At 54.7% G+C, this 114,193-nt stretch carries 117 protein-coding genes, 6 tRNA genes, 1 other RNA gene and 2 pseudogenes (1 of these 126 running past the window's edge); 95 read left to right on the top strand and 31 right to left on the bottom strand.

The window, feature by feature from the left end:
* The first annotated feature begins 110 nt into the window (after nt 1-110).
* From BN2106_RS13205 to BN2106_RS13185, 5 genes are all read left to right on the top strand, one after another.
* Nucleotides 111-184 (top strand) — tRNA-Gly (locus BN2106_RS13205).
* Between the two features lie 7 nt (nt 185-191).
* Nucleotides 192-268, top strand: a tRNA-Arg gene (locus BN2106_RS13200).
* A 6-nt stretch (nt 269-274) separates the two neighbouring features.
* Nucleotides 275-351 (top strand) — tRNA-His (locus BN2106_RS13195).
* 51 nt (nt 352-402) lie between these two features.
* Nucleotides 403-478, top strand: a tRNA-Gln gene (locus tag BN2106_RS13190).
* A gap of 87 nt (nt 479-565) precedes the next feature.
* Nucleotides 566-641, top strand: a tRNA-Lys gene (locus BN2106_RS13185).
* A 553-nt stretch (nt 642-1,194) separates the two neighbouring features.
* Here BN2106_RS13185 and asrC read toward each other — a convergent pair.
* The 4 genes from asrC to BN2106_RS16270 form a co-directional block, all read right to left on the bottom strand.
* The gene (gene asrC / locus BN2106_RS13180) at nt 1,195-2,274 is read right to left on the bottom strand and encodes a sulfite reductase subunit C (RefSeq protein ID WP_050699037.1); all 1,080 of its coding nucleotides are present in this window, start codon (nt 2,272-2,274) and stop codon (nt 1,195-1,197) included.
* Nucleotides 2,275-2,297: 23 nt separating this feature from the next.
* Complete coding sequence (asrB, locus tag BN2106_RS13175; RefSeq protein ID WP_050699036.1) at nt 2,298-3,089, bottom strand: anaerobic sulfite reductase subunit AsrB; 792 nt, start codon at nt 3,087-3,089, stop codon at nt 2,298-2,300.
* A 5-nt stretch (nt 3,090-3,094) separates the two neighbouring features.
* Nucleotides 3,095-4,138 carry an anaerobic sulfite reductase subunit AsrA gene (asrA, locus tag BN2106_RS13170; RefSeq protein ID WP_050699035.1) on the bottom strand — a complete coding sequence of 348 codons (1,044 nt, stop codon included), beginning with the start codon at nt 4,136-4,138 and terminating at the stop codon, nt 3,095-3,097.
* 144 nt (nt 4,139-4,282) lie between these two features.
* Nucleotides 4,283-4,687 carry a hypothetical protein gene (locus BN2106_RS16270; protein ID WP_154666530.1) on the bottom strand — a complete coding sequence of 135 codons (405 nt, stop codon included), beginning with the start codon at nt 4,685-4,687 and terminating at the stop codon, nt 4,283-4,285.
* Here BN2106_RS16270 and BN2106_RS13165 point away from each other — a divergent pair.
* The gene (locus BN2106_RS13165) at nt 4,635-5,612 is read left to right on the top strand and encodes a Gfo/Idh/MocA family protein (protein WP_407921749.1); all 978 of its coding nucleotides are present in this window, start codon (nt 4,635-4,637) and stop codon (nt 5,610-5,612) included. The genes BN2106_RS16270 and BN2106_RS13165 overlap by 53 nt on opposite strands.
* 140 nt (nt 5,613-5,752) lie before the next feature.
* Here BN2106_RS13165 and BN2106_RS13160 read toward each other — a convergent pair whose 3' ends face one another.
* Together BN2106_RS13160 and BN2106_RS13155 are read right to left on the bottom strand one after the other, a co-directional pair.
* Nucleotides 5,753-6,994: an ROK family protein gene (locus BN2106_RS13160; protein WP_050699034.1), complete on the bottom strand. Its 1,242-nt coding sequence runs from the start codon at nt 6,992-6,994 to the stop codon at nt 5,753-5,755.
* Nucleotides 6,995-7,129: 135 nt separating this feature from the next.
* A complete protein-coding gene (locus BN2106_RS13155) occupies nt 7,130-8,374 on the bottom strand; it encodes an AI-2E family transporter (RefSeq protein ID WP_050699033.1) in 1,245 nt (414 codons plus the stop codon).
* Nucleotides 8,375-8,561: 187 nt separating this feature from the next.
* Between BN2106_RS13155 and BN2106_RS13150 the strand changes: the two genes are divergently transcribed.
* From BN2106_RS13150 to BN2106_RS13085, 14 genes are all read left to right on the top strand, one after another.
* Nucleotides 8,562-9,083, top strand: coding sequence for a nitroreductase family protein (locus BN2106_RS13150; RefSeq protein ID WP_050699032.1), 522 nt, complete (start codon nt 8,562-8,564; stop codon nt 9,081-9,083).
* Between the two features lie 36 nt (nt 9,084-9,119).
* The gene (locus BN2106_RS13145; RefSeq protein WP_050699473.1) at nt 9,120-9,545 is read left to right on the top strand and encodes a VOC family protein; all 426 of its coding nucleotides are present in this window, start codon (nt 9,120-9,122) and stop codon (nt 9,543-9,545) included.
* Nucleotides 9,546-9,690: 145 nt separating this feature from the next.
* Nucleotides 9,691-10,479, top strand: a complete 789-nt coding sequence (locus tag BN2106_RS13140; protein ID WP_050699031.1) for an alpha/beta hydrolase — start codon at nt 9,691-9,693, stop codon at nt 10,477-10,479.
* 253 nt (nt 10,480-10,732) lie between these two features.
* Nucleotides 10,733-10,963 carry a hypothetical protein gene (locus BN2106_RS13135; protein WP_050699472.1) on the top strand — a complete coding sequence of 77 codons (231 nt, stop codon included), beginning with the start codon at nt 10,733-10,735 and terminating at the stop codon, nt 10,961-10,963.
* Between the two features lie 37 nt (nt 10,964-11,000).
* Nucleotides 11,001-11,504: a GNAT family N-acetyltransferase gene (locus BN2106_RS13130; RefSeq protein ID WP_050699030.1), complete on the top strand. Its 504-nt coding sequence runs from the start codon at nt 11,001-11,003 to the stop codon at nt 11,502-11,504.
* A 106-nt stretch (nt 11,505-11,610) separates the two neighbouring features.
* Entirely contained in the window at nt 11,611-12,441 is an 831-nt protein-coding gene (locus BN2106_RS13125; RefSeq protein WP_050699029.1) for a DNA-formamidopyrimidine glycosylase family protein, read from the top strand.
* Nucleotides 12,360-12,833, top strand: a complete 474-nt coding sequence (locus BN2106_RS13120; protein ID WP_330379846.1) for a DUF3795 domain-containing protein — start codon at nt 12,360-12,362, stop codon at nt 12,831-12,833. Before BN2106_RS13125 ends, BN2106_RS13120 begins: the two co-directional genes overlap by 82 nt.
* A gap of 73 nt (nt 12,834-12,906) precedes the next feature.
* Nucleotides 12,907-13,143 (top strand): helix-turn-helix transcriptional regulator, encoded by a 237-nt coding sequence (locus BN2106_RS13115; protein ID WP_050699027.1) that lies wholly within the window; start codon nt 12,907-12,909, stop codon nt 13,141-13,143.
* Complete coding sequence (def, locus tag BN2106_RS13110) at nt 13,143-13,598, top strand: peptide deformylase (RefSeq protein ID WP_050699026.1); 456 nt, start codon at nt 13,143-13,145, stop codon at nt 13,596-13,598. Before BN2106_RS13115 ends, def begins: the two co-directional genes overlap by 1 nt.
* Nucleotides 13,599-14,006: 408 nt before the next feature.
* Entirely contained in the window at nt 14,007-15,680 is a 1,674-nt protein-coding gene (gene ilvB / locus BN2106_RS13105) for a biosynthetic-type acetolactate synthase large subunit (RefSeq protein ID WP_050699025.1), read from the top strand.
* Nucleotides 15,681-15,694: 14 nt separating this feature from the next.
* Nucleotides 15,695-16,183 carry an acetolactate synthase small subunit gene (ilvN, locus tag BN2106_RS13100; protein WP_050699024.1) on the top strand — a complete coding sequence of 163 codons (489 nt, stop codon included), beginning with the start codon at nt 15,695-15,697 and terminating at the stop codon, nt 16,181-16,183.
* A 76-nt stretch (nt 16,184-16,259) separates the two neighbouring features.
* Nucleotides 16,260-17,471 carry a threonine ammonia-lyase gene (gene ilvA / locus BN2106_RS13095; RefSeq protein ID WP_050699023.1) on the top strand — a complete coding sequence of 404 codons (1,212 nt, stop codon included), beginning with the start codon at nt 16,260-16,262 and terminating at the stop codon, nt 17,469-17,471.
* 28 nt (nt 17,472-17,499) lie between these two features.
* Nucleotides 17,500-17,874 carry a RidA family protein gene (locus BN2106_RS13090; RefSeq protein ID WP_050699022.1) on the top strand — a complete coding sequence of 125 codons (375 nt, stop codon included), beginning with the start codon at nt 17,500-17,502 and terminating at the stop codon, nt 17,872-17,874.
* A gap of 273 nt (nt 17,875-18,147) precedes the next feature.
* Nucleotides 18,148-19,014: a MerR family transcriptional regulator gene (locus BN2106_RS13085; RefSeq protein WP_050699021.1), complete on the top strand. Its 867-nt coding sequence runs from the start codon at nt 18,148-18,150 to the stop codon at nt 19,012-19,014.
* A gap of 337 nt (nt 19,015-19,351) precedes the next feature.
* Here the strand turns inward: BN2106_RS13085 and BN2106_RS13080 are convergent, their stop codons facing one another.
* The 3 genes from BN2106_RS13080 to BN2106_RS13070 form a co-directional block, all read right to left on the bottom strand.
* A complete protein-coding gene (locus tag BN2106_RS13080) occupies nt 19,352-20,038 on the bottom strand; it encodes a GyrI-like domain-containing protein (RefSeq protein ID WP_050699020.1) in 687 nt (228 codons plus the stop codon).
* Between the two features lie 80 nt (nt 20,039-20,118).
* Entirely contained in the window at nt 20,119-20,643 is a 525-nt protein-coding gene (locus BN2106_RS13075) for a GNAT family N-acetyltransferase (RefSeq protein ID WP_050699019.1), read from the bottom strand.
* Nucleotides 20,644-20,703: 60 nt separating this feature from the next.
* Nucleotides 20,704-23,481 (bottom strand): ATP-binding protein, encoded by a 2,778-nt coding sequence (locus BN2106_RS13070; protein ID WP_050699018.1) that lies wholly within the window; start codon nt 23,479-23,481, stop codon nt 20,704-20,706.
* A 303-nt stretch (nt 23,482-23,784) separates the two neighbouring features.
* On the opposite strand from BN2106_RS13070, the gene BN2106_RS13065 reads away from it, so the two are divergent.
* Nucleotides 23,785-24,093: a helix-turn-helix domain-containing protein gene (locus BN2106_RS13065; RefSeq protein ID WP_050699017.1), complete on the top strand. Its 309-nt coding sequence runs from the start codon at nt 23,785-23,787 to the stop codon at nt 24,091-24,093.
* A 74-nt stretch (nt 24,094-24,167) separates the two neighbouring features.
* On the opposite strand, the gene BN2106_RS13060 is transcribed toward BN2106_RS13065, so the two are convergent.
* From BN2106_RS13060 to BN2106_RS13045, 4 genes are all read right to left on the bottom strand, one after another.
* Nucleotides 24,168-25,259, bottom strand: a complete 1,092-nt coding sequence (locus BN2106_RS13060; RefSeq protein WP_050699016.1) for a DUF4367 domain-containing protein — start codon at nt 25,257-25,259, stop codon at nt 24,168-24,170.
* Nucleotides 25,260-25,904: 645 nt separating this feature from the next.
* Nucleotides 25,905-32,318, bottom strand: coding sequence for a glycoside hydrolase family 2 (locus BN2106_RS13055; protein ID WP_050699015.1), 6,414 nt, complete (start codon nt 32,316-32,318; stop codon nt 25,905-25,907).
* Nucleotides 32,319-32,662: 344 nt separating this feature from the next.
* A complete protein-coding gene (locus BN2106_RS13050) occupies nt 32,663-33,940 on the bottom strand; it encodes a sensor histidine kinase (protein ID WP_050699014.1) in 1,278 nt (425 codons plus the stop codon).
* A gap of 1 nt (nt 33,941) precedes the next feature.
* Complete coding sequence (locus BN2106_RS13045; RefSeq protein WP_050699013.1) at nt 33,942-34,643, bottom strand: LytR/AlgR family response regulator transcription factor; 702 nt, start codon at nt 34,641-34,643, stop codon at nt 33,942-33,944.
* 380 nt (nt 34,644-35,023) lie between these two features.
* On the opposite strand from BN2106_RS13045, the gene BN2106_RS13040 reads away from it, so the two are divergent.
* On the top strand, nt 35,024-38,185 hold the full coding sequence (locus tag BN2106_RS13040) for a glycoside hydrolase family 3 N-terminal domain-containing protein (protein WP_050699012.1): 3,162 nt from the start codon (nt 35,024-35,026) through the stop codon (nt 38,183-38,185).
* Nucleotides 38,186-38,940: 755 nt separating this feature from the next.
* Here BN2106_RS13040 and BN2106_RS13035 read toward each other — a convergent pair.
* Entirely contained in the window at nt 38,941-39,420 is a 480-nt protein-coding gene (locus BN2106_RS13035; RefSeq protein ID WP_050699011.1) for a helix-turn-helix domain-containing protein, read from the bottom strand.
* 142 nt (nt 39,421-39,562) lie between these two features.
* Between BN2106_RS13035 and BN2106_RS13030 the strand changes: the two genes are divergently transcribed.
* From BN2106_RS13030 to BN2106_RS12810, 49 genes and pseudogenes are all read left to right on the top strand, one after another.
* The gene (locus BN2106_RS13030) at nt 39,563-39,781 is read left to right on the top strand and encodes a helix-turn-helix transcriptional regulator (protein ID WP_050699010.1); all 219 of its coding nucleotides are present in this window, start codon (nt 39,563-39,565) and stop codon (nt 39,779-39,781) included.
* Between the two features lie 2 nt (nt 39,782-39,783).
* Nucleotides 39,784-39,933, top strand: a complete 150-nt coding sequence (locus BN2106_RS16265) for a hypothetical protein (RefSeq protein ID WP_154666529.1) — start codon at nt 39,784-39,786, stop codon at nt 39,931-39,933.
* A gap of 13 nt (nt 39,934-39,946) precedes the next feature.
* Nucleotides 39,947-40,171, top strand: coding sequence for a hypothetical protein (locus BN2106_RS13025; protein ID WP_050699009.1), 225 nt, complete (start codon nt 39,947-39,949; stop codon nt 40,169-40,171).
* A gap of 12 nt (nt 40,172-40,183) precedes the next feature.
* Nucleotides 40,184-40,420, top strand: a complete 237-nt coding sequence (locus BN2106_RS13020; protein ID WP_050699008.1) for a hypothetical protein — start codon at nt 40,184-40,186, stop codon at nt 40,418-40,420.
* A 22-nt stretch (nt 40,421-40,442) separates the two neighbouring features.
* Nucleotides 40,443-40,507: hammerhead ribozyme type II (locus BN2106_RS15655), an RNA gene on the top strand.
* A 13-nt stretch (nt 40,508-40,520) separates the two neighbouring features.
* Nucleotides 40,521-42,497, top strand: coding sequence for a Mu transposase C-terminal domain-containing protein (locus BN2106_RS13015; RefSeq protein ID WP_050699007.1), 1,977 nt, complete (start codon nt 40,521-40,523; stop codon nt 42,495-42,497).
* Nucleotides 42,490-43,482: an AAA family ATPase gene (locus BN2106_RS13010; RefSeq protein ID WP_050699006.1), complete on the top strand. Its 993-nt coding sequence runs from the start codon at nt 42,490-42,492 to the stop codon at nt 43,480-43,482. Before BN2106_RS13015 ends, BN2106_RS13010 begins: the two co-directional genes overlap by 8 nt.
* 35 nt (nt 43,483-43,517) lie before the next feature.
* Entirely contained in the window at nt 43,518-43,688 is a 171-nt protein-coding gene (locus tag BN2106_RS16260) for a hypothetical protein (protein WP_154666528.1), read from the top strand.
* Nucleotides 43,685-43,996 carry a hypothetical protein gene (locus BN2106_RS13005; RefSeq protein ID WP_050699005.1) on the top strand — a complete coding sequence of 104 codons (312 nt, stop codon included), beginning with the start codon at nt 43,685-43,687 and terminating at the stop codon, nt 43,994-43,996. The genes BN2106_RS16260 and BN2106_RS13005 overlap by 4 nt, the downstream gene beginning before the upstream one ends.
* Nucleotides 43,993-44,211 carry a hypothetical protein gene (locus BN2106_RS13000; protein ID WP_050699004.1) on the top strand — a complete coding sequence of 73 codons (219 nt, stop codon included), beginning with the start codon at nt 43,993-43,995 and terminating at the stop codon, nt 44,209-44,211. Before BN2106_RS13005 ends, BN2106_RS13000 begins: the two co-directional genes overlap by 4 nt.
* Before the next feature lie 93 nt (nt 44,212-44,304).
* Nucleotides 44,305-44,511, top strand: a complete 207-nt coding sequence (locus BN2106_RS12995) for a helix-turn-helix domain-containing protein (RefSeq protein WP_050699003.1) — start codon at nt 44,305-44,307, stop codon at nt 44,509-44,511.
* A 2-nt stretch (nt 44,512-44,513) separates the two neighbouring features.
* Nucleotides 44,514-45,053, top strand: a complete 540-nt coding sequence (locus tag BN2106_RS12990; RefSeq protein WP_050699002.1) for a helix-turn-helix transcriptional regulator — start codon at nt 44,514-44,516, stop codon at nt 45,051-45,053.
* On the top strand, nt 45,031-45,999 hold the full coding sequence (locus BN2106_RS12985) for an ATP-binding protein (RefSeq protein ID WP_050699001.1): 969 nt from the start codon (nt 45,031-45,033) through the stop codon (nt 45,997-45,999). Before BN2106_RS12990 ends, BN2106_RS12985 begins: the two co-directional genes overlap by 23 nt.
* Nucleotides 45,996-46,409: a hypothetical protein gene (locus tag BN2106_RS12980; protein WP_050699000.1), complete on the top strand. Its 414-nt coding sequence runs from the start codon at nt 45,996-45,998 to the stop codon at nt 46,407-46,409. Before BN2106_RS12985 ends, BN2106_RS12980 begins: the two co-directional genes overlap by 4 nt.
* Nucleotides 46,387-46,632, top strand: coding sequence for a hypothetical protein (locus BN2106_RS12975; RefSeq protein WP_050698999.1), 246 nt, complete (start codon nt 46,387-46,389; stop codon nt 46,630-46,632). Before BN2106_RS12980 ends, BN2106_RS12975 begins: the two co-directional genes overlap by 23 nt.
* A complete protein-coding gene (locus BN2106_RS12970) occupies nt 46,625-47,227 on the top strand; it encodes a hypothetical protein (protein ID WP_050698998.1) in 603 nt (200 codons plus the stop codon). Before BN2106_RS12975 ends, BN2106_RS12970 begins: the two co-directional genes overlap by 8 nt.
* A gap of 12 nt (nt 47,228-47,239) precedes the next feature.
* Entirely contained in the window at nt 47,240-47,497 is a 258-nt protein-coding gene (locus BN2106_RS12965; protein WP_050698997.1) for an AbrB/MazE/SpoVT family DNA-binding domain-containing protein, read from the top strand.
* Between the two features lie 287 nt (nt 47,498-47,784).
* Nucleotides 47,785-48,123 carry a hypothetical protein gene (locus tag BN2106_RS12960; protein WP_207641727.1) on the top strand — a complete coding sequence of 113 codons (339 nt, stop codon included), beginning with the start codon at nt 47,785-47,787 and terminating at the stop codon, nt 48,121-48,123.
* A gap of 104 nt (nt 48,124-48,227) precedes the next feature.
* Nucleotides 48,228-48,740, top strand: a complete 513-nt coding sequence (locus BN2106_RS12955) for a phage protein GemA/Gp16 family protein (protein WP_050698995.1) — start codon at nt 48,228-48,230, stop codon at nt 48,738-48,740.
* Nucleotides 48,733-49,029 carry a Mor transcription activator family protein gene (locus tag BN2106_RS12950; protein WP_050698994.1) on the top strand — a complete coding sequence of 99 codons (297 nt, stop codon included), beginning with the start codon at nt 48,733-48,735 and terminating at the stop codon, nt 49,027-49,029. The genes BN2106_RS12955 and BN2106_RS12950 overlap by 8 nt, the downstream gene beginning before the upstream one ends.
* A 103-nt stretch (nt 49,030-49,132) precedes the next feature.
* Entirely contained in the window at nt 49,133-49,468 is a 336-nt protein-coding gene (locus BN2106_RS12945) for a hypothetical protein (protein WP_050698993.1), read from the top strand.
* Nucleotides 49,461-49,781, top strand: a complete 321-nt coding sequence (locus BN2106_RS12940) for a hypothetical protein (RefSeq protein WP_050698992.1) — start codon at nt 49,461-49,463, stop codon at nt 49,779-49,781. The genes BN2106_RS12945 and BN2106_RS12940 overlap by 8 nt, the downstream gene beginning before the upstream one ends.
* Nucleotides 49,782-49,784: 3 nt before the next feature.
* Nucleotides 49,785-50,336 (top strand): phage protein Gp27 family protein, encoded by a 552-nt coding sequence (locus BN2106_RS12935; protein ID WP_050698991.1) that lies wholly within the window; start codon nt 49,785-49,787, stop codon nt 50,334-50,336.
* On the top strand, nt 50,336-50,821 hold the full coding sequence (locus BN2106_RS12930) for a transcription termination/antitermination NusG family protein (protein ID WP_050698990.1): 486 nt from the start codon (nt 50,336-50,338) through the stop codon (nt 50,819-50,821). Before BN2106_RS12935 ends, BN2106_RS12930 begins: the two co-directional genes overlap by 1 nt.
* Before the next feature lie 304 nt (nt 50,822-51,125).
* The gene (locus tag BN2106_RS12925) at nt 51,126-51,503 is read left to right on the top strand and encodes a hypothetical protein (RefSeq protein WP_050698989.1); all 378 of its coding nucleotides are present in this window, start codon (nt 51,126-51,128) and stop codon (nt 51,501-51,503) included.
* Nucleotides 51,487-52,800 carry a PBSX family phage terminase large subunit gene (locus BN2106_RS12920; RefSeq protein ID WP_082236500.1) on the top strand — a complete coding sequence of 438 codons (1,314 nt, stop codon included), beginning with the start codon at nt 51,487-51,489 and terminating at the stop codon, nt 52,798-52,800. Before BN2106_RS12925 ends, BN2106_RS12920 begins: the two co-directional genes overlap by 17 nt.
* 13 nt (nt 52,801-52,813) lie before the next feature.
* Entirely contained in the window at nt 52,814-54,211 is a 1,398-nt protein-coding gene (locus BN2106_RS12915) for a phage portal protein (protein ID WP_050698987.1), read from the top strand.
* A complete protein-coding gene (locus BN2106_RS12910) occupies nt 54,211-55,713 on the top strand; it encodes a phage minor capsid protein (RefSeq protein ID WP_050698986.1) in 1,503 nt (500 codons plus the stop codon). Before BN2106_RS12915 ends, BN2106_RS12910 begins: the two co-directional genes overlap by 1 nt.
* A 2-nt stretch (nt 55,714-55,715) precedes the next feature.
* Nucleotides 55,716-55,943: a hypothetical protein gene (locus BN2106_RS12905; RefSeq protein ID WP_050698985.1), complete on the top strand. Its 228-nt coding sequence runs from the start codon at nt 55,716-55,718 to the stop codon at nt 55,941-55,943.
* A 96-nt stretch (nt 55,944-56,039) separates the two neighbouring features.
* Entirely contained in the window at nt 56,040-56,594 is a 555-nt protein-coding gene (locus tag BN2106_RS12900; RefSeq protein ID WP_050698984.1) for a phage scaffolding protein, read from the top strand.
* A 3-nt stretch (nt 56,595-56,597) separates the two neighbouring features.
* Nucleotides 56,598-57,785 (top strand): phage major capsid protein, encoded by a 1,188-nt coding sequence (locus BN2106_RS12895; RefSeq protein ID WP_050698983.1) that lies wholly within the window; start codon nt 56,598-56,600, stop codon nt 57,783-57,785.
* A gap of 12 nt (nt 57,786-57,797) precedes the next feature.
* Nucleotides 57,798-58,148 carry a head-tail connector protein gene (locus tag BN2106_RS12890; RefSeq protein ID WP_050698982.1) on the top strand — a complete coding sequence of 117 codons (351 nt, stop codon included), beginning with the start codon at nt 57,798-57,800 and terminating at the stop codon, nt 58,146-58,148.
* A gap of 7 nt (nt 58,149-58,155) precedes the next feature.
* Nucleotides 58,156-58,491, top strand: a complete 336-nt coding sequence (locus BN2106_RS12885; protein ID WP_330379850.1) for a DUF6751 family protein — start codon at nt 58,156-58,158, stop codon at nt 58,489-58,491.
* Nucleotides 58,488-58,856, top strand: coding sequence for a minor capsid protein (locus tag BN2106_RS12880; RefSeq protein WP_050698980.1), 369 nt, complete (start codon nt 58,488-58,490; stop codon nt 58,854-58,856). Before BN2106_RS12885 ends, BN2106_RS12880 begins: the two co-directional genes overlap by 4 nt.
* Nucleotides 58,853-59,284, top strand: coding sequence for a hypothetical protein (locus BN2106_RS12875; RefSeq protein ID WP_050698979.1), 432 nt, complete (start codon nt 58,853-58,855; stop codon nt 59,282-59,284). The genes BN2106_RS12880 and BN2106_RS12875 overlap by 4 nt, the downstream gene beginning before the upstream one ends.
* Before the next feature lies 1 nt (nt 59,285).
* Nucleotides 59,286-59,792 carry a phage tail tube protein gene (locus BN2106_RS12870; protein WP_050698978.1) on the top strand — a complete coding sequence of 169 codons (507 nt, stop codon included), beginning with the start codon at nt 59,286-59,288 and terminating at the stop codon, nt 59,790-59,792.
* A 19-nt stretch (nt 59,793-59,811) separates the two neighbouring features.
* Nucleotides 59,812-60,192 carry a DUF6673 family protein gene (locus BN2106_RS12865; protein ID WP_050698977.1) on the top strand — a complete coding sequence of 127 codons (381 nt, stop codon included), beginning with the start codon at nt 59,812-59,814 and terminating at the stop codon, nt 60,190-60,192.
* Nucleotides 60,189-60,803 carry a Gp15 family bacteriophage protein gene (locus tag BN2106_RS12860; protein ID WP_050698976.1) on the top strand — a complete coding sequence of 205 codons (615 nt, stop codon included), beginning with the start codon at nt 60,189-60,191 and terminating at the stop codon, nt 60,801-60,803. The genes BN2106_RS12865 and BN2106_RS12860 overlap by 4 nt, the downstream gene beginning before the upstream one ends.
* 180 nt (nt 60,804-60,983) lie before the next feature.
* Nucleotides 60,984-64,640, top strand: coding sequence for a phage tail tape measure protein (locus BN2106_RS12855; RefSeq protein WP_050698975.1), 3,657 nt, complete (start codon nt 60,984-60,986; stop codon nt 64,638-64,640).
* Nucleotides 64,637-65,014, top strand: coding sequence for a hypothetical protein (locus tag BN2106_RS12850; protein WP_050698974.1), 378 nt, complete (start codon nt 64,637-64,639; stop codon nt 65,012-65,014). The genes BN2106_RS12855 and BN2106_RS12850 overlap by 4 nt, the downstream gene beginning before the upstream one ends.
* Nucleotides 65,015-65,043: 29 nt before the next feature.
* A complete protein-coding gene (locus BN2106_RS12845; RefSeq protein WP_154666527.1) occupies nt 65,044-66,684 on the top strand; it encodes a hypothetical protein in 1,641 nt (546 codons plus the stop codon).
* Nucleotides 66,677-67,051, top strand: coding sequence for a hypothetical protein (locus tag BN2106_RS12840; RefSeq protein WP_050698972.1), 375 nt, complete (start codon nt 66,677-66,679; stop codon nt 67,049-67,051). The genes BN2106_RS12845 and BN2106_RS12840 overlap by 8 nt, the downstream gene beginning before the upstream one ends.
* A gap of 4 nt (nt 67,052-67,055) precedes the next feature.
* A complete protein-coding gene (locus BN2106_RS16810; protein WP_050698971.1) occupies nt 67,056-68,627 on the top strand; it encodes a hypothetical protein in 1,572 nt (523 codons plus the stop codon).
* A 6-nt stretch (nt 68,628-68,633) separates the two neighbouring features.
* Nucleotides 68,634-69,899 carry a phage tail assembly chaperone gene (locus tag BN2106_RS12830; RefSeq protein ID WP_050698970.1) on the top strand — a complete coding sequence of 422 codons (1,266 nt, stop codon included), beginning with the start codon at nt 68,634-68,636 and terminating at the stop codon, nt 69,897-69,899.
* A gap of 1 nt (nt 69,900) precedes the next feature.
* Nucleotides 69,901-70,668 carry a peptidoglycan recognition protein family protein gene (locus tag BN2106_RS12825; protein ID WP_050698969.1) on the top strand — a complete coding sequence of 256 codons (768 nt, stop codon included), beginning with the start codon at nt 69,901-69,903 and terminating at the stop codon, nt 70,666-70,668.
* A gap of 13 nt (nt 70,669-70,681) precedes the next feature.
* Nucleotides 70,682-70,975 carry a hypothetical protein gene (locus tag BN2106_RS12820; RefSeq protein WP_050698968.1) on the top strand — a complete coding sequence of 98 codons (294 nt, stop codon included), beginning with the start codon at nt 70,682-70,684 and terminating at the stop codon, nt 70,973-70,975.
* Nucleotides 70,976-71,029: 54 nt separating this feature from the next.
* On the top strand, nt 71,030-73,012 hold the full coding sequence (locus tag BN2106_RS12815) for an SGNH/GDSL hydrolase family protein (protein WP_050698967.1): 1,983 nt from the start codon (nt 71,030-71,032) through the stop codon (nt 73,010-73,012).
* Between the two features lie 52 nt (nt 73,013-73,064).
* Nucleotides 73,065-73,193, top strand: a pseudogene (gene nrdD / locus BN2106_RS15650) (anaerobic ribonucleoside-triphosphate reductase); the annotation flags it as partial.
* Nucleotides 73,194-73,258: 65 nt separating this feature from the next.
* The gene (locus BN2106_RS12810) at nt 73,259-73,999 is read left to right on the top strand and encodes a DNA adenine methylase (protein ID WP_050698966.1); all 741 of its coding nucleotides are present in this window, start codon (nt 73,259-73,261) and stop codon (nt 73,997-73,999) included.
* A gap of 41 nt (nt 74,000-74,040) precedes the next feature.
* Here BN2106_RS12810 and BN2106_RS16965 read toward each other — a convergent pair whose 3' ends face one another.
* Complete coding sequence (locus BN2106_RS16965; RefSeq protein ID WP_050698965.1) at nt 74,041-74,250, bottom strand: helix-turn-helix domain-containing protein; 210 nt, start codon at nt 74,248-74,250, stop codon at nt 74,041-74,043.
* A gap of 13 nt (nt 74,251-74,263) precedes the next feature.
* Complete coding sequence (locus tag BN2106_RS16250; RefSeq protein ID WP_154666526.1) at nt 74,264-74,437, bottom strand: hypothetical protein; 174 nt, start codon at nt 74,435-74,437, stop codon at nt 74,264-74,266.
* A 188-nt stretch (nt 74,438-74,625) separates the two neighbouring features.
* On the opposite strand from BN2106_RS16250, the gene BN2106_RS12800 reads away from it, so the two are divergent.
* From BN2106_RS12800 to BN2106_RS15645, 5 genes and pseudogenes are all read left to right on the top strand, one after another.
* Complete coding sequence (locus BN2106_RS12800) at nt 74,626-78,351, top strand: glycoside hydrolase family 3 C-terminal domain-containing protein (RefSeq protein ID WP_050698964.1); 3,726 nt, start codon at nt 74,626-74,628, stop codon at nt 78,349-78,351.
* A 152-nt stretch (nt 78,352-78,503) separates the two neighbouring features.
* A complete protein-coding gene (locus BN2106_RS12795) occupies nt 78,504-79,754 on the top strand; it encodes an ROK family transcriptional regulator (RefSeq protein ID WP_050698963.1) in 1,251 nt (416 codons plus the stop codon).
* A 73-nt stretch (nt 79,755-79,827) separates the two neighbouring features.
* A complete protein-coding gene (locus BN2106_RS16245; RefSeq protein ID WP_207641725.1) occupies nt 79,828-79,968 on the top strand; it encodes a hypothetical protein in 141 nt (46 codons plus the stop codon).
* Between the two features lie 157 nt (nt 79,969-80,125).
* Nucleotides 80,126-80,377 (top strand): annotated as a pseudogene (locus BN2106_RS12790) (hypothetical protein); the annotation flags it as partial.
* A 501-nt stretch (nt 80,378-80,878) separates the two neighbouring features.
* A complete protein-coding gene (locus BN2106_RS15645; protein ID WP_074017522.1) occupies nt 80,879-81,193 on the top strand; it encodes a hypothetical protein in 315 nt (104 codons plus the stop codon).
* On the opposite strand, the gene BN2106_RS12785 is transcribed toward BN2106_RS15645, so the two are convergent.
* Nucleotides 81,164-81,240, bottom strand: a tRNA-Val gene (locus tag BN2106_RS12785). The genes BN2106_RS15645 and BN2106_RS12785 overlap by 30 nt on opposite strands.
* A 253-nt stretch (nt 81,241-81,493) precedes the next feature.
* Between BN2106_RS12785 and BN2106_RS12780 the strand changes: the two genes are divergently transcribed.
* The 11 genes from BN2106_RS12780 (at nt 81,494) to BN2106_RS12730 (ending at nt 90,850) form a co-directional block, all read left to right on the top strand.
* The gene (locus tag BN2106_RS12780) at nt 81,494-82,348 is read left to right on the top strand and encodes a patatin-like phospholipase family protein (RefSeq protein WP_050698961.1); all 855 of its coding nucleotides are present in this window, start codon (nt 81,494-81,496) and stop codon (nt 82,346-82,348) included.
* 69 nt (nt 82,349-82,417) lie between these two features.
* Nucleotides 82,418-83,113 (top strand): flavodoxin family protein, encoded by a 696-nt coding sequence (locus tag BN2106_RS12775; RefSeq protein ID WP_050698960.1) that lies wholly within the window; start codon nt 82,418-82,420, stop codon nt 83,111-83,113.
* A gap of 92 nt (nt 83,114-83,205) precedes the next feature.
* The gene (locus tag BN2106_RS12770; RefSeq protein WP_195891845.1) at nt 83,206-83,616 is read left to right on the top strand and encodes an RNA polymerase sigma factor; all 411 of its coding nucleotides are present in this window, start codon (nt 83,206-83,208) and stop codon (nt 83,614-83,616) included.
* Between the two features lie 168 nt (nt 83,617-83,784).
* Nucleotides 83,785-84,060, top strand: a complete 276-nt coding sequence (locus BN2106_RS12765; RefSeq protein ID WP_242846328.1) for a sigma-70 family RNA polymerase sigma factor — start codon at nt 83,785-83,787, stop codon at nt 84,058-84,060.
* Nucleotides 84,057-85,076 carry a hypothetical protein gene (locus BN2106_RS12760; RefSeq protein ID WP_050698957.1) on the top strand — a complete coding sequence of 340 codons (1,020 nt, stop codon included), beginning with the start codon at nt 84,057-84,059 and terminating at the stop codon, nt 85,074-85,076. The genes BN2106_RS12765 and BN2106_RS12760 overlap by 4 nt, the downstream gene beginning before the upstream one ends.
* A 167-nt stretch (nt 85,077-85,243) precedes the next feature.
* Nucleotides 85,244-86,215, top strand: a complete 972-nt coding sequence (locus BN2106_RS12755) for a metal ABC transporter substrate-binding protein (RefSeq protein WP_242846327.1) — start codon at nt 85,244-85,246, stop codon at nt 86,213-86,215.
* Nucleotides 86,216-86,294: 79 nt separating this feature from the next.
* The gene (locus BN2106_RS12750) at nt 86,295-87,032 is read left to right on the top strand and encodes a metal ABC transporter ATP-binding protein (RefSeq protein WP_050698956.1); all 738 of its coding nucleotides are present in this window, start codon (nt 86,295-86,297) and stop codon (nt 87,030-87,032) included.
* Nucleotides 87,032-87,886 carry a metal ABC transporter permease gene (locus BN2106_RS12745; RefSeq protein ID WP_082236497.1) on the top strand — a complete coding sequence of 285 codons (855 nt, stop codon included), beginning with the start codon at nt 87,032-87,034 and terminating at the stop codon, nt 87,884-87,886. The genes BN2106_RS12750 and BN2106_RS12745 overlap by 1 nt, the downstream gene beginning before the upstream one ends.
* Before the next feature lie 77 nt (nt 87,887-87,963).
* Nucleotides 87,964-88,980 (top strand): ROK family protein, encoded by a 1,017-nt coding sequence (locus BN2106_RS12740; RefSeq protein ID WP_050698954.1) that lies wholly within the window; start codon nt 87,964-87,966, stop codon nt 88,978-88,980.
* Nucleotides 88,981-89,050: 70 nt separating this feature from the next.
* Nucleotides 89,051-89,647, top strand: a complete 597-nt coding sequence (locus tag BN2106_RS12735; protein WP_050698953.1) for a nitroreductase family protein — start codon at nt 89,051-89,053, stop codon at nt 89,645-89,647.
* A 144-nt stretch (nt 89,648-89,791) separates the two neighbouring features.
* Nucleotides 89,792-90,850: a hypothetical protein gene (locus tag BN2106_RS12730; protein WP_050698952.1), complete on the top strand. Its 1,059-nt coding sequence runs from the start codon at nt 89,792-89,794 to the stop codon at nt 90,848-90,850.
* A gap of 94 nt (nt 90,851-90,944) precedes the next feature.
* Here BN2106_RS12730 and BN2106_RS12725 read toward each other — a convergent pair whose 3' ends face one another.
* Both BN2106_RS12725 and BN2106_RS12720 read right to left on the bottom strand, forming a co-directional pair.
* Nucleotides 90,945-91,394 (bottom strand): GNAT family N-acetyltransferase, encoded by a 450-nt coding sequence (locus BN2106_RS12725; RefSeq protein ID WP_050698951.1) that lies wholly within the window; start codon nt 91,392-91,394, stop codon nt 90,945-90,947.
* A complete protein-coding gene (locus tag BN2106_RS12720; RefSeq protein ID WP_050698950.1) occupies nt 91,387-91,917 on the bottom strand; it encodes a hypothetical protein in 531 nt (176 codons plus the stop codon). Before BN2106_RS12720 ends, BN2106_RS12725 begins: the two co-directional genes overlap by 8 nt.
* Nucleotides 91,918-92,247: 330 nt before the next feature.
* On the opposite strand from BN2106_RS12720, the gene BN2106_RS12715 reads away from it, so the two are divergent.
* From BN2106_RS12715 to BN2106_RS12700, 4 genes are all read left to right on the top strand, one after another.
* Nucleotides 92,248-96,003, top strand: coding sequence for a phosphoribosylformylglycinamidine synthase (locus BN2106_RS12715; protein WP_050698949.1), 3,756 nt, complete (start codon nt 92,248-92,250; stop codon nt 96,001-96,003).
* Nucleotides 96,004-96,106: 103 nt separating this feature from the next.
* Complete coding sequence (alr, locus tag BN2106_RS12710; protein WP_050698948.1) at nt 96,107-97,303, top strand: alanine racemase; 1,197 nt, start codon at nt 96,107-96,109, stop codon at nt 97,301-97,303.
* Nucleotides 97,304-97,357: 54 nt separating this feature from the next.
* Entirely contained in the window at nt 97,358-97,849 is a 492-nt protein-coding gene (locus BN2106_RS12705; RefSeq protein WP_050698947.1) for a GNAT family N-acetyltransferase, read from the top strand.
* 63 nt (nt 97,850-97,912) lie between these two features.
* On the top strand, nt 97,913-98,455 hold the full coding sequence (locus BN2106_RS12700; RefSeq protein WP_082236496.1) for a GNAT family N-acetyltransferase: 543 nt from the start codon (nt 97,913-97,915) through the stop codon (nt 98,453-98,455).
* Between the two features lie 184 nt (nt 98,456-98,639).
* Here the strand turns inward: BN2106_RS12700 and BN2106_RS12695 are convergent, their stop codons facing one another.
* Nucleotides 98,640-99,071: a GNAT family N-acetyltransferase gene (locus BN2106_RS12695; RefSeq protein WP_050698945.1), complete on the bottom strand. Its 432-nt coding sequence runs from the start codon at nt 99,069-99,071 to the stop codon at nt 98,640-98,642.
* Nucleotides 99,072-99,371: 300 nt separating this feature from the next.
* Here BN2106_RS12695 and BN2106_RS12690 point away from each other — a divergent pair, with 300 nt between their 5' ends.
* Nucleotides 99,372-99,872: a DUF6530 family protein gene (locus BN2106_RS12690; RefSeq protein ID WP_050698944.1), complete on the top strand. Its 501-nt coding sequence runs from the start codon at nt 99,372-99,374 to the stop codon at nt 99,870-99,872.
* Nucleotides 99,856-100,200, top strand: coding sequence for a GIY-YIG nuclease family protein (locus BN2106_RS12685; protein WP_050698943.1), 345 nt, complete (start codon nt 99,856-99,858; stop codon nt 100,198-100,200). Before BN2106_RS12690 ends, BN2106_RS12685 begins: the two co-directional genes overlap by 17 nt.
* Before the next feature lie 44 nt (nt 100,201-100,244).
* On the opposite strand, the gene BN2106_RS12680 is transcribed toward BN2106_RS12685, so the two are convergent.
* Nucleotides 100,245-101,045: a putative ABC transporter permease gene (locus BN2106_RS12680; protein ID WP_050698942.1), complete on the bottom strand. Its 801-nt coding sequence runs from the start codon at nt 101,043-101,045 to the stop codon at nt 100,245-100,247.
* Between the two features lie 57 nt (nt 101,046-101,102).
* Nucleotides 101,103-102,461 (bottom strand): oligosaccharide flippase family protein, encoded by a 1,359-nt coding sequence (locus BN2106_RS12675; RefSeq protein ID WP_050698941.1) that lies wholly within the window; start codon nt 102,459-102,461, stop codon nt 101,103-101,105.
* A gap of 78 nt (nt 102,462-102,539) precedes the next feature.
* Here BN2106_RS12675 and prmA point away from each other — a divergent pair, with 78 nt between their 5' ends.
* Nucleotides 102,540-103,472 carry a 50S ribosomal protein L11 methyltransferase gene (gene prmA, locus BN2106_RS12670; RefSeq protein WP_050698940.1) on the top strand — a complete coding sequence of 311 codons (933 nt, stop codon included), beginning with the start codon at nt 102,540-102,542 and terminating at the stop codon, nt 103,470-103,472.
* 122 nt (nt 103,473-103,594) lie between these two features.
* Nucleotides 103,595-104,815 carry a cation:proton antiporter gene (locus BN2106_RS12665; RefSeq protein ID WP_050698939.1) on the top strand — a complete coding sequence of 407 codons (1,221 nt, stop codon included), beginning with the start codon at nt 103,595-103,597 and terminating at the stop codon, nt 104,813-104,815.
* A gap of 64 nt (nt 104,816-104,879) precedes the next feature.
* On the opposite strand, the gene BN2106_RS12660 is transcribed toward BN2106_RS12665, so the two are convergent.
* The 9 genes from BN2106_RS12660 to BN2106_RS12620 form a co-directional block, all read right to left on the bottom strand.
* A complete protein-coding gene (locus BN2106_RS12660; protein ID WP_050698938.1) occupies nt 104,880-105,758 on the bottom strand; it encodes an NAD-dependent epimerase/dehydratase family protein in 879 nt (292 codons plus the stop codon).
* Nucleotides 105,759-105,777: 19 nt separating this feature from the next.
* Nucleotides 105,778-106,902, bottom strand: coding sequence for a prephenate dehydratase (gene pheA, locus BN2106_RS12655; protein ID WP_050698937.1), 1,125 nt, complete (start codon nt 106,900-106,902; stop codon nt 105,778-105,780).
* Nucleotides 106,899-108,014: a chorismate synthase gene (aroC, locus tag BN2106_RS12650; RefSeq protein ID WP_050698936.1), complete on the bottom strand. Its 1,116-nt coding sequence runs from the start codon at nt 108,012-108,014 to the stop codon at nt 106,899-106,901. Before aroC ends, pheA begins: the two co-directional genes overlap by 4 nt.
* Nucleotides 107,995-109,263 carry a 3-phosphoshikimate 1-carboxyvinyltransferase gene (aroA, locus tag BN2106_RS12645; protein WP_050698935.1) on the bottom strand — a complete coding sequence of 423 codons (1,269 nt, stop codon included), beginning with the start codon at nt 109,261-109,263 and terminating at the stop codon, nt 107,995-107,997. The genes aroC and aroA overlap by 20 nt, the downstream gene beginning before the upstream one ends.
* Nucleotides 109,256-110,317, bottom strand: coding sequence for a 3-dehydroquinate synthase (aroB, locus tag BN2106_RS12640; RefSeq protein ID WP_050698934.1), 1,062 nt, complete (start codon nt 110,315-110,317; stop codon nt 109,256-109,258). Before aroB ends, aroA begins: the two co-directional genes overlap by 8 nt.
* Nucleotides 110,318-111,154: a prephenate dehydrogenase gene (locus tag BN2106_RS12635; protein ID WP_050698933.1), complete on the bottom strand. Its 837-nt coding sequence runs from the start codon at nt 111,152-111,154 to the stop codon at nt 110,318-110,320.
* Nucleotides 111,155-111,489: 335 nt separating this feature from the next.
* Nucleotides 111,490-112,521: a 3-deoxy-7-phosphoheptulonate synthase gene (aroF, locus tag BN2106_RS12630; protein WP_050698932.1), complete on the bottom strand. Its 1,032-nt coding sequence runs from the start codon at nt 112,519-112,521 to the stop codon at nt 111,490-111,492.
* Nucleotides 112,522-112,849: 328 nt separating this feature from the next.
* The gene (locus BN2106_RS12625; RefSeq protein ID WP_050698931.1) at nt 112,850-113,362 is read right to left on the bottom strand and encodes a shikimate kinase; all 513 of its coding nucleotides are present in this window, start codon (nt 113,360-113,362) and stop codon (nt 112,850-112,852) included.
* On the bottom strand, nt 113,359-114,193 hold the 3' portion of the coding sequence (locus BN2106_RS12620; RefSeq protein ID WP_050698930.1) for a shikimate dehydrogenase family protein. 50 nt of this gene lie beyond the right edge of the window; 835 of the gene's 885 nt are visible here — the last part of the coding sequence; its start codon lies beyond the right edge, outside the window; it ends in the stop codon at nt 113,359-113,361. The genes BN2106_RS12625 and BN2106_RS12620 overlap by 4 nt, the downstream gene beginning before the upstream one ends.

The raw sequence follows: 114,193 nt of genomic DNA, 5'->3' as shown, positions 1-114,193 counted from the left end.
CTGAAATACGGCGCGAAAAGAGAAAAACTGGGCGGATTGGCCGCGCAATTTGGAAAATTCTATTGACAGCTGCCGTTGGACTATGCTATAATTATAGCCGTCGCTAAAATGCGAGTGTAGTTCAATGGTAGAACCCCAGCCTTCCAAGCTGGTCGTGTGGGTTCGATTCCCATCACTCGCTCCAATTGCGTGCGCCAATAGCTCAGCTGGATAGAGCAACTGCCTTCTAAGCAGTAGGCCAGGGGTTCGAGTCCCTTTTGGCGCGCCATACATGGTGGTTGTAGCTTAGCTGGTTAAAGCGCCAGATTGTGGCTCTGGAGACCGTGGGTTCGAATCCCATCATCCACCCCATACGTTTTTTGCAGCACGGGACAAGCGACGTTTGTCCCGTGCCCCATATTTTGGGCTGTCGCCAAGCGGTAAGGCAACGGACTTTGACTCCGTCATTCCGTAGGTTCGAATCCTGCCAGCCCAGCCAAAAGCCTGCCCGTGGCCCAGGCTTGCGGGCAGGAATTTATTTGTTGACAACGCTGTAAAAAGTTGCTATAATAGACAAGCTGTAAATGAATCATTAGCTCAGCTGGCAGAGCACCTGACTTTTAATCAGGGTGTCCGGGGTTCGAATCCCCGATGGTTCACCAAGAAAAACCGCATGGTTAAGCCTTTTGGCATTGACCTTGCGGTTTTTCTTTATGCTTTTTCGGCTTTAACTACTTTCTAACTACGTTTCATCATCATGATAAGTGTATGACCGCATGTTTAACGGTAATTGGGCTCGTTGCAAAACAGCCTTACTTTTTTAAAAAGAGAAACCGCCTTTGAATCTGGCTTCTCACAGCCAGATTCAAAGGCGGTTTGTGCTTTTTTCTTAGGGCATATTTTAAAATGTGCTTTAATTCGCAGCGAAAGCTCTAGAAGCAAGACAAGTCTTGGAAACAGCTTCCTGCCTCATAAACAGCAATATCACTCGTTTCCACTCGCTCTTCTCAGGAAAAAGAGTTCCGTCCTCTGCGGAGAACGGCAAAGGGCGCTGCCCTTTGATCCCGCCGCTTTTCAGAAAAGCGGAAAAACAACATTTTAGTAATAACCCGCAAGGTAAACAAAGGAGGACTGTTTTGCATTGTATCCATGACTCTTATTTTGTCGTAGTATTATGCAAACCGTACGTTGTGGTGCAGGTCTTTTCTGTTACGGTTATCGTGCGGCCTTTTCCTGCGGCCCGGCGCTATGATGCTTTTCCAGGGGCTTGACATTGAAGTTGGAGCGGTATTCCGTCTCCTGCCAGAAGATATCCTCCGCCACCAGGCATTCCGGGTTGAGCGTTACGCCGTCGAGCATGAGTTCCTTGAATTTTTTGTAGCCTGCACGGTCGATCAGATGGCCGCCGTGGAGATACTCGGGCTTGTAGTCCATGACCCAAGCGGAAAACTTCTGCCAGTTGCGCAATACGTTCAGAATAACATCTTCTGTCGCCCAGTTGAGGAACATCTTGCCGGTGCGGGGCGTCTGGCGGCCGGTGCGCCCGCCCAAGATCACGCGGTAAAATTTGGTCTCCTGCCGGGTCCATGCGCTGGCGGGGCAGGCCCGTACGCATTCGCCGCAGCCGACGCAGCAACAGGCGTCCTTTTCTATTTTTCCGGTGTCCTCGTTGAGCTTGAGGACGCGGGTGGCGCCTTTCTCGCAGGCACGCACACAGGCCCCGCAGGCAATACAGCGCTCGGGATGGTAGACCATCCGGGCAACGCCGATAATGCCAAAGTCGCACAGATGCGCTTTGTTGCAGTCGTTGGGACAGCCTGCAATGTTGATTTTAATATGATAATGACTGGGGAAGATGATGGGTTCGATTTTCTGCGCCAGCTCAAAGGTATTGCAGTTGCCGCAGATGCAGTGGTAGTTGCCGATACAGGCGGTGATGTTGCGGGCGCCGATGGTGGGATACCCGCTGACCGGGTCCCAGTCCTGCGGCTGGCCGGCCACCGTGTCCATATCCACATTGCACAGGGATGCGTCCACCTCCCGAATATACGATTCCAGATAGGCGTCCACGGCGGGGATGTCCTCGTATTTAATACCGGTGATGTCAAAGGTCTGACGGGTGCCAAAGTGGAAATTGCCGTCCCCCCAGGTTTTGGCGATGTGCTGGATATAACTCAGGTATTTCGCGTCCACCGTGCCGCCCGGCACGCGCATTTGGAGCATAAAGAGGCCGGGCACCTTAGACTGACGGAAGCAGTTGAGGCGAACCTTCTTGATGTTGATATCCTGATTCATCCGAAATTCTCCTTCCTTTTCAATCAGTCCACAAGGTCCCGGGCGACGGTATAGGGGAATACCGGGCCGTCCAGGCAGACATAGACTTCGTCAATACGGCAGTGACCGCATTTGCCAATGGCGCAGGACATCTTGCGTTCAAAGCTCATCCAAATGTTTTCCGGGTCCGCCCCGCACTTCACCAGTTCAAGGCCAGTGAATTTCATCATGGGCGGCGGGCCGACCACCAGCACGGCGTAATTCCCGTCAAAGGAATCAAAGGGGATTTCCTTTACGAAAGCAGTGACAAAGCCGGTGCGCCAGTCCTCTTTTTCGTCGGTATCCAGCGCGTAGATGGTGTGGAATGATTCTTTCCACAATTCCAACTCTTTGTTGAAGACGATCCCGGCTTCGTTTTTAAAGCCGCAGATCAGATGGACGTCCTCCACAAAGCCGGGCTCTTCCGCACATTTGCGCAGTAGAGAACGCACCGGGGCAAGGCCGGTTCCGCCGGTGATGACCACCAGATGTTTTCCTTTTAACTCATCAAGGGGCCAGCCTTTGCCGTACGGCCCGCGCAAAAACAGGAGATCCCCCGGCTGTTTACTGAAAATGCAGTCGGTCACCTTGCCAACCGAACGGATGGTAAATTCCAGCCATCCCTCGCCCTGAGAGGAGACTGAGATGGGGGCTTCGCCGATTTTGGGAATGGAAAGCTGCATGAACTGGCCGTGCGCGACCTTTGCGTCGGATTCCACGCGGAAGGTCCACTCGTGTTCGCTTTCCTTCTGGACGCTGAGGATGGTGCAGGGCTGCGGCTGAACAGAATGAATCATCTTTTTCACGCTCCTTTGGTCGCCATGCCGGCCTTGATTTCCGCTACAGCGTCGTTTACTTTTGCGATGGTCGCGGAGATGGAGATGAGTTCGGGGCAGCGGTGCGTGCAGCGTCCGCAGCCGACGCACATATGGCGTTCCCCGAACCGGACTTTGTAATCGTGAAACTTATGTAATACTTTATAGCGCATCCGGTCGCCGGCGGTGGACCGCAGCTCCCGTTGCCCTGCCATTTGGTCAAAGCCTTCGATCTGGCAGGAAGCGCTGACCCGTCTTCTTTCGCCGACCTCGGGATTGTCCCCGTAAATCAGATCGCGGGTGGTGAAACAGGTGCAAGTGGAGCACGCCAGCGTACAGCTCCCGCAGGAGATACAGCGCGCGTCAAATTCCTTCCACATGGGGTGCTTTTTGAGGGCCAGGCGCACATCCCGGTCCGAGAGGTCGGGAAGAGTAACCTTCAGGGCGTTTTCCTCAACGAAGGACGGTGTATAGTCCTGCTGCGGCATACCGTCAAAGTAGCGGGCAAAGCGTCCGTCGGCCACCTTGACCTCCATCCCGTCCGGACGGAAGCGCATTGCCAGCGCGTAGTCGTCGGTGCGGTTTGTGCCCATCGAGACACAAAAACAGGTATCGTCCCCGCCGGGACACTCCATCAGCGCAAACGTGACCTGTTCCCGGATCCGCATGTAATAAAAGTCGTCGTATCCGCCGTTGCCCGCGTAGATCTTCGCCTGGATATGCTGGGCATGGATGTCGCAGGGCCGGGCGAGGAGCAGGATGGGCTTTTGCGGACCCTTACTGGCCCGGTACTCATCCTCCGTAAAGTAAAAGATCGACTGCTGTATGGGCGTGATGACCTCCTTGGCCGGATAGTCGGATTTTTCCTCCCAGACGATATCGCCAAAGTGTTCGATTTCAGCATAGCGAATTATGTCTGTGTCGGAATAACGGCCCTGCTTTGGAAACCGCCGGGGCCCATAGACGCGGTAGTCCCTCCTGAGCGATTGTAACGCTTGGTCAGCCTGGGCCGTATTGAGCGTATATCCCATCCTGCTCAACCTCCAATGAATTTTTTTGGATATTTTGCCGATTCTCTTTTTATTTTATCACAGTGAAACCATAATGAAAAATTAGAAATCTTTATTATATCATAAATAAATTTTGGGGTAACTTCGTTGCTTAGATGCACGCGGTCATGCTAAAAAATATGACGGTGCGCACAAAGAGATTCCCTTTATCAAAAGAAAAACAAAGCCGATGGAACAATATCGCAGAATCGAATTTTCCTTGTCTGTAAAGCGTGGAATCCAAAGATATTTCGTTTCAATGGAGAGAAAACCCACGGTTCCGGGCGTATGAAAAGGGCGAGAAAGGTTCTTTTTAACAGTATGGTGTGATATAATCGATTTAATAAAAAGAGCCGATGGCAGTGCGCTCCCTGTATAGGGCTTATCAGGATGGAACAGCGGATGCAGCCAGCCGCTGCGGTTCCTGAAAAAGAGCGGCATGGCCATCGGCCCGGTGGTAACATAAAGGAGAATGAAAATGGAACGTTTGAGAGTTTCAATTTTAGGCGCGGGAAAAATCGCCGCAACCATGGCGGATACCCTTTCCCGGATGGACGATGTGATCCCCTATGCCGTCGCCGCGCGCGATCTGGACCGCGCGCAATCGTTTGCTGGCCAGTACGGCTTTCAGAAGGAGTACGGCTCTTATGAGGAGATGCTGCGGGACGACGGTACGGACCTGGTGTATATCGCAACGCCGCATTCCCATCATTACCAGCACGCGCTGCTCTGCCTGAACCACGGGCGGCATGTCCTGTGCGAGAAGGCGTTTACCGTCAACCGCAAGCAGGCGGAAGAGGTTTTCGCCCTCGCGGAGCAGAAGGGGCTGCTGATTACGGAAGCCGTCTGGACGCGCTATATGCCCTTTGCGCAGAAGCTGCGTGAACTGTTGGACAGCGGCATCCTGGGGACGCTTTGTTCGCTGGAAGCCGGCTTTGGATTCGAGCTGTCCTGGCATGAGCGCCTGGTGGACCCGGTGCTCGCGGGCGGGGCCCTGCTCGACCTGGGGATTTATCCGCTGACTTTTGCCGCCATTGCGTTTGGCGGGGATCTTGCCTCCGTAACTTCCCGCGCGGTGAAAACCGAACGCGGCGTCGATGCGCAGAACAGCATGATTTTGGAGTACCGGGACGGCAGAATTGCCATGCTGACCAGCTCCATGGTCTGCAACTTACGCAACGAAGCGACGGTTTACGGGACAAAAGGGCATTTAACGCTGAAGGACTTTTGGCATGCGGAGGAAATCCGCGTCTATGTGGACGGGGAAGACGAGCCGCGGATTGTTCCCGTGCCGGTCGAAATCAGCGGCTATGAGTACGAGGTGAGAGCCTGCGCCAAAGCGATTGCGGAGAAGAGAACCGAATGCCCGGAGCTTCCGCACGCGGAAACGCTGCGCATGATGGGGCTGATGGACAGCCTGCGCGCATCCTGGGGCGTCCGGTATCCAATGGAATGACGCATAAGATCGATCCTTGCATAACTGCACAAAAAGAACGCCCGCGAAATCCATTTTATCTTTGGATTTCGCGAGCGTTCTTTTATCGTTTCAGGGGTGGTTCCTGCTTTTTACCCTGCGATTGCTGCAAAAGTGTCCTATTAATACTCGTCGCTCCGGGCCAGTTTCATCAGCTTAGTCGGGTCGGAGAGCACATTTTTTGCCGCGATGGCGCCGGCGCCCAGCAGGGCGGGGCTTTCCGGCAGCGCGTTGACTTCAATCACGACGTCATTGTAGATCAGCGGGTTGATACATTCGCGCACGTGTTCCTTCACGATGGAAAGCATCAGCCTGGAGTCGATCTCCGCCAGCTCGTCGCCGATGACAATCATCCCGGGATTAAACTGGTTGATGAGATTGACAATGCCGATGGCGAGGAATTCACAGACCTTTTCGTATTCCTCACGGGCGACCTGATCGCCGTTCTTTACCGCGTCGGAGAGACTGGCGTGCGTCAGGTTGTCCTCGCTCAGGAAAGAGGATTCCCCCGCGCGCAGGCGGCGCGTGACATTTTCATAATAAACCAGATAGGAGCAGTATTTTTCCAGGCAGCCGCGGTTGCCGCATTCACACAGAGCGCCTTTGTAATTGATGGTGCTGTGCCCAAACTCTCCCGCAATGCCGCGCTGGCCCAGCACCAGCTTGCCGTTGGTGATGATGCCGCAGCCGACGCCCTGCCCGGCCAGCACATAGATCATATTCTGAATGCCGTAGTCTTTGCTGCGGTACCAGAGCTGCGCAAAGGCGCTGGCGTTCGCGTCGTTGACGATGTGAATCGGAATATCAAAATCCTTGGTCAGCGCTTCTTTGATGGGGAAGTTCTGCCAGCCGGCCAGCTCCGTGACAAACAACAGCTGGTCGCGGTCCTCCCGGTAGGGACCCGGCATCGCCATGCAGACAGCGGGGATATTGGTTCCTTCATTTTCGCGGATAATGGTCTTAATGGCGGTGCGAATGCGCGTAATGGTATCCTGCACGCTTTCCTTCGGGCTGATCTTATACTGTTTGACGGCATAGATTTTTCCGGACAATCCCGCCAAACTGGTGTAAAAGGCGCTGCGCGTCATGCGCACGCCGATCACCTTGTACAGGTCGTCGTTCAGCGTGATACCGATGGAACGCCGGCCCTTGCAGCCGCTCATCAGACCGGTTTCCACCACCAGTCCGCACTCAATGAATTCCCCAATGATATTGGTGATTGTCGCCTGTTTCAGGCCGGAGAGCTGCGCAAGCGTCGCGCGGGAGCACACGCCTTCCTGGCGCAGCAGGTCCGCAACCAGCGCCCGGTTGATCAGCTGGCTTTTTTCCTGATTAATACTTTTGCGGGCAATCGACTCGTTCATATACATAACTCCCATTTTCGATGAAGATAGATGAGACAAGTATACACGTTATCTTTATGAGAATTATTCCAATTCGTAACAATTCGCTTCCCGACAACAAAATAAAGCAAAAAAAGGAAAAGATTATTTAAAAATTTAGGGAGTATCGCTAAATAATGGTTCGGCGTCGTTTTCCGGCGGTTCCGGGGTTTTCGGCGGCGCGTTCCGCCGGACATCTTCGTTGGTCATCCGTTTTTTGCGCAGCTGACGGGTGGTGCCGGAACGGAGCAGAGCATACAGAACGGAGAAGAGCGGCACGCCGATCAGAACGCCGGGGATCCCCGCCAGCCCGCCGCCGACCAGAATTGCCAACAGCACCCAAATGCCGGGCAGGCCGATGGAAGTGCCGACCACGCGCGGGTAGATAACGTTTCCCTCAAACTGCTGTAAAACGACAAGGAAAATGAGGAACCACAGGCAATCCAGCGGGTTGATGATCAGCAGGATAAATGCGCCTACCGCGCCGCCCAGGTACGCGCCTAAAATGGGAACCAGACTGGTCAGCGAGACGATTACACTGATCAGCAGGGCGTAGGGCAATTGAATCAGATTCATGCCGACGTAGCATAGCACGCCAAGGATGACACCTTCCGTCAGCTGGCCGGTCACAAAGCCCGCAAAGATGCTGTTGGAAAGGCTGCCTACCTCGATCAACCGGTAGGCTGTCCGGCGCGGCAGGTAAGCGTATAGTACGCGCTTAAAGTTCTGCACAAGCTTTTCCTTGCTGAAGAGCATATAGACGGAGAAAATCAGGCTCATAATAAAGGTAACAATGCCGGAAGCCACACCAATGGTGGCGTTTGCAATGGAGCCAACCAGGTCCGTGGTGGCCTGCGTCGCGTTGGAAAGCAGGTTGGTCCAGTCGATTTTCATTACGGTGTCTTTCAGCTGGTCCAGATCCAGCCGCGTCAGCGTCTGATTCAGCCACTCCGTAAAGCTTTGAGCGTAGGACGGGATGGCGTCCGTCAATACGCGCATGGAACGAACCAGTTCCGGCAGCACGAAAAAGATAATTCCGCCCAGAAGCAGCAGCACCGTGAGGAACGTCAGGCTCACGCAGACCGCCCGCCCGCACTTCCGCCAGACGCGGCTGTTTTTTCGCTTGAGAAAGCCAAAGATGCGCTCTTCAAACAGCTTGAGCAGGACGTTGAGCACAAACGCGACGGCAATGCCAATCAGAAACGGGCTGATCAGAGAAAACGCCCAGCCGATGAACCATCCGGCCTGCTCCAGATGGAACACAATGTAGACCAGGACAACCGTAAACGTAATGACAAACAGGATTTTTCGCATAGCTTTTTTCGAGAGAACGGGGTCTTCGAGCAGTGTTTTCCAGTCCATAAGCGAGCCCTTTTCACTTTCCATGTTTTGTGTGATTATCGTAAAATGATGCTATCGCAATCCCCTTGAAAAGTCAAGTTTGACTTTGGCGGAATCAGCGTTTAAACTAAGAAGAGAACATTCATAATGCCTTTGCAAAAAATTTATATAGGGTGAAGGCCCCGACAGGTCAGAAAGGAGAATTTTGATGGAACTGATGGAGGCAATCCGCGCCAGAAAAAGCTATCGCAATTTGTTCACAAATGCACCGGTGCCCCGCACCGATCTGGAAGAAATATTGGAGGCGGGCGTCCTCGCTCCTTCCGGCTGCAACCTGCAGACGACACAGTTCATAGGGGTGGACGATCCGGCGCTGGTCCGGCAGCTTGCGGAAATCTGCGGAAAAGAGTGGATGAAGACTTCTGCGGCGGCGGTCCTGCTGCTGACCAAAGAGACGATGTCGCCCAGCGGCGTTTCCTACCATGTGCACGATTACGCTGCAGCGGCGGAAAATATCCTGCTGGCGATTGTGGCGAAAGGTTATGCATCCGTCTGGATTGAAGGGCAGATCCGTGGGGAGAAGGCAGGGGAAATGGGCAGGCTGCTCGGCGTGCCGGACGATTTGACCGTTGCGGTTTACCTGCCGCTGGGCGTGCCCGCAAAGCCCGTGACGGGCGTGGCGAAGAAACCGTTCGAGGATCGGGCGTGGTTCAACGGATACAGGAAATAGCAGGTCAATTCATTGACTATTTGGAGGAAATAAATGATGAATCCGGAACTGAAAATTAAAATGTATGCCTTTACGGTGGATTGTAAAGATCCATACGAATTGGCAAAGTTCTATGCGGCGCTGCTCAATTGGGAAATCGCCTATCATGATGAGGATTGGGCGTGTGTCGGTGCTCCGGGAGTGGCACAGGGGGCTTACCCTGGGATTACGTTCCAGCGGAACCCGGCGTATGAACCGCCTGTGTGGCCGGAAGAGCCGGAAGCGCAGCAGCAGATGGCGCATTTGGACTTCGCCGTGAATGATTTGGAAACAGCGGTTCAATATGCAGTTCAGTGCGGCGCTACGATCGCGGAGAAACAGTTTTCCGACGGCTGGAAAGTGCTGCTTGACCCCGCCGGACACCCTTTTTGCCTGTGCCGGATGAAGGATATGATGGAAAGTCCCCTTTTTGCGCTGCGGTAAAAAGCATGGTGCGTACCGCCGGAGAGGACCGATGGGTGCACGCGGGCAAGGCCGATCGATGGTGGTCGCATACAGTTGATTTGAATCACGGAAAGAGAGGGCTGCGGGGCGCTGGTGCAGCGATTTGCAGCCCGGGAGGATCAGGATGATTTTACGAGGGCACGTCTTTTCACAGACGTTGGAGATGGAAACCGGGATTACCGTTTTAACACCGGGCGCCGCCCCGGCTTCCGACGCATACCGGGTGATTTACCTGTTGCATGGGTTGTGCGGAAGAAGCGGCGATTGGCTGGATTATACCATGCTGCCCGCTTATGCGGAGGGAAGCAACGCGGTCTTTGTCATGCCGGAGGTTGCGCGCAGCTTTTATACAGACATGCAGTATGGGCAGCGATTCTTTACCTATGTGACGGAGGAGCTTCCGGGAATCTGCCGAAACGTCTTCCGCATTGCATCGGAGCGGGAGAATACGGCGGTCATCGGCGCGTCCATGGGCGGCTATGGCGCACTGAAATGCGCGCTGTCCAAGCCGGAGCAATACGGCGCCTGCGGAGCGTTTTCCTCTGCCTGCCTGTATTTAAAAGAAACGCTTGCCGTACAGCGCGCGGCGCAGGAACGGGGCGATCTCTCCGCCCTGCAGCAGCGGTTCGGCATGCAGACTCCCACGGACTTTCAGGCGATGTTCGGGGAAGATCTGGATTGGCGGCCGGACTGCGAGCCGCTGGAGCTCGCCAAAAAGGCGGCGAAAGGACTGTACAGGCCGAAATTTTATCTGGCCTGCGGGGACAAGGACCTGTTCCGGCAGGATAACCTGCGCTTTTGCTGCGACCTTCGGCAGCTTGGATTTGATTCCATGTATGAAGAATGGAATGGCGTCCACGACTGGACCTTTTTTAACCGCGCGTTAAAAAAAGCGTTGGACCGGCTCCTTTAGACGATCAGTCCCGATGGAAAAATCCACCGGGGCTGTTTTTTGTTTTCCAGTGGTATTTTACCCGCGTTTCTGCTATGATACAAATGGAACGGTTCCAGCAAATAAAATCAGCAGTTCAGCGGTTCGGAAAGGCTGTGGCGTCGTTGTCCCTGCGGGCGCCCGCCGGCATTTTCCGCTTTGTTACAGTCTTCCCATTCCCGCTTCTTTTGCTGCTCTTATTTATGAAAATCGCTCCGGAAAGGTGGCGAAGAATATGAAAAGGCTCTTTGGCTATGCAAACGAATATGTCAGACAATCAGACTGGAAGGACCTGGCGCTGCTCAAATTCTGCCTGTGTTCCGCTGGAATCCTGATTGGAACGGCGCTCCCGCAGAAGGTGCGGAAACCGGTGGTGTTTACGGCGATGGGGGTATTTATCGCCACCTACATCCCGCTGATTCTGAAATTCCTGCGCATTGCGGGAGAGGGCGAAAAAGAACAGTGACAGTGGGCCTTTCCAACAGACGGAAAGGTGAACGGACATGCAATTGGAAACCAAACGGCTGCTCCTGCTTCCTCTGGACGAAGTCCAGATCAAAAACTGGACGGAAAACATTCCTGCGCTGGAACAGGCGCTTTGCTGCGCGTACGACGGCGAAAGGATGGAGGGCGTGTTTTTGCAGATTGTGCGGGAGCAGATAAAGAAGATGCAAAACGACAGGGAAAACTGGCTGTTCCACACGTTTTGGCTTTTGCTCAGAAAAGAGGACCGGACGGTCGTCGGCGCGGTGGACTTCAAAGCGCCGCCGGACAAGGACGGAGCGGTGGAGATCGGTTACGGCCTCAACGCCGCGTATGAACACAACGGATACATGACAGAGGCGGTGGAGGCAATGTGCGGCTGGGCCTTTGCGCAGCCGGGCGTGCGCACCATTCTGGCGGAGACGGAACGGGAAAACGGCGCATCCCAGCGGGTGCTGCAACGCTGTGCGTTCCGGTTGTACCGCGAGGCGGAAACCCTGTGGTGGAAGCGAATCAAAACATGAGAAGACCCGTCCCGCGCGGTAAAAAGTGTGGGACGGGCCGTTTTATATAGGACAGCTACTTGTCCAGTTTTATCCTGTATACTGGACCAAAAGGAGGGGGAGAGAAATGTTGGAAATACCGGAGAGCCATACCATTGCAAAGCAATTGAATCAGACCGTTGCGGGAAAACAGATTGCGTCAGTTGAGGCAAACGCCTCGCCGCACGGGTTTGCGTTTTATTCCGGGGACCCGGAGGGATATCCGGCCCTGCTGGAGGGACGCACTGTGGAGCGTGCGGAAGCGCTGGCGGGACAGGTGGAAATCACGCTGGGCGACGCGCGGCTGTTATTTGGCGACGGTGCGAATATCCGCTATTATGCCGCGGGGGAGAAACTTCCGGCGAAGCACCAGCTCTGTGTCCGGTTCACGGATGGTTCCACTCTGGTCTGTACCATCCAGATGTATGGGGGGATCTGGGCGTTCCTGGAAGGGGAAAACGACAATTTTTATTATACGGTTGCCAAAGAGAAGCCCAACCCGCTGACCGGCGCGTTTGACCGCGTGTATTTTGACAGCCTGTGGGATGAAATCAAACCCACGTTGAGCGTCAAGGGCCTGTTGGCGACGGAGCAGCGGATTCCCGGCCTGGGCAACGGGACCTTGCAGGACATCCTGTACCGGGCGGGCCTGCATCCGAAGTCGCGGGCGGGGGCATTGGACAGGGAGCAGCGGGACAGGCTGTTTCAAAGCGTGAAGCACACACTGCGGGAAATGACGGAGCAGGGGGGCAGGGATACAGAAAAGGACCTGTTTGGAAATCCGGGCGGATACCGCTCCTTTCTTTCCAAAAATACCGTACAGTATCCCTGTTTGCAGTGCGGCGGCCCGCTGGTGCGCCAGGCCTATCTGGGCGGCAATGTGTATTTCTGCCCGATCTGCCAGCCGATGATCCGGTGAGGCGGGAGGCAATCGCACCCTGTGGAATGAACTGCGCTTTGTGTGCCGTTTATCAGAGGGAGAAGAAGAACTGCCCGGGCTGCCGGGCCGACGGTGCGGGAAAGCCGGGCCACTGCCGGAACTGCGCGATCAAAAGCTGCGCGATGGAACGTACGGAGGGCGGGCGCTGCGAAGCCTGCCCGGATTTTCCCTGTGAGCGCGTAAAACGGCTGGACCGGCGGTATCAGAAGCAGTACAACGTCAGTCTGCTGGAAAACTTGCGGACCGTACAGACGGAAGGGATGGACGCGTTCTTGCAAAAAGAGGGCGCACGCTGGACCTGCTACGCCTGCGGGGAGCGGCTTTGTGTGCATGAAAATACCTGCCCATCCTGTGGAAGAGAGAGGAAATAACCGTACCGCCCTTGACATTCCGCCGCCATGGCTGTATGATGGATGTAAGGTAAACATGACAGGAGTGGGGCGCTTGAAAAACCGGATCCGGGAGCTGCGCGAGGCGCAGGGGCTGACACAGGAACAATTGGGAAAACTGGTGGGGACGTCCCGGCAGGCGATTCACGCCATCGAGGCGGAAAAGTTTGAACCGTCCATCTGGCTGGCGTACGACATCGCTCAGGTGTTCGGCTGCCGGATCGAGGACGTGTTCCTATTTGAGGAGAGCGAAAAGAAATCGCGCGCGGAAAAGAGCAGGGGGGAAGTCTGATGGCGCTGCGGAATTTGCGGTACGAGGACGATGAGATTTTGCGGAAGAAGAGCCGTGAAGTGCCGGAGGTGGACGATAAAATCCGGCAGCTGCTGGACGACATGGCGGATACCATGTACGCCCTTGGCAACGGCGCGGGCCTGGCGGCGTGCCAGGTCGGCATTCTCAAGCGGCTTGTGGTGATCGACATGGGGGACGGGCATCTGATGAAGCTGGTAAACCCGAAGATCGTCGGCAGCAGCGGCGTACAGGAGTGCCTGGAAGGCTGTTTGAGCTTTCCGGACCGTTTTGGGAAAACCGTGCGCCCGCAGAAGGTGATTGTCCAGGCGCTGGACGAAAACGGTGAAGAACAGATTTTGACCGGAGACGGCGAGCGGGCAAAGTGCTTTTGCCATGAGATCGACCATCTGAACGGCATTGTCCTGCCCGACCGCGTGACAGAATGGATCTGCTGACAAATGGGATCGCAGAAAAATTTTGGAATATGGGTTGACAAAACCGTGCCCTGTGGGATATATTAGTAACAATACAGTTGAATAAAGACCGTTGCAAACGTGCACGGTTTCGCGATGATGGGGACGGAGCGTATGTAAGCCGCTTCAGAGAGCCGCCGGGTGGTGTAAGGCGGTGCGGAGCATACAGGACATCACCCCGGAGCAGGCGGCTGAACCCCCGTTGTGGGCAAGTAGGCGCGTCCGGTTTCTCACCGTTACAGGAGAGTGTATTGCTAGATACACGTGAGCGGCTGCATTGCAGCACTTAGAGTGGTACCGCGGAAGCTGATAGCCTTCGTCTCTAATTCAGAGACGAAGGCTTTTTTGTTTATCACGATTACAGGGAAGATATGTCAGGAGGAATCAATTATGGTATTGACAGGGGCGCAGGTCATCATGGAATGTCTGCTGGAGCAGGGCGTAGATACCGTGTTCGGGTATCCGGGCGGTTCAGTGCTGTACATCTACGACGCGCTGTACGAGTATCGGGACCGCATCAATCATGTGCGCACCGCGCACGAACAGGGGGCGGCCCACGCCGCGGACGGCTATGCGCGGTCCACGGGCAAAACGGGCGTCTGTATTGCAACCTCCGGCCCCGGTGCGACGAATCTGGTGACGGGCATCGCCACCGCGTATATGGATTCCGTGCCGATGGTGGCCATCACGGGCAACGTAAACCTCGACCTGCTGGGGCTGGACAGCTTTCAGGAGGTCGACATTACAGGCATCACCATGCCGGTGACCAAGCATAATTTTCTGGTAAAAGACGTCAACAAGCTGGCGGATGTCCTGCGGCAGGCGTTTGAAATTGCCAACAGCGGGCGCAAAGGCCCGGTTCTGGTCGACATCCCCAAGGACATCACGGCGCAGAAGGTGACGTTTACCCACCGGAACGATCCCGTTCTGGAGGTAAAGCACCTGTTCCCGGTCGAGGAGCGTTTTGAACAGGCGATGGAGATGTTACAGCAGGCAAAGCGTCCGTTTATCTACGCGGGCGGCGGCGTCATTGCCGCGGAAGCGTTTGACGAGCTGAAAACCTTTGCGGACCGGCTGGACGCGCCGGTGTCCTGCTCGCTGATGTGCCAGGGCGGTTACGACCAGACGGACAGCCGCTACATGGGCATGCTGGGCATGCACGGCACCAACACCGCGGCGTTGGCGATTAAAGACTGCGACCTCTTTGTCGCGGTCGGCACCCGTTTTTCGGATCGTGTGCTGTGCAACGCAAAGCTTTTTGCGCAGCGTTGCCAGATCATCCAGATCGATATTGACTCCGCAGAGTTTAACAAGAATATTGACGTGGCCCTCAAGCTCAAGGGCGATGCGAAGGAAATCCTGGCCGAGCTGAATTGCCGTTTGGAGCAGCAGGACCATGCGGATTGGATGGCCGGCATTGCAAAATGGCAGAAGGAATTCCCGCTCTCCCAGAGTGTGGCGGACCCGAACGGTGTGACGCCCCAGATGATCCTGGAAACGCTGGACGAACTGACCGATTCCGATGCGATCATCGTCACGGATGTGGGCCAGCATCAGATGTGGGCGGCGCAGTTCTACCGTTACCGCGCGCCGCGCCGTTTCATCACCTCCGGCGGATTGGGAACCATGGGCTTCGGCCTGGGCGCGGCCATCGGCGCGCAAATCGCCAACCCGGAGAAACGCGTCGTCAATATCACGGGCGACGGCAGCTTCCATATGAATTGCAACGAGCTTTCCACCGCTGTGGCGTATAACGTCCCTGTGCTGGAAATCGTCTTTAACAATTCCGTGCTGGGCATGGTGCGCCAGTGGCAGAAGCTGTTCTATGACAGTCGCTTTTCCCAGACGGACCTTGATAAAAACACCAATTTTGAGCTGTTGGCGCAGGCGTTCGGCGCAAAGGCGTTTACCATCCGCACCAAAGACGACGTGCGTCCTGTTTTGGTGCAGGCGCTGGCTCTGCGCGAACCGGTGCTGATCAACTGCCTGATCGATAAGGACGTCAACGTCCTGCCCATGGTGCCCGCGGGTGCTTCCGTGGAAGACCCGATTCTGGAAATGTGATAGGAGGAGCGAACATGGCGTATCCAGTAGAAAGAGAATATATCATCTCCATACTCGCAAAGAACAACCCCGGCGTGCTCCTGCGTATTTCCGGCCTGTTCAGCCGCCGTTGCTACAATATTCTGAGTATTGTAGCGGCACAGACGGAGAATACGGAGTATTCCCGCATTTTGATTGTCGTCAAGGGCGACGACCGCATTGTGCGGCAGGTGGATAAACAGGTCAGCAAGCTGGTAGACATTGAGCAGGTGGATATTGTGGACCCGAACGCTTCCGTGGTGCGGGAGCATCTGCTCATTAAGGTGGAACGCACCGTCCAGAACAGTGAAAAGCTGGTCGAGATGGCCAATGTGTTCCGCGCGAACATCCTCAGCGTGGAGGCCACCTCCATGATTCTGGAGCTGACCGGCGACGCGACGACCATTAATTCCTTTATTGAGCTCTACAATCCGTACCATGTGCTGAAAATCCTGCGCACGGGTGCAATGGCAATGCCAAAATAAAATAAAACCTGGTTCCCCTCCATCCCAGCGCGGATGCGGGAAGCGGAAATACAATGACTGTGATGGGGGTAAAATCATGTTAACGTTGGATAAAGTCTATCATGCCGCATATGTGCTCAAGCAGGTCATCCGCAAAACCGATATGATCCCGGCGCCGCAGATCAATCCGGAAAGCGAGATCTATCTCAAAACAGAAAACCTGCAGGTGACCGGTTCCTTTAAGGTGCGCGGCGCGTACTATAAGATTTCGCAGCTGAGCGATGAGGAAAAGAGCCACGGCGTCATTGCCTGTTCGGCGGGCAATCACGCGCAGGGCGTTGCGTTGGCGGCGGCCAAAAACGGCATCCCGTCCCTGATCTGCATCCCGGACGGCGCGCCGATCTCCAAGGTGGAGGCCACCAAGAGCTACGGCGCGGAGGTCGAGCTGGTCAAAGGCGTGTACGACGACGCGTACAATCGCGCGGTGGAACTGCAAAAAGAGCGGAATATGACCTTTATCCATCCGTTTAATGATCCTGACGTCATCGCTGGACAGGGCACCATCGGGTTGGAGCTGCTGAAACAACTGCCCGACATGGACGTTGCCATCGTCCCGGTGGGCGGCGGCGGGCTGATCTCAGGCGTGGCGTTCGCCATCAAATCCCTGAACCCCAACTGCAAAGTGTACGGCGTACAGGCAAGCGGCGCGGCCAGCATGAAGGAATCCCTGGCGCAGAACGAACCGCACGCGCTGCCCGGCGTCTCCACGTTTGCGGACGGCATTGCGGTCAAGTGCCCGGGCGATCTGACCTATGAGATGTGCAGCAAGTATGTGGACGGCATCGTCACTGTCAGCGACGATGAGACAGCGACCGCGGTCCTGGCGCTGATCGAGCAGCAGAAGCTCATCACAGAGGGCGCGGGCGCGGTGGCGGTGGCCGCCGCCCTGTTTAACAAGGTGGACATCAAGGGCAAGAAGGTGGCCTGCCTGCTCTCCGGCGGCAACATCGACGTGACCATCCTGTCCAAAGTGATCAACCGCGGTTTGCTGAAGGCGGGACGTTCCGCTGAACTGATCATTGAGATGGTCGATAAGCCCGGACAGCTCAAGGAAGTTTCCGCGATGATCGCGGACCTGGGCGCAAATGTGGTCAGCGTTCACCACGACCGCGGCGGCGAGGACACCGACATCAACGGCTGCTATCTGCGCATTGCGATGGAAACCCGCAACCGCGAGCACATCGAACAGATCAGCAAGGCCATCGCGGACGCGGGTTATCACATTGTAAAGCGTTATAATATTGGTTAACGGAATTTTCAGAAAGAAGGTTTTTACGATGGAAACAATTGTTACCTCCAAGGCTCCGGCGGCGATCGGACCGTATTCCCAGGCAAAGGTGGTCAACGGCATGGTGTTTGCGTCTGGACAGATTCCGATTGTCCCGGCGACCGGCGAAATTGCGGACGGGGATATCTCCATTCAGGCGGAACAGGTGATGAAGAACGTGGGTGCCATCCTGGAAGCTGCATGCTGTGGCTATGAGGATGTTGTGAAGACCACCTGCTTCCTTGCAGATATGGGCGATTTTGGCGCGTTCAACGCGGTGTATGAAAAGTATTTCACCGGCAAGCCGGCCCGTTCCTGTGTGGCGGTCAAGACGCTGCCAAAAAACGTGCTGTGCGAGGTAGAGGTCATCGCGGTGCAAAAATAACCGCGTACAGTGGGAAGCAAATGCTGTTCCGTATGATCAATCCCCCTGGCGGGCAGGCGTAACAGCCCCGGTAAAAAAGGACATTGGAAAAACCCCCTGATGTAGGAAAACAACTACATCAGGGGGTTTTTATATATTGTATTTGCGGAATCGGGGATGCATGTACATGTGCGGGTGAAAATATGAAAAAGGGGTTGACCCTCACGCATGGTGATAGTGTAAAGTAAGAAACAGGGGAAGACAAGAATAACCGCGATGAAGGGGGAAACAGGGATGATGACGGTCAAACAGGTTTCGTCGCTGACGGGCGTCAGTGTACGGACACTTCAGTTCTACGATGAAATCGACTTGCTAAAACCGGCGCAGATTACCGAGGCTGGGTATCGTTTGTATGATGACCAGGCGTTGGAAAAGCTGCAACAGATTTTGTTTTTCAAAGAGCTTGCCTTTACGTTGAAGGAGATCAAGGCAATTATGGAAAATCCCCGCTTTGATAAGGCCGCGGCGTATCAAAAACAGAGGGAGCTGATACAGATCAAGCGCGACCGCCTTGACGCCTTATTAGCGCTGCTTGACAGATTGGTGAGAGGAGAAACCTGTATGGACTTTAAAGAGTTTGATATGAGCCAATATTTTCGTGTTCTAAACGACTTCAAAAAAACGCATGCGGCTGAAATTGTAGAACAGCTTGGAAGCATGGAGCGCTTTAACGAGATGGTTGCAGACTTGGAATCCCGCAAGCATGAGATTGCGGATGGCGCGGTACAGCAATACGGTAATGTGGAAACCTATACGGAAGCCATGAAGCAGAACCTGAAAAAGTTTTTGGAGCACGGCCCAACCATTGTACCGTCCGAGGTGGAAGGCCTGCTTGACAGAGGGGACATCCTTACAAAAAATCTTACGGCGGACCTGCACAAAGACCCCGCTTCTCCCGAGATACAGAAGCGGGTTACAGAGTTTGTTTCCTTTGTCAACGAAAGCAACAAGGGCATCGACATGGGAGAGAACTATTGGCCCACTATGGCGGAGACCTATTGTTCCAGCCCGGTTTACCAAAAGGTGATAGATCAGAAGTACGGGGAAGGTGCGTCAAAGTTTATCGGCCTGGCGTTGAAGGCCTATCTTGACCGGCAGTAACGACGCATTTCAAAAAGCCTGTGTTAAAATGGCTGAAATGGCATTTGGAAAAGCTTCCGCTTTCGGCGCCGGTTTGTGACTGATTTGAGCTGTACATGCGGAATTTTGTTATTTAAACAGGAAATATTACAAATAGTAAAGGGGCTGTTGCAGGATATAAACTGCAACAGCCCCAAAAATTTGCATGGCAACACAAAAGGTCCATAAAGGACCATATCACTCGTTCCCACTCGTTCTTGACCTCTGGTCGGGACGCTCGCTAGAGGCTAAAGCCTCGCTAGAAGTTCTAAACGACCATCGCCGCTTTTCAAAAACGGAGATAAACACATTTTGCGAATTACCCATGAGGTAAAAATGGTTCTCGCCGTAGGCGCGTCCCGACCGGAGGTCCTGCTTTTTTCACCGGATGGCGAATAACCGTCTTTAACTTTTCCGGTGCGCATTTGCGGGCGTCGCTCAAATAAATTTCATGGTGGTAGCGGGTATCGGAAATGTCCGTTATATACCCGTTTTCCTGCGCATACCGGTCCATCAACTCAATGGTGGCCGGTTCATCGTCGTAGGGGCCGATGTGCATACACTGCACGCACAGGCCTTCTGCATATGTCAGAAACTCTGCTTTTGAAAAATCCATCTTTTTCTTTTTCGTGGCCTCCGCAACCGCCCAGTCAAAATCGTCCTGTTTGACGAAGTCCGGCAGCCGGATCAGAGAAATCCAATGGAATTGATCCTTGCGGCTGTAATCGATTCCATCCGCAACGCCGTCCATCCACCAGAAGCCCTCCAGCGGCGGCACGACGTATTCAAAAAACCCGTCTATTTTGTGGCTGCCTTTGTAGCTCATCTTGATGGTGAAAGCGATTCCATAGAGGAGTCCGATGGCCTTCTGATAGTCACCGTCCTCGGCGTTGGGATTTCCTGTTCCGCGAACAGCCACGAAATTCATAGAGGGAATCTCGATAATATTGGGTTTATTTTTTGGTAAATAATACTCTTTGTATTCCTTTTTGTAGTCAAACGGCATTTTTTAATTCCTCCTGTCGATTCAGGCGCTTTCGGCAAACAGGGCTGATAGGCCAATAGAAGTATTTTATAGAAAGCGCTTCAGGCTTGCATAACATCCTTGCACACCACATGGCGCAGGAGCCCGCCGTATTTAGGAACCGTGGTCACCACGGAGTACCCGGCGGCCAGCAGGTTGCGCAGGCTGTACCGGTTGTCGGGATGGACGGTCGCCATGGAATACCGGTACGCGGTGGTCTTTAAGATCTTTTCCCCCTCTTCCAACAGGGTCTGTTGCAAATGCATGCCCCGGTAGGCCGGAAGAACGCAGGCGGTATCCATGTGCGCCACTTTCCGGCGTTCTGTTTCGTCCAATTGCAGGTACGCTCCCATGTTGTCCTCGTCGTCCATTGGATAATGGACCAGCAGAAAACCGGCAATGATGTCATCCGACATCGCTTTCACAATAAAACCGCGTTTTTCCACGTTCTCCCGCACAAAGTCTTCATTGGCCGCTACATACCAGTCCTCAGCGGCAATGGTGTCCTTGGCGGTTTGTATGATTTTTACAATGGCCGGGACGTCCTCCATGACGGCTTTCTCATAGTGAATGGGCGATTGATTCATATATGCGTTGTCTCCTCTGCTGCAAAGTGATGCTACTATGTGTATGCTCCCTGTGATGCCTTATTCGTCCTTTGCACCGGAGGAGGGAAGATACTTCTCCAATGTCTGATACAGCTGTGCTACATCGAAGGGCTTGGGCATGAAAGCGTCCATGCCCGCCGCAAAAACACGGTCCCGGTCTTCCTGAAAGGTGTTGGCGGTCATGGCGATAATCGGAATGCTTTTTGCGTCGGAACGGGAAAACGCGCGGATCTCTCTGGTCGCGGCAAGTCCGTCTTTTACAGGCATCTGCAAGTCCATCAGGATGGCGTCGTAATATCCGTCCGCGTGTGTCAGGAACATCTGAACAGCCTGTTCACCGTCCTTGGCGTGCTCTACGTCGACCCCTTCCATGTTCAGGAGGGAAATGACAATTTCCGCATTGAGTGCGTTGTCTTCTGCCAAAAGAAGGCGCGTCCCCCTGAGCGTGTGTGACTGCGTATTATCCGCGTGGTCCGGCAGCGCTTCCTGAGAAAGCGGCAGTTCCAATGTGAACTGGAAGGTGGAGCCGACGCCCGGCGTGCTTGATACCTGCAATTCTCCGCCCATCAGCTGCACCAGGCTTCTGCTGATCGGCAGGCCAAGGCCGGTGCCCTGCTGGTTGCGGCTGCTCCCCGCCGCCTGCTCAAAGGTTTGGAAAATGCGTCCGAGGTCGTCCTCGCAAATTCCAATGCCGCTGTCCTCGACGCAAAAATGAACCTGTACGGTTGTATCCGTATGGCCGGTTTCTTCAATGGTGAGGGAGACGTTGCCGCCCGGATCGGTAAATTTCAACGCGTTTGCAAGCAGGTTGGTCAGCACCTGCTTGATGCGAACCGCATCCCCAACGACGCTGATATCTTGCATTTGGTATTGGAAAGAGATTTGGATGCCCTTTTCCTCCGCCTGAATGCGCAGGATACTTTCCAGCTGCTGCTGAATCTGACGCAGGCGGAACGGCTCGGGGCTGATCTGCATTTTTCCGCTTTCAATCTTAGACATATCCAGCACGTCGTTGACCAAGGAAAGAAGGAACTGCGCGGAAGTGAAGATCTTTTCCAGCTGTGCGTCAATCTTTGGCGTCGCTTCACCGGACAGACGCGCTAGATTGGTCAGACCGATGATGGCGTTCATCGGCGTGCGGATTTCGTGCGACATCTGGGAGAGGAATGTGGATTTTGCTTTGTTATCCTCCTGTGCTTTTTCCAGCTCAACCCGCATCAGTTTGTTCCGCATCTGGAAATGGAAAACCAGCAGGACCGTCAGCGTCAGGAGAAATAAAAAGGAACCGCAAATTACGATAAATGCGACTGGATTTGCGTAAATCATGGATTGCAGCGTCATGTGAGGCTCCTCGATGGAAACCAGGTTCTTAGATATGATACTGTCAATCTCGTCTCCACGCAAGCTGTTCAATGATTTACTCAAAACGGAATAAAGCGGAATGTTTAGAGGATCGTCCATTGCAAAGGAGACATAACAGGAGGAATTGTTGGTTGCTAGAATAGAAATCTGTGAATAATGGTTTTTGTAAAACAAGTCTTCGATAAAAGCGGAAGGAGTGCAGAGATAATCGGCCTCTCCGCTGTTTACGGCGGATAAACACTGTTCAATGGAAGGATAATATAAAATTTCCTCATAGGATACGTTTTTGGGAACGCTGCCGCCTTTTACCATGGCGAGGCGAAGATGATCGGATGGGTAGGCAACCGCTTTGTTTTTAATGATGACTTCGTCCAGTTTGGCGTAGCTTTGGGTCAGCACCATGTTATCCTTTTTTGTTGACTGGTTCCAGTTCAGGTAAAAACCGGAGAGATCCGTTTCACCGTCCCGGGTCATTTGCAGCGTTTCCTCGTAGGTGTCGGCATAGACGTATGAGAACTTCAGCCCGGACCGTTCGGAAATCTGGTTCAGGATATCCAGAACAATCCCCTGGTACACCTGACCGCGCGTAAAATGAATTGGATAACGTTCCCGCATGAGTGCTACGCGAATCGGTTCGGCGTCTTTGATAAACGCTAGATCCTCGTCAGAAAAATTGATGAAGGTGTTATAAAAGGAAGGAAAATACTTTTCATTTAATTCCTCCGCGTAGTTTGGATTGGCCGCGTAAATCTGCTCCATCGCGTAGTTGAGTTTCTCACACAAGTCGGGGCGGCTTTTGGCCGTGGTGATGTAATACGGTTGGCTGCTGAATTTTGCAACGACATTGTATTGATCATTTACATTGTTGTCGCTGCCGAGCATGACGTCCACTTCCCGGTTGTCCAGGCATTTTTCATAGGTGGAAAGGTCATCATACAGATGGATGGTGCAGTCCAGACTGTTAAAGGAGAGAAAATTTTTCAGTCGGTTGATGCGGTCTTCTGATCGCGCATAGACGCCGATGGTCTTGCCGTTCAGTGTGTTTAAGTCAAAGTTTTTGATGGAAGGATCATCCTTATTGGTGAACAGCAGGGTGTTGTTGCTTCCCGCTGTGTATTTTGTGTAGTGTACGTACGATTCCAGACTTTTCTGATAGTACATGCCGCCCATAATGTCGACATTGCCTTCTACCATTTCAGCCAGCAGCGTTTCAACGTCCCCATCGACAAATTGATAGTTCCATCCGGTATATTTGGCGATTTCCATCATGAAATCATAAAACATACCGCTTCGGGTGCCGTCTTCGGCAAGTTCACTGATACCCTCCGCAGGGGGAAAAGCGACAGTTACAGTTTCATGCGCGGATTCGTTTGAGACGGCCGCAGCGGAAAGGGATCCAAAAAAGAACAGGGCCAGAAAAACGGATAGAAAAAGGCATCCGATTCGTTTGTTCATATCTGATATAACCTACTTGTCGTTATTGAACGCTTTCCTGCCGAAGGACATTGGAAAACGGCGAACCTTAGAAGATATGGACTTGTCCGCTCTTTACAGTGTAATGCCAGACAGATGAAAAGTCAAAGCCTCTTTTTTTATCGGGGATAGAAAAAGAAATGTGGGAATATTCGTTCGATACTATTGCATTTTCAGAACATATGTACTATAATATAGATAGCTTTTTAAGATACTTAAATGCAGCAAAGCATTTGAAAAAGAAACCCGAATCAAACAAGGGAAGAATAAAAAGGAGAGAAGCATATGCTGGTCAATCAAATTAAAAATCTTTGCAGGGCAAACAAAACCACCATTGCCGCGCTGGAACGGGAACTGGAATTTGGATATGGGACCATCCATAAATGGAGGACGGTCAATCCTGGAATCGACAAAATCGTCAAGATTGCGGACTTTTTTGCCATTTCCGTCGATGAATTGCTGGAGCGGCCCCAGAGCCAATATTCACAGGAGACAAAGCAGCTTGCGGAGCGGTATGAATCGATGTCGCAGGCGGAGCAGGGGCTGGTGCGCTGTTATATGGAGCTGGTCTCGGCGTGTGCCCAGCGGCAGTAAAATGCACAAATTCAGTATGAAAAAGGCGTACTGCCGCGCGGTTTGCGCTTGGCAGTACGCCTTTTGCTATTTGCTCAGGAAGCATTTGCAGGAACGGCTCCTTCCGCAATCCGGATAGCGGTTTCCTTGTCGATAGAATGATCCTGGATGAAGACGGAGAGAAAATACGATCCATTGTCAAACAGAATACGCTGCCAGTCTTTTTTTTTCATATAGGTTGCGTGTTCTCCGTTGATGATAATGGAGTCGTCGTACTCGTCCAGATGTTCGCTGTCAATTTTTAAACGCCCTTTTCCGATTTGTAACAGCTGAATATCTGCGCTTGCGTTCCCCGGACGCTGATAGCTGATCCTTGCGCACCGATGCTGGCTGTTGATATTTTGATCGGTGCAAACGTAGCCTTCTGGGAGATAGGTGAGCGCATAGGGCTCAAAGGGCCCTTCAACGGGAGCTTCGGCGATGAGCTGCGGCGCAGGCGGATCGTTATACTCGATACTTTCAATAATGGTCAATACGTCGTCTATCGATAATGTCTGGTCAGTAATATTTAAAATATAGTATAAGCCGTTGTACGTCCAGAAAAATTGCTTCAGGTTGTCTTCCGAGACTTCACGATACTGTATGGAGATTCCGTTGACATCCGTGCATTTCAAATCCGGAAGTGTTTCCCAATCTGTAGCCAGGAAGCTTTCCGTCAATTGGATATTGCCATAGGGCTTTGCAAAGACCGTATAGGCGGTCGTATCGCTTGTCCGCTTTGTAAAAACCTGATAGCCCTCCGGGAGAACGGCCGGCTCGGAAGGAACAATTTCTTCTGCGTACGCTCCGTATATGGAGATTGCCGTATGGGTGTTCATCATTTTGGTTACCACTTGAATCACCCAATCCCGCGCGGCGGAAACCGTCATAACCGCTGTCGCGGCAGCGATCAGAGCGGCAACCAGGATGATCATGGTACGCTTGGTGGATCTTTTACCGGGTATGTCGTTCAATCGGTCGCTCAGGCCGGCAATCAGAGACTTGATTCTTGCGTCAAATTCGCAGGGAATAATGATATCCTGCAATTCTTTTTCAGAGGGAATACCAGCCAGATTTTCCGCAATCAGCACAGGGCCGCAGGTTTTATAAAATTTTGTGAGTGCCTGGTCTGTAATACGATAGGGCATGGTATAGCCTCCTTTGCAGATAAAAACTGTCTCTTGTTCTTCATATTATAATGGTTTTAAAGAAGTGATGAGGATCAGGACAAATATTTTCACTTATTAAATATTTGTATTGGCATATACCGATCATCAAAGAGAAAAGAGGGGGTCTCCAGCGCCACAGCCATTCTTTGGCAATACGGCAAAATCTGGAAATTTTTTCTTTATGATTATCATATCAAAGATTTTCATAATTCGCAATAGAAATTCTTATGAAATATAAAAAAATTATTATGGTTTATAAACAAGAAAATAAAATGGTTTTTACACAGAAAGTGTGTAGAATAAGCGTTTGGATCAGTCTATGGGAGTAATTTATAAAATGACGTTTTACTGGTAATAAAAGTTATTGATTCGGCTTGTATATATGCATATAGGCTTAATGGATCGCATGCGAATGATTCAACAAACAAGATGCTTGCAATGGTGGATATAATTTTTTGTAAAGAGAAATACAATGCCGATACAGCAGTGGAAAAGGATGTTCCATTCCATGCGGATAAACCATAGGGGCTTGTTTTACTAAAGAAAATAAATCAAACAGAGCCTGGCAGATCCCCAAAGGGAGTCTGCCAGGCTCTGTTCATAGAGAATTTAAGTAAAAGAAGATTAGATAACCGTTACCGTACTGTGTTTTTGTGGTGTGTTACCGGCCAGAGCAGTATAAACGCCCGTGCTTTCGCCCGGCGCGCCCACTGCCCAGACCTTGTAAATGTACAGATTGCCAATGCGGGAAACGGCCTGTGTCTTCAACACGCTGCCGTTGCCCACTGTAAAGGCCGGGGCAAAGCCGTTTCCATTGACCACGGTCATCTGGAACACCGCCGACTGGCCTCTCTTCAGCGTCAGTACGCCGGTTACATCGGAACGGACATTCGCCGCTGTGGGATTGACCAGCACTCTGCCCGCCGCACCATAGGTGTTGACGGCGATCTTCGCCGTACTGCCGCTCTTCTTGACAGCAGACGGCTGTTTCATTTCCAGAGCCGCCTTGGCCGCCAGAAGATTCTTGTAAGCCGCTTCCACATCCTGCTCCGTCGCATCCGGATCGTTTGCGACTGCCAGCGCCGCGCTCCGCATGGAGCGGAACTGGTTCGCGCTGGAAGCTGTGTATTTGCTGAGGTTCAGGTTCTCCGTTTCGCCCAGCAGATCCTCCAGCGCCTTCTTGTTCGGGATTCTGCGGAGTGCTTCCATTGCCTTTGTGAGCACATCCGCCGCCGCGTTGATCTCCTTCTGGGACGCCTCCGCATCCAGCTCTCTTGCCGCGTTCAGCGCATTGCGGAAGGCTTCCTGGCCAATCGGAAGGTACTCTTCCTCCAGGACCTTCTCAATCTCCTCCGCCTGTGCAAGTACCGTGTTCAGCGTTTCCCAATCCGCCTTGTAGACCAGGGCAATCATCGCCGCGTTCAGGTCCGCCGCCGCTTCCCTGATCTCCTTGTCCATCGCGTCCGCGTCGTCATAGACCTCCTGCACCGCCGCCAGAACCAGCTCATACGCCGCCCAGCTTCCGGCTGTGTAATCGTCCTGTTCCAAGGCCGCCGCAGTATCCAGCGCTTCCTTCAGGACGGTCTTATCGCCCTTTGCAAAGCTCAGGTGCTGGATGACGTTGAGCAGCTTTGCCCACGCGTTGTCGATGTCCTTCTGCGATGCGTCCGCCTGTGCCTCGACTGCAATCGCCTGATCGAGCGCCGCGTCGAACAGCTTCTGTACGGACGGTACCGCCGCGTTGTATTCGCCGCCGCCCTTGAGATCTTCAGCAATATTGATCACGGTGCGCAGCACCTGCTTGTTCACAACGGTGAACGCAAAGTGCAGATCGGTATCCGCGTTCGGCATCTTGCCGGTGTAGGTGTAGGATTCCGTATCCCTCAGGGTTGCCGGTTCGCCGTTGACGGTTACGCCCGCGAACTCTCTGCCCTCCACTGTGGGGGTAAAGGTCAATGTTACATCGTCGCCTGCCATAACCTTTGCTTCGTATTTTCCGATCAGGTTGGCAAGCTTGAGGTCTTCTCCCGCAATGGAAAGCTGCGCATTCTTTGTCGGGAAGGTGATGCTGAGGGTGTGCTCTGTTTTCTCCGGTTCCAGCTGCTCCAATGCATGCAGATTGTTTTGCAGGGTGGAAGTCATGGAGACGATTGCTTCCTGTTCCGGCTTGGCTGTGACATACAGCCGGTAAGCCTCCTGGAAGCTCTTTGCCAGCGTCTCAATGCCAGCCGCCTTGTACTGTGCTGCGGTATCAGACTCAATAAAGTGCAGCACTTCCGCCAGCGATTGCAGGAAAGCGTCCCGTTCCGCGTCCGAAGGTGCGGTATAGGGAACCAGCGCGGCGATCGCCGCATTCAGTGCCTCCGCCGCGTTATCCACGGCTTCCTGCGTCGGCATGGCCTGATCGCGCACTGCCTCCGCCGCTTGCAAAGCCTTCTGCATGGCGGCCCAGCTGTCGTCCGTATAGGCGTCCTCGGAACGGCTCTGCGCGTCTGCGATCTGCGCCAGCAGGTCTTTTAAATCGACCGTCGGTGGCTCGGCCAGATCGCCGAAGCCGGGCTTGAGGGATTCAAAGTAGTCCAGGCCAAATTTACCGATGGGCTCCAGACGGATGGTGTGTTCGCCCTCTTCCAGAATGGGGGAGACCCATACGCGCTTGTAGCCCTGATTCGCCTTATCCTCTTCTTTGTTGTGGATTACGCCTTGCAGCACATCGTCGATGTAGACCTTTGCGCCGACCTGACTGCCGTCCACCTTTGCGCCGACGCAGACCTGAATGCCCGTGAAGGTGTAAGAAATAGAAGTATCCTGCCAGGGGTAGTTGTCGCCGACAAAGGTTTCCGTGCCCTCGTAGGCGTTACTGTCCTTCCAAAGGCCCCAGGTTCCCACTTTTTCTATACCGCCGTCCTCACCGTCAATTTTGCTCCACGGGGACTCCGTCAGATAGGAGAAATAGTCTACGCTGAATTTCCCGGTGGGAACCAGCTTGATCGTGTGCGTTCCGTAGGGAAGAAGTTCAGAACGCCATACTTCATAGTACCCATTTTTGCTGCCCTGCGCGGAACTGTTGCTGTTGATATGATCCACCAGCGCGCCGTCCAGATAGACGTCCGCGCCAACCTGACTGCCGTCAATTTTACCACCCACAGCGACCTGTGAGCCGGTGAAGGTATAGGAGATGGAAGCATTCTGCCAGGGATAGCTGTCGCCCACATAGGTTTCCGTGGTCATATAGGAGCCGCTTCCGGGCCAGTTGCCCCAGGAACCTTCCTTAACGACAGCGTCGTCCTCGCCGTCCACCTTGCCCCATACGCTTTCTTCTTCCGCAGCGGCGGCAAGCGCCGCTCTTTTAACAGAAGCGGAAACAGCGGGGAGCGCAGCTTCGTTCTGCATGCCAAAGTGTACGGTCTCTGCCAGAAGTTCCAGCGTGTTGACGTCGTAGAGGTTCAAGCGCGCCTCATAACCGTCTGCCGCGTCCGCCGGGACGGACAGTTTCAGCGTCAGGAGTCCGTCCGCCTTTTTGGACAGGCGATTTTCCTCTTGCACCAGCTTGACCAACTTTCCTTCCTGATTGTACAGAGCCAGGGACGCGCCATAGGTATTGCTGCTGCCGTTGTTTTTCAGGGAAAGGTACGTTGCAAAGGTTTTTCCGGCTTCCAGTCCCTGCGTGCTGCTGGACATGGACACAATATAGTCGGAGTCCGCCTTTGTCATATTGCGCACGGCGCCCAGAAGTTTTGCGTCCGCCCAATCGGTGTGGTCATTGGAGTTGGCGCCATTCGCATCGGTGATCAGGCGCAGCTTTGTGACGCCCCGGATGCTGAGATCCACATTTTCTGCCTGGCCGCTGGAAATCTGCGCCTCGTATATGAGCTGCTCTTTCGCGTCGTCGCCGGTTCCAACGGTGGCGTACACGCGATAGATTGCGTCGCCGGTGCCGGTCACCTCGTCGTCGATGCCGATGACCGCCTGGAACCGGGCGTACCGGCCGTCCAGCTCATATACCGCTTCGCTGTTTGCGTGAAGTCCGAGGCCTTTTGTGTACTCCGTGCCAGCAATCCGGATGGGATTGCCCTCGATGGACACGTCGATGCCCGGCGTTTTACCCGCCCAGCCCTGCGTGATCGGTTTTGCGGGCTGCAGGTCGGAGACATAGACTGAACCGGTCGTATAGGAGAGGTCGGGCTGCTCGTCCGGCATGGGGCCCTTTGTGGAGTCCACCGCATAGACCGCCGCTTCCGTCAGGAACGCGTGCGCGTCTTCCGGCACGCCGGTAAAGACCACGCGCACAAATCGCGCGTATGTACCGGGCAGGCTCTCCTCATACGGGCGGTTTTTCACCGTGTCCGCGTCATAGGAGACAACTTCCGTCCAAGGGCCGTTCTTGTCGCTGCTGACCTCCAGCCGGTATGGGTACGGATCGCGGTCAAAGGAGAGCTTTACTTTATAGAGCAGCGGGCTCTGTTCCAAATCCTGAATCCAATATTCTCCGGAGCCCGCGTTTTCCGCCACCCAGGAAGTAGCCATGTCGCCGTCGTTTGCCAGCTTGGCGTCGCCGCTGCTGGAGAAGGTGGGCCGGTTCGCTGAGAAGCTGCCGCCGCCGTAGGTGCCCGGGTCTTCAATCTTCGGCGTGTTGTCCCTGCTGCCGCTTTCCATAAAGCCGTCCGGCTCTTCGCCGGTTTCGTCCCCGGTGACGTCTTTTGTCACAATGGTGATTTCCACCGGTTCCAAATCGGCTGCCGTGGCCAGGACGGTGGTTGTTCCGGCATAGAAGGAGCGGAACTCAATCGCCCCTTTGCCATCACGCAGGGTGTTTCCGCTTTTCAGCGTAAAGGTTTTACCAGTCGGGAACACGCCGGGGCCGTCCAGCACTTCCAGCGTGACGTTTTTATTCTGGCTGACCCAGTTGCCGTCCGCGTCGCGCAGGGTGACGATAAGATGGGTATCCGCCGTGCCGTCATTTGGAATGATGTCCTGGGACGACTCCAGCGTCAGGTGGTCCGCTTCTCCGTCAATGGAGAATTCGGCGGGCACGCCGGTGTAGGTTTCGCGGAACCAATACCACGCCTTGAGCGGGAGCCTGCTGTAATCGATAAAGCCCATCTGTGCCAATCCGGTGCCGAGCACGCTGCCGTGATGGAACGCGCACCATAATGCCAAACCGGAGCGGTTGCCTTTCAGCGCATAATCGTATATATTGCTGCCGTTCTGCATGTGGTCAAAGTAGGGCCGGAACTGGTCCCCGGATTCCCCGCGGTTGGCCGTGTGGGAGCCGTATTCGGAGGCGATGCTGGACATATGGTGGGTATCGAAGCTGCCGCCGTCGCCATTGTAGCCCGCCACGTCACAGACGTCCAGCGAATCAAAGTTCTGGCGCTGTACGCCGCCCATTGCCGCCTTGCGGGTGGGGTCCAGTTCATGGGCATAGTTGCGCATCTTGTTGACCAGTGCCTTGCACTTGGCGATCTGGCTGTCAAAAAAGACCTCGTTGCCCATGCTCCAGACGATCACGGAAGGATGGTTCCGGTGGATGCGGATCATCTCTTCCAGATCCTGCATGCAGCTTTCTTCAAATCGTGCTTCATCCTTTTCATACTGCGGATAGGTGCCGCCATTCCAGCTCTGTGTCCGGTAGACATCCTCATCAGAGGGGGAGCTTCCGCCTTTGCCCCAGAAGGCGACCTCGGACCAGAGCATCACGCCGGTTTCGTCGCAGGCTTCGGAATATGCCGGATCGTGCGGATAGTGGGAGCCGCGGATGAAGTTCATGCCCGCGTCCTTGACCATCTGCACGTCGCGCGCGAAGCCTTCATTTGTCACGGCGTCGCCCCATCCGGCGTGGTCCTGATGGGCATTCGCGCCGAAGAGCACGGTTTGCTCCCCATTGAGGAAGAACGCGTCCTTCAGGAACTGTACCCAGCGGAAGCCGAGCGGGGAGTCGAACAGGTCGACGGCATTGCCATCCCCGTCGTACACCGTGGTGTATACGCGGTACAGGTTGGGGGTTTCCGGGCTCCAGAGCTTGATGTTCTGGATATAGTCGCTCTTTGTATCCACAATGGCGGTGCTGTTGTCTGCAACGACCACCGGTTCGGAGGCGAAGGACGCCACCAGCGTGTTGTCGGAGACGTCGACGACTTCCTGCTTGACAACGATGGTTTTTGCCGCGTCGGAGTCGTTTTCCACCTCCGTCTGCACCCGCACGTCGGAGCGTTTCTGCGCGATGTTTTCGCGGATTTCTTCCGCTGGGGTGTAGGCGGTTTCGTCAATGTTTTCGTAATCATAGTCAATCTGCCCGTCGCTGTCCGCGTCCTCGTCAAAGCCGGGATTGTTCAGCGCGGGCGTGGAGACTGCCGTGCCATACCATGCGACGTGCACGGGGTCCGTCACGTTGAGGTAAACGTCGCGGTAGATGCCGCCGGAGAACTGGTGGTCGCCGCCGCGCGGCGTCTGGTCGGGCCGCCAGAGGTTGTTGACGCGGACCGCAACCACGTTTTCCCCCGCGTGCAGCAGGTCCGTGATGTCAAAGGTAAAGCCGGTGTAGCCGCCAAGGTGGCTGCCCGCCGCTTTTCCATTGACGAAGACCTCTGTTTCGATAAAAGCGCCTTCAAATTCAATACTGATGCGCTTGCCGCTGGCCAGCCACTCCTCAGGCACCTGGAAATCCTTGCGGTACATGCCGTAGCCGACAAAGAAATTGGTTTCCATGTTGTAAGGAATGCTGAAGCTGTGCGGCAATCCCACGTCCGTCCACTCGGAGTCGTCAAAATCCGGAGCGGCCGCCCCGCCAAAATCTGGCGCGGAAGGATTTTCCACGGTTACGGTTTTTGCCTGGAACTTCCATTCCCGGTTAAAGTTCAAGTGCTGGCGGGCTGTTTCGGCGGGCGTGTAGTCCTCTCCTATGGAGGCGCCGGCGGAAAGCACCGCTTCCTTGCTGACAGTTTCTGCCGTGCCCGCGTAGGCCATGTTTGATGAGCATATTCCCATCAGCAGAGACAGAGTCAACAGGCTGGAGATCACTCTTTGAAGCCTTTTCATAACTTTACATTCTCCTTCATCCAAAAGCGTCTATAGCAGCTTTCTTTCATTTCAAAGTCCGCGCGTGTTTTGTTATCTCCTCCTTTACTGGTAGAAATAGGACGGTCCTCCTTTCATAAATAAGTTGTTTTATCCAGTAAAACGGCAGAATATGGATAATTCCTGTACTAACCATATAAAATTATTTTCAGGTTGTCAACCTTTGTGGGGTCTGTGGTCAAATTGTCCATATTATGGAAACAAAAGTCCATAATGGAACCTCTACTTTTCTTAATCTGTAGACGCAAACACCCTCTAAAAACAGCCTTTTCGGGTGTTTTTAGAGGGTGCTTTTTCTGTACGGATCAGGATGCCAGAACGGAAGCGTCTGAGGATTCCACCGGTAAGGTGACGCCGGCAACAACCTGGCCATCCTCGAATGTGAACCGGAATTGTCCTCCGTGCTTTTTGGCCAGGTCGCGGACAATTTGCATGCCCATCCCGTGCTGTTCCGGATTTTCCTTGGTGGTTGCCAACGCCGGATTTTTTTCACGCGGATCGCGGGGGTACCGGTTGGATACTTTTATCCATAGACAGCCCTTCGCCGCTTTGACCTCCACACGGATGTCCTTTACCGGCGCCTGTTCCGATGCTTCGACCGCGTTGTCGATCAGGTTGCACAGGATGGCGCACAGGTCTTCCGCCGGCAGCTCGATCTTCTGGGTGAGCAGGACCTTCATATCAATGGGGATTCCCTTCATCGAGCACTGGGCGCTTTTGGCGTTCAGCACCGCGTCCAGGACTGGATAGCCGGTCTGCATCACCTGCTTGAGCAGCAGGCGGGGATCGTTCAGCTGGCTGAAATAGGTGCTCAGCGCCTCGTAATCCCGCTGGTCCAGCAGCGCCTGCATGTAAAGCATGTGATTCTTTAAATCATGCCGCAGTTCCCGCAGCTCGCGGTACATGGTTTCAATGTCCTTCCAGCTGTTGATCTGCATGCTCAGCTGGTTGTTGGCCAGCTCAAAATGAACCTTCCTGCCATAATCCTGGAGCAGCTTGCTGTAGGTGCAGTACAGCGCCAGGTAGAGGACCAGCAGCCACAGATTGTTTAACGCGTCCAATTGCAGGAACAGAGTGGTGAAGCGGATCGTGAGCGTGACAACGATCGCGAGGAACATCAGAAAGTAGTAATTGCGCGGCAGAGTGTATTCCACATGGATGGGAAACCGTACCATCAGGAACAGCACGATAGCCAGCATGCCCTTTGTCAGCAGCAGATAAGTCAGCTGTGAGTGGGAAGGAAGATGGGAGTAAAGCTGTGTACCAATAAACAGATGGATTTCAATCAGAATATTCATTAAGACAATGGCGGTCAGTCCCTTGCAGGCCAGATTGCCGCGCAGAAGCAGGCAGAACAACAGTCCGCCCACCGCCAGAACGGAAAAATACAGCATGAAATTGGGTGTTGAAAAATACGCTGTAGTGGGATCCAAACGGAATAAACCGATGGACAATAGCGCCATAACGTATTTGATACTTTTCAGCCATGGATTGTCCCAGCGGAACTTATAATTGTGCTCCAGCAGCCAGAACAGGGAAAATGCTTCCAAATATAAATTGAACCAGCGGCAAAAAACTTCCATTTCAAATCACCCGTTCCAATTCTTCCATCACCTGTTCCAGACGGTATTTGCTCAAAGGGATGGATTCTCCCGTATTCAATACAACTTCCCGTTTGTTGACGCAGGCGATAAAACGCGCGTTGACCAGGTACCCCTTGTGGACACGGATAAAACCATATTCCGCCAGAAGCGTTTCCAGTTCCTTCAGCTTATAGCGAATTTCCACCGTCCCCTGCAAAGTAAACAGCTTTTGTATTTTATCGCTGCTTTCAATATATAGAATTTTGTAAGGGGCAATCCGGTAGACTTCCTTGCCGTTGTCAATCTGCAGCTCCGTCTGGCGCTTTTCCAGCTCCGCGATGATCGCCGGGATCCCCTCCTCCAGATCCTGGTAGAAATGGCCTTTTCGGATAAACCGGAAGGGCGTCACCTGGAAGGATTCAAATACCAGCTCCTCATGGCTGGAGACAAAGACAATCAGCACGTCGTCCGCGAGTTTGCGCAGCTGGCGTCCCAGCTCAATGCCATTCATGTCTGGCATGCTGATGTCCAGGAACAGCAGGTCAAAGCGGTTGTTGGCGGCGATGCGCTCCATCAGCAGACCCGGCCTCTGGAAACGCTCAATTTCCACGGAGCGGCGGTAGTGCTGGAAGGCCGCGCGCACCTGCTCCGGGTAAAGGTTCAGTGCCGCGCGTTCGTCGTCGCAGTAGGCGATCGAAATCATAAAACCCCACCCTTTCCTATCAATTTATGTTGTCCGCGCCGCAGGTTCCCTGCGATTCGGCGCCTGTTTTCGGTCCGATAGACGAAAAGCAGGCGTTTTTAAAATCATTATCAGCATATCGGAAAATGCATGGAAAGTCAATGTAACAGGGAAAGTTTGTTGTTAAAATTCACAAAGCAGGCGCTTTTCGGCAGGTGTTGGAATCCATTTGCGCCCCATATCGACTTTACGCGCATAATTATTGATTTGATTTGGATAATTTGGTAGGTTAAGTATCAAGGAAAACAACACTGACAAAAAAGCAGCCGGAGGTGATCATTTTTTATCCATTCGTGTGACCAGTTGAAACGAAGAACCAGAAAGAAAAAGGAGGAGCAAGCATGAACAAAAACAGGATTCTTTCCTTTTTGATTGCAGCGGCCCTGTTAGGGACAACGGTTGCGGCGCCGATCGGCGAAGCACAGGCTGCGCAGCAGGAAGAAAAGAAGGTCGTCTCCATGGGAACAGATTTCACCAATACGGAGGTTCCCAACAGCACCTACGAGTATTACAAAGACGTCCTCTACGTGGAAAACGAGGGCGGCGCAACACTTTCCCATTCATCTGCTTCCAATGTGGACATTCTCTATGAGGAAGCGTCCGGCTACTACTTCAAGGATTTGAACCAGAACGGCAAGCTGGACGATTATGAGGACTGGCGTCTCTCCAGCCTGGACCGTGCCAAATCCCTGGCGGCGCAGCTTAAGACGGAACAGCGGCTGGCGCTGATGACCCACGGCTCCACCGGCAAGACCAAGGAAGGGATGAAGGATGGCACCCGTTTCAACCTGACCAGAAGCACCTCTGCCGCCGATAAAATGGCGGAGGACAACAACAAGCTGCAATTTTGGGCGGAGGATACGCCGGAGATGTTCGGTATCCCGGTAGTCACCAGCACTGACCCGCGCCATACGGGTATTGTGGATTCCGGTACCATTGAAACAACGGAGCCGGGCGGCACCGTTTCCAAATGGCCCAACAATATGGGCATCGCGGCAACCTTTGACGCGGACTCCGCGTCTGAATACGGCGCCGTGACCGCCGCGGAATACCGCGCGATCGGCATCCAGATGATGCTTGGCCCGCAGATGGACCTCATCACCGAACCCAGATGGTCCAGAAACAGCAGCACGTTCTCCGAAGATCCGGAGCTGAACGCGGACATGGCAAGCGCCTTTATTGAGGCCATGCAGACCGATACCAGTTATGAAGAGAGCGATTGGGGTGTCGATACAGGCTGGGGCACCGGCAGCGTTGCCACCATCGCAAAACACTGGCCCAGCGGCGGTACCGGCGAATTCGGCTTTGACGCCCATAAGGACGACGGCAAATTCGGCGTTTACCCGGCGGGGAATTTTGAAACTATCCTGCAATACTTTGTAAAGGGCGCGGGCTTCGCGGAGGAGTACAAGGGAACCACTAAGCAGTCCGCTGGCGTAATGCCGTACTACACGATCCCGTTTGAGCAGGACCCGAGCGGCGAGAATGTGGCAAACGGCTTCAGCAAATACATTGTGCAGCAGCGTCTGCGCGAGGACCTGAACTATGACGGCCTCGTCTGCACCGACTGGAAAATCCACGGCAGCCACGAGGGCATGGGAATGGCAGATACCCCGTGGGGCCTGGAGCCCGGCAAGGGCTATGACCGTCCTTACCGCGTACTGGCCAGCATGCTGGCGGGCGTGGACCAGATGGGCGGCCTGGACAGTGATACATATGTAGCAGAAGACATGATGAAGGCCTATGAGATGGGCGCGTACGGCAGCGAGGAGTACGGAATTGAAGCACTCGGCGAGGACTTCATGGACGAGCTGACCGAAGCTTCCGCCACCCGCATCCTGAAGGTCATGTTTAACCTGGGTCTGTTTGAAGACCCGTATGCGGACCCGGATTATGCGAAATCCTTTGTCGGTTCTCCGGAACTGAATCAGAAGGCGTATGAGACGCATAAGGACGCCGTGATCATGGCGAAGAACTCCAACAGCACCCTGCCGCTCAAAGCGGAAGACGGCAAAGAACTGACCGCCTATGTCCCGCTGAAGAAATCGACCGGCGGCGGCTGGGGCGGACCGGTTACCACCACCGTTAAGGCAGTGTTGGACCTCGACAAGGTACAGAAATATTATAATGTTCCCGACGCGCTGATCGCGGCGGAAGACAGCGGCGAGATGCCGGCCGATGAGGTGAAAAAACAGGCGGCGGACGAAGCTGACTTTGCCATCATCGAGCTGCAGTCGCCCGGTATGGCGATGGAGTACACGGACGGGCGCCCGCAGAACCTGACCTACGGCCCGTACACCGCGGATGCAATGCGTGAAACCAGCATCGGCTATGACTGGTACCATGCGGACGGCACCCTGGTGCAGCACAACGAGACACCGGACGAGTCCAAGGGCGACTACAAGTCCAACCGTTCCAGAAAGGGCAACACCCACGCGGGCACGCCGGAAAATCTGGAGCTGATTCAGGAGACAGTGAAGCTGATGGGCGATAAGCCGATTATCTTCATCCTCAGCATGGAGAACCCGATGGTCGTTTCCGAGTTTGAGCCGGATGTGGACGCACTGCTGATCGGCACAAGCGTTTCTCCGGATGCATTCCTGGAAGTGATCTCCGGACAGAGCGAGCCGAACGGCCTGCTGCCGGTCAACATGCCGGCCAGCATGGAAGCGATTGAAACGGCTTACGAAGATGGTTTCCACGACATGGAAGTCTACAAAGACAGCGACGGCAACGCGTACTGCTTCGGCTTTGGCCTCAACTGGGACGGCCAGATTGCCGACGAGCGCACAGCGAAATACACGGACATCGGCGATCCGAAGCTGGAAAAAACCACCTTCCCGGAGACGTACGGTGAGAAATACATGGTCGTTGAGAGCCAGGAAGTCCGCGACGAAAAGGTCGATGCGCTCATCAACAGCATGACGGTCGAAGAGAAATTCGCCCTGCTGGGCGGCGGTGCAAACGGCACGGTTGCAGACGCAGGCACCCTGACAGGCGTTCCGAGACTGGGCGTCCCGCAGATGCGCATGTTTGACGGACCTGCCGGCGTTACCTCTATCTACGATACAACAAACCCGCCGATCGAGCAGATGCTGGGTTCCACCTGGAGCACCGATCTGTCCTACGATTACGGTAAGATCAGCGGTTCGGAAAACAGAGCAATTTCCGGCAGTGTGCAGTTGGGTTCTCAGTTTGATATTACCCGTACAGCACACTTTGGACGCAGCAAGGATCAGCTTGGCGAGGACCCGTTCCTGATCTCTCGTCTTGCGGTTAGCGAGACCGAGGGTATCCAGGACCAGAACGTCATGGCAACCCTGAAGCACTTCGCTGTTTTCGCACAGGACAGCACGCCGGGCGGTGCGGTTGACGTACAGGTCGACGAGCAGACCCTGCATGAGCTGTATCTTGCCCCGTTTGAAGCGGCGGTGAAAGAAGCGGACGCGTGTAGATTTGTAGGAAGAATACAAAACGAGGAAAACGGACGTGAAAACCCGTGAAAACTGTTGATAACCCGAAAAATGGCTTTAGACCGGCGTTTTTTAGGCGTTAGAATTGGTGACGTCTTGGAAAACGCCGGATTTTTTGTATTTTAAGTGCAAACTTTAAAAGCCTATATTAATCAAAAAAAGAATTTTATTATATTTTATATTATTTTAAAAGAATGCTGCTTTAAGGGCTTTAAAATCTCTTTAAAACAGTATTTAAAGTTTTAAGAAAAAGGCCAATAAACCGCAATGCTATGCGGTTTATTGGCCTTTTTAGATTTTTAACATACCCTTTAAAAGACTTTATGGAAACAAAAAACAATCGTGCAGTCCTGTGCTCTTTTGAACACAAATGTATAGCGAAATAGCGAAGCGCTTTATCATGTTAAAACGAAGTACTTCGCATTCAGTATCCATGCGGGTTCCCATCGTTTTTGTTTTCAATAGGAAATAAAAGATTCCATCAAACAAAGAATGAATATTATTCATAAATATTTTATAAACATACAATTTCTAGGAAATAGCGGAGTACCCGTTCTTTTACAAGAAAACATGTCTACAACTTATTTTAATATTTATATAGAATCAATCAAGTAAATATATTTCACATTTAAATAAAATGTATAAAATCCATAAATTACCACAGTAAAAAGTGTCTCCTTTTGGCAAAATTAAACGTTCTAGTTATATAGAGGGATTCTATTTTACATAATAAGGAGTGGAATGTTATGAAAAAGGAAACCATTGATCGTTTTAGAGATAGCCTATTATCCAACGGACCTCTCGGTAGCACCAGTCTCCCCCACACTAAGGTTGAGAGGGGGGAATGTCGTGTTAATGAGCAAGGCTATTGCGTAGAGTACATTTTTTTTAGAAATGGGGAGCTTGTGAAGCTCAGTCTCCTTAATCCCTCTTTCGAGCAAAAAGTCGGCAAGTAGTTCTAGTTCTTTATCTGAAAAATTATAAAATGGGTTTTCCTCTGCCTCGATCACGATCCGGGCAGAGGATTTTTTTCTATCGATATAGGGGATTTTTTCGTCTGTATATCCGCACAAATATCTACCAGTTACACCAAAAAAGTCCTCAAGCGCTACCATTGTTCTGCCGTTTGGCTCCCGTAAATTGTTTTCATAGTTGCGAATAGCCGCCATGCTGATTCCAATTTTGTTTGCTAATTGTTCTTGTGTTAATCCTGCTGCGATCCTTAGGTTTTGGATACGTTTTCCCAATGAGCTTTTTTCATCCATTTGCACACCTCCTTTAAAATTAAGTATATCGAATCTATATACAAATGTAAATAAAAGTAGCAAAAATCGCCCTTGACGTATACAATTGGAAATGATACAATAAGGATGACATATACAAATGGAAACAAAGAGGGTGGAATAGATGTTGCTGAAAGTAAACGTTACCGAGTTACAAAATCATCGAGAAAAAGCAAATATGACGCCGTACCGGCTGGCGGTTGCAGCAGGTCTCCCGATAAACTCTATTTACCGATTGGAAGACGGAAGCACCAAAATGACCAATCACCTGCGAGCTAGGGAAATTGCAAGGGTGCTGGGCTGCAGGATTGATGATATTTTTGTCAAACCGAAAGGAGCTTAATCATGAATATCACTATTGATTTAAGCGTCGAAGAAATGACTGACATCATTGCAAAAGCGATGAGAACGGCGCTCTTAGAGCCAGAAACGAAACCAGACGGTATGTCAAAAGAGGCAGTGGAACGCTTCCGGGAAGCAATGAGAGAGAAATAATGGAGGAAAAGCAATGACAAAAACACTTAAAGGTTATCCCGTCCGCATCGCCCCGCAAATCGGAGAAATCTACACCAACCGCAACGGAGATGAGTATCTCTGCACAAATATCTGCAATGAATCAGTGAGCATGGAACGGCTCAAAGACGGCTGGACGCTCAAGGCTCACGGTGTACGGCAGTATCCCGATGGGACCATTGAATGGGATTACTCGACCGGTGGGCACTGGGCCAGATAGGAGGACGCACTCATGGAGGATATGCAGCAAAAAGAGGCGGCTACGGTAAATGACTCAAATGCAAACAGACAGAATGAAGAATGCAGCCTAAGAATAAGGGATGTAGCAAAAGTTGTTGGTATTGCAATTGAAATAATGAAAGCCGACGAAGGGCAATTTCGTCGGCCTCAAAGGATTTGGATTTATCTCGCTTATGCGTTAGGGGCTTTTTTAGGTGCTCTACTTGGTATCCTGCTCTTATCATTGTAAGTTTTTAAAAACGTGTGTAAAACGCCGAAACGCCCGCAAGGGCGTCCACCGAGGTCTGGCCGCCCGGTGCCGATGAGGCAGGCCGAAAGCAGGTGACAATGTGATTACAATATCGACCAAGGAGCTTGCAGAGCTCAAGGGCTGCAGCGAGCGTAATGTACAATTGGCAATCCAATCCTACAAGCTCCCAGGAGAAATAATTCAAAGCAAAAAAAACAGACCAATCTATAAAATAAAGCTTGCGGACATTGCCCCTGAGCTACAGATCAAATACTACCGCCAGCATGGACTTGAGCTCCCTCCCGAGTTGCGCAAGCCCAAAAAGGCGCAACCAGCCAAAGAGCCCAAGCCGCTGGACACATACACCGCCGCCCAGCGCGAGGAGATCAGCCGCTGGATCACGATCATCCAGGACTGGCAGGGCTACCGCTCGCCCCGCAAGGACAAGGACGCGGCGGATGCGGAGTACATCGCGCAGTGCCGGGCCAAGTATCCGGACGTGCGCATCTCCCGCGACATCCTCTACAGCCGCCAGCGCGCGTACAAGTCCAACGACTACGACGGACTGGTGGACAAGCGCGGCCTCTGGCGCAAGGGGCAGAGCAAGATGGACGATTTTGTGTGGCGGGTCTTTCTGACCTACTACTTTGACGAAAAATTGTCGGTCAGTCAATGCGCCGTAAAAACCAAAGAGTATCTGGCCGAAAAAAAGCCGGAACTGCTCCGCACAATCCCCGAAGACCGTACATACAGCTGCTTCAGGCGGCGCATTGAAAGCGATATCCCGGCAGCAGTCAATTTGTATGAGCGCAAGGGCGGAAAAGCCCTCCATGACCGCATGGCTCCGTATATGCTCCGCACGATTGACGGGATGGAGTCCAACGACTGGTGGGTGGCGGACAACCATACCTTTGACTTCTTCTCTCTTTCGGAATCTGGGGTTCCGCACCGGTTGTATCTTACAGCCTATCTGGATGTGAGATCGACTGCGTTCGTCGGCTGGCAGGTGACATTTTCGCCGTGCGCCGACGCTACGCTGAGCGCTCTGCGGCGCGCAATCAAGCAGAACGGCGTCCCCAAAAACCTGCTGGTGGACAACGGCAGCGAGTTTTTGGTGCATGATGTTGGCGGACGCGGCCACCGCAAACGCAAATCCCAACAGGACGAGTTTTTGCCGCCGCCAGTATTTGATCGCTTAGGTATCAAGATGGTCAATGCCATTCCCGGAAATCCGGAAGCAAAGATCATTGAAAGGATTTTTTTGGATGTTAAAGAGATGCTGTCCCGCGAGATTAACAGCTTTTGTGGCGGCACCATTGCAGAACGCCCCGAAGGGCACATGAAGCTCTTGAAAAGCAAAAAAATCCCAACCGACAAAGAGATTATCAAGATTGTAGACGACTTCATGTCTGGATACTACAACTATCTTCCGTATAACGGCCAGTCAAAAGCCGATCGGGGAAAACCTAAAATACAGGTATACATGGAACACAGGAAGGTTATCCGGCGTCCGCAGAGCGACGCCGACCTCAATCTCATGATGATGCGCAGTTCGCGCGCGGTAAAGGTTGGGCGGCGCGGCGTACGAAACACGATCGCTGGATACAGCATTGATTATTGGACTCCGGAATTTCTGGAAGAATGGCAGGGCGAAAAAGTCTATTACCGCTACGATCCTGATGACCTGTCATCTGTGAGGGTTTACGACCTGGAGGACAGATACATCATGACTGTTCCCGCCGACGAGGAGGCCGTCGCGGCCTACGGCGCGGAGGTTGAGCAGATCAAGGCTGGTATGAGCAAGATCAACCGCTACAACAAGCGGATTAAAGAATGGGCCAAGGACAAGATGCTCAGCAAGGAAGAGCGTATGACGGCTCTCGACCTTACCATGATCCAAGCGCACCGCAATCTGGAAAAGGCCGTTGACGCAGAATCACCCATGGGGCAGATCGTTGAGCTGTTTGGAGCTAATGAAGTCCAATACCAAACATCTGCTGTCGTTGGACAGGATATGCCATTGGAATTGATGCTTGAAAATGCCAGAAGACTGAAAGGAGCGCGCGAAGATGAATGAAAAGAAGTTTAATCCAGAGTTGCAGGCAGCGTTAAAGAAATTTTTTGAGGTGGAGGACCGGAAAGCTAAAGACGATCCCAGCAAAATCACAAGGACTGCTTTGGGAGATCAGCTTGGATATAAAGGTGGCGCTGTCTTCCCGGAATACCTCAAAGGGACTTATAAAGGGGATATCCCCCTGCTGGAGAAGCGCCTGGCAAATTATTTTGGCTTCAAGGAAAAGCAGACTACGTTTGAGGAATCACACCCGCTGAAACTTATCAGCGAATTTGAGTACGTGCCAACCTCCATTTCTGAGAAGGTATATCACATGATCGAATATTGCCGTCTGATGGGCGGAATCCTGATCATCCACGGTGATGCCGGAGTCGGAAAAACGATGGCGTCGTACCAGTACGCTCGGGATAACGAAGGGTTTGTAATAAGGATCAGCGCGGGATATGGATGCAAATATCCTAACGAAGTCATCAATGAGATAGCCATTCGATTGGGCGTGTCTCTCTCTCAAAACCGGATGGATCGCTATAGGGAAATCCGGAAAAAACTTGACGGCAGCAAGAAGGTGATCGTTGTAGATGAAGCGCAGGAGCTGCCCAAAAGTACGCTGGAGACGCTGCGGCGTCTATCTGATCCCAATTTAGATACATGTCAGGAGGGCACGGCTCTTGTCTTGATGGGCAATACCTACGTACTCCGCTTTATTGAAAATATTAAGGCCGACGACATGCGGCAGTTTTGGAACCGTATGATACAGGAATGCAAATGCCGGACCGAAGAAACACAGCTTGAAGATGTCCGAAAGCTTTTTCCTCATCTCGACCAACAAGGCATGGAAAAAGAGTTGAATTTTTTGTGGTCGATCGCAAAGACGCCGCACGCGATCCGGAGCGCAGTTAAAATCTACAATAACGCCGTTACAACCAGCAGCGTGGATTACAAGCATCTGCTGGCGGCGGCAGGAGCCAAGGGTATAACGGTTGTTTAAAGCCGGTTTAAATCAGTTTTGAGGAGGAAGACTTCATGAAAAATTGCACTCGTTACATACTCCCATGGGCCGTTGGCTTACTGTGCGGCGTCGCCACGATGCAGTTGTACGCCGGGGATTACCTGGCCACCGCCGCTTGGATGCTGCCGCTGATCGGCATCGCCGGTGTGCTGCTCGCCATACCGGAGAGGAGGCGGGCCAGATGAAGAAATATCTGCCACATCTCGTGCCGTGGGCCTGCGGCCTGTGGGTGGGATACCTGGTATCCCGTTTGGCCGATCGCATATTTGCGACGTATCGGATCGACGGCGAGATTGCATTGCTGACAATCTTTGTCGCACTCATGGTGGCCTTTGCACTGGGTTTAATCTTTGGCCACCGCTCCGGAGTGGATGAAGGGTACGATACAGGCCACAGAGCGGGATACGCCGCTGGCCGCAATGCTGGTCCGCCGCCCTTCAATTGTAGGCATACGTTTTATCCATATTTTGAGGAGGACGAAGAAAAGCAATGAAAACGACAGTCGTACATTACACCTGCGATGTATGCGGAAAGCCCATTGAATCTCCCAGCCAGTGCAATCTTGACCGCAAAGTCAATGCGTCCGGAGGTGGCAACTACACATCCGTGCATATCCATTACGTCCACGACCACACCGATGCGGAGCATATCTGTGACACTTGTATCATGCATATCCTCCGTCGCGCACTCTCCTATCTGGGCGGCTGATGCCGCCCGCCGCCTTAATGCAGCCGCCCATCAGGGCGACGGTCGCAAGCCCGTAACAATGCAGAGCGAGGCAATCGCAAAGAAGGTGATCGTATGAAGACCACACTGGCGCAAAATATCAGAAATCTGCGCAAGGCGCGCGGCTGGACACAGAAAGAGCTTGCGAATAAAACCGGGCTCTCATACTCCGCTGTCGTAAGCTACGAAAATGGACTGCGCGAGCCTACAGGCCGCGCATTGGCCGCGCTGGAACAGATTTTTGGTGTGACGGGCGCACAAATAATGGCAGAAAGGAGATAATCTTGGAAAACACGCTGGGGAAAAATATTAAAATGCTACGCAAAGCACACAGATGGACGCAAAAAGAGCTCGGAGATCAAATTGGAGTGAGCCAGACAACTGTTTGTGGGTATGAATGCGGAGAATATAATCCATCCACAAGCGCGAAAATCTTGATGGCAAAAGTATTTGGCGTGACGCTTAATCAACTGCACGGCGTTGATCCCATGGAACTGCAATCTGTGCAAGCGGACGAGCCAGACATCCCAGTTATACCGGACATCCCGTCTGAGGCGAGCGATGATTATCGCTCAATTGGCCGCTTATGCCTGGTCAATGGTCGTAAAGCAATCTGGCATCGTTGGGAGGATGTGAGCTGGGCGATAGATCCATCTGATGTACCGCATGGTCAATTGGGCGGGACTCTCCTCAGAGCGTTTGCTATTATTGAATACGAAGATGGAACAGTCCATGAGGTGCTCCCGAATAAAGTCCGATTTCTGGACACCCCTTCCTTGTCAAACAGAGAGGAGGGCTGTCGTGAAATACCCCAAAAAGCTTGAGCAGCGCGCCGATGAGATACTGGCCTCTTACCGCCGTGCGGCGCTGGCCCTGCAGGATACCAACCGGTCATGGCTCCGCGTCGCGCATCCGGAGATCGATGCAATGATGCGGGAGATTGCCCGCCAACACGCCCGGCTTGGCGCGGCCAAAATCAGAGGTCGCGCCGACGAGGCGCAGAAGATGGAGGCTCAGATCAGCGCCGACAAGGACCGTCTGCATAAGATGATGATCAATGCCGGAGTGGTCGCGGAGGACCTGGAGCCCAAATATGAGTGCCCGACCTGCGAGGATCGCGGCTACGTAGACGGAAAGATGTGCGCTTGCAGGCAAACAATCCTCAATCAGCTGGTGTATGAGCAGCTCTGCGATGTGTCCATCGCGCGGGATTGCTCATTTGATCGCTTTAGTCTCCATTATTACGATGGAGATACCAGGCAGACGATGGTCAACGTGCTGGAGAGCTGTAGGCGATATGCTAGGGACTTTGCTCCGGGCGCAAGGAGTCTGATCTTTATGGGCCCTCCGGGCCTCGGTAAGACACACCTCTCCCTGTCCATTGCCGACGGCGTGGCGCACTCCGGACACTTGGTGATGTACGCCTCGGCCCCCCAGCTGATGAGTCAACTGGAGGCTGCCAAGTTTAAACAGACGGAGGACTGCTTGGAGTACAGGGAGGTCATCTATGGCTGCGAGCTGCTGGTGATCGACGACCTGGGCGCTGAGATGGTGACGCGGTATACACAGAGCGAGATATACGATCTGATTAACTCCCGACTCAACACTGCCCGGTCCACTATCATCAGCACCAACCTGACGATGAACGAAATTGAGAAGCTGTACACCAACCGCGTCACCTCTCGGATTGCTGGGTCGTACGCGACGGTGCAGTTTGCTGGTCGGGACATCCGGCTGCAAAAGCGCATGGAAAAGGTGGCGAAAACATGACCAAGGAAAATTGGGCGATCTGTGAAAATCTGGCTACCAGCCTATATACCCATGCTGACCTGATGGTAGATGGGTACAAGGTCACATTGAAGCTGCAACCTGACGGTCCATATCGTAACGTAATCGCTGTCTATGTTAATGGATTTATTGATGGGAAGAATCTGGTGGAAGACCGCGAGGAACGCCGCCGCTTTTATCGGGAGGACCGGAAAAGCCTGCTCCCGCCAAAAGCTCCTGAAGGCGTTACGGCCAAGCGTTGGGCACGGGCTCGTAAAGAGAGCATGTACTCTATCTATTATCCTTGGTGGACTAATTTCGCCGCCCTGCGGCGGCACCTGACCAAAAATAACAGCTCCATTGAGCTGATCGGCAAGGAGGACAATACGGATGGCCAAAAAGAGGAGATGTAGACGCACGCCCGGAGAGCACGACCGCCATGAGACGGCGGTCAAAATCCGCAAAATGACGGACGAGCAGCTGTGCGATTTTGTTGACCGCACCGCACCGGCTTTTGGGGTTGCACAATATCTGACCTGCCTTGATAAGCTGGCCGGGACCGGCAATGGTATCGGAGCTGGCACGGTGGCTAAGCTGCGCAAGATTGCCCAAGAGGAGGGATACATAGATGCCTAATAATTTGCCGTGTTGTCCCTGCTGTGGAGCAGAGGCAACGTACAGAGAGACGACCTATCACTTTAAGGGCATTAAAACGGCGATTGTTCAGTGCAATGATTGCGGATTATCTATTACGCACTGCGGCCCAGCTGAAAAGATCGCCGATACCCGCGCCAAGGTTATGGCTGCGTGGATGTGCCGTATTCCGCAGCACAAACCGTGCCTGATCGTATCACAGTATTATTACAGCCGCTACTGCTATTTTGTGGCATATGATCCGGAGACATTTCTGGCGCAGGCTAGGGCCTGTATCGAAGACTTAGAAAGGCATAAACGCCAGTGGGATGACCTTAGACCTATTCGTTACGGAGATCTGGAAAATCGTTGGTACTGTCCAGGAAGTCTCAGGCACAACGTCAACGACGATGGTGACATCTATTTTATTGTTGGTGACAGCGTCGGCGAGTTATTACCGTATGTACGGGAGTATTACGATAAGGTTGACCGCGAGGAGCGCCAAGATCGACGTAAAAATATAGCTAAAAAGATAGCTACACATCACGATCCCGGCGCAATCTATGCAATCGTAAAATCGCATTTCAGGCTTATTTAAGGGGGCAAAACATTGAAAAGCAAAAAGTTGACGTCCAAGTGTGGGATCACCATCCCTAAAGACATCCGCGCCCAGGTCGGCTGGACGCCGGGCATGGCCGTGGACATCGAGGAGGCGGGCGACCACAGTGTCACCATCAGACCACATGTCCCGGTTTGCCGATTCTGCGGCACGGTTGAGCAGATTATGGAGATTGCCGGTATCAGCATGTGCCGGGATTGCGCCGAGGCACTGAGAGAGGAGCTGGATCATGGACTCACGCAAGATTGACCGTCTCGTCCAAATCAAGGATGAAATCGATCGGCTGAAGGCTGAGCAAAACCAGCTGGAGAGCGAGTTCCTTCTGCAGGCCAAAGAGGACCTGCAGGACACCAAATATAAGACCACGAGCTACGTCAGCAGCAATGGGAACAAGGTGGTAGCTACTACGGCCCGCTCCTTAAAGCTCACATACCCCCTCCCGCCTTCGCCTGATTTTTGGCGGTGCTTACAAGGATGCCGTTACAGAGAAGACAACATACAAGCTTTCCGATCCTGCCACTCGGATGCTGGGGGGATTGTGGTCCGGCGAGTACGTCGAGCAGACACTGAACGACGCGATCCAATCCATACCCGTGGACGACAAAGCCAAAAAGGTTCTCGCTAAAAAGCTGCACGGAGCCAATTATGATGGTGACGTACGTAACCTGCAGGTAATTGGTGGAATGGATGAGGCACAGGCTCAGGAGTGGGCATACCTGATTCAGGAGGCCGCTGTGTGGGATAATTTTCGGCAGTTGCTAATGGGCGCACCTACTGGATGTAACGACCCGGAGCATATCCTTGACCTGATCCGGGGCGCGATGGTGGTCGAGGAGACCACCAAAATCACGGTCGTTCCGGCGGACAAGGGTTGACAAAATTACATAAATAATGCAAAACAGGCGCTCGATTATTAAGCGCCTGTTTTGTAAAAAAATCTTATATTTGTCAACTGAACCAGCAAAAGGAGGAGAAACTCATGAACGGGAAAGAGGCCAACAGGCTCTTCGGGATGGCTGCAAAGCTGGGTATGAATAAGGATGACTTGAGGAATATGTCGCTTGGGCTTACGGGAGAATGGCACCTCAGCAAACTCACAAATGAACAGTATTGTATGGTGGTCAATGAACTTGATTTGCGGCTCAATCCCTCCGAATCAGAGCGTTCTCCCCGCAAAAATCAGCCGCAACCCACGGTAGACAAATACGCATCCAGAGGCATGACTGTAGAACAACAAAAAAAGGCATGGCAACTCATGTACAAACTTAAAGAGTGTGATCAACATCCACGCTGTGCTACTCTCGGAGAACGCGTGAGGGGGATTATAAAAAAACATCTCGGCATTGATGCTGACCCGCGTCAGCCGTTCCGTTGGCTGGATTGCCAACAGGGAATAGTCTTAATTGACATGACCGAAAATTACGTTAAATCCGCCGCTCGGAAAGCCGGAAAAACAGATAGCAGCTCTCAAAGGAGCGATGCCAATGGATGACTTTTTGGAGCATTTATCTCTGGAAAACTTAAAAGGTGAGCAGCTGGAGATAGCAGAAACAATCGGCATTGAGCCGTACAGAGAACTTGTCCGGCGCTTCAGCGGCAGCCAAATCCGAATTTGGACAGTTGACCGACTCACCAAGAAGATCAGGGATGACCAGATACGAAAAGAATATAACGGCCATAACGTCAAACAGCTGGCGCGCAAATACCATTTAAGCGATCAAACAATATGGGAAATTACGTCAAATGCAAGAAAAATCGGAGAACAGGAATCTTTGTTTTGACCCTAAAATCGTTGAATGGAATCTCGTTTGAACTGAATAACGGGCTTCGGGTACACTTGAGATGTCTCAAGTGTACCTTATTTTTTTGCACCGGGAGGATATCATGAACGAAGCAATTTGGTGGATCATCACCACCGTAGCTGGTCTTGCCATAACAATCATCGGATTCTTTCTAAAACGTACCATTTCAACAACGGATAAACACGGTGAGTCAATCCATGAAATTGAAAAGACGTATGTAACCCAGGACGATTTTAAGCGATACAAATCACAGTCCAGGGACGACATCCAACAACTCAACGTGGATATCAATGACCTCAAAAGTAAGTGCCTTCTCAAGGAGGATTACTTCCGGGGACAAGCGGATGTGAACGCCCGCTTGGAAAAAATATACGACCTCTTGTTAGAGGGCAGAAGAGGAGACCACATCAATGGATAACAACGTAGTCAGCAAGATGATGGCCGCCAAGGTGCGGCGCAACAATGGCTTGGTACTGCGGGACCTCAACATGCTGTGCGATTATGTGCAGCTGTACCAGCTGCGCCCGGCGCTCAATATGGTAGACGCCGACCTCAAGGCCGCTCTCACCTATCTGCACGACCGTGGGTACATCTACCTGCGGCACATCGAGAGCAAGGCGATGGCCAGCGCATTGGACTGCGGATATGATATGCTGGAGGCCAGGCTCTCCCCGGATGGGCTTGCGCTGCTGCTGGGGCAGACGGAACCGGACCCGCTCGTCGAGGTATAGCGTATGAGCCGCAGACGCAACCGCAGCAGCGGCATCATCGACAAGTCCCCGCCGGATATCAAGGAGACCGTGGACCAGATGCTCATGACCGGCTGCACATACAGGCAGATCGTGCAGTATCTGGCCGACAACAACATCACGCTATCGCAGCAATCTGTCTGCCGCTATGCCCGCAAGTTTGCCGCGTCGGTCGAAATGCTTCGGGCGGCCCAGGACAACATGGCGGCGATTACGTCCATCATGGACGAGTATCCGGACCTGGACATCACAGAGGCAATCTCCCGGCTCGCGTCGCAAAATATCCTTCAGGCCATCGTGGATATGCCTGCCGAGGCATGGGGCACGATCCCTCCGGATAAGCTGCTCAAGCAGGCAACGGCCCTCACCCGCGCCGTGCAGTACAAGCGCCGTGTGGATCACAGCATTGCGGACGATACATCTAAGGCACTCGACGCCAATAAGACGGCGTTGTTTGACGTCTTGGCCAAACGTGATCCGACGTTGTATCGCCAGGTTGTGGCAGTCATCGAGGCCGCCAAAAAGGAGGGGACATAGTGGATCGGTGCCATTGGTATGTGCTGCAGGTGCTCACCGGCAGCGAGGATGATGTCAGCCGAGACCTTGCCCGGCGTGGTGCGACCGTGCTGACGCCGAGGGAGCATGTCACTGTACGCAAGGGCGGCAAGTGGAACAGCCGTGTCAGGTTGCTGCTGCCGGGCTACGTGCTCATCCGCGCATCCTCCCCTGTGTCGCTGTACGGCATGGTACATGCGGTCTCCGGCATCATCCGGGTGCTGGGCAACCGTGGGAGGCCGAGCCCTCTCACACCGGAGGAGGAGCGGTATTGGACCACCGGTGACTGGGAGATATCCCGTGTCCACCGGGAGCCGGATGGCAGCTGGGACATCCTGGACGGCCCGCTGCTGCAACTCAAGGACGATCAGATTGTCCGCGTCTCTCCCCACCAGCGCCGGGCACGCGTCCGGATGACTGTCGGCGGGATCACCATCACCAAGGACCTCGCGGTCGAGGTTGTATAAAGTATTTAAAGCAATCATTAAAACGCTTAAAAGCCCGCCGGTTGATGCGTCCCGGCGACGTGGATAAGCCGTCATCTACATCATGGCCACCGCGCGGATCAGCTCCGCAGCGGGTGGCGAAGCCTGTCCAGACTGACAGATTATCGGTCTCAGACAGGCGGATGTGGATAGACGGCTTTTAAGATGCCTTTAACGGCTTTTAAGATCGATTTTTTAGATGCACCGGTGGAGTTTGTACCATATGACCCCCAATGCCTTACAGGGGCCATATAAGCCAAAATCTGAAAAGGAGGTGAGCGCCCATATGGGCCGCAGGAAAACACAATCAATTAATATGCTGCAGGACGCCATGCGGGCGCAAACCTCCCGCATCGAGTTTGACATCCTCGATGACTTGAAATCCCTGAAACGACGCCATGGGATGCTCAGGCCAAAGGACTACGCCAAAGAGCTTGACGACCTCATCGTCAAGTACAGCGTCACGGAGTCCGCTGCCGTGCATAAGGGGCTGGTGGACCGCTGCGTCGCAGGAGACACCAACGCAATCAAGCTGTATTTGGAGTATTACTCAACAGATAGCGACACCGGCGCGGGCATTGCCAATTTTTTGGCGGCCACCAGCCCCAGCGAGGAAGACCTCAAAAAGCTGTTTGAGGAGGTAAACGATGCCAAGGAGACGTAAATCAGGCGGTCAAGAGTTTAAATTCCTTCCGTTCTCCCCGCAGCAACAGAGGTTGCTGCATTGGTGGCGTCCCGGATCGCCTTACGCGCCCTGCGACATGGTGATCGCGGACGGCTCCATCCGATCGGGCAAGACCATCGCGTGCATCTGCTCATTCCTCCAATTTGCCCAGAGTAATTACTCCGGGCAGAACTTTATCGTTGCCGGAAAAACCATTGGGGCCTTGAAAAAAAACGTCATCGGACCGATGCTGCAAATACTGCGCGCCTGGCACTGGTCATATGTGTACCACCGGGGCGGCCAGGACAACAGCATTGAGATCGGAGACAATGTGTACTACCTCTATGAGGCCAACAACGAGGCGTCCCAGGACAAGCTGCAGGGTCTGACCGCAGCCGGGGCGTACCTCGATGAGGCGGCCCTCATGCCAGAGAGCTTTGTCGTCCAAGCCATTGGCCGCTGCAGCGTCAAGGGAGCCAAAATGTGGCTCAACTGCAACCCTGCCGGGCCACACCATTACATCAACGAGGGCTACATCAAACAGGCAGACGCCAAAAACATCTGCCTGCTGCACTTTGGGCTTGACGACAATCTCACGCTGTCTCAGCAAGTCAAGGACAAGTACCGGCGCATGTACACCGGTGTGTATTACAAGCGCAACATCCTGGGTCTATGGGTGGCAGCGGACGGCCTGATCTACCAGCAATTTGCCGATCGCCCGGAGGATTACGTCGTCGATGACGATTACAATCCATCCAACATCATGTACGCGGTCATAGGCGTGGACTTTGGTGGCACCACCTCCGCTCACAGCTTCACCCTCACAGGTTATACGCGAGGGTATAAGGAGGTCGTCACCCTCGACGAGTACTACCATAATAACCGCAAGGACGGACGCCTGTCTCCAGCAGATGTAGATAAGGCATTTATCGACTTTGTCCGCAGGGCAAAAGCCCGGTATCGGGTGACGGAGGCGTACTGCGACAGCGCAGAGCAGACCCTCATCCAGGGCTTGACGGCTGCCGCGATGCGCGCCCGCCTCGGTATTGACATCCTCAATGCCCGCAAGGGGCCGATCAACGACCGTATCGCATTTTACACATCGCTCATGGCGCAAGGACGATACAAAATCCTCCGGCATTGCACCCACACCATAGGCGCGCTGGAGGAGGCGGTCTACGATGACAAAGACCAGACCAAGGACATCCGGCTGGATGATGGCCGAATGAACATCGACAGCCTGGATAGCATGGAATACTCCACCGAGTCCATGCAAGACCAGATACTCTACTTGTAGGAGGTGATGCCCATTGCAAGCGATTACGCAATATCTCTCCCGTAAGGGATACAGTACGGTGGACGACGCCTACTATCGGCAGATTGACCGATGGGCTAAGTGGTACAAGGGCAAGGTAGCCAGCGTCCATACATACCGGCAATACAACGGCTTCAAGCGCATCGCCCGGACTCGCAAGAGTCTGGGCATGGCGAAAAAGGTCTGCGAGGACTGGGCGGCTTTAGCACTGAACGAAAAGGTTGAGATTGTCATATCGGACGAAGCGGTGGGTGCGGCAGTCCATCAAGTGCTGGATGCCAATAACTTCTGGGTGCGCGGCAACCAGCTTCTGGAGCTGGCGTATGCGCTGGGTACTGGCGCGCTGGTCGAGTACAAGGATGGAGATGACGTCCGTATCGACTACATCCGTGCTGGCATGATCCACCCCATCTCTTGGGATAACGGCAGGATTTTGGAGTGCGCGTTCGCGACGGAGCGCTCTCAGAGCAGAGACAAGCTGGTGTATCTCAATACCCACCGGCTGGAGCGCGGGCAATATGTGGTCGATAACGAGATGTTTACGCGGATGGGCAACGCGCTCTCCCCTGTATCTCTACCGGATGGCGTGGAGGCCACAGTACGCACCGGGTCTAATATCCCGCTGTATCAAATCATTACCCCTAACATCGTCAACAACCTTGATCTGGATTGCCCGATGGGAATCTCCGTATACGCCAACGCACTGGATGAGCTGGAGGGGCTGGACCTCATATATGACAGTTATGTCAATGAGTTTAGACTCGGAAAAAAACGCATCATGGTTCCGATCTCGATGGCACGAATTGTCCAGCAAGAAGACGGGATGAAAAACCCGGTATTTGATGATAATGACACGGAATTTTTTGCGTTTGAAACCTCCGGCAATGACACGGGGCAAAAAATCTCAGAAATTAATATGGAGTTACGGCACGAGGCGCACGAGGCAGGACTCAAGACCGGGCTTAATCTGGTATCGACCAAGTGCGGTCTCGGCAACGGAAGGTACAAATTTAGCGCAGATAACGTCAAAACAGCGATGGAGGTAGTTTCTGAAAAATCTGACCTATTTCAAAATCTTAAAAAGCATGAATTAGTGTTACAATCTGCGCTTATTGGGATGTGCCGTGCGATCGCATCTCTCCTTGGTCTGCCCACGGACTTTGATGTTGCGATCAATTTTGACGACTCAATCATTGAGGATCGACCTAGTGAGCAGCTGCGTGACATGCAGCAGGTGCGAGACGGCCTCATGGCTGTATGGGAGTATCGAGCCAAATACTTTGGAGAGACTGAGGGGGATGCCAAGGCGATGGCGGCGGAACTGTCCGGCGCAGACCAGGAGGAGGCCGATCCGTTTGGCTTCAGCCGCCAATCGGGCGGTAATACAAGCTGATGTTAAAGCCTAAATATCTGGAGCAGCTGCCGGACGCCATGATTGAGCTATACAGCGAGGTCGAGACCGATCTGCTGGAGGAGATGGCCAGGCGGATCGCCAAGTGTGATTACTGGACTCCGGCAACGGACTGGCAGTACCGCAAGCTCATTGAGATGGGCAACTATCATAGCTATGTAATTGAGGCTCTCGCCGCACGCACGGGCAAAACCACCGAGGAGCTCAAGCGCCTCATGATGGAGGCTGGACAAGAGTCGATCAAGTTTGACGCCTCCATCTATCGGGAGCAGGGGCTTGACCCTCCCCCTCTGGCGGCGTCCGAAGCAATGCGTAAGACGCTTGAGACCGGATACAAGTGGACGCAGGGGCTGTTTGTCAATCTCACCAGGACGACCGCAGCCACGGCCACCGGGCAGCTGGAGCATGCGCTGGATAAGGCGTATCTGACGGTGTCGACCGGCGCGATGGATTACAATACCGCCATTCGCCGTGCGGTCAAGGAACTCGCGCGGCAGGGCATCGGCGCGGTGACATATCCGTCCGGCCACCGGGACAACATCGAGGTGGCTGTCCGTCGCGCGGTGCTGACCGGCGTCAACCAGACCGCTCTGCAGCTGCAGATGGACCTGGCCGACGAGATGGAGTGCGACCTGGTCGAGACCACGGCCCACGCGGGCGCGCGCCCGGAGCACGCCGCCTGGCAGGGGCAGGTCTACAGCCGGTCGGGTAAATCATCCAAGTATCCGGATTTTGTGCGGTCCACTGGGTATGGCTCCGGCGCGGGTCTCGGTGGGTGGAACTGCAGGCATAGCTTCTATCCTTATTACGACGGCTCGGTGAGGACGTATAGTAAGGCTGACCTCGCGGATTATGACTCCAAGAAGTACCGGTATAACGGCAAGGCGATGACGGAGTACGAGGCGTCGCAGCAGCAACGTTACATTGAGAGACAGGTGCGCCGGTGGAAGCGGGAGTATGCTGCCATGGACGCCGCTGGCCAGGACACCTATGAGAGCGCGGCCAAAATCAAGCAGTGGCAGAATGCCCAGAAAGACTTTGTGCGCCAGACCGGTCTCAAGCGCCAAGCCGCTCGTGAGCAGATCGCCAAGTATGGACAGTCACAGGCAGCACAGAGCCGCGTAGCCCTTGATAAGTACGCAAAATACAGATACAATAAAAACGGGACGATCATCCCAACCGACGATTGGACGGATCGTCCTCACCAGAGCATCCCAAAGACCTACCGCCCCAATGCGGTGGTGGATACCGTATCCCGCAAGGGCAAGCAGCGTGACCGCGTTATCTATGACGCCGACGGCAAAATGGTAACGCAGATACACGGCGGAGACCACGGCACACCGAAGCGCCACCCGTATGGGAATCATGGCGAGCATATACATGATTACGCATGGCCGGACGATAACGGAAAACCAACTAAAACCACCAGAGAGCTCACTCAAGCAGAGAAAGAGGCCCATAAAGACCTATTTGAGGAGGGGTGAAATTGACTGCAAAAGCATTTGCCGACATATTGCTATACAACGAGCCATCGTTTGGGTACAACGGCAAGGAGTACACTGTCTGCTCACCTGACGGCAAGTATTATGTAACTGCCGAGGACAGCCCCGGCGACGTCGATCTTGTGTTTGATACCGTAGACGATCTGCTTGATCACTGGATCATCCAGGGCAAGGCTCTGCGGGATATCATCCCTGAGATCGACTATGGTTAACACCACAATCTCATAAATTAGCATCGTACCAGACGGTACGGTGCTTTTTTAATACCTGGTTTTAAGTTTTTAAGTCACTTTTAAAGGAGGAGCACCATGGAATTTTTGAAAGAACTTTTTGGTGATCAGGCGCTGACCTACGATCAGTTGGCCAAGGCGGCCAAAGACAAGGGCATCGAGGCGGTCAACGCTGCTGGCGGCGCGTATGTGCCCAAGGGCGACGTGGACAACCTCAATGCGACAATCACAACCCTTAAATCCCAGGCCGAGGACGCCAACAAGAAGCTGGAGGGCTACGACCCCACCTGGAAGACCAAGGCCGAAGAAGCCGAGCGCAAGTTGCAAGCGCAGGAGTTTGATTTTGCCCTTGATAAGGCTCTCACGATGGCCAAGGCCAAGGACCCCGTTGCGGTCAAGGCGCATCTCGACCGCGATAAGCTCTCGTATGTGCAGGGCAAGATCATCGGACTGGACGAGCAGCTCGCGCCCTTGCGTAAGGGTGAGGTGACGTCGGCGTATTTCGAGCCGGACGTCAAAACCAAGACCGGCCTCAGCCACCAGGGTGGCCGGGAGGTCGGTAGCACAGGAAACGATAAAAAAGATGAAGCCAATGCGGCGCTGCGTGCGCTCTTTGGCCACGGGGAGGATTAAGATATGTCAATTGTAGACAGACAGGCCGCAGAGGCCCTCATCCAAGAGCAACTCATCAGCACGATCCAGCAAGAGGCACCCAAGCAGTCGGTATTCATGGCTCTGGCCAAAAAGCTGCCAAACATGACCAGCAATCAGACCCGCGTTCCGGTTGTCAACATGCTGCCGGAGGCATATTGGGTGGAGGGAGACATTGGATATATTCCGGCCAGCTCGCAGTCGTGGGATAATGTGTACCTCACGGCGGAGGAGTTGGCGGTCATCGTCCCCGTCCCCAATGCGGTTATCTCGGACGCCTCATTTGATATCCTCGGCGAGGTACAGCCCAAAATCATGGAAGCGATCGGTAAATGCGTAGACGGGGCAATCATTTTCGGGGCTGGTCGGCCTGCTAATTGGCCTGTGGACATCATTACCCGCGCACGCCAAGCAGGTAACAATGTCGCGTCTGGCGCAAACCCGAACTACTATGATCTCCTAATGGGCGATAATGGAGTCATCTCCAAGGTGGAGCAGTCCGGCCACATGGTGACCGGCGCGATCTCCGCCATGACGATGCGCGCCAAGCTGCGCGGCCTCAAGGGCACGGACGGTCACCCCATCTTTGTGACCAGCATGCAGGGGGCCACGTCGTACGGTCTCGATGGCGCGCCGATGTATTTCCCCGACAATGGGTCCTTCGACCCGAGTGTGGCCGAGCTCATTGTCGGCAATTTTGGCCAGGCGGTTTATGCGATCAGGCAGGACATCACGGTCAAGATTCTGGATCAAGGCGTCATTCAGGACCACGTCACCAAGGCGATCAAGTACAACCTCGCGCAGCAGGACATGATTGCGCTGCGCGTAACGTTTAGGATGGGCTGGGCGCTGCCCAACCCGGCAACCAGGCTGGATACGGGACGTACCACTTGCCCGTTTGCTTACCTCGAGCCCGCTACACCGGTGACGACGCAGACGGTGACGTATACCGTCAAGGATAACGCGGACACGCCTGTAGCGGTTGAGGGCGCGACCGTGGACGTCTCCGGCGCGAGAGTTAAGACCAGTGTGACCGGCGTTGCCACACTCGCCCTGCGTCCAGGCAGCTATGCCGTCAAGATCAGCAAGCGCGGGTATCACCCGGTGACGGAGTCCCTCACGGTCACAGACGCGGCGGTGTCCAAGGAGATCACCCTGGTCCCCAACGGATAAGGGGGCGGTGTGATGCTGCTCCCCGATTACGATTACTATTGCCTTGAGTACCGGGGTGATCGGCTGGATGAGGCGGTATTTCCGCGCCTCATCCGCCGCGCCGGTGCCTATATTGATCAGATGACGCTTGGCCTGTCACGCGGCCAGGCCGCACAGCTGCACCGGGCTGCGCTTAATGACGCAGCGTGTGCGGTTGCAGAGGAGATGTACCTGCAGGAGCAGGGCGGCGAGGTGGCCAGCGCGTCCAACGACGGGTACTCAGAGACTTATGTCACGAGCGGCAGGTCACCACAGCAGCGGCTATACGATATCGCCCTGCGGTATCTCGGGATGACCGGCCTTATGTACCAGGGAGGTGGTTAAGGTGCTGATGTGTAATGAGACGGTGACGCTGGTGCGTCACATTGAGCTGACGGACAGCGACCGGTATGAGTGCGTGGTGGTCCGTGGCGCGAGCTGGTACGCCAAGACCGCGATCTCCAACGCGTCGCAAAGGCTGACCACGGCCAACGTGCTCAAGTGCCGCATTCCCTCCGGCGCACTGCCGGGGGATAAGCCGCCGCGCAAGGGGGATTATCTGGTACGCGGCGTCGTGGCGTCGGTATCCTCCCCTGCCGACCTCAAGGACACCGAGTATTTTGCCGTTACGGCGGTCGGGGATAACCGGCGTGGACGCAATCCACACTGGCTGGTGAGCGGAGCATGAGCAGCCGTACCAAGATATACCCGCGCATCGAGACCGGAGCCATCCTCCGGTCGCGCGGCCTGGGCGCATCCACGAGCGCGCGCAGGCATCTGGCCGTCACGGTGGCCAGGCTATCGGACAAATATGTCCCGATGCAATCTAGCACGCTCAAGAATACGCGTCAGATTGACAGCGAGGGGCGCGCCATCCTGTACAATCAGCCCTACGCCAACACCCAATACGAGGGCAAGAGCAGGAGCGGCGCTCCGCTCAATTATCACGGCGCGCCGATGCGCGGCCCGCACTGGGACAAGCGCATGATGGCCGACCGTGGCGATGAGGTCATAGACGACCTCGCGAAATTTGTAGGAGGCAAACGCAAATGACGATTATCGAGGCGGTGCGGGCGTGGCTCAAGACCTGTCCCGCGCTGGAGGGCGAGCGCCTCAACGTGGACTTTTTGCCCACGGACGCACAGTCGTACTCCATTGAGGTTGTCCCGTGCCGAGAAACCGTAAAACAATATATGGACGGGTCCAAGATCAAGCGGTTTCTGTTCGTGCTCGCTTCCCGCGAGGTGGTGAGCGCGGACATCTCGCAAAACACTGGAAACCTGGCATTTTATGAGGATTTTTCTGCCTGGGTTGAGCAGCAGAATCGCAGGCCCAAGCACCTCCCCGACCTCGGGGAGGGACGCACCATACGAAAGATTGAGGTCACCACACCTGGCTATCTGGACTACACGGACGATCACGAGATTGCTCGGTATCAGATACAGATGGAGCTGACCTATATGCAGAGAGGAGAGAGATAACATGACACTTGCAGAGCTTATGGCAGGCCACACGCCAGAGGCAGACTACGAGGGGTGGGTAACCAACGACGACTATGTCCTCGCGGTCGATATCAGCGCCGCCAAGGACGGGGCACCCGGCACGTATGTGGTCGTTGAGATCGGCGTCGCCGGTTTGGACGCGCAGCTCAACCCGACCACGCAGGATAAGACGTATATTCGCGCGGGCCAGTCCACCACTAAGACCGGCACCCAGCGCAGCTTTAAGGTTAGTGGCGACCGCTATGTCGGGGATGCCTTCCAAGATTACGCGTTATCGCATGCCATCAAGTATGGCACCGGCAACGCGGTATCCGTACCGTACGTCTACTTCTGCTTGCTCAACGGAAAGGGCGAGAAGGGCGTCGCATCTATCATTGTCAACTCTGACGCCTCCGGCAACGCCGGAGAGTCCGCAGCCGTTGACATTGAACTGAAAAAGCTCGGATCGCAGCCGGTTGATTACACGTACAGCGCGTCAGCGTCTTAATTTAGGAGGGGGATATAAATTGGATAAATATATCTTAAACGGGGTTGAGATTGAGTACGATACTTTTGACCTCGAGAACATCGAGCGTTTTGAGGGGGAAGTCCAACGCGTATCTGATGCGGTTAGCGCTAAAGTAGACGGAGAGGATAAGCACTTCGTCCTGCGTCGCTTGTGCGACGCGATGCAGGACTTTTTTGATGCCGTTTGCGGTGAGGGCACGGCGCTTAAAATCTTTGGTGATCGCGTCAACGTCAAGGATATATACACCGCATACGATGATTTTGTTGGGCAAGTTAAGTCCAAGTCCGGTGAGTTTACGGCGCAGATGGTCGCGCGGTCTGCCGGCCAGCAGCCGCTCAACCGCGCCCAGCGCCGCGCGATTGATCGCAGTAAGAGATGACCTGCCCTCTCAGCCGCCCTCCGGAGACGGTAGAGGTTGATGGTCAGTCATATCCGATCAATACGGATTTCCGGGTCGGTGTAGAGTTTGAGCTCGCCTTGCTTAGCGGCGACACGGACGTAATGCGGTTGATGCAGTTGTGGTATTCATGCATCCCGAGCGACATCAATGCGGCGGTCGACGCCGCGCTGCAGTTTTACCGCCTCGGTCAACCACCTCCGGATGAGACCGCTGGAGAGGCCTCCGGATTGCGTCGGCAAGAGCGCGCATATGATTTTGAGCAGGACGCAGACGTCCTGCTCTCATCGTTTTGGCAGGCGTACGGGATTGACCTTGCCACGATACAGCTGCACTGGTGGACGTTTAGACGCCTGATGTTTGGGTTACCGGAGGACAGTGGATTCATGCGGCGGGTGCATTATCGCACCGCCGACCTATCCGAGTTGCCAAAATCGCAAAAAAAACATTACGAGCGGATGCGCAAGCTCTATGAGCTGCGGCGCGGCAGCGCGGAGGACCGCCTGACGCTCGCCGAGCGTGACAGCCGGATGAAGGAGTATGTCGCACGACGGTTTGAGGAGACATGTAATAATGGACATGGACAAGGTTAAGTGCCCGCACTGCGGGTATGAGATGCCCCTGCAGGCCGCAAAGGATGCGATCTGCAGGGGCGTCTTCGTCCGCTGCAAAGGGCGCAATTGCAAGCGGATATTTGAGGTTAGGATCAACAGTAATAGTGATAAGACCAAGTAGAGCCTGAGCTGCCGATGGTCTCCCAGGAGGTGGAGATATTGGCGGCAGATGGATCAGTTATCATTGAGATCGACGGTGATGACAGTAAGTTTGAGAGCACGCTTGACAATTTAGGTAACGTCGCTGGTAAGGCGGTTAAGGGCGTCACGGCGGCGATCGCCGGAATGAGTGCTGCCCTGGTTGGCGCGGCAGGGTATGCGGTCAAGGTGGGGTCCGAGTTTGAGACCTCGCTGGCCAAGGTGAGCACGATCGCCGATACCTCAGTCAAGAGTCTGGATGAGCTCAAGGGCGAGGTTATCAACCTGTCCAACGAGACAGGCGAGTCGGCGGCAGCGCTCAACGAGGCGCTGTACAGCGCGATCTCCGCAGGCGCGGACACGGCCCACGCGACCGACCTCGTCGCTGTGGCGGTCAAGGCGGCCAAGGGCGGCTTTACGGACACCGAGACGGCGGTCGATGGATTGACATCGGCACTCAATGCCTATGGCATGGAGACCACCGACGCTGAGGGGCTGGCCAATAAGTTTTTGGTCACACAAAATTTGGGCAAGACGACCTTTGGCGAGCTTGCCTCCAGCATTGGTACGGTCGCGCCGACCGCTAACGCGGCGGGCGTCTCTGTTGACGATCTGCTTGCCTCAGTGGCGTCCTTGACCGCGAACGGCATCGGAACCAGCGAAGCGATGACCGGCATGAAGGCCGCACTGTCCAATATCATCAAGCCCACCGCCGACGCGCAGAAGATGGCCGAGAAGCTGGGCATCGATTTTTCCACCGCCGCCCTGCAAGGTAAAGGCTGGGCGGGATTTTTGGAAGAAATCAAGGCCAAGACAGGCGGCAACACTGATCAGATGGCATCCCTGTTTGGCAGCGTCGAGGCCCTCAACACCGTCCTGACGCTGACCAGCGACCAGGGCATGTCCCTGATGGGAGAGACGCTGGATGAGATGTCCAGCAACACCACGGCGCTGGATGATGCGTATGGCACCATGACGGACACGTTTGACGGGGCCGTGGCAAAAATTAAGACCAACGCGCAAAACCTGGGGATCGCTGTCTATGAGGACCTCAAGGAGCCGTTGACGGATACCGCCAAGTCCGCTGTAACCGCGTTTCAAGGCTTGCAAAATGCCTTTGCGGCGGGCGGCCTCTCCGGGCTGGTCGAGGCATTTGGCGGCGTCTTTGCGACCTTATTGTCGTCCATCGCCGAGGCAGCCCCGCAGCTCGTCGAGCTGGCGACGTCGCTGCTCTCGTCGCTGATCACTGGCATCCAGGACAACCTCCCCACGCTGATGTCCAGCGCCAGCTCTATCATTGAGTCGCTGGTTGGCGGCATCATGACGCTCCTGCCGGAGATCGTCACTACGGGCGTCTCCCTGCTTGGGTCCCTGATCCAGGGCATCGCGGATACGCTCCCGGCGCTGATCCCACAGGCGGTCGAGATGGTCATCGCCCTGGTTCAGGGGCTAATCAGCAACATCCCGCTGCTGGTCGACGCGGCGATCCAGCTGTTGGACGGCCTCCTGCAGGGGCTGCTGGAGGGTCTGCCCATCCTGATCGACGCCATCCCGGACGTCGTCACCGGCCTGATCGACGCGCTGCTTGAGGCGATCCCGCAGATTATCGACGCCGGTATCCATCTGCTGTCCGCTCTGGTAGACGGGCTGCCGGACATCATATCGGCACTTGTGGAGGCGCTGCCAGAGCTCATCGACGGCATCCTCTCCGCGCTGCTGGATAACATAGGGCTCATTGTGCAGGCAGGCATCGATCTCCTGACCGCTCTGGTCGAGGACCTACCGACAATCATCCAGACGATCGTCGACGCGCTGCCGGAGCTCATCAGCGGCATCGTTGACGCCCTGATGGACAACCTGCCGCAGCTCATCGACGCGGGCATTACCCTGTTTTTGTCCTTGATTGACGCGCTGCCGGAGATTATACGATCCCTTTCCGCCGCTGCCCCTAAAATCATAGACGGTATTGTGACCGCCCTGACCTCAAACGTTGATAAGATCATTGAGGCTGGTATTACTCTGTTTATCTCGTTGGTAGAGGCGTTGCCGGAGATCATAACTGGCATTGTCAAGGCGGTGCCGCAGATCATCTCCGCGCTGGTCGATGCATTTATGTCCCTGCAATCCAAGGTCATGGATGCAGGCAAAAACATCGTCGAGGGCATCTGGCAGGGCATCTCCGGGGCCGCCGATTGGCTCAAGGATAAGGTGATCGGGTTTGCATCCGGAGTCCTTGACAACATCAAGTCCTTTTTTGGGATTAAATCCCCCTCTCGCGTGATGCGCGACCAAGTCGGCAAAATGTTGGCCACGGGCATCGCGATCGGCGTCAAGGACAAGACCAAGGATGTCACCGGCGCGCTCACGTCGCTGTCCAATGCGGCGCTCAAGGCCGCCAAGGCCACGGCAAGCTCGTATAAGGATGTCGGATCGTCTTACATCGATAACCTGACCTACGCTGTCAACGCGGGTGTGGATGCGTCCATTGCCGCCGTGGAGCAGTGGGTCAAGGCGGATACCGAGGCGTACAACCGCCAGGTGGATGCCGAGACCGCCTCAATGGTCGAGGCCAAAGAGCGGCAGATGGGCAAAGTCAGCAAGGCCCAAAAGGCCACACTCCAAAAAGAGATTGACGTCATCAAGGATAATGCAAAAGCCCAAAAAAAGGCTTATGAGGACGCAGGCAAAGAGGTCACAGACGCCTACAAGGCCGCGCTTGAGGATGGTTACGATGAGGCGCTGCAGATTACCAAGGACCGCGTTACAGAGATCACAAACGAGTTCAACGCAGCGCATGACGAGATTGTCAAGCAGCAGGAGAGCATGCAGGGCAAGCTGTCCGGGTTTGGGAGTTTATTTGAGATTGACGACGAGACGGGTGACTTGATCCTGTCCAACCTCGACGAGCACATTGACGCGATCCGTGAGTACGACAAGGCCCTCTCACAGCTGCAGATGCGCACGCTGCCAGAGGGCTTTATGGAGCAGGTCACGGCCCTCGGCGTCGAGGAGGCCACCAAATTTGCGCAGTCGCTGCTTGCGCTGCCGTCTGACTCGTTCGGGTCTTACATGGCCGCGTGGCAAAAGCAACAGGACCTTGCCAAGGGCGTCGCCGAGCAGTTTTACAAGTCTCAGCTCGACACGCTCAACAAGGATTTTGCAGGCAAACTCGACGCGGCGCTGGCCAGCGTGCCCAGCACACTCACCGGCATCGGCCAGGACAGCATCCAGGGCATGATCGATGGCATGTACTCCAAGTCCGGCGCATTGTCGGACGCGGCGGCCAGGATCGTGCGCCAGGCGATCAATGCCATGCGTGAGGAGGCGGATATCCGCTCCCCAGCCGGTAAAACCCGCGATCTGGTCGGAGCGCCAATGGCCCAAGGCGTGGGAGTGGGGTTTGAGCGGACATTACCAGACGTGATGGCCAAGATGCGCAGCGCAGTCAACAGTGAGATTATGGACCTGTCGACCGCAGCAGCCGCAAAAGCTAACATTCCGTCCGCTGCAACACTACAGCCGCAGCAGTCCACCTACTATCACGAGTATGTGGAGACGACGCCGACGATCAATGTCAAGGGGGACATGGCCGCCCTCGTACGGTACATGTATCCGTACATCGAGACGGAGCGCAAGCGGCGCGGCGACAAGCTTATCAAGGGAGGGACCACAGTGTGATCAAGATCAACGGGCAGTCATTCCACGGCGCGGAGGTCTCAGACCTCAAGCGCGGGGAGCGGCGTGATTACAAGTATGATCTGGTGGCGGAGAGCGGCAGGAGGCGCAGCGAGCTGCGTGCACGATACCGCACCTACTCCATCACCCTGGGCAGCCTGTCACAGGCGGATTATGACGCTCTGCGCGCCGCTCTGGCCACCAGCGCAGAGTCCGTATCCATTACGGTGCCGGATGGTCAAGACGACGTGACGCTGGACGCCCGCGTGGAGCTCGGCAACGACGCCCTGGTATTTCTGGAGCCGGACGGCACCCGGCGCTGGGATGGGCTGGCGCTCAATGTGACCGGTGTGCTGCCGCTGGAGGATGGACGATGAGGACGGACTGCAGGATATCATTCCGGCTCATGGACGTAACAGCTGTGGACGACGCCACATTGTCCGCCCCGGATAGCAAGCCGTGGATCGACCTCTACCAGCTGCATGATGAGGCCGGGACGCTCAAGCCATGGGCCACGCTGGAGGGGGACGGCATCCCGCTTGACGGGAGCCGCACCTTGTTTCCTGACTCACCGGCCCGCGAGTTTATGGGCTGGTGGTCCAACTCCATGAGCGGGCCGGACGGCAGGTTTACCACGCCATCCAAGCTGATCATCACCTTTTCACAGCCTCACACCTCTGTGGGGCTGACGCTGATCTTTGATGCGGTGGTCAACGAGTGGGCCAGCGAGATGCACATCGCCTGGTACGACCAGAGCGGCGCGGTGCTGCACGAGGAGGACTTTGCGCCGACCTCTGCCAACGCCACCTACGGCCCGCTGGTGGAGGATTACTACAAGATAGTCATCACGTTTAAGGCGACCAACAAGCCGTATCATTACCTCAAGATGTCCGGCATCCGGTACGGCGTACTCAAGATGTTTGGCGACGACGATCTGATTAGCGCCAACGTGGTTGAGGAGGTCGATCCGCTCTCCGCCGAGTTGCGGATCAACATGCTGTATTACCGGTTTTACTCGCCGGGTGGCGAGTTTGACATGCTTAATTTGAGTGGTGCGTACCGGGCCTTCCAACAGAGACAAGAGATGATCGTCACCTCGGAGATTGATGGCAGAGAGGTGGATATCGGCACCTACTACCTGCAGGAGGCCGTGACCGACGGCAACGTCACAGATACCACCTGCACGGACCTGATGGGCGTCATAGACGGCACGGAGTACATGGGCGGCCTGTGGCTTGACAGCGTCACGATGGGTGACCTGGTGCGCGAGATCATGGCGTCGGCTAATGCCGTGGACATGTATGACCTTGACCCGGCACTCGCGGACGTCATCCTCAAAGGATACCTCCCGATCTGCACGCATCGGGAGGCGCTGCAGCAGGCGGCGTTTGCCACCGGGGCGTTGGTCTCCTGCGCACGGGGCGATCGGATACGCATCTTTCCGCCGTCGACCAGCGTCTCGGATACGATCATGCCGGACGATAAGGTGATCGGCCACAATCTCACGCAACGCGAGCTGGTGACCGGCGTCGAGGTATATGTCCACAATTACAGCCTCGCGGCGGATGTGGGCGAGCTGTTTGCGGAGGACTGCCAGACGGGCGATAGGTTGGTCAAGTTCTCCTCCCCCGCGACAGGTCTATCCTGTACGGGGGCAACGATCGCGGAGCAGGGGGCCAACTGGGCGCGCCTGACCGTTACAACGGCGGGCAAGGGGACGCTGACCGGCAAGACCTACGAGGACCAGACGAGCCTCGTCGGCAGCGTATACATGGCCAATTTGCCCGCCAATACCCGGCCCAATGTCATGACCGTGGAGGACTGCACTCTGATGGCAGACGCGCAGGCCATGGCGCAGCGCGTATATGACCACTACCAGCAGCGGGTCGTGGAGCGGGGCGATCTCTTCCCCGGCCCGTGGCAGCCGGGCAACAAGGTGCGGATCGAGCAGCCGTCCGGCAGGGCGCTGACCGGGATGGTTACATCCATGGACATCGATCTGACCGGCGGATATATATCTGGCGTGGAGGTGGTTGGGAGTGCCTGATCTTAATTGGGATCACACAGACCAGGAGTCGTACAGCTATGCCGATCTTAACCGCATCGAGACGGCGATTCGGGAGCTGCAGGAGCTCCTGAGCAGGTACGGATACACAATCGATAGCCCGTGGACGGATTGGACGCGGGACACTCCGCTGTCTCAATTGGAGATCGACCGCATCCGGCGCAATATCTGCGCGCTGCAGGATGTGTTCTGCCGGTTGCCGGACTGGCGGGAGATTGCGTACAACAGCACACTTGATTCAGGGCAGGTCAACGCGTGGGAGTGGGACCTGCATACAATTGGCGTCTGGGTCGACCGCATGACCGCAGCGTGGTATTACAGCGGTGACCTGTACGCAGGGGAGGTATAGCGACATGAAGGATAGAGTACCAAGATATCCAGGCCGAGTTAAGCTCACACCCGTGTCCGGACAAAGCAATACTTATGACATGACACGGGCGGACAGGCCGACAGAGACGGGCACGCCGGTCAATAAGGCGACGTTGCTCAAGGATGATACAGCGGCGCTGTACGGGCTTGGTCCTGACGCGGTGCCGGATGATGTATTCCGGCGCTTGGCGGCCAAAGATTACGCCTCCACGCTTATCATCCACGTTAATACGTCGGATGGTGGTAGTGTAGGGAATACGCGCGTCCGCATCCGTAACGAGCAGTTGGGCGCAGATTTCATCAAGCCATTGGACGCACTCGGTAACGCTGAGTTTGGCGTCTTGGAAAATCATACCTACTACGTGATTCTGCTGGATTATCCCAGCCGGTATTATGGCGGGGCAGCGCTGGTCACAGCAGAGGGTGGGCAGGTGCAAACTGAGACAATTACCATGACCACAGAGCCGGATGTAATCGGATGGCGGATGGGCACATCAACCGGCGCAATTGAGTATACGGACGGCGCGGTGAATTGGCTCCCAGCCTCGATGGGTGAAACCTTTGACTTTGGATCATGGGGCGACTCGTGGCTCTTTAAAAACATTCGACCCTGTTTACTAAAAAATGGGATAGTGCAGTACTATCTCGACCCAAACGACTACAGCAAACGTAGCGACGGGACTGCTGCTGACATCACATCAGGAGACGATGGGGATGTAATGGTGGAGTTTCCCTTGGTCTACTACAAGTTTTATTCCGAAACTGCTCCAGACGGCAAAAAATATATCGGATGTAAATTCTCGTTGGCGCCTCCTGACGATACCTATTGTGCAAACGCTTTCGCGTCAGAGGCCGGTGTGATCCAGTCTACAATGTATATGGCCGCATATGAGGGTGTCATATATAGCGACAGATTGAGATCATTAAGCGGAGCGCAATCTACGACCGGAAAACTGATAGGTGAATGCAATACTGCTGCGACTGTAAACGGGAGCGGGTATCAACAGCAAGAATGGTGCAAACGTACATTTTTGCAAGCAATGTTTATAATGATGTTTTGCGGTTTGGATTCGCAGGCATTATTGGGAAAAGGGAGTAACAATGGTCTTATTACCGGAACTATGAATAAAAAAGGTCTTTGTTGGGGGTCTCAAACAAGGGACGAGGGTGTTAAGTTTTTGGGTATCGAAAACTTTTGGGGGAACAAAGCAAAATACTGTAAAGGTTGGAGAGCGAGCGGTGGTATTTATTATTACAACATCCATGCGCCGTATACTGGCTCAGACGGAAATGTTCGTTCGCCGAGCCTAAACGGTGGTTATATTAACAAGATGCAACCTTCCAACGCGTATGGGATGTTCCCGATTGAAACCGTAGACGCGAGTGGACAATTTCATGATATCTTTTATTGCTCAACGTCAAACTACAACACGTACCCTTCAACAGGACATTATTCCAATAGCGAATCAGGCATATTTGAAATCTCATTTGAACGAGATATCAACACTTCGTCCAATATTACTGCATATCTGTCCTACACCCCACAAGGAGGTTGATGCATCATGAGAATTACAAGTTTAACTCCGCCGCCCTCCAGCGTCGAGATCAGCGGCAACACGGCAATCTTTTGCGTCGATGTAACCGAGAGCAGCGAGATCAACGGTTCCACTGGCGCGGCGGTCACCGTCTGGACCTACGATCAGTATACTCTGCCGGTGCGCGTCATCGCCAACACAGCGGCGCAAATAGCCGATGACTATGACACATGGCTCCAGCGCGCCAAAGCTTACGAGCGCGCACAGGAGGCAGACAAGGTCAGGGCGTACCGGGACAAGCTGCTCAATGATTGCGATCTGATCTACTGCAATCCATCCAATTGGGCGGCAATGGATGAGCCAGCGCAGGCCGTGTGGCAGGAGTATAAGCAGGCGTTGCGGGATGTTCCGCAGCAGGCAGGTTTTCCGCATTCTGTGACCTTCCCGCCGTTGCCCGCTCAAGATATCAACACAACAGGAGGCGATACAATGACATTGATAATGGCAGACGGCACGCAGCTGTCCTGCACCGGCGTATCCAGCGCCAGCCAGTCCTATATGGGTGTATACCGCTCCGGTGTGCGCATTATGTTTGCCGCACTGGACTACACAGATCAAGAGCTACGTGCGATCTTTGCAAACTCCGACAAGACGCGGTACATGGCCATAACCGACGCGGGCAAGCCCTTGGAGGGCTATACCCTCTTTGTCCGCTCGACATATGAGGGCGGGCAGGTTGCCGTGGAGATGGTCAAGGAGATCAGCGCGAGAGAGGCGCAGCTCATGGCTGACGCAGAGACACAGGCTGCCGCAGTAGCGACGATCCTCGGTGCGGCTCCGGCAGAGATCACGCCGCAGCTCGCCGCAGCTGCCCGCGCCAATATCGAGCGCTTGGCGTCGTACGCGCCGGACGAGGTGGCAGCACAGGCCCCGTCCCTGTATCCGCACTGGAGACCGGGCGAGGTTGTCGTCCCCGGTGACCGCCGGTACTTTCCGCCGACCGGCAAGCTATATAAGGTAAGGGACGGTCAGGGACACACCACGCAGGCCGATTGGACGCCAGATGTTGCACAGGCTATATGGGAGATCATCGATGTCTCCCACGCTGGTACGCAAGACGATCCTATCCCCGCCGCACGGGGCATGGAGTACATCTACGGCCTGTATTACTCCGATCCGGAGGACGGCAAGCTATACCTGTGCCAGCGTACCGGCGAGGCAAAGGGCGGCAAGATCAACCTGCAATACCTGCCGCACGAGCTCGTAGGACAGTATTTTACGGAGGTAGTCTAAGATGGATATTGAGCAGTCTTTCCTCACGGTTAACCCCTACAGCCGCCCGGGCATCAAGCTTGGCAAGGTAACCAAGATTGCCGTACATTATGTAGGTAATCCGGGCAGCACGGCACGAGGAAATCGTAATTATTTCGAGGGTCTTAAATCGGGCAAACGTAATGACGCCGGTCAGCTCATCTACGCGTCGTCTCATTACATAATCGGCCTCTATGGCGCGGTTATCCAGTGTATCCCAGAGACGGAGATCAGCTACGCGACCAACCAGGCCAACCCGTACAGCATCAGCATTGAGTGTTGCCATCCGGCAGCGGACGGCAAGTTTACGGCGGCGGCGGAACGGTCTCTGGCCGTCCTCTGTGCTGATCTCTGCAAGCGCTACAAGCTTGATCCGCTGCGCGACATCATCCGCCATTATGATGTGACAGGCAAGCACTGCCCCAAGTATTACGTGGACAATCCCGATGAGTTTGCAGCGCTGAAACAGCGCGTGCGGGGCCTGATGGCCATCGGGATTGACACCACAATGGGCGTCGTGCGTCGACATGGCGACTGCTACACAGTAGAGATGTACTGTGTAGATAAGCCCGTGATCTATCCTGGCACCAAGGATGTTGTGACGGTCTGCCCGCCCTATCCCTACAACGGCAACTGGCGCGCCAATATCGTTGCAATTAATAAGGCCAGAAGTAGCACGGGGATTTACACGCACCTGCCGGATCAAGATGATTCTGCGGGTTCACTAAGGTTCGAGTTTAAGATAGTTTAATGGAGGGTTCAAAATGAGTTTAAATAGCTTTTTAACTTGGGAGATTCTTGCTACTTTTGCGGGCGTCGCAGCCTGCACCGGCCTCTTGACGCAGCTGCTCAAGGGCGTTACCGCCAAGCTGCCGACGCAGTGGCTGTCCTACATTATTGCCGCTGTGCTGCTGGTGATCACGACGGCGGCCACGGGTGGCTGGATGCAGCCGTGGACCGTATGGGCTCTCGTCCCGCTCAATGCGGCGCTGGTCAGCCTGGCGTCCAATGGAGCGTACGAGGCGATTATCCGGATCAAGGATGGCCAACAGGCCTGATAACAGCACAGAGGCCCCGCCACACGGCGGGGCCTCTGTGAATGGAGGGGTTGTATGATCACCTTAAACAGCAATTGGACATTTACCGCGCAGCCGGGCGATCTGGTCCTCGGATATGCCGGGGAAAATAAGGTCTGCACCCTACAGATACAGATGACCGGCGCAGAGTACGCCGGATGGTCGTTTTTTGCGGATGTAAAAACCAATGGTCGCCTTGACATTTGGGCGGTTGATGCGCGAGAACAAGACGGCAATTTGCTGCTGTCAATCCCTGTGCTGCAGTCATACATACCACAAGGGGGTTGCATCAATGCGCAGCTCCGGGCGGTGGCACCAGACGGACGCGCGAAAAAATCCGAGTGTCTTACATTGTATGCAAAATCAAGCGTAAACTCGGCTCTTGAAATCTCAATTTTACCATCGGAATTTGAGGTTTATGAAGGTCACATCTTGACGGCGCGAGACGACGCAGAGGCCGCAGCGGGCCGGGCCGGAGAGTCGGAGCAGGCCGCAGCCGCAGCCGTGGTGCAGTGCGCGCAGATACTAGAGGATGTCAAGGCCAGCGATACATGGCGAGAGTTTGGTACCACGCCATGTCAGTTTAATATCTCCCAGTATGGCGAGCTAAAACTTAAGTCAGAGGCGGCGAGCTGCGCCTATCACGCGTACTCCGACACAATTAAGGATATGGATACACAGTCCCGCACCTACTCTGGCGGCATCACGGAGGACAAGTCTAAAGGCTATTATGAGTTTACTCTGAGCAGCACGGCATCCCAATGGTTCAGTGTGTTTGTGCAGACGATTTTCAAGGGGCTTGAAATCGGCAAACGGTACAAAATCTACATCGACACAACCGGCCTAAAACCCGGATCAACCACGGCTACCATGATGTACGGCCAATTCTTAATGACCGAATCGACCAACGGCAGCAAAGGCGATCAGATCATGGCCCCGACACGTATTTCTTCTGCCGGTCTGCATGGCTATGAGTTTACAGCCAGCTCGGCGGACGTAATGCTGGAGTATTACCCCGGCAACGTCACGGCAGAGCTTGTCGCCGGGTATCAATTTAGGTTTAACGACTTGTACATTAACTATGCGGATGCAGGCACGGCCCACACGCCGATCTATGACCACCAAGGCACGTTTGCAAGCGAGATTGTGCTGGTGGACGTGCCATCGCCGGTTAACTTTGAGTCTACCCCGGCCTGTACGGTCTGGTACTCTAAGCCCGTGTCCAACGTATTTACCATCAATGGCATACAGCCATCGGAGGACGGCAATGTCACCTTACCGGACCCGCCTGTCTCCCGATTGGCAGGCAAGACACTGGTTTGCATGGGCGACAGCATTACCGGCATGTTTGCGCCGCCGACCGACTATCCGACCATGATCGCCCAGCTGACGGGCATGACGGTCCATAATATCGGCATGGAGGGCTGCCGTATGTCGCAGCATCCGGACCAGTATTATGATGCATTTTGCGCACATAAGCTGGCGGACTCGATCGCATTTAAGGACTACACGCTGCAGGAGGCCGCGATTGGCCACACCGGCAGCTATGCCGCCGACCGCGTGGCGATGCTCAAGGCCATCGACTGGGGCAGAGTAGACTATGTGACCATTATGTACGGCACCAACGACATTCAGGGCGGGGTGCCGCTGGACAATGCGGACAATCCCAAGGACATAACGACCTATTTGGGGGCCTGTCGCCATGCGTTAGAGGCGCTTTGGGGTGCATATCCGCAGCTCAAGGTCTTATTGATCACGCCTATATATCGCTGGTGGGATGACGGCGCCGACAGCGATGATAAGATGTTTGGCAACCGCCACTTTTACGACTTTGTCGATGGTTTAGCCAGTGTTGCCAAGGCATACAAGACGCCTGCGCTGGAGCTGTATTACACGTTGGGGATCAACAAGCTTAACAGGTTGCACTACTTCTCCACCACAGACGGGACACACCCCAATGAGGCTGGGAGGCGGCTGATCGGCAGCAAGGTTGCCGCAAAGCTTCTGAGTGAGTTTTAGGGAGGCATACAGTATGATGATAGCCAATAAGGCAGGGCAGGTCGGCGCAGGCGTGCCGTTTGACCGCATCCGCAGGATCACTGGGTATCTGGTCGGGACCGTCGAGCGATTCAACAACGCAAAGCGTGCAGAGGAGCGCGATCGCATAAAACACAACGCGCAAAAATGTGATAAATATTGACATCAAGATACCCCCCGCCAAATCTGGCGGGGGGTATCGCTATTTAAAGGAGGATATGGTAATTAATGGATAGTTTTATTTCTCGTGTTGGTGGTAAAAAACTCCTACGTAACAAAATAATAGATCGATTCCCGGACTCGTTTGGCCGGTACATAGAGGTATTTGGAGGTGCCGGATGGGTATTATTTGCGCGCGATCGACACGCACCGATGGAGGTGTACAATGACGCCGATGGACAACTGGTCAACCTTTTTCGCGTGGTCAAATACCACCCCAATGCCCTCCAAGAGGAGCTGCAGCTTGTTCTCAACTCGCGTGAGGTGTTTCAGGTTTACCGTCAAGCTGCTCCGACCTGGGCGGCAACGGATATTCAGAGAGCGGCGCTCTACTTTGTTTTAATTAAGGAGAGCTTTGGCGCTGAATGCCGGACGTTTGGATGCACGCCGCGCAATTTAGATAGAGCGGTGGACTATCTTACGCAGGTCAGCAAGCGTTTGTCCCGTGTGGTGATTGAGCGTAAGGATTTTGCAGACCTTATCAAGGTATATGATCGTCCAGATGCGTTGTTTTATTTGGATCCACCCTACCACGGGACAGAGCGGTATTATGATACGGACTTTACAGAGGCGGATCACCATCGTCTAAAAGAGGTTTTAATTGGCATTAAAGGCAAGTTTATACTGTCTTATAACAACGATGATTTTATCCGTAACCTTTATACGGATTCTCGTATTGAGGAGGTCAGCCGGTCAAACAATCTTGCTCCAGGCCAGCAATTTGAGGAGCTGATTATTCGTAATTATTGACAATGAGGAGGGAGCGCTTTTGCGCCCCCTCCTCATTTCCGTTATTTTTCTTGCTTAATCGTGATGTGCTCCATGATTTCTTCTGGTTTGCAGTCGAGGAGATTACACAGCTCGTCAATCGTTTTAGTTGTCACAGCCTCATTATTGCGCATTCGGTTTATCGTATTGGCGCTTATACCATTTTTTCGCAGTGTGTATGTGCTGTGTCCCTTCTGGGGCAACAACTCGAATAGCCTATTAAAGATTATCATACTTTTGCTCCCGTTACAGGTGAAGTGTGAGTCTTGATGTGATTCTTAGGGTTGCACTCAAAGCGTAAATTTCAGGATCATTGTGATCATCGTCTTTATCCCACTGATCGCAAACATCGTTCCAGTCCTTGCCTTCGTACAGAGCCACTATTTTTCCGGTTCCGTTTTCATATGCAATTCCGATCATTGTTTAGTCCTCCTTTTATTTGGCGTCTTTTCTATGCTTTTATTATAACGCACATGTTCAATATATTAACATATTTAAAAGAATAAGTTAGATTTTTTATTTTTATATTTATACAGTTTAAAATCCCGGAGACAAGGGCCACTGTCTCCGGGATTTTGCATTTTAAATGCAATTTTTTTGTATTTTAAATGCAAAGCAACAACGCGGCAGCCATCATGTCTTCCTACAACGGCGTGAACGGCGCGTGGGCTTCCGCGAGCAGCGAGCTGCAAATTGACATTCTGCGCGACATGTGGAACTATGACGGCCTCACCATGACGGACTGGGGCGGCAACCACGGCTATACGCTGGATAAGGGCACCAATATTCAGATGCCTTCCGCCAGCAACAACAATCAGAAGAACACCGAAGAGAAAATTGCCAACGGTGAGATGACCTGGGACGTTGTGGACGAGGCAGCCCGCTACGTGCTCAACGGCTATGGCAAGGTTGGCTATCTGTATCTGGTCGAGCTGGACGGCAACGGCTATGTCAAGGAAGAGCCGGGCCGCACCGATCCGATCAAGCTGGTAGATACCTATGAAGAGAAAGTAGAAGACGGCCTGCTGACAGAGAACCAGGAAATTGCACTGGAAGTCGCAGAAAAGGGCGCCGTTCTGCTGAAGAACGACAACGAGGCTCTGCCGCTGAACGCAAAGGATTCCTCCATCGGTATGATCGGCCTTGGCGCTGTTAACCCGATCGCGGGCGGCGCTGGACAGGAGCGCTCCTTCGGCACACTGAGCCGGATGGTCAGCCCCTACGAGCGCATGATGGAAATCGCGGGCGACGATGCGAATATCGAAGCCACAGCTGGACTCGACATCGTGGGAACCACGATTCCGGCAGAAAACCTGTATCAGGATGAGAACGGCGAAACAAACGGCGTTGTGCGCACCTACGGTGTTGCCGGCGGCGGTGGCGGCGGATTCCCTGGTGGCGGCGGATTCTCCGGCGGCGGTGACTTCCCCGGCGGTGACTTCCCTGGCGGCGGATTCTTGAGCAGCGGTTCCGACGGAACCCTGATGGATGGCCACGAGCTGGGCGAGTTTGCATGCATCGACAGCCAGGTGGACTTCACCACAGGCACAAAGACCTACAAAAACGGCCCGGACGGCAAAGCCTTTGAAAAGGGCGCGGCCTATACCTGGGAAACCTATCTGAAGGCACCGGAAGATGGAGAGTACACTCTCGTGTTCTCCGGCATCGGCGGCACAGGCGGCGCAAAGATCACGGTGAACGACAAAGAGACAAGCATTGGCAACCTGACACTCCGTGAAGGCACACAGTGGCCGTGGAACAATGTCATTTGCAGCCCCACCGGCATGAACATCAGCAATTCCACCGTTACATTGGAAGCAGGCAAGCTCTACAAGGTCAGCGTGACCGGCGTTGCTTCCCTGGATCAGAAAGACCTGCAGGTCAGCCTGGGCTGGATTACCCCGAGCCAGAAACAGGCCAATTATGACGAATCGATCCGCATCGCCAGCGAAAGCGACGACGTCGTGTTCTTCGCATGGAGTGGCACGGGCGCGGAAGGCAAAACCATTGAAGATTGCAGCCTGGCGCTCCCGGAGGATCAGGAAGCCCTGCTGCTGGACGTCATCGCAGCGGCAAAGGCCAATGGCAACAAGGTGACAGTTGTCCTGAACAACGGCGGCGCTGTGACGATGGACAAATGGGTCGACGACGTGGACGCCGTCCTTGAAATGTGGTATCCGGGCCAGGAGGGCGGCCTCGCAACCGCGAAGATCCTGCTGGGCGAAGTCAACCCCAGCGGCAAGCTCTCTCAGACCTTTATGAAGCACGACAACGAGACCCCGGTCACCGACAGCCAGGAGCACTTTGAAGAGCGTCTCAAGAAGAGCGACGAAGTCACCGGCAACGGCGTAGACCAGCCGAAGAATTCCGTTTATTACACCGAAGGCATCATGACCGGCTACCGCTGGTATGACAGCGAGGGCATTGAGCCGCAGTTCGACTTTGGACACGGCCTGTCCTATACCACCTTTGCATACTCCGATATGAAGGTTGCGGAGAACAACAAAAACGGCTATGACGTCACCTTCACCATCACCAATACCGGCAGCGTCACGGGTGACGAGGTCGCACAGGTTTACCTGGGCGCGGCAAAGGTTCCGGACGGTGTCCAGATGGCGGAGCGGCAGCTGGCAGGCTTTGCCCGCCTGGAAGACATGAAGCCGGGCGAGTCCCGTGAGGTCAGCATTGAAATTTCCCAGCGTTCCCTGTCCTATTGGAATGCAGCCGGCGAGCTTGTAACCCGCAAAGACGGCACCAAGGACAAATGGACGGTTGCAGAGGGCGAGCGCGCCATTATGGCGGGCACCAGCTCCGACAACCTCCCGCTGCAAACCTCTGTCAACGTAAAGGCGCCGGACGAGGAAAAGGATAACAAGAACCTGTCCGTCCTGTTCAGCACCAATGTGAAGCTCTTTGTCAACGGCGACGAGCAGAAGATTGCCAACCTGGTAGGCAACTACAAGGGCAGCTTCGCAGAGGGCGAAAGCGTTTCCCTGACCTTCAAACCTGCTGTTGAGGGCAGAGAGATCGCAGGCGTGACAGTTAACGGCGAGGCTGTGAACTTCAAAGAAACCGATTCCTTCACTTATACCGTTAAAGCGGGCGAAGCGGAAGAATACACCTTTGCCATCACCACGGTTGACAAGCAGATCCTGCGCACGGTTATCAAAGCAGCGAATGCCTGTGAGGATGAGATTGTAGACGTAATCCCCAGCGTTTTGGAAAAATTCCAGACAGCGCTTGAGGCGGCAAATACCGTGTACAAAAATATCACCGCAACCCAGGCAGAAATCGACCAGGCGTGGAGCGACCTGATCGACGCGATGCATTACCTCTCCTTCAAGACGGGCAGCAGAGCCTATCTGGAATACCTGCTCTCCGTCGCGGAAGCGATCGACACCAGAGACTTTATCGCGGGCGTCACAGCGTTTGAGGACGCGTACGAAGCAGCGCAGAAGGTCTATGACGATAAAGACGCTACCGCGGACGAAATCACTGCGGCGACAGATGCACTCGAAGAGGCACTTCTCGGACTGGTGCGCGGCTCCGCCAAGGATATGCTCCGCACGGTCATCAATAAGGCGGACAGCCTTGACCTGAAGAACTATGTGGAAGCCGGACAGGCAGAGTTTGAAGATGCACTGGCACAGGCAAAAGAAGTTCTGTACGACGACCAGGCTTCTCAGGATGAAGTAGAGGCTGCGGCTGACGCGCTGAACGAGGCGATGGAAGCCCTGCGCAAGGTAGCAGACAAGTCTGCGTTGAACGCCTTGATCGCTGCGATTGAGAAGCTGAATTTGAGCAATTACACCGCAGCTTCCGTTTCCAACCTGAATGACGTCCTGAATAAGGCGAAGACCATGGCGGCGGACACTGCTCTGAGCGAGGACGACCAGGCGAAGGTCGATGCGATGACCGACGACCTGCAGGATGCAAAGGACGATCTGAAGACCAAGAACACATCCAACAAAACCAGCGGCAACTCTTCCAGCAGCTCCAGCAGCAATGTTTACGGCGGAGCTGGCACAGCGGTTGTCGGTGCGGCAACTACGGCACAGACGGCAGCAAAAGTTGTCTCCGATACGACTGTGAACTTCACTCTGAAGAGAGGCAGCGCTTACTGCTTCAAGATGACCGTAACGGGCAGCAACAGCTTGACGCCGAACTTTACCGTCGGCAACGGCAACGTGCTCAAGACGCAGTTTGTTGCAAAGATCGGCAATGATTATTACTACAGAGTTTATGCGGTCGGCACACCGGGCCAGAGCACAGGCGTATACACGACGTTGGCTGGCGCCGCTGCGGTTAAGCACTGCACGGTAACAATTGCGTAAACCTTACATCTGAACTCCTGATTGAATCCTTATCCAAAACACCCTATATCCTTCTTTTATGGATGCGCCCACAGCGGACAGCCGCTGTGGGCGCGTTCCAATGACCAAATGGTTTGTATCTGAAAAATTGTTACGAGGAGGTGACCGCAAGCATGTATCAAACCAGTGTGAACCAGGAAAAAATTCAGATCATCAACCGCGTCCTGATCCTCAATCTGATCCGGCAGGAAGGAATCTGTTCCCGCGCGACTCTGGCAAAGCTCTCCGGGCTGCGGCAGGCGACCATTACCAACATCATAGGGGAATTGATCCACTGCGGGCTGGTGGTGGAGACGGGCCTGATCTCCGGTGAACGGAATCGGCGCGCCATTGGCGTGCGGCTGAACGACGAGCGCTTTAAAGTGATCGGTGTGCGGCTGGCGCGGGGCATGTTCGATATCAGCCTGGCAGGATTGTCCGGCAAACCGTATGGCATATGGGAGCATCGGACCGGCATGGAAGGAAACCTCCCGTCTTCCCTGCGGGCTGTTCGTTCGGCCATACAAAATTTGATGCGGGAACACCCGGACGACGAAGTCTTATCCGTCTGTGCCGCCGTTCCCGGCCCCTACCACGAGGAGGAGGATCGCCTGCTGTTTGTGACGGGGCTGGACGGCTGGAAGGGCTGCGCCGTACAAAGGACCCTGTCTGAGGGGCTTCCCATGCCGCTTCATGTGATCAACGATGCCAACGCGGGCGCCTTCGCGCAGTTTTGGCATAACAGCGGCGATGCGGAAGCACAGAACATGGTGTACATCCTGGCCGGTCAGGGGATTGGCTGCGGTATGCTCGTGGATGGAAAGCTTTTGCTGGGACAGCAGAGCATTGCCGGGGAATTTGGGCACAGCAGCATTTCCTTTGACGGCCCACTCTGTGCCTGCGGCAACCGCGGCTGCCTGGAACAGTACTGCTCTGTATCGGCGCTGCGGGAACAGATTGCGGAACAGCTCCGGAACGGCGCTTCTTCCTGCCTGCGCGAAGGCTTTATCACGATCCCTGCAATTACCCAGGCGGTGCGCATCGGCGACCGTGTCGCATGTGAAGCGTACCGGCGGGTATGCGGCTTTTTGGCAATGGGAATCGTCAGCCTCATCAACCAGCTCAATCCGGGCAAGATCGTCATTGGAGATCAGCTGGCGGAGATTCATCCGGGGATTCTGCTGGATACGGTAAAGCGGACAATCGAAAACAGCGTCAACCCGTTGATTTCCCGGAATATTGCGGTTGAAGTGAACCGTCTGGAAGAAAGCCCGTCCCTTTTGGGAGCAGCCGCTTATGCCGCGCAGCAGGCGCTGGCCAACCCGGACCTGTTTCTGGCGGCGTCCGCCCGGAATCTCTGTGCGCACAGCAGGGAATTGGCATAATAAAAAAGTAATAGAAAAAGCCTGGACACACCCTTGTGTCCAGGCTTTTTTGTTGATTCCAGTAAGCGTACTTTTGAACGTCTTTTTTGCAAAGGTCGGCAACGACTATTATTACAGAGTGTGGGCCATCGGCACACCGGGCCAGAGCACCGGTGTTTACACGACTCTGGCGGGCCGGAACGTGCAGAAACGTTGTACGGTGACAATTGGCTGAAGCCGGTTATTGACTGGCGCGGATCGATATAGCGTATTCCAAGCAAAAAGCCCATTTTTGTCACTCTATAAAGCGCCTATATAATAAGGAAAGACGCACCTATGGCGAATGGTTGCCGTAGGCGCGTCACAGACAGGTATGCGGCTTTCTTGCCACTGGCATTGTCGGATTGGTCAACCAGCTCAACCCGGGCCGGGTGATCATCGGGAACGGACTGGCGGAAATCCATCCGGGCATTCTGTTGGACGTTGTGCGCCGCTGGGTTGAAAACTATGTCAATCCGCTGGTGATCCGAAACGTATCTATTGAAGTCAACCAGCTGCACGAAAGCCCTTCCCTGTTGGGGGCCAGCGCATATGCTGCGCACCAGGAGTTATCCAATCCGGTTCGATTGCGCAGCTGCGGCTGACAATGTACCGATCCAAAACAACGCAAAGAAACAACGCTCCGCGTTCGGTTCAACGGCGATACCAGCTAATAAAACAGAAAACGCGTGTCAGGTTTCACTTCAGTGACCTGGCGCGCGTTGTTCATATTACGGTATTTACGTGCCTATTGAAGACAAAAAATGTGAGCAGTATAGTTTAAAGGGACTTTAAATATTCTTTAAAGGAAATAAAATAAGAAGCTTTTAACTCAAATTGAGGCGGAATCCGGCTACATTGTAAGCCCCTACCCGGCGTGGGGTAGAAAGCCATCAGCCGGCTGGAAATGGGGACGCCAGCGGCTAGAAATATTATGATAGTCTGGATAACATGGAACGCGGCGTTGTTTTGGAGAATCTGACAGATCAACCCAAAACAGGGATCCTTATTCGTTATACAACCAGGGCGATGTATTTCATCTGATCCTGAATGACGCAAAGAACACGGCGTACGAGCTTCCCTTCCAGACAACGGGAGGCTGGTCCATGAAATGCAACACGCGCGATACGGCCGGTTGTATGAATATTCCCGTACATGCAAAGCTGATAATTTTGCCGGGTTTCGGCTGCGATATCGATTATATCGAGCTGAACGGCAGCACCTGTGGCGCAAGGACTCCGGAGAGGGAATGGGAAGATACCACCATTACGCTGGTGCGGGAGCTGGAAACAGAAGGAATTGTGCTTGCGCAAGATAACAAGCAAAGGGAGCAGGAAGAAAAAGAAAAATCCCGGAAATCCACATTGCTGCTGGATTTCCGGGATCTATTCTGGTGGACATTACAGGACTCGAACCTGTGACCCTTCGCACGTCAAGCGAATGCTCTAGCCAACTGAGCTAAACGTCCATTTCTGCACGATATCCGTCCCCTGACAGACGGTATCAAAAATAAGGGCGAAAGGATGAGACTTTCCTCAAGTGCTTCATTAGTATATCCTATGAATCGGCAAAAATCAAGAGGTTTTTTAAAATTTTTTACATAAAAATTGTATCGGAATTTGGAACGCTTGTAAAAATTCTTTATTTGCTCTATACTGGATGCATTCAAAATCATAAATTTCGCGCACGATGCGCCTTAAATGGAAAGGGGTTGTGTATCAATGTCAATTGGGCTCGTGTTGGAGGGCGGCGGCACACGCGGTGCGTATACCAGCGGCGTGCTGGACGTCCTGAGCCGGAACCGGTTGGAGTTTCCAACGGTTTATGGAATTTCCGCGGGCGCGTGCAACGCGCTCAGCTATGTCTCCGGGCAGGAGAACCGCAACCGCGATATTTTTTATCAGTATATTCGGGACGACCGCTATATGAGCGTTGCCAGCCTGCGCCGGACCGGAAATCTGTTCGGCTTTGATTTTATTTTCGGGGAGCTGTTTCACGATCTGCTTCCATTTGACTACAAAGCTTTTTTTGACTCGCCCATCCAGCTGAAGGCCGGTGCGACGGACCTGCGCACCGGACAGCCGGTCTTTTTCGGCAAGGAGGAATTTGACGGGATGCTCACGCCGGTGCGCGCTTCCAGCGCGCTGCCGTTCGTGTCGGATGTCGTATGCTATAGAGGTAAAGAACTGTTGGATGGCGGCTGTTCCATGCCGATTCCAATTGAACGCTCGATCTTCGACGGCAATAACCGGCATGTCATTGTCCTGACGCGGGACAGTTCTTACCGAAAAAAGCCGCGTCCGGAATTTCCGCGTGCGGTGTTGAATGTCAAATATGGCGATTATCCCAATTTTGTCTATGCAATGATGAACCGCGCGGAGGTTTACAACAATGAGCTGGCAATTTGCCGCCGTTTGGAGCAGGCGGGCGCTGCCGTCATAATCCGCCCCAGCAGTCCCATTATCACCGGGCGGTATGAGAAGGACCCGGACCGCCTTGACCTGATCTATGAAATGGGCGTGCGGGATTGTGAAGCGAAGCTGGATGCGATACGCGAAATTCTTGCGCGTGCATAGCTTGCCCACCGGTGTGCATATAAAAGAAACAGACCGGAAGGGATCAGTCTATATAAAGGAAGGGTTCGTATGGAAATCTGCATTGTACATGGAAGCCCGCGCAAGAAAAATACATACGCCGCTGTGCAGGAAGTGAAGAAGAGTCTGCTGTGCCTTGGGGAAGTACAATTTACGGAATTTTACTTGCAGGAAGAGCAGGTGGAGTTCTGCCGCGGCTGTTTTTCCTGTATTCTGGGCAGAGAAAAGAAATGCCCGCATGCGGAAACGGTTCAGCCAATCATTGAGGCGCTGCTGCGGGCGGACGGCGTGATCTTTGCCACGCCGGTCTATGTGCTGGATATGACAGCGCAGATGAAGGCGTTTTTTGACCATACCGGCTACTTCTTTATGGTGCATCGCCCCTATCCGGCATTTTTTCAAAAACCGGCGTGGATCATCTCGACTGCCGCGGGCGGCGGGACCAAGGATACGAACCGGTCTGTCGCTCGGATTCTCCGCTACTGGGGGATCAGCAGGATTTTTTGTACGGGAATATCCATCTATGCCATGGGATGGGATGAAATCCCCGCTGAAAGAAAACAGAAACTGGAACGGCAATTGCAAAAGACTGCCGGGAAGTTCTACCGTACCCTGCAAAAAAAGCCCGGTGCATCCCTTCGCACGCGCATTTTATTTGCCGCGATGAAACGGATTCAGAGAAAAGACAGTGTGGACTGGTGCTACTGGAAAGAACAGGGCTGGCTGGATGGCAAGAAGCCCTTTTGAATTTTAAAATCTTTTTCTTCAAACAATTGATGTGCCGCAACGTCAGAAACGGTCCTTTTTCGCCGTACTATAAGGTGAAGGGGGGAGCGTACATGGATATGTATTTTATGCTGCAGCAGAACCGGGAACAGGAAGCAGAACGTATTTTTCGACAGTACCGCCGGTTGCTTGCAACAGTGGCAAGGGCCGTTTTGTGGAACGATCCGGAGGACTGCGAGGAATGTGTTCAGGACGCCGTCTGGGATTATGTGAATCACCGGGAACGTCTGGATCCAGCCCGTGGCAGCGAAAAAACATACCTCTGCGTTATGGTGCGCAGCCGGGCCATGGATCGCCGCAGGCGGCTTTGCATTGTTCGGACAGAGCCAATTGAAGACTATGCAGGTACTTTGACCGCCGCGGACGAAACCGAACCCGCCGCAGTGCGGGAAGGGCTGCGGCGGGCGCTGGTACGGTTGGAGCCTGCAGAACGGCGGGTGTTTTACCCCCGCCTCCCTTTTTAGGGGGGCCCCGCGGGGGGCGGGGGGGGAATGCACCCCCCCTCTCTTTTAACCATCTAGATGGTGATTAAAGACAGCACGGTGTCTTTTATCCATATTGAGATGTATAAAAGAAACGGCGGCGGGGCCGGGGCCCCCCGGGGGGGGTTTGGCTTTGTTGGGACAGAGCCATTGAAAGACTATGCGGTTCTTTGGCCCGCCGGGGACGAACCCGACCCCGCCGCAGTGCGGGAAGGGCTGCGGCGGGCGCTGGTACGGTTGGAGCCTGCAGAACGGCGGTTGTTTACCCTGCGCTTCCTTTATGAGTGGTCCTCGGCGGAGATCGGGCGAGAACTGCACCTCACGCCCGGTGCAGTGGACGCGCGTGTATCCCGGCTGCGGAAAAAGCTTCGGCCCCTGTTGGAGGAACAGGGACTGGGGATGCAAGAGAAGGAGGAAAAGGGATGAAGCGATACGAATGGGACAAGGTTTTGTCAAGGGATGATTTGCTGGAACTGACGGAAGAAGCGCTGGTGCCGCCTGTGCGAAAGAAAGTGCTTATCTGGCGGCGCCTGTGCGCGATCGCTGCCTGTATGGTTTTGGTGTTCTGCCTGGCTAATATCGGAACAATAGCCACAGGTGTGGAAAAACTTTTTCGCTATATTTCCGGCGTGGGGACGGTGACGGGGGGCGGAAGTATTCTGGTTCAAAAGGAGCCTGTGGAATGGACTCGCAATGACGTTACCTATCGTGTGGAGGGTGCATTTCAAAAGGATGGATACGTCCATCTGGTGGTGGAGGCGTTGGGGACCGCTGACAGAGTAGGTACGGACTGTACCTTTTGGGCGAAGCTGGCGGAAGATGGAAAATACCTTCCATCCTATTTGGGGAAAGACTGGATCCAGGAAGAGGAACACAGTTCGACTCCGTTTATGAGCATGGAAAACTGGACGGAGGAATATGCAGAACGGGGTCTTGCACTACCGGAACGCTACGAGGGATATGGCGCGATGGCGATGTGCAGTATGACTTTTCAGGGAGGGAACGGGCAGTATGATTTGTTTTTGCGAGACGATTCCAGAAAAACGGGACAGGTTTTATCGTTGAAATTGACGGATCAGGCGGAGGAGCAATCTGCCACACAGCACACCATGGAGTTGGAGCAGGGAACGCTGACGGCTTCCGTCAGCCGGGATGGAAGACGGATTTTTATGAGCTTGGACCAACCTGCTTCGGGCGATGCGGTGATTTGGCGCTTACTGCCCCGGTCGGTTGTGTTTGTGGATGAAGAAGGGAATCGTTATCGTGGAACGACGCAGTTTGCATACAGCTGGAATAGAACTTCAAATGAGATTTTGCTGGAGAAAAATCCGGCTGTGCCGATCCGATCTATTGAAATCGGGGGGATAGCCTTAATTTCCGGGCATGTGGAAACGTTAAACGAGATAGACAGGGAACTGAATTGGAGCATTTACCTGCGATAATACTTGAATCTGTAAAAAGGACATTGTTCCACAACAGTGTCCTTTTTACGTTTTTTTGGATAATCCATTTGGCTTTTGCCGCATAATAGAAGGTATGTGGGGCTTGACAGCGTTTCACAGCGGGAGTATGATAGTAAATGCAAATCATTTGCATTTGGGAGGTTTCTGTGAAGAACGTATTTCACGCCGGTCGAACCGGCGTTTTTAATCTGAAAAAAACAGGTGCGGTTGTGCTGGTTTTCTGCCTGCTGCTTACCATGTTGGCGGGCTGTGCCAAACGAGAGACAGACGAACAACCGCGCTTTCATGTGGTGACGTCGTTTTACCCTTTGTATATTATGGCGATTAATATTACAGATGGGATAGAAGGCGTACAGGTGGACAATATGGCCGGGCAGCAGGCGGGCTGTCTGCATGACTACCAACTGCAATCCAAAGATATGAAGAACATTGAACAGGCGGATGTGTTTGTCATCAATGGGGGCGGTATGGAAAGCTTTATGGAGAAGGTGACCGCGCAGCTTCCGGATTTGCGGGTTCTGGTCTCCAGCGACGGGCTTCCGCTGATAGAAGCGGGGGAAGCGCACAGCCATGGGACCGATGAAACGCATGAGGACCATGAGGACGAGGAGGTCAACCCGCATATTTGGGTTTCCATTACAAACAGTATCCGGCAGGTCCAGAATATCGCGGACGGTTTGGCACAGGCCGACCCGGAAAATGCGCTTGCATACCAGGAGAACGCGCAACAATACATTGCGAAGCTGAGCGACCTGCGGGGCCGGATGCATGCGGCGCTGGACGATTTGCCGAACAGGGATATCATCACCTTCCATGAGGCGTTCCCGTATTTTGCGGAGGAGTTTGACCTGCACATTGTCAAGGTGGTCAATCGGGAGCCGGATAGCCAGCCCAGCGCGAAGGAGCTGGCGGATACCATCCGCCTGATTCGCGGGACGGGCGTCAAAGCGGTTTTTGCAGAGCCGCAGTACCCGGCCTCCGCCGCAAAAATTGTGGCGGAGGAGAGCGGCGCAAACGTTTATATTTTGGATCCAGCCGTTACGGGCGACGACGACAAGGACGCCTATCTGCGCGCGATGGAACAGAATATGGAGGTCCTGAAAGAGGCGCTTGCCTGATAATAACCGGTTTTTCAATACAATTCGTGTTAAATAAACAGCATTATACAAAAACTACCCTTTGCTTGGAGATTGAAACATGGAACAATGTAAATGCAGCACCCAAATTCGCAATCTGACCGTGCACAAACGCGACGGGGTGATTATCCACGACGTTTCACTGGACGTGCATCACGGAGAAATTATGGCGCTCATCGGGCGCAACGGAGCGGGTAAAACGACCCTGTTGAAAGCCCTCCTGGGGCGCATCCCATATTCCGGAAGCATCGTGTTTACCAACCCGAAGGGGGAACGCGTACAAAAACCGCGCATCGGTTATGTGCCGCAGAATATGGTCTTTGACCGCTCAACCCCCATGACGGTGGCGGATATGCTCTGTGCAAACCTCTCGGAGTTTCCCGTTTGGCTGGGACACCAGAAGGAAAAGCGGGAGCGGGCCAACGCCATGCTGGAGAAGGTGGGCGGCTATCATCTGCTGAATAAGCGCCTGGGGAGCCTTTCCGGCGGCGAGATGCAGCGTGTGCTGCTTGCCTTTGCGCTGGAACCGTTGCCCGACCTGCTGCTGCTGGACGAGCCGGTTTCCGCGGTGGACCGCAAGGGCATCGAGGTGTTTTATGATCTGGTTACCTCCCTGCGCAGCGAGTTTCATATGCCGGTCATCCTCGTCTCGCACGACCTGTCCCATGTGCAGCGGTACGCGACGCGCGCGGCTCTGCTGGACCGCACCATTGTGGTGAGCGGGCCGGTCGACAAGGTGATGCGGTCGCCGGAAGTACAGGAGGCCTTTGGCCTGAAGCTGGCAAGGGAGGTGCGGTGATGGAATTCCTTTATGGGTTGATCGACAGTCTTTTGCCGTTTGAATGGACGGAATTTGCGTACATGAAGAACGCATTCCTTGCGATCCTGCTGATTACACCGCTGTTTGGCCTGGTGGGGACCATGGTTGTCAACAACAAGATGAGCTTTTTCTCCGACGCGCTGGGTCATTCTGCGTTGACAGGCATCGCCATCGGCGTGCTGATGGGCGTGGACAATTACCTGCTCTCCATGCTGGGATTCTCGCTGTTGTTTGCGCTGTGTATCTCGGCGGTGATGAGCTCCGGAAATTCCTCCGCGGATACGATCATCGGCGTGTTTTCCAGCACGGGCTTGGCGCTGGGCGTTGTGCTGCTCTCCGCGTCAGGGGGCTTTGCCAAATACTCCAGCTATTTAATTGGAGATATTCTCACCGTGCAGCCGCCGGAAATTCTGATGCTGGCGGTGGTGCTGGCAGCGGTGGTGCTGGTCTGGGTGCTGTTTTTTAACCGTTTTCTGCTTACCAGCGTCAATACGGACCTGGCGGCCAGCAAGAATATCCGGGTCCGCCTGGTGGAAAAGCTGTTTGTGGTGATTATCGCGGTGATCGTGACCATCTCCATTAAATGGGTGGGCATACTGATCATCAATTCGCTGCTGGTGCTGCCCGCGGCCTCCGCGCGCAATCTGGCAAAGAGCATGCGGTCGTATCATTTTTGGGCCATCGGGATCTCGATGTTTTCCGGCGTCAGCGGCCTGATCGCTTCCTACTACATGGGGACGGCGGCGGGCGGCACCGTGGTGCTGATCGCAGCGGCGATTTTCTTCATCACTTTTGCTTTGGGACATGTCGGCGGAAAAAATCGTGTAAGGTAAAGAAAAGGACGTATTGTTGAGGGTATAAGTGCCTGCAATACGTCCTTTGTGTTAGAAACGGAAAGCAGGCCATATGAATGGAAAGATATATCATCGGAATGGACTTGGGTGGCACAAATATCAAAGCGGGACTCTTTACAAAGAACTTTGTGAGAGTAGCAGAAAACCGTGCGCATACGCGGGAAAAGGAGGGGCCGGAAGCGGTTTTGCAGTGTATGCTGCGCACTGCCCGGCAACTGATGGAGGACGCAGGCGTCGAACAGGAAGAGATTGGCTGCATGGGGATCGGTGTTCCGGGCCTGCTGGACCGCAAAGCGGGCATATCTGTTTTTTCTCCCAATTTGACCGGTTGGGAAAACGTACCGGTGGCGCGATGGTTTGAGGAGCATTTATCAATACCGGTGTTTATTGATAACGACGTGCGGATGAATCTCTATGGAGAATGGTATTTTGGTGCAGGTAAAAACAAGCAAAATGTGGTTTTATTGACATTGGGAACCGGTTTGGGAGCCGGCGTGGTGATGGACGGTCATGTGTTGTACGGCGCCACCGGCAGCGCGGGAGAAATTGGCCATATGAATATGTACCGAACCGGCAGGCCGTGCAAATGTGGGAGTTCCGGCTGCTTAGGGCGCTACGTTTCCGCGCTCGGGTTGCTGCGGACCGTCAGGGAAAAAATAGAAGGCGGACAGCCCAGCGTCCTGTCAGATTGGACGCAGCGCGACCTAAAGCAGATTACGGCGAAAATGGTTTCGGAAGCGTTTGACTTGGGAGATCCGGTGGCAAGAAATGCGTTGTATGAAACCGGCGAGCTGCTGGGGTATGGTTTGGTAAATGTGATCAACCTGTATAACCCGGAGATCATTATTGTTGGAGGCGGCATGGCAGCAGCGGGGGAGCGCCTCCTGGCAAGAACAAGAGAAATTGTTAAGAAGCATGCGTTGGAACTCTCACAGCATGCTTGCGAAATTGTTACCGCATTTCTGGGAGATGGCGCAGGCATTCTGGGCGCAGCGGTCTTTGCATGGAAAGCGGCATCTCGACAGGAGGAAAAATCAGAAAAAGAACGCTGGCAGCCGTCTTTTTTCTGTTAATCAGGAAACAATAATTGGAACAAATTGAAAAATACGAAGAAGGCATTCACATGTATGAAGGAGGAAACCGATGAAATCGTATCTGGAAACTATAAAAAACCGCAGGAGCATTTACAGCATCGAGAAAAGTGCCCCCATATCAGATGAACAAATTGTAGAACTGGTGCAGCAGGCAGTGCTGCACACGCCGTCGTCTTTCAATATGCAGGGAAGCCGCGCGGTTGTGCTGTTCGGAGAGCATCACGACCGCCTCTGGTCCATCGTTTTGGAGACGCTGCGCAGTAAAGTGCCCGCAAACCAGTTTGCGCAGACGGAGAAGAAAATTCAGTCCTTTGCCAACGGACACGGCACGGTTCTGTTCTTTGACGATACCGCCGTTACAAATCAATATGGCGAAAAATTTGCGCTTTACAAAGAGAATTTTCCGGTTTGGGCGCAGCAGTCCAATGGCATCCTGCAATATAATGTATGGAACCTGCTGGAAGACGCCGGGCTGGGCGCAACCATTCAGCATTACAACCCCTTGATTGACGAAGCGGTCAGGCGGGAATGGAGCCTGCCGGAAAGCTGGCTGCTGCTCGCCCAGATGCCGTTTGGCGCGCCTGTGGGAGAGCCGGGCGAAAAGTCGTTCCAGTCGTTGGAGGAACGCATGCGTGTGTTTTCCTGATAGCGTGACATGGAAAGGAGCGTACTGCGGTACGTTCCTTTTTTATGATTTGTAAAAAGTGGCAACTTTTCACCTTCTTTAAAGGCGGAAATTGTTGCGTTTGTCGAAAATCTGTGCTATGATTTCTCCCAAGGAGGAATCAATATGAAAAAATTGGCAGTAATTGTTGCAGCATTATGCCTGATGCTGACAGGGTGCGGAAACAGCGGCGAGCAGCCGTCTTCTTCGGAACCGTCTTCCGCGCCGGAAAGCGCGGCGGTCTCCAGTACGCCGCCGGAGAGCAGTCAGGAACCCTCTTCCGAGGCGCCCAAAACGCCGGCGTTTTCCATGACGGCGGACAGCCTGTTCCAGTATCTGGACGGCTTTTCGGACGCGTTCAGCGGTGGGAAGCTCTCCACATGGAATACGGCGGAGAGTACGGACCTGAACGGCAACCCGATGCAGGTCTACGATTATAAAAAAGCCTTTCAACTGGCGCTGGCCAGAGAGGAGCAGAGCGGTAAGCTGGTAGAGGTGATGATGGTTGCAAATCTGGACGATCTGACGGATGGAGAATCGGACTTCATCACGGCATTGCAGGCGGAGGTGATCGACCAGTTTGAACCGGGGAAGACTTCGGAGATCATCACCCAGCTGGGACAGCAGGAATACGCATTTGGGGAGCAGGCGGCCTTCAGCCTGGGTTTCCAGAACGGGGCTATGTATATCAGCGTGGTTCCGTTGGAGTCGTTTGGCACCGGCAGTTCTCCGGATGAGGCCGGAAACCCGGCGGAGAAAGAATTTTCCATGACGGTTTCCAGTATGGTTTCCGAACTGGATGCGGTGACAGAGGAATATGGGGATGGAAAAATGTCCGCCTGGCAAACCGCTTCGGAAACGGATGAGAACGGCAGGCTGGTGCACACCTATAAGCACAGCGACGGTCTGAGCATTTTGCTGCGGGAAAGTCCCACGAGCGGCAATCTGGTCAGCCTGTTTGTCGGTGTCAGTACGGATCAGGCAAGCGACGAGGAGCTGAAGCTGCTGGCGGCCCTGCGTTCCAGTGTGATCGCGGGCTTTGAACCGGATCGCAAATATGAAATTGACGAAGAATTGGGCGATGTGCTGGGTGAGCAGGATGTGAAAGTGGCGTTGGGCGATAACGCCTCGTTCACGTACATCATTGACGACGTGTCCATGATCTTCATGGTTTCGCCTGCCTGACAAACTTAATAAATCAACTGAAAAAGAGCCGGAAGGATTCGTTCCTTCCGGCTCTTTAATTATGTTTACAAGGAGATCCGATGCAGCTGGACGGTCACAGCCACTGGACGAACGCCGTCTTGTCGTTCCGGTTGAACCCGGCCCGTTCATAAAAGCGCAGGGTGTTTTCCTGCTTGGAACCGGTCAGCAGCATCATTTTGTAACAGCCGGCCTGCCGCGCCAGCTCTCTTGCGCGCCGCAGACAGAGGGAAGCCAGCCCGCGTCCGCGGTATTCTCCATGGGTGACGACGTTTTCAATCAGCGCATACGGACGCTGCCCGCGCGTCAGGTTGGGGATCACCACCAGCGTGCAGGAGGATACGATTTGTCCGTCCAGCCGGACGATCAATATATGGTAGGATGGGTCGGCGCAGAGTTGCTCCCACAGCGAGAAGACCGCCGCATCTGTTCCGGATGGGGCGGAGTCGTGCAGGTGCGTATATAAGTGCAGTAAGTCGTGCAGGTCGCCCGGCCCGGCTTCCTGTACGCGGGGCGTCTCATCCATGTTGCGCCATCGGGTTTTGTTCGCGCCGCGCTTCCAGCAGGTCCCACACCTCGTCCACGGAGAGCTCAAACATTTTTAGATCCGGCGCAACCGGCTGGAAATAGAAGTCTACAACCGGTTTGGTGTATTCCTGTTCCAGCTCTTCCCATGCAGCGGCGGGCAGCAGGCAGAAGGCGAGTGTGTCGCCGCCCAGCGTCTCCATAAACCAGCGCAGCTGGTATTTCGGCGCCAGAATACCGCTCAACGCGATAAGGGTGGTATCCCGGTCGGCGTGGGAATCCGCGTAGGGGACCGTTACCTGCTTGTCTCCCATGGTAATGACCATATCAAATCCGCGCTCCAGGCTGGAATCGCGCACCTGTGCGGAGACGGTGTCCCCGTCCTCCAGGTATCCGTCCGCATACTGAACGATGGCGTCGTCGTAATCACGCCAGTCCACCCAGAACAGAGAACCAGAATCCTCCCACAGCGCGTCCAGCGTTTGGTCGCAGGGGCTTTTTAAATAAGCTTTCAGCTTTTCCAATGGTATATGCCTCCTTTTTATGCCGGGAAACGGGTTCCGTCTCCTTGAATATCACACAAAAAATCTCTAGTATCAGTCTACTGGGTGCGGCGGTGTCTGTCAAACCTTTTTTGCGTATTTTTCCGCTCTTTTTATTCGATTATGTACGGGAAACGACTGGATTTACGCGGGACTTCGTGCTTCCTGACCAATTTATTGGAAGTTTACGGGCGTATCTCTGTCTCTTTAAAATGGCTGGACACTCTTTATTACGGAGGCAAAATATGCTATGATAGTCGTATCAAAATCTGTCCGCCGCGCAAGGGGCGGCACAGGGAAACGGGGGAGACAATGTCTGACGTTATCAGAGTATTTGTAGAAAAGAAACCCGGCTTCGACGTGGAAGCGCAGCACATGAAGGCTGATCTGGTGGAAAATCTGGGAATGCCGGTCGAAGATTTAAAATTACTGAACCGGTACGACATTTCCGGACTGAGCAAAATGGAATTTGAGGCCGCGCGCGGCACCATCTTCTCGGAACCGAATGTGGATACCGTTTATGATGAGGAATATCCGTTGCCCAAGGGATATTCCGTTTTTGCGATGGAATACCTGCCCGGCCAGTACGACCAGCGCGCGGATTCCGCCGCGCAGTGCGTGCAGCTGCTCACACAGGGCGAGCGCCCGCAGGTGCTGACCGCCCGCGTGATCGCCCTCAAGGGGAACCTGGACGCGGACAAGCTGGGCCGGATTCAGAATTATCTGGTCAATCCGGTGGAAAGCCGCCTGGCCTCCCTGGAGAAGCCGGCGTCGCTGGACATGCAGGCGGATGTGCCGCCGGACGTGGCGCGCGTTGAAGGCTTTATTGCCTGGGACGACGAGGAGATGAAAAATTATTATGACAGCATGGGCTTTGCGATGACGCTGGAGGACCTGGTATTCTGCCGCGACTATTTCCGCAATCAGGAAAACCGCGACCCAAGCGTCACGGAACTGCGTGTGATCGATACATATTGGAGCGACCACTGCCGCCATACCACCTTCTCCACACGGCTGGAGAATATCACCATTGCGCAGGGCGCGCTCAGCTCCGCGATTGAAGACGCGCTCAAAGCCTACTATGAGGCACGCGACGAGGTGTACGGCGAGACGGACCGTCCGGTTTCCCTGATGGATATGGCGGTCATCGGGATGAAGCTGCTGCGCAAGCGTGGCCAGATTCCGGATCTCGACGTCAGCGATGAGATCAATGCCTGCTCCATTGAGGTTCCCGTGACCATCGACGGCAAAGAGGAAACCTGGCTGGTGCAGTTTAAAAACGAGACGCACAACCATCCGACGGAGATCGAGCCGTTCGGCGGCGCGGCCACCTGCCTGGGCGGCGCGATCCGCGACCCGCTCTCCGGCAGGGCGTACGTCTATCAGGCGATGCGCGTGACTGGTTCCGGCAATCCGTGTCTTCCGTTCGAGGAGACGCTGCACGGCAAGCTGCCCACCCGCAAGATCACCACGGGCGCGGCCTCCGGCTACAGCTCCTACGGCAACCAGATCGGTCTGGCGACCGGGCAGGTCACCGAGCTGTACGACCCCGGCTATGTGGCGAAGCGCATGGAGATCGGCGCGGTCATCGGCGCTTCCCCGAAGAGCAACGTGGTGCGCGAGGAGCCGAAGGCGGGCGACATCATCGTCCTGCTGGGCGGCAGCACCGGGCGCGACGGCATCGGCGGCGCAACCGGTTCCAGCAAGGCCCACACGGAACAGTCCGTGGAGGTCTGCGGCGCGGAGGTCCAGAAGGGTAACCCGCCCACGGAGCGCAAAATTCAGCGATTGTTCCGCGACCCGAAGGTTTCCCGGCTGATCAAGCGCTGCAACGACTTCGGTGCGGGCGGCGTGTGTGTTGCCATCGGTGAGCTGGCGGACGGCCTGGAAATCGATTTGAATAAAGTCCCCAAAAAATATGAAGGGCTGGACGGCACGGAACTGGCGATCTCCGAATCTCAGGAGCGCATGGCGGTTGTGCTGGCCCCCGGCGATGTGGACGCGTTCTGCGACGCCGCCGCGGAGGAAAACCTCAACGCACAGGTGGTTGCCGTTGTAACCGAGTCCCCCCGCCTGAAAATGGAGTGGCGCGGCGACGTGATCGTCGATGTCGCACGTTCCTTCCTGAATACAAACGGCGTGACCCAGCGCACGGATGTGGAGATCACCGCGCCCAATCCGGAGCAGAACTACCGCAAGCTGGTGCCGGACTGCCTGAAGGGCAAGCCGCTGGCGCAGGCGTTTGGCGACAACCTCGCCCGCCTGGAGGTCTGCTGCCAGAAGGGGCTGGCGGAGCGCTTTGATGCGAGCATCGGCGCGGCGACCGTGCTGATGCCGTTTGCGGGCAAATACCAGCTCACCCCCGAAGAAGCCATGGTGGCCAAGCTGCCGGTGGGCAGCCGGGAGACGGACGACGCGACCGTGATGAGCTACGGCTATATTCCGGGCATCGCGCGGTTCTCCCCGTTCCACGGCGCGGCGTATGCCGTAGTGGAGAGCCTTTCCAAGCTCTGTGTGGCGGGGGCGGACCCGCTGAAGTGCCGCCTGACCTTCCAGGAATATTTTGAACGCCTCCGCAACGATCCCAAGCGCTGGGGCAAACCGGCGGCGGCGCTGCTGGGCGCGCTCTCCGCACAGCTGGGCATGGGTCTGCCGTCCATCGGCGGCAAGGACAGTATGTCCGGTACGTTTGAGCAGATGGACGTGCCGCCCACGCTGGTCAGCTTTGCAGTCGGCATGACAAAAGCGAGCAAAACAAAATCCGCCGCATTCCAGAAGGCGGGTTCCCGTGTGGTGCTGGTGCCTCTGCCGGAGGACGCGAAGACCATGCTGCCCGACTGGGAACGCTTGAAGCGGTACTATCAGGTGCTCGGCGAGAAGATCGCCGACGGCAGCATCCTTTCCGCATCCGTTGTAAAAGAGGGCGGCGCGGCGGCTGCCGTTGCAAAGATGTGCTTTGGCAACGGGCTCGGCTTTGACTTCGATAATGAGGACGAGGGCGTTCTGTTTGCACCGCTGTCCGGCTTCATTGTAGCGGAGCTGGCGGACGGTGTGCCGATCCGAGACAGCGCCGCGATCCTGCTGGGTGAGACGACCGCCAATCCGGAAGTTGTCATCGGCGGGGAGCGTCTGCCGCTGAATCAGCTGGTCAGCCGCTGGACGGGCACGCTGGAAAAAATCTTCCCGAACGGCGCGCCCGCGGTCGCCGTGACGGAGGACGTGCCGCTCTGTACGGAGCGCAATACAAAAGCCCCGGCGATTAAGGTTGCCAAACCGCGCGTGTTCATCCCGGTTTTCCCCGGGACCAACTGCGAATATGATTCCGCCCGCGCGTTTGAGCGCGCCGGCGCGGAGGCGGAGGTCCTGGTGGTGCGCAATCTCCACTCTTCCGATATTGAGTACACGATTGACCGCATGGAAAAGGCCATCCGCAACGCGCAGATCATCATGCTGCCCGGCGGATTCTCCGGCGGAGATGAGCCGGACGGCTCCGGCAAGTTCATCGCCACCACATTCCGCAACCCGAAGATTGCGGACGCGGTCGCGGAGCTGCTGCAAAAGCGCGACGGCCTGATGTTGGGCATCTGCAACGGCTTCCAGGCGCTGATCAAGCTGGGACTGGTGCCGTACGGCGAAATTATGGAGCTGAGCGAGGACGCGCCGACCCTGACGTTCAACACGCTGGGCCGCCACGTATCCCGCATGGTCTATACGCGCGTGACCTCGGTCAAGTCGCCATGGTTCTCCGGCGTTAACGCAGGCGATGTGTTTACCGTCCCGGTGTCCCACGGCGAGGGCCGCTTTGTGGCCAGCGACGCGGAGGTGTCCAGGCTGATTGCCAATGGGCAGATTGCCACGCAGTATGTGGACCCGGCGGGCAATCCCAGCGGCGACATCGCCTGGAACCCGAATGGTTCCGTCTGTGCGATCGAGGGAATCACCAGCCCGGACGGCCGTATTCTCGGCAAGATGGGCCATTCCGAGCGCAGGGGCGAAAATATTTGCCTGAATGTGCCGGGAGAAAAAGATCAGCGTATTTTTGAATCCGGCGTGGCATACTTTAAATAAGGAACCCACCGCTGTGTAAAACCCGGACGCGCCGCCACGCATGCAGATGCCGCGGCGCGTCCGATTTGAGAGAATAGAAAGTTTGGGAGCGTAAAGTAAGAATATGAGCGACTTTTTCAGACGCACCTGGGCGGAAATCGACCTGGATGCCATTGCGCACAATTTCAGAGAGATCAAAAAACAATTGAAGCCGGAGACAAAGGTCTGTTGCGTCATCAAGGCGGACGCCTACGGCCACGGCGCGGAGCTTTTGGCGCGCGAATACGAGGAACTGGGCGCCGACTGGTTTGCCGTTTCCAATCTGGAGGAAGCGATCCAGCTGCGCAATGCGCAGATCGGCCTGCCGATCCTGGTGCTGGGCTATACGCCGCCGGAAATGGCGAAGGAACTAAGCAATATGGATGTGGCACAGGCCATTTTATCCAGAGAATACGGGGAGCGCCTTGCCGCCTGCGCACAGGAGGCCGGGGTAAAAGTCCGCGCCCACATCAAGGTGGACACCGGCATGAGCCGTATTGGCTTTATGTTTCAGGACCCGTCGCGCGATGTGGGTACAATAGAGGAAATTGCCAACATCTGCGCGCTGGAAGGACTTGAGGCCGAGGGCATCTTTTCCCATTTTGCCGTTGCAGACGAGGGAAATGACGGCTGCGGATACACGCTGATGCAGCTGGACCTCTTCCGCAAGCTGGTGGACCAGCTTGCCCTGCGCGGCATCACCTTCCCGCTCAAACACTGTTCCAATTCCGCTGCCGTGCTGGACTATCCGGACGCGCAGCTGGACATGGTGCGTCCCGGCATCATCCTTTACGGCCTGAACCCTTCGGGACAGGTGAAGAACAAGATCGATCTGCGCCCGGCAATGCAGTTGAAGTCGATCATTTCCATGATCAAGACGGTGGAGCCGCAGACCAGCGTCAGTTACGGACGCCGCTATACGACAAAGAAGCAGACGGTGGTGGCAACCGTGCCGGTCGGCTATGCGGACGGCTATTCCCGTCACCTGTATACCCGCGCCAGTGTGCTGATCCGCGGCAAAAAGGCCAAGATCATCGGCCGGGTGTGCATGGACCAGCTGATGGTCAACGTTACCTCGATCAAGGACGCGAAAGAGGGAGACGTTGTAACGCTCTTTGGGTGTGACGGCGACGCGGCCATTTCTGTGGATGAATTGGCGGCTTACAATCATACCATCAGCTACGAACTGGTCTGCCTGCTCAGCAAGCGCGTGCCGCGCGTCTATTACCGCAACGGCGAGGCGGTTGCGGAGCTGGACTATCTTTGTTCCAATACGCAATAAGTTTGGGCGGCCTTTTGGGCCGCCCTTTTTTTGCAGAAAAAGGAGGGAACCTGTATGGAAATCCACATTCGGCCCGCCAGACCCAACGACCATGAGGCGCTCACCAAGATTTCCTTTGCATCCAAAAGGCATTGGAACGATCCGGAATCCTACTACCGCGTTTGGAAAGATGAACTGACGATCACGTCCCGCTATATTCTGGAAAACCGCGTTTATGTGGCGGAAACAGTGGGAAAACCAATCGGGTATTTTTCCATTGTGGAGGTGAAGAAGGATTTTCATGCGGGAAAGGTCTTGGTGCGCAAGGGCTTTTGGCTGGAGCATCTTTTCCTGCTGCCTGCCTATATTGGAAAGGGGATTGGCACCAGGCTGATGCATTTTGCGGAGACATACTGCCGAAAAGAGGGCATTCCCAGCCTGTACATTTTCAGCGATCCGCACGCCAACGGGTTTTATGACAAAATGGGTGCGGCATACCTGCGTGAATCCCCTTCCAGCATTGAGGGACGCACCGTTTCCGTGTACAAATATCGGATCGCACAGTAAAAAAGACGGATGGTTGTGCGTTTAACCGCAACCGCGGATTAAAAGAACGACGGAAAAGGAGAAATGAATTTGACAGTAGAACCTGTAAAAGGCAAAAACAGAAAGAAAATAAAGGAAATCTATACAGCGTCTTTTTTAAAGGAAGACCGTATGCCCTTTTGGCTGATGCTTGCGCTGGCAAAGACAAAGAGTACGGACTTTCTGGCCTTTTATGATGGGGATACTCTGTGCGGCTTTGTTTATTTGGCCGCGGTAAAAGACCTGGCGTTCGTCATGTTCTTTGCGGTGGATGAAACCCTTCGGTCAAAGGGATATGGCGAAAAAATTTTGGAGCAAGTGCAATCCATTCATCCGGATCGTAAAATCATTATATCGATCGAGAGGTGCGACGAGCCTGCGGAAGATAGGGAACAACGGTTGAGGCGCAAGAGGTTTTATCTGCGGAACGGGTATGCGGAAACCGGCTATTTTCTGGAAATGGGCAATAAGGCGCAGGAAATATTCATTAAGAACGGAACATTCCAGCCAAAGGAGTTTTTCTTATTTTTCTTAAAATACAGCAACGGCACCGTGAGGCCAAAAATATGGAGAAATGAAAGCCTTTGAACAGGACGACGAAAAACCGGTACATAAAGGGATGGGGAAGATTTCGCGTTGTACACAAAGGCAAATGAATAGAAGCCATGAAAATACCCGCAAAATCCAGGCAAAACGGATTTCGCGGGTATTTTTATATGGGCAGTCAAAGAAAAGTTCTGCTGCAATAGATTTCGTTTTATACAATGGCACTTTATTCGCGCGTATAGACCATGGACGTGGAACGGATTCCATTGGTGGTTTGTTCCGGACCGGCGGGAAGGAACCCCAGCTTTTGATAAATCTCTACGGCATAGGGAGCGGAATTTACCGTGATGGTTTCACTCTTGATTTGCTCCAATACAGCTTGAAACAGCGATTTAGCAATCCCTTTTCGATGAAACTCCTTTTTAACAAACAACAGGCAGATATGGGTTTGCCGCATTGCGAGTACGCCGAGCAGGAATGTTTCCTGAAAGGCGCCAAAAAATCGCAGCTTGTCCATTTCCTTTTCATTTTGGATAAAGTGATGAAACTCCTCGATTCCCTCCTGGGAGTAATCCGGGGCTTCAAATTCCAGAAAGACTTCCCACACCAGTTCCAATGCGAAACATATTTCTTCCTTTGATAATTCTTTTATGTTCATTGCAGCATCTTCTTTCCAATAATAAAATGGAGCAGCGCCTGTATTTTCCTGTCGGGCGAGTGGATTACCCAACAGTTTATCCCATTTATAAAACGATGTCAAACAGATGGGTGCCAAACGCGGAAATCACCAGCTTACGTGTGGACAAAGCAGCATGTTGATTCCCAATGGATCAATCCATTTTGCTGAATAGACATTTGGAAAATGTTTCTTTCCCTTGACAAATACATTTGAAAGGTGTAACATCTAGTAAATTAGTAATTTACTAATTTACTAATTTACTAGATAGGAGATGTCAATATGAAAATTCCAACAACATTGAAGCATAAGCCGGTCATTGTATCGGAAAATTACAGCAACATCGACGGACGCAGTGCCTATGAGACAGACGCGCAGGGGCTTTCCCTCGGTCTGGCACAGTGGAACGACCGCGGCAGGGTGGATATTTCCGCTAAGGTGTGGCGTTATACGGGCGAGAAATGGTCCCGTCAATCGGAAGAGCTGCCGATCCACCGTGTGCTGGACTTAGCAATTTTGATCTGCCGTTCCAAGCAGTATTTTAACGAGACGGCGTACCGGTACGACAAGATGTACCAGGAGGAAAATCCGAACATCGACCGCATCGGCCTGCAGGGCGACGCGATGACAATATCCGTTTGTACGGACAATGATAAGATTGATGAGGACATTAAGCTGTTCGCGGAGGCGTTCAGCCGGGACGACGAGCTGCTCTCTGAGCGGCTGCATCTGCTGGCAAACCTGCTGCGGGAGATGGGGTACGGACATGGAAAAAGAGAATAAAAGGGCTGCAATCAAGGCGTATAAAGAGCGCAGAGCCGTCGGCGGCGTTTACAGTATCACCAATATGCAAACCGGGGAAAAGCACCTGTTTTCCACACCGGACCTGCGCGGGGCGGAGAACCGTTTCAAGCTGACTGCCCAAACAGGAAGCTGCTGTGTGCTCTCGCTGCAAAAGGAATGGAACGCTTATGGGGCGGAGGCGTTCCGCTTTGAGGTGATGGAATCGCTGGAACAGGGAGAACTACAGGAGTCAAAGGAATTCCGTGAGGACGTCAAGGCGCTGCTGGAGCTTTGGCAGACGGAGGAACTGGAAAAGCAAAATCCGTAAAAGGGCGCTCCAATCGGAGCGCCCTTTTACGGATACAATGTTTTTTAGTTTTTCCGGTTTTGCATCCGCTCCCGCAATGCCTGCTGCATATGCGCCAGCGATTCGCTGTGGCGGATGGATTTCATGGTCGGGAAAGCGTTGATCAGGCGGCGGTGCAGAAGCCTGCTTTCCTGTTCCAGTGCCTTCTGCCGGCTGCGCAGGGCTTCCAGCCGCGCTTTTGTCCCTTCCTCCAGGCGAGCTTTGGTTTCCAGCACCGTGCGGCGCTTTTCGTCCAGAACGGTTCCGCCCTTCTCGCGGATTTCGTCCAGTACCCTTTGCAGCTCGGCCAGCCTGCCGTTGAGCTGCAGGATCGTGCGCACTGTGATCGCGGTATCACATAGAAAGTAGATTCCCAGTGCGATGGTGAGCGCCAGCAACCAGTCGGCGGGGATTTGCGCAAGCAGGTGCAGGATGGACGGATGTACCCGGTGTGTGACGATCACGCCCATCACGCCGAACAACAACGCGTTGCCCAGGCAGACGCGCCCTTGCAAGTTAAAGCGGCGGTGGGAGTAATCCCACCATTTGGTGTGGAACAGCTTTTCCAAGAGAAACCCCGTAACATATTCTAAAATACTGGTTACCACAACGGACGCCAGGTATAAAACCGCCGGATTTCCCGCGAACGGCGCAAGCAGCTTTATCACCAGCAGCGCACCCACGCCGTAAATGGGGCAGAAGGGGCCGTTCAGAAATCCGCGATTAATCAATTTTTCGGCAATGACGGAACAATAAATGCTTTCACACATCCAGCCGATGAAGCTGTAGATGGTGAACAGGAGGAACAGCTCGGATAAATTCTGCAAAAAAACGCCTCCCGTATCAAAATTTATACTTAATCATAGCTGTTTCGACTTTCTTTGTCAACAAAGCTGCCGGATCAGTGTCAATACATAGTAGAGCAGCGCGGCGCTTACGGCAGGCGTGAGGATCCAACCGACAATATCCACCTCCACGCGGGCGACCTTCAGAAGCCGGCTGATGCTCAGGGAAGCGTTGAAGATTTCGCTGAGAAACAGGATGAAGATATACGCCTTGACGCCGAACAGGGGCAGCGCCGTCGCAATCAAAATGACCCGCATGATGGAGTCCATAAAGTTGTATTTAAAGGAATACATCTGCTGATCCAGCCCCTTAAGCATGCCGTCCACCACGCTGTCCAGATACATCAGAGGAATGATGGGCGCCATAATGCGCAGGAACATGCCCGCTTCCCGGCTGTTATAAAAGGCAGTGCCCAGGTCTTCGGCGTATACGATCAACAGGGTTGTGACCAGAAAAGAGAACAATAGGGTAAAGCGGAAGGTGCGCGACGCGGATTCCTCAATGGATTTGTGTTTTCCCTGCGCGTTCGCCTCCGCAAGCTCCGGGATCAGCATGGAGGACATGGAGGACAGGAACGAAGACGGAAAAAACAGGATGGGCATCACCATGCCCTGAATGATGCCGTATTGGGACAGGGCGGAAGAGCTGTCCGCGCCGAAGCGTTTGAGTCCACGCGGCACCAGCAGGTTTTCCGTGCTGCTCAGAAAGCTGCGGATGAACGAACCGCTGAGAACCGGCATGGCGATGTGCGCAATCTGCCGGTACCCGGCGGACCGGCTGCAGTCCGCCGCTGGGCGCTTGCGCGTCATGATGCGGTACACAAAGAACACCACCGCGCAGGAGGCGACTTCGCCCACGGTGGAGGCCAGCATCAGCGCGCTGAACGGCGTGAAGACAAAGAAAAAGGCAATCGTCGCACCGATGGTGGTAAATTGCTCCAGAAGTTCCGCCAGGGCGGGCACCACGCTGTTGCGGACGGCGAGGAAATAGCCTTTGAGGCAAGCGCAGATCGCCATGAAGGGCAGGCCGGGGGCCAGGAGACGCAGCGGCAGGCCGCTTTCGATGTTCAGAAACTGCCGCGCGAAGAAATCAGAGCCGATCCACAGCACGGCAGCCGCCAGAAAACTGACGGACAGGGAAAAAATCAGGCATTTGCGAATGCAGGGCCGCGTGCCGCGGCCTTCCGCCACCATGCGGGTGACCGTCAGTCCCGCCCCACTGGTGCAGGTGGCGATTGCAAGGGAGAAAATCGAAAAGATCAGCTGGTACAGGCCCATGCCTTCCGTGCCGATTTTTCCGATGATGTATACGCGGAACCAGATGTTGCAGAACCGCAAAAGGAGCGTGCCTCCCGTCAGGATCGCCGTGTTTGCCAGAAATTCGCCCCGCTTCTTCACTGCATCGCCTCCTTTGCCTGTACATACCATATATATTGGTATATAATAAAATTTATCATCAAAGTTTTGGAGGGCGTTATGGACTGGACAGAAGTGACCGTTTCCGTCGATGCAAAAGAAGTGGACCGCGCGGGGGATATCGCGCAGATGGTGGTGCCGTACGGCATCTATATTGAGGACTATTCCCATTTGGAGGAAGAGGCGTGGGAGATCGCGCACATCGACCTGATCGACGAGGACCTGCTGAAAAAGGACCGCACCAAAGCGCTGGTGCATGTTTACATCAGCCCGGAGGCAAACCCGGCGGAGGCAATCGCCTTTCTGAGCGAACGCTACAACGCGGAAGGCATCGCGCACACCATTTCCACCGCCGCCTGTGTGGAGGAGGACTGGATCAACAACTGGAAAAAGTATTTTAAACCGATCCCGGTGGGAGAAAAGCTGCTGATCCGCCCCAACTGGGAAAATGAGTTTGACGCGCAGGGCCGTACGGTGCTGCACCTGGAGCCTGGCCTGGCCTTCGGCACCGGTACGCACGAGACGACGCGTTTGTGCATGGAGCTGCTGGAACAGGTGGTCCGGCCCGGCAGCACCGTGCTGGATGTGGGCTGCGGGAGCGGCATCCTCTCCGTTGCGGCGCTGCTGCTGGGGGCGCAGAGCGCCGTCGGCGTGGACATCGACGAGCTGGCGGTCAAAACAGCGGTACAGAACGCGGAGCTCAACGGCGTGCAGGAAAAATTTACAGCGATTTGCGGCAACCTGACGGACAAGGTCAGCGGGACTTACGACGTGGTGGTGGCCAATATTGTGGCGGATATCATCATCCTGCTGACGGAGGATGTGCGGCAGTTTTTGGCGCCGGATGCCGTCTACCTGATGAGCGGCATTATCGATACGCGCGAACAGGATGTTCTGCGCGCACTGGCGGGGAAATTTACAATCTTTGACCGCCGTGAGGAGAAGGGGTGGATTGCGCTGGCGGCAAGGCCGGTTAATCCGCAACCGAAATAGGCAAAAAATTCCCTCGAAGACACTCGGATTTTGTCAGGTCTTTCATTGACAAGTCCCCCTTCTGAGTCGTAAACTTTAATTTGTTGAAAAATTATGAACGAGATATGAGGGGGACTTGAACAATGTCGTACGACTTTTTCCTGGATTTGGGAATCATTGTGATTGCGGCGAAGCTGTTTGGAATTTTATTTCGGAAAATTCACATCCCGCAGGTGGTGGGAGAGATCGTCGCGGGCCTGATCATCGGCCCGAATGTGCTGGGAATTGTGGATTCCAGCGAGTTTCTGGTCAAGATGGCGGAGATCGGCGTCATCATGCTGATGTTTGTGGCCGGACTGGAAACCGATTTAAAAGAGTTGAAGAGCACCGGCGGCCCCGCTTTTCTGATCGCCTGCATGGGTGTTCTGGTGCCGCTGGGCGGCGGATACCTGCTGTACTCCCTGTTTAACGGCTTTGCGCCGGCAATGTCGGAGGGTTTCTTTAAGGCAGTGTTCATCGGTGTGATTTTGACCGCGACGTCTGTCAGCATCACCGTGCAGACCCTGCGCGAGATGGGACGGCTGAAGGGAAAAGTGGGAACGACGATCCTGAGCGCCGCGATCATCGACGACGTGATCGGGATTATCCTCTTGACTTTTGTCGTCGGCATGAAGGACCCGAGCGTCAACCCGAGCAGCGTGCTGATCAACACCGGCCTGTTCTTTGTTTTTGCGGCGGTGATCGGTATGCTGTGCTACTACTTCTTCAAGTGGCTGGATAAGCGGTATCCGCGTCAGAGAAGATTGCCGATTTACGGTTTTGCGCTCTGCCTGATCCTGGCCTATGTCGCGGAGCGTTTCTTCGGCATCGCGGACATCACCGGCGCGTATCTGGCGGGCATTATCCTCTGCAATGTGCGCTCTTCGGAATACATTGTCGAGAAAGTGGACGTCAACGCCTATATGCTGTTTGGCCCGATCTTCTTTGCCAGCATCGGTCTGAAGACGGAGATCAAGGGTATGACCCCCACGCTGCTGTTTTTCTCCCTGGCGCTGGTGGTTGTAGCGCTGGCAACCAAAATTATTGGCTGCGGTCTGGCGGCCAAGGTTACAAAATTCAACTGGAATGAGTCGCTGAAGATCGGCGTGGGCATGATGACGCGCGGCGAGGTTGCGCTGATTGTCGGACAGAAGGGCCTGGCCGTTGGATTGCTGGAGCCGGTTCTCTTCAGCGCCATCATCATCCTGATCATTGTTTCCTCCATTATTACACCGATCATCCTGAAGGTCCTGTACCGGAAGGATCCACCGGCGGAGGTGGAAACAAAAGCGGTTACAGCTCCGGCGGCCGCAGCGCAGGCATAGACAAACTGATCAAGAAAAATCCCGCACAGTCTTGCAGATTCTGCAAAGCTGTGCGGGATTTCTTTTATATGGAAACGCGAGCCTGTTGAATGAAAGCATCCAGCAGCGTGTAGATCCAGTCATCCAGATTGGAAAAAGAGAACCCAAGGCGGCTGGCCAAAGCCGTGTCGATGGAATAGGGCCCGGTTCCATTGTAAGGGGCGGGCAGTCCCTTTGGATTGAGAAGCGCCTGCATCCCGGTCTGCCGTTCTACATATTGCAGGATTTCCCGGATCGAAATCGTCCCGGCGCTTGCTCCGTTGAGCGGGCCGGTGTAGTCCTGCACGGCAGCCCAGGCGAGAAAGCGTCCCGCCTCCGGTGCGTGGACGAACGCCATCTGCGCGTCAAGGTTGTCAATATGCATGGGAATTCCTTTGATCGCATTTTCCACGTAAAAATACAGCCTCCGGGTGTAGTCGTCCTCCCCGATGACAAAGGGGAACCGGACGGCGACGGCGGGAATCGACGGGTATATCTGGCGAAGGGCCGCTTCCGCCTGCTGCTTACATGCGGCATAGGAATCGTCCCCTCTGCCGCACCATTTGAGAGGGATTTGCAGGGGATCAAAATCCGCCTCTGTGGTATGAAGCGCCAGCGGCTGGTAGACCGCGGTGGAAGAGGTCATGACGTATCGGTATGGATGATACGAGTCCAACAGCGCGCGCACGTCGTTGGAGGTATAGGCCAGGCTGTCGCAGACGACGTCGAAGGACTTTCCCAAAAGGGCCTGACAGATGCAGTCTGCGTCCGTCCGTTCCAGTACGATGCGCTCCACTGTATTGCCGAAGGGGTCCGGTGTTTGTCCCCGGGTTGCAATGGTAACGGAATGCCCCTTCGCGAGCAGCGCGGAAACCATGTGCCTGCCGAAAAAGCGTGTGCCGCCTAAAACCAGAATGCGCTTCATGAAAAGACCTCCCTGTTTGTTATTCCTGTTCCAGATAGTTGCCGAGGAAGGAAAATCGTGGAAGCTCGTCGCTCAAAGCGGCAATCAGGTCGAGCGTATGCGGTTCCAGCACGTTGCCGGTAAAGTCAAGGTAAAAATCGTACTCGAAGGTTTTGCCCGCGATGGGACGGCTCTCGATCTTCGTCAGGTTCAGCCCCGCGGCGGCAAAGCGTGCCAGAACGCCATGCAGGGTGCCGGTGCGGTGCGGCAAAGAGAAACACAGGCTGATTTTATTGGCGCCCTGCGGAATAAACATCCGGCGGCTGATGGCGATGAAACGCGTGCAGTTGTTGCTGCTGTTCTGGATGTCCTTCGCCAGAATCTGCAGACCGTATTCCTGCGCGGCGGGCTCGGAGCAGATTGCCGCCGTGCCGGGCTGCCGTTCCTGTGCAACCTTCTGGGCCGCCGCCGCCGTAGCGGAACAGGGGACCGTCTGCAAATGGTGTTCCGCGATGAAGTTGGAGCACTGCGCAATCGGTTGCGGATGGGAATAGGCGGTGCGGACGTCCTCCATTTGGGTGCCCTCCGGCACTGCCAGGCAGTTATGGATCTGCAGCGTTTCCGCCGCTACAATATAAAAGCGGTATTTTAAGATCAAGTCATACACTTCACTGACGGAGCCTGCGGAGGAATTTTCCACGGGAAGCACGCCGAGGTCGGCTTCTCCGCCGGCAACAGCATCAAAGATTGCAGCGAAGTTGTCAAAGAAAAGCGGTTCTGCCTGTGGATACAGCCCTTTGACCGCCTCGTGGGAAAAGGAGCCGTTGACGCCCAGGCAGGCGATGCGGTCGGTTTTGACCGGGGCAGGCTCCGCGTTCTCCATCAGCTCGCGCAGTTCTCTCCCGCTTCCTAAAAGATTGTGCTGGATCGCACGGCTCATATCCATCAAGGTGGCGTAGAGCATGCGGGCTTCCCCGGCGTAGCGGTCCGCCCGCTGCGCCATGGAATCGAGAATCTCCTGCTCGCGCGCGGAGTTGAGTACGGGAAGATTTTGTTCCCGTTTGATTTCCGCCACCTGCCCGGCACAATCCATGCGCTTGAGGAACAGCGGAAGCAGCTGGCTGTCGATCGCGTCGATTTCCCTGCGCACTTCTTCCAATGTCATGCGCGCCAGCCCCCTTCCGGATTGCCGCCCGTCAGGATGCCGTCAAAATTCATCAGCGCGACAGCCGCCGCGGCTTCCACCACAGGGACGGCGCGCGGCACAATACAGGGATCGTGCCTTCCATGCACCGATAATACCTGCTCCTGTTTGGTCTGCAAATTGACGCTCTGCTGGTTCTGGCTGATGGAGGCCGTCGGCTTGATCCCCACGCGGAAAACCATCGGCATGCCGGTGGTGATGCCGCCCAGAATGCCGCCCGCATGGTTGGAGCGGGTGCGCACCGCACCCGTTTCGTCATAGTAGAATGGGTCGTTGTTTTCGATGCCGCGCAGTGCGCAGGAGCCGAAGCCGTCGCCGAATTCCACGCCTTTGACGGCGGGGATGCCGAACAGGATGGAGGATAAGACCGGTTCAATGCCGCCGAACAGCGGCCCCCCGACGCCCGCGGGCGCGCCTGTGATCGCGCATTCCACAACGCCGCCGACGCTGTCCTGCGCCATGCGCGCTTCTTCGATCAGCGCGCGCATCTCCTCTTTTTTCTCCACGTCGATGACTGGGAAGTACGCGGCGGAAAGCTCCTCCAGCAGCTGATCCGGAATTTGCACCGGATCAAATGGAATGTCCGCGACGGAGGCGACGGACGCCACGTGCCCGCCGATACGGATGCCCCGCCGCGCCAGAATCTGGCGGCAAACAGCGCCCGCAAATACGAGCGGTGCGGTCAGGCGGCCGGAGAAATGCCCGCCGCCGCGGATGTCGTTGCAGCCGTGGTAGAGGAGATAGGCCGGATAATCGGAATGGCCGGGACGCGGAACGTCCAGCAGGTTGCCGTAATCCTGCGAACGCGTATTGGTATTCTCAATTACGGCGCAGAGCGGCGCGCCCGTCGTGGTGTGGTTCAGCAGGCCGCTGACCACCCGCGGGAAGTCGCTCTCTTTGCGCGGCGTCGCGGATTTGTCCTGTCCAGGCGCGCGGCGCCGCATCTGCTCCAGGACGGCGTCCATGTCAATCGGTTCGCCGGCGGGCAGGCCGTCGATCACAACGCCGATGGCAATGCCGTGGCTCTCCCCAAAGATCGAAATTTTGACTTTTTCACCCCATGCTGATGACATCTGCTTTTCCTCCCAGTCTGTTGTAATCCGCAAAAAAGGCGGGATAGCTTTTATTAATACTCTCCGCGTCGGTGATGGTCACCGGCCCGTCCGCTTTCAGGGCGGCGATGGAAAGGGCCATCACAATACGATGGTCGTTGTAGCCTTCAACGGTACCGCCGTGCAGGCGCTCCACACCGTCGATCAGCAGGCCGTCGTCTGTCTCCTGCACATGCGCACCCAAACGGTTCAGGCAGTCCGCCATTGCGGCGAGCCGGTCGCTTTCCTTGATGCGCAGCCGCGCCGCATGGTAAATGCGGGTGCGGCCTTTGGCGAGCGCGGCGGTGGCGGCCAGAATCGGAACGAGATCGGGAATCTGCGCGGCGTCAATCTCCATTCCGTATAATTCTTTTTGTTCTATACATAAAGTTTCACCTTTCCACGCGGTTTTCGCTCCAAAAGCGGCAAAAAGCGCTTCCGCCGCGCGGTCGCCCTGTGTGGAATCCCGTTTCAATCCGTCGATGGAAAGGGAGCCACCCAGTGCGCCGGCAGCCAGAAAGAACGCCGCCTGCGACCAGTCTCCCTCTACCCGGAAGTCCTGTGCATGGTAGTTTTGCCCGCCGGGGACACACCAGCCGTTTTCAATGGATTCTACGGTGACGCCGAATGCCGCCATGGCCTCCAGCGTCATGTCCACATAGGCTGCGCTTTCCAGAGGAGAAGAAAGTTGGATGACGCTGTCCCCCTTCAAAAGCGGGCAGGCGAGCAGCAGTCCGGTGATGAACTGGGAACTGATATTTCCGGGCAGTATAAAACAACCGGGTTTTAACGTTCCGTTAATGGAAAGCGGCAATCCGCCCTCGGTTTGACAGGAAACGCCGTGTTCCGGCAGCAAATCCAGATAAATGCCAATGGGCCGTTCGGGAAGGCGCCCGTGACCGGTAAAGGTTGCCTGCATTCCATAGGCAGCACAGATGGGAATTAAAAAACGCAGAGAAGAACCGCTTTCCCCGCAATCAATCTCCGCGCTTTTTTGCGGCGCGTTTCCGGCGGAGACCCGGTAGACGGGCCCGTCAGCTGTAATCTCCGCCCCCAGTGCGCGAGCGGCTTCCGCCGTCACGCGGATGTCATTGGATTCCGCGATGGGGGAAAGGCGACTTTCGCCGTCTGCCAATGCGGCGCAGAGGATGGCCCGGTGTGCCGCGCTTTTTGAACAGGGGACAGTCACAGATCCATTTAAAACGGAAGGTGCAATGACGACATTATGCATGGCAGCCCTCCGCCAGAGAGGGGAGTTCCGTGCGTGACACCGAATGCACGAAGCTTTCTCCGATTTTCTCCAGCAGCACAAGGCCGATGGAGGAACCGCTGCTCTTTTTATCCGATGCCGTCGCAGCGACGATTTGCTCCAGCGGCAGATCGCTCGAGGTGGGAAGGCTGTACTTTTGCAGTACGGCAACGATTTGATCCGCCGTTCCCTGTTCCGTCAGTCCGGCGTTTTCGCCCAGCCGCGCCATCATCACCATGCCGATGCCGACCGCTTCCCCATGGGACAAACCCTCATAATGGTGCAGCTTTTCCAGCGCGTGGCCAAACGTGTGCCCGAAGTTGAGCAGCGCGCGCTCGCCGGTGTCAAATTCGTCGCGCTCCACGACGTCCCGTTTGATGTCCACACAGCGATAGATGATCTCGTCCATACTGGCGTGGATGTCCTCCGCCTGCGCGATGCGGTCGAACAGCGCCCGGCTCTTGATGCAGCCGTATTTGATCACCTCGCCCATGCCGTCCGCAAAGTAATGCGCGGGCAGGGTGGAGAGCGTGTCCGGGTCGATCAGCACAAAGGAAGGCTGATGGAACGCACCCACCAGATTTTTGCCCTGCGGCAGGTCCACGCCAGTCTTGCCTCCCACGGAAGAATCCACTTGGGACAACAGGGTAGTGGGGACCTGTACAAACGGAATGCCGCGCAGGTAAGAGGCGGCGGCAAAGCCCGCCATGTCGCCCGTAACGCCGCCGCCCAGCGCGACAACGAAGTCGCTGCGGGTGATGTGGGCTTCCGCCATGTGGGAATACATGCCCTCGATGGTGTGCAGCCGCTTGGAGGCCTCGCCCGCCGGGAACGCGCAGCTGGTGACGGAGAAGCCCGCGCCGCGCAGGGAGGCGGAGACGCGTTCCAGATAAAGCGGCGCGACATGGGTGTCTGTTACGACAACCGCCTTCGCGCCGGATGGAAAAAGGGAAGCGCAGCGCGCGCCGATCTGGTCCAGCGCGCCGCGTTCAATCCATATTTGATAGCTTTTTGAGGTGTATACGGTCAGTTCCATTTATTCGCCAAGCCTTTCTTTGATTTCCCGGCCCTGCCGCAGCAGGCCGCGCAGGGCGTCCGCGTCGCGCTGCCGGACAGCGCTGCTAATACGGGTGATATTTTCTATCAGGATGTCCAGTTCGGTGGTCAGAGCGTCTGCGTTGTCGAGGAACAGCTCTGTCCAAAGCGTCTCATTGATGCGCGCCACGCGGGAGACGTCGCGGTAGCTGCCGGCGGAAAAGCCGTTGTGTTCCGGGCAGCGCGGGCTCATCACATAGGCGCAGGCCAGAACATGGGGCAGCTGCGACGTGTAGGCGATCATTGCGTCGTGGTGTTCCGGCGTGGTGACCACCGTGCCGCCAAAGCCCAGCTCAATCGCGATGGCCTTGAGTGTGTCCACCGCGCGCATGGGTGCGCCGCAGGGGACGATGATGTAGCTGGCCCCGTCAAAGAGGTCCGCGTCGCTGGCGGCAAAGCCGTTCTGCTCCTTACCCGCCATGGGATGCCCGCCGACAAACGTAAAGCCGAATTGTGCCGCCAGCTTCGGCAGGTGCGCACAGATTTCCGTCTTAATGCCGCAAGTATCCGTCACAATGCAGGAGGGGCGGATTTTTGCGCCGTGTTCCCGGATAAAGTCGATATCCGCCTGCGGATACAGGCAGAGGAAGAGCATGTCCGCGTTTTGCAGTTCTTCGTCTCCGGCGACCCGGTCGATCGCGCCGCATGCCAACGCGGCGCGCAGGACCTCCGGATCACGGTCCGTGCCGGTGACGGTGCACGCACTGTATTTTTGAAAGGCTTTGGCCAGCGAACCGCCGATCAGGCCAAGCCCGACGATCACAATATTCTGTTTCATTTAGATGCCTCTTTCCGCAAAGCCCCACACAGGAAAACGCTTTGCCGCTGTAATCCAATATAGTATAGCAAATGCGGGAGGGGTCCGTCAATTCCGGGGAAACGGAGCGTCTTTTATTGCGCCCATGGTTTATAGAAAATTCCGAATAACCACGCGCAACAAAAATTGATTGCTGTGGCTCTCCTATCATTCCACGCGGAGATTTCCTCGGAATCAACTGTTTTTTTATTGCGCCCATGGTTTATAGAAAATCCCGAAAAACCACGCGCAACAAAAATGGACTGCTGTGGCTCTCCTATCATTCCACACGGAGATTTTCTTGGAATCAACTGTTTTTATTCCGCGCGCTCCAGGCGGGACAGCGCTTCCTTACTGCGAAGGATATGCGCGGCGATGTGGTCGAACTGGTCCGGGGTGAGGGACTGTGCGCCGTCGGAAAGAGCCTTGGCCGGGTTGTTGTGTACCTCGATGATCAGTCCGTCTGCGCCCGCGGCAACCGCCGCCATGGCAAGCGGTTCCACCAGCCAGGAGATGCCGCCCGCGTGGCTTGGATCGACCACGACCGGCAGATGGGAAAGCTTCTTGAGGATCGGGATGGCGGAAATATCGAGCGTGTTGCGGGTGTAGGTCTCATAGGTGCGGATGCCGCGTTCGCACAGGATCACCTGGTCGTTGCCGCCCGCCATGATGTACTCAGCGCTCATCAGCAATTCCTCAACGGTGCTGGACAGGCCGCGTTTCAGCAGGATGGGCTTGTTGATCTTGCCCAGCGCCTTGAGCAGTTCAAAGTTCTGCATATTGCGTGCGCCCACCTGGATGATGTCCACGCCCTCTTCTTCGAACAGCGGGATGTGCGCGATGCTCATGATCTCTGTCACGATGGGCAGGCCGGTTTTGGCCTTCGCCTTTTTGAGCAGCTCCAGGCCCTCCGCCTTCAGGCCCTGGAACGCATAGGGGGAGGTTCTCGGCTTGAAGGCGCCGCCGCGCAGGAAGGTTGCGCCCGACGCTTTAACGCGCTCCGCCACCTCGCAGATCTGTGCTTCGCACTCTACGGAGCACGGGCCCGCCATCAGGGTCAGGCTGCCGTCTCCAATCTTCTGCCCGCCGGGCAGAGTGATCACAGTATTATCCGGATGGAATTTCCGGTTCGCTTTTTTATATGGTTCCTGCACACGCTTCACACTTTCTACAAAATCCTGTGCGGCGATATAGTCGATGTCGATCGAGGTGGTATCGCCGATCAATCCCAATACGGTACTCTGTGTTCCCACCCAGGTATTGACTTTGACGTTATAGTCGTTCATCAGGCTTTCGGTAAAGCTTTTCACTTGGGGCTCCGTGCACTGCGGTTTTAAAACGATAATCATGTTGATTCCCTCCGAATTTTTTATTTATGTATGCAAAAAAGCGGAGCTGCGATGCAGCTCCGCTTAAAAACAGCCTGGTTACAATATGGGTATGCTTCGGCTATTTCCTTCTACGGGAGTCGTCACAGCGAATAAAATTGCATGCACAAAAATCCCACGCCCAAAAAAAGCGGGGATAGCCAAAGCTTGTAAATCGTGTTGTGTTCGCAATTGTACGCATGATGAAACTCCTTACAGGAAAAATCTTATTCGTATCATAATACGGGAGAAGGGGTTTGTCAAGAAAAGTTTTTTAAAAATCGGCAAAATTTTGTCTGCATGCAGCCGCTTATCCCTTCCGTACGCGGTCCAGAATCTGTGCCGCCACCTTCTCCGCGGGATAGCCGCCCTCCACAATCAAATCCGCCGCCATGCAGTAGGCGGGCATGCGTCTGCGGTACAGGTCGGCGATGAATTGTTTCCGGTCCGGCCGCTGCAAAAGAGGGCGGAAGGTATCGTTTCTCAGACGCTCCTGGAGGATGGAAAGCGGCGTATCCAACAGAACGATAGAGCCGTTTTTGCGGAAAATCCGCACATTTTCCGCGCGCAGGAGGGTGCCGCCGCCCGCGGCGATCACCAAGCCCGTCCGGTTGGAAAGCGCCTTTGCGGCTTCCGTTTCCATGCGGCGGAACGCTTCCTCGCCCTGCTCGGCGAAGATGGCGCTGACGGTTTTGCCCTGCTGTTCCGCGATATAGTCGTCCAGATCGATAAACTGCATTTTGGCGAGCGGCGCCAGACGGCGGCCCACCGTCGTTTTACCGCTGCCCATAAATCCGCAGAGGATGATGTTCTTCTGTTTCATCGGAAAATCCGCTCCATTTCTGCGACCGCGTCACGGCAGAGCGCGTCGACGTCTTTCGCATGAAACTGTGCGCCATGCCAGATTACCTGAGCGGCGGCGGCCTGTCCCACCAGCATCGCCATACCGCCCACGGCCTTTGCGCCGTTTGCCTTGGCCTGGTTCAAGAGCAACGTTTCGTCCGGATTGTAGACCGCGTCGAATACGGCGGCGCACCGCGCGATCACGGCGGCGGAAACCGGACAAGCGTCTGCGCGCGGGTACATGCCCGCGGGCGTACCGTTGACCAGAAGATCGAAATCGCCGGAAAGAGCGTCCAATTCCGCGGCGGCGATGCGGCCGTTCCGGCCTTCTTTGCGGAGCACCTCTTCCAATTCCCCGCAGAGTGCCTGTGCGTTGGAAAAACTGGATGGACGCGCGGCGATGGTGATGTCCGGCGATTCCGAAGCGGCGAGCGCTTCAAAGGCCATCACGCGGGAAACGCCGCCCGCGCCGAGGATCGCGATTCTGCCGGTCAGAGGGACGTCCGCGCCTTCCAGCGCGCGTGTGAAGCCTGCGCCGTCCGTCGTGTAGCCGGTCAGACGGCCGTTTTCGTTTTTGACGGTGTTGACGGAATGAAAAAAGGCGGCTTTTGGATCCAGTGCGTCCAGATGAGGAATAATCGCCTGCTTATGGGGAATTGTGATGTTGAATCCGTTCAACTCCCGCAGGCGGGGAAGAGAGGCTTCCAATTCCTCGGGCGGAATATCCATCACAAGGTAGGCTGCGGCCTGACGGTTCAGCTCAAAGAGACGGCTGTGAATAAAAGGGGACATTGTGTGAGCAATTGGATGG

This window comes from Anaeromassilibacillus senegalensis, assembly GCF_001261775.1.
Taxonomy (GTDB): Bacteria; Bacillota; Clostridia; order Oscillospirales; family Acutalibacteraceae; genus Anaeromassilibacillus; species Anaeromassilibacillus senegalensis.
Note: the sequence above shows the minus strand (reverse complement) of the source record. Positions and strands in the feature narration are given on the sequence as shown.

Bases quoted from the DNA above. Each gene is read 5' to 3' on its own strand.
- asrC (WP_050699037.1), bottom strand. From the start codon at position 2,274: ATGAATCAGGATATCAACATCAAGAAGGTTCGCCTCAACTGCTTCCGT.
- asrB (WP_050699036.1), bottom strand. From the start codon at position 3,089: ATGATTCATTCTGTTCAGCCGCAGCCCTGCACCATCCTCAGCGTCCAG.
- asrA (WP_050699035.1), bottom strand. From the start codon at position 4,138: ATGGGATATACGCTCAATACGGCCCAGGCTGACCAAGCGTTACAATCG.
- BN2106_RS13165 (WP_407921749.1), top strand. From the start codon at position 4,635: ATGGAACGTTTGAGAGTTTCAATTTTAGGCGCGGGAAAAATCGCCGCA.
- BN2106_RS16270 (WP_154666530.1), bottom strand. From the start codon at position 4,687: ATGGTTGCGGCGATTTTTCCCGCGCCTAAAATTGAAACTCTCAAACGT.
- BN2106_RS13160 (WP_050699034.1), bottom strand. From the start codon at position 6,994: ATGAACGAGTCGATTGCCCGCAAAAGTATTAATCAGGAAAAAAGCCAG.
- BN2106_RS13155 (WP_050699033.1), bottom strand. From the start codon at position 8,374: ATGGACTGGAAAACACTGCTCGAAGACCCCGTTCTCTCGAAAAAAGCT.
- BN2106_RS13150 (WP_050699032.1), top strand. From the start codon at position 8,562: ATGGAACTGATGGAGGCAATCCGCGCCAGAAAAAGCTATCGCAATTTG.
- BN2106_RS13145 (WP_050699473.1), top strand. From the start codon at position 9,120: ATGAATCCGGAACTGAAAATTAAAATGTATGCCTTTACGGTGGATTGT.
- BN2106_RS13140 (WP_050699031.1), top strand. From the start codon at position 9,691: ATGATTTTACGAGGGCACGTCTTTTCACAGACGTTGGAGATGGAAACC.
- BN2106_RS13135 (WP_050699472.1), top strand. From the start codon at position 10,733: ATGAAAAGGCTCTTTGGCTATGCAAACGAATATGTCAGACAATCAGAC.
- BN2106_RS13130 (WP_050699030.1), top strand. From the start codon at position 11,001: ATGCAATTGGAAACCAAACGGCTGCTCCTGCTTCCTCTGGACGAAGTC.
- BN2106_RS13125 (WP_050699029.1), top strand. From the start codon at position 11,611: ATGTTGGAAATACCGGAGAGCCATACCATTGCAAAGCAATTGAATCAG.
- def (WP_050699026.1), top strand. From the start codon at position 13,143: ATGGCGCTGCGGAATTTGCGGTACGAGGACGATGAGATTTTGCGGAAG.
- ilvB (WP_050699025.1), top strand. From the start codon at position 14,007: ATGGTATTGACAGGGGCGCAGGTCATCATGGAATGTCTGCTGGAGCAG.
- ilvN (WP_050699024.1), top strand. From the start codon at position 15,695: ATGGCGTATCCAGTAGAAAGAGAATATATCATCTCCATACTCGCAAAG.
- ilvA (WP_050699023.1), top strand. From the start codon at position 16,260: ATGTTAACGTTGGATAAAGTCTATCATGCCGCATATGTGCTCAAGCAG.
- BN2106_RS13090 (WP_050699022.1), top strand. From the start codon at position 17,500: ATGGAAACAATTGTTACCTCCAAGGCTCCGGCGGCGATCGGACCGTAT.
- BN2106_RS13085 (WP_050699021.1), top strand. From the start codon at position 18,148: ATGATGACGGTCAAACAGGTTTCGTCGCTGACGGGCGTCAGTGTACGG.
- BN2106_RS13080 (WP_050699020.1), bottom strand. From the start codon at position 20,038: ATGCCGTTTGACTACAAAAAGGAATACAAAGAGTATTATTTACCAAAA.
- BN2106_RS13075 (WP_050699019.1), bottom strand. From the start codon at position 20,643: ATGAATCAATCGCCCATTCACTATGAGAAAGCCGTCATGGAGGACGTC.
- BN2106_RS13070 (WP_050699018.1), bottom strand. From the start codon at position 23,481: ATGAACAAACGAATCGGATGCCTTTTTCTATCCGTTTTTCTGGCCCTG.
- BN2106_RS13065 (WP_050699017.1), top strand. From the start codon at position 23,785: ATGCTGGTCAATCAAATTAAAAATCTTTGCAGGGCAAACAAAACCACC.
- BN2106_RS13060 (WP_050699016.1), bottom strand. From the start codon at position 25,259: ATGCCCTATCGTATTACAGACCAGGCACTCACAAAATTTTATAAAACC.
- BN2106_RS13055 (WP_050699015.1), bottom strand. From the start codon at position 32,318: ATGAAAAGGCTTCAAAGAGTGATCTCCAGCCTGTTGACTCTGTCTCTG.
- BN2106_RS13050 (WP_050699014.1), bottom strand. From the start codon at position 33,940: ATGGAAGTTTTTTGCCGCTGGTTCAATTTATATTTGGAAGCATTTTCC.
- BN2106_RS13045 (WP_050699013.1), bottom strand. From the start codon at position 34,643: ATGATTTCGATCGCCTACTGCGACGACGAACGCGCGGCACTGAACCTT.
- BN2106_RS13040 (WP_050699012.1), top strand. From the start codon at position 35,024: ATGAACAAAAACAGGATTCTTTCCTTTTTGATTGCAGCGGCCCTGTTA.
- BN2106_RS13035 (WP_050699011.1), bottom strand. From the start codon at position 39,420: ATGGATGAAAAAAGCTCATTGGGAAAACGTATCCAAAACCTAAGGATC.
- BN2106_RS13030 (WP_050699010.1), top strand. From the start codon at position 39,563: ATGTTGCTGAAAGTAAACGTTACCGAGTTACAAAATCATCGAGAAAAA.
- BN2106_RS16265 (WP_154666529.1), top strand. From the start codon at position 39,784: ATGAATATCACTATTGATTTAAGCGTCGAAGAAATGACTGACATCATT.
- BN2106_RS13025 (WP_050699009.1), top strand. From the start codon at position 39,947: ATGACAAAAACACTTAAAGGTTATCCCGTCCGCATCGCCCCGCAAATC.
- BN2106_RS13020 (WP_050699008.1), top strand. From the start codon at position 40,184: ATGGAGGATATGCAGCAAAAAGAGGCGGCTACGGTAAATGACTCAAAT.
- BN2106_RS13010 (WP_050699006.1), top strand. From the start codon at position 42,490: ATGAATGAAAAGAAGTTTAATCCAGAGTTGCAGGCAGCGTTAAAGAAA.
- BN2106_RS16260 (WP_154666528.1), top strand. From the start codon at position 43,518: ATGAAAAATTGCACTCGTTACATACTCCCATGGGCCGTTGGCTTACTG.
- BN2106_RS13005 (WP_050699005.1), top strand. From the start codon at position 43,685: ATGAAGAAATATCTGCCACATCTCGTGCCGTGGGCCTGCGGCCTGTGG.
- BN2106_RS13000 (WP_050699004.1), top strand. From the start codon at position 43,993: ATGAAAACGACAGTCGTACATTACACCTGCGATGTATGCGGAAAGCCC.
- BN2106_RS12995 (WP_050699003.1), top strand. From the start codon at position 44,305: ATGAAGACCACACTGGCGCAAAATATCAGAAATCTGCGCAAGGCGCGC.
- BN2106_RS12980 (WP_050699000.1), top strand. From the start codon at position 45,996: ATGACCAAGGAAAATTGGGCGATCTGTGAAAATCTGGCTACCAGCCTA.
- BN2106_RS12975 (WP_050698999.1), top strand. From the start codon at position 46,387: ATGGCCAAAAAGAGGAGATGTAGACGCACGCCCGGAGAGCACGACCGC.
- BN2106_RS12970 (WP_050698998.1), top strand. From the start codon at position 46,625: ATGCCTAATAATTTGCCGTGTTGTCCCTGCTGTGGAGCAGAGGCAACG.
- BN2106_RS12955 (WP_050698995.1), top strand. From the start codon at position 48,228: ATGAACGGGAAAGAGGCCAACAGGCTCTTCGGGATGGCTGCAAAGCTG.
- BN2106_RS12950 (WP_050698994.1), top strand. From the start codon at position 48,733: ATGGATGACTTTTTGGAGCATTTATCTCTGGAAAACTTAAAAGGTGAG.
- BN2106_RS12945 (WP_050698993.1), top strand. From the start codon at position 49,133: ATGAACGAAGCAATTTGGTGGATCATCACCACCGTAGCTGGTCTTGCC.
- BN2106_RS12940 (WP_050698992.1), top strand. From the start codon at position 49,461: ATGGATAACAACGTAGTCAGCAAGATGATGGCCGCCAAGGTGCGGCGC.
- BN2106_RS12935 (WP_050698991.1), top strand. From the start codon at position 49,785: ATGAGCCGCAGACGCAACCGCAGCAGCGGCATCATCGACAAGTCCCCG.
- BN2106_RS12925 (WP_050698989.1), top strand. From the start codon at position 51,126: ATGGGCCGCAGGAAAACACAATCAATTAATATGCTGCAGGACGCCATG.
- BN2106_RS12920 (WP_082236500.1), top strand. From the start codon at position 51,487: ATGCCAAGGAGACGTAAATCAGGCGGTCAAGAGTTTAAATTCCTTCCG.
- BN2106_RS12910 (WP_050698986.1), top strand. From the start codon at position 54,211: ATGTTAAAGCCTAAATATCTGGAGCAGCTGCCGGACGCCATGATTGAG.
- BN2106_RS12900 (WP_050698984.1), top strand. From the start codon at position 56,040: ATGGAATTTTTGAAAGAACTTTTTGGTGATCAGGCGCTGACCTACGAT.
- BN2106_RS12895 (WP_050698983.1), top strand. From the start codon at position 56,598: ATGTCAATTGTAGACAGACAGGCCGCAGAGGCCCTCATCCAAGAGCAA.
- BN2106_RS12890 (WP_050698982.1), top strand. From the start codon at position 57,798: ATGCTGCTCCCCGATTACGATTACTATTGCCTTGAGTACCGGGGTGAT.
- BN2106_RS12885 (WP_330379850.1), top strand. From the start codon at position 58,156: ATGTGTAATGAGACGGTGACGCTGGTGCGTCACATTGAGCTGACGGAC.
- BN2106_RS12880 (WP_050698980.1), top strand. From the start codon at position 58,488: ATGAGCAGCCGTACCAAGATATACCCGCGCATCGAGACCGGAGCCATC.
- BN2106_RS12875 (WP_050698979.1), top strand. From the start codon at position 58,853: ATGACGATTATCGAGGCGGTGCGGGCGTGGCTCAAGACCTGTCCCGCG.
- BN2106_RS12870 (WP_050698978.1), top strand. From the start codon at position 59,286: ATGACACTTGCAGAGCTTATGGCAGGCCACACGCCAGAGGCAGACTAC.
- BN2106_RS12860 (WP_050698976.1), top strand. From the start codon at position 60,189: ATGACCTGCCCTCTCAGCCGCCCTCCGGAGACGGTAGAGGTTGATGGT.
- BN2106_RS12845 (WP_154666527.1), top strand. From the start codon at position 65,044: ATGGACGTAACAGCTGTGGACGACGCCACATTGTCCGCCCCGGATAGC.
- BN2106_RS16810 (WP_050698971.1), top strand. From the start codon at position 67,056: ATGAAGGATAGAGTACCAAGATATCCAGGCCGAGTTAAGCTCACACCC.
- BN2106_RS12830 (WP_050698970.1), top strand. From the start codon at position 68,634: ATGAGAATTACAAGTTTAACTCCGCCGCCCTCCAGCGTCGAGATCAGC.
- BN2106_RS12825 (WP_050698969.1), top strand. From the start codon at position 69,901: ATGGATATTGAGCAGTCTTTCCTCACGGTTAACCCCTACAGCCGCCCG.
- BN2106_RS12820 (WP_050698968.1), top strand. From the start codon at position 70,682: ATGAGTTTAAATAGCTTTTTAACTTGGGAGATTCTTGCTACTTTTGCG.
- BN2106_RS12815 (WP_050698967.1), top strand. From the start codon at position 71,030: ATGATCACCTTAAACAGCAATTGGACATTTACCGCGCAGCCGGGCGAT.
- BN2106_RS12810 (WP_050698966.1), top strand. From the start codon at position 73,259: ATGGATAGTTTTATTTCTCGTGTTGGTGGTAAAAAACTCCTACGTAAC.
- BN2106_RS16965 (WP_050698965.1), bottom strand. From the start codon at position 74,250: ATGATAATCTTTAATAGGCTATTCGAGTTGTTGCCCCAGAAGGGACAC.
- BN2106_RS16250 (WP_154666526.1), bottom strand. From the start codon at position 74,437: ATGATCGGAATTGCATATGAAAACGGAACCGGAAAAATAGTGGCTCTG.
- BN2106_RS12800 (WP_050698964.1), top strand. From the start codon at position 74,626: ATGCAAAGCAACAACGCGGCAGCCATCATGTCTTCCTACAACGGCGTG.
- BN2106_RS12795 (WP_050698963.1), top strand. From the start codon at position 78,504: ATGTATCAAACCAGTGTGAACCAGGAAAAAATTCAGATCATCAACCGC.
- BN2106_RS15645 (WP_074017522.1), top strand. From the start codon at position 80,879: ATGAAATGCAACACGCGCGATACGGCCGGTTGTATGAATATTCCCGTA.
- BN2106_RS12780 (WP_050698961.1), top strand. From the start codon at position 81,494: ATGTCAATTGGGCTCGTGTTGGAGGGCGGCGGCACACGCGGTGCGTAT.
- BN2106_RS12775 (WP_050698960.1), top strand. From the start codon at position 82,418: ATGGAAATCTGCATTGTACATGGAAGCCCGCGCAAGAAAAATACATAC.
- BN2106_RS12770 (WP_195891845.1), top strand. From the start codon at position 83,206: ATGGATATGTATTTTATGCTGCAGCAGAACCGGGAACAGGAAGCAGAA.
- BN2106_RS12760 (WP_050698957.1), top strand. From the start codon at position 84,057: ATGAAGCGATACGAATGGGACAAGGTTTTGTCAAGGGATGATTTGCTG.
- BN2106_RS12750 (WP_050698956.1), top strand. From the start codon at position 86,295: ATGGAACAATGTAAATGCAGCACCCAAATTCGCAATCTGACCGTGCAC.
- BN2106_RS12745 (WP_082236497.1), top strand. From the start codon at position 87,032: ATGGAATTCCTTTATGGGTTGATCGACAGTCTTTTGCCGTTTGAATGG.
- BN2106_RS12740 (WP_050698954.1), top strand. From the start codon at position 87,964: ATGGAAAGATATATCATCGGAATGGACTTGGGTGGCACAAATATCAAA.
- BN2106_RS12735 (WP_050698953.1), top strand. From the start codon at position 89,051: ATGAAATCGTATCTGGAAACTATAAAAAACCGCAGGAGCATTTACAGC.
- BN2106_RS12730 (WP_050698952.1), top strand. From the start codon at position 89,792: ATGAAAAAATTGGCAGTAATTGTTGCAGCATTATGCCTGATGCTGACA.
- BN2106_RS12725 (WP_050698951.1), bottom strand. From the start codon at position 91,394: ATGGATGAGACGCCCCGCGTACAGGAAGCCGGGCCGGGCGACCTGCAC.
- BN2106_RS12715 (WP_050698949.1), top strand. From the start codon at position 92,248: ATGTCTGACGTTATCAGAGTATTTGTAGAAAAGAAACCCGGCTTCGAC.
- alr (WP_050698948.1), top strand. From the start codon at position 96,107: ATGAGCGACTTTTTCAGACGCACCTGGGCGGAAATCGACCTGGATGCC.
- BN2106_RS12705 (WP_050698947.1), top strand. From the start codon at position 97,358: ATGGAAATCCACATTCGGCCCGCCAGACCCAACGACCATGAGGCGCTC.
- BN2106_RS12700 (WP_082236496.1), top strand. From the start codon at position 97,913: ATGAATTTGACAGTAGAACCTGTAAAAGGCAAAAACAGAAAGAAAATA.
- BN2106_RS12695 (WP_050698945.1), bottom strand. From the start codon at position 99,071: ATGAACATAAAAGAATTATCAAAGGAAGAAATATGTTTCGCATTGGAA.
- BN2106_RS12690 (WP_050698944.1), top strand. From the start codon at position 99,372: ATGAAAATTCCAACAACATTGAAGCATAAGCCGGTCATTGTATCGGAA.
- BN2106_RS12685 (WP_050698943.1), top strand. From the start codon at position 99,856: ATGGAAAAAGAGAATAAAAGGGCTGCAATCAAGGCGTATAAAGAGCGC.
- prmA (WP_050698940.1), top strand. From the start codon at position 102,540: ATGGACTGGACAGAAGTGACCGTTTCCGTCGATGCAAAAGAAGTGGAC.
- BN2106_RS12665 (WP_050698939.1), top strand. From the start codon at position 103,595: ATGTCGTACGACTTTTTCCTGGATTTGGGAATCATTGTGATTGCGGCG.
- BN2106_RS12660 (WP_050698938.1), bottom strand. From the start codon at position 105,758: ATGAAGCGCATTCTGGTTTTAGGCGGCACACGCTTTTTCGGCAGGCAC.
- pheA (WP_050698937.1), bottom strand. From the start codon at position 106,902: ATGACATTGGAAGAAGTGCGCAGGGAAATCGACGCGATCGACAGCCAG.
- aroC (WP_050698936.1), bottom strand. From the start codon at position 108,014: ATGTCATCAGCATGGGGTGAAAAAGTCAAAATTTCGATCTTTGGGGAG.
- aroA (WP_050698935.1), bottom strand. From the start codon at position 109,263: ATGCATAATGTCGTCATTGCACCTTCCGTTTTAAATGGATCTGTGACT.
- aroB (WP_050698934.1), bottom strand. From the start codon at position 110,317: ATGGAACTGACCGTATACACCTCAAAAAGCTATCAAATATGGATTGAA.
- BN2106_RS12635 (WP_050698933.1), bottom strand. From the start codon at position 111,154: ATGAAACAGAATATTGTGATCGTCGGGCTTGGCCTGATCGGCGGTTCG.
- aroF (WP_050698932.1), bottom strand. From the start codon at position 112,521: ATGATTATCGTTTTAAAACCGCAGTGCACGGAGCCCCAAGTGAAAAGC.
- BN2106_RS12625 (WP_050698931.1), bottom strand. From the start codon at position 113,362: ATGAAACAGAAGAACATCATCCTCTGCGGATTTATGGGCAGCGGTAAA.